Consider the following 114,961-nt stretch of genomic DNA (forward strand, 5'->3'; position numbering starts at 1 on the left):
GGGGGCGGGGGGAGAACTGGATGTCAAATAACGTAAACCTTGTGAACGTCCCGCTGGGGGGGGGGGGGAAGCAAATTTGAACTGAACAACTTTGGGTAATTACCCTATTCTGCTAAAGTTGAAACGTAACGATCTCCATTGTGGATAATTGTCCTGCTTATGCAATGAAAATAGTATATTTATTTACATCCATTAGGTTTCCTGAAATTAAATCCATGTTATTTATTATCAATTCTATGCGGAATTTTTAAATGAATCAAGGAAACCGAATTCTTTACAATAAACTGTGGAGTGGGCAGAAAATTCCTTCCGTGAAAGCTGGATTGAAACGTAAACGGATTCTTCCTATAAGGCCATAGATTCTGTATGTGCAGTAACTCAGCAGCTTAAAAGACGACCATGAAACCTCGAATCAGTATGATCACTCTCGGTGTCCGAGATTTGGCGAAATCAATTACCTTTTATGAAAAAGGACTTGGGCTTCCGAAAATGGAATCTCCGCCGGAAGTGGCGTTCTTCACGTTGAATGGTTCGTGGCTTGGGCTATACGGGCGAGATGCACTCGCCGAGGATGCCAAGCAATCTGCTGAGGGCAGTGGGTTCGAGGGGTTTGCCCTTGCCCATAATTTGGCCTCGGAGGCAGAAGTTGACGCTTTAATGCAAGAAGCGCAATCGGCTGGTGCCACAATAGTTAAAGAGGCACAAAAAGTTTTTTGGGGCGGCTATAGCGGATATTTTAAGGACCCGGATGGGCACTTGTGGGAGATTGCCCATAATCCATTTGTTTGGGTCGGGCCACAAGATGATCCAGCGGATTGATGTCAAGGTCCACTGAGAACTGTTGCAAATCAGCCAAGGTGGGCGACCTCTCTGTGCAGGATAATATCATCCCGCTAGTTACGAATGGGCTGATTCACGCGCCCACGAGCATTTATCCTCTAAACTTTAGCTTGCTCTCCTAATAGGGGACGCCGAAGCCAAAGATTATCTGCTGTTCTTTCTTTACGCCGCTGGTACCCACGGTGTTGTCGAAGGTCAGCTTGTAGGCGAGGGTGGCGTCGATCCAAGAGGCGAGCTTGGTGATCATAGCAGCGGTGAACTCGTATTGGTAGTCGTCGAGGTCGGCTGGAGCGATGCTGCCCGAGGCAGTTTGCTCGAAGCGGACGATTTCGCTGAGCTTGTAAGTGAAGGTTTCCTTGAGGGTGGCCAAGTTATACCATTTCTGGCTGATGCCTTCTGCTTCCTTATATTGCAGTGTGTAGGCAGGGATGATGTTCAGGGTTATGTTATCTTCCTTGATGACATGGAAACCAATACCAAGGTCGAGGTCAACTTGATGGTTGATGTCCTTGACCATGTTGCGCAGGTAGCTCAATTCGGAGTTAAAATACATGAGATCATTGATATCATGGTCGTAGCCGAACATTGCGCCGTAGGTGTCGAGGTTCTTGGTGTCGACGCCATTTTTGTCCGTTTGATTGCTATACTGATAGTACATGTCGAACTTGTAGTGGTGCGGTGCGGCGTCTTTTTTACCGTTGAAATCGAAGTTTAGAGTCGTCGTTTCGGTGTTGGACTCAAGATAGCTGAAGCCAAAGGTGAGCTTACCGGACCAGCCTTCGGGAACCCACTGGTCAACCCAGCTTTGTGCATCAAGGAGGGACCTCGTAATGGCGTCGACTTCTTCTTGGTCTTCGGCGGTTTCGGCTTCTTCTGCGGATGATACCTCGGCACCAGCGACGATCGCGTTGGCAGATTCCGCTGCTTCTACGAAGTCAGGAGCTGGCTGTTCGACAGTGGCGTCTGCCGCGGCAACGGATATTTTGCCGATCATATCGGACTCGAAAGTGATTACACCATCTTCCTGACTGATCAACTGGCCGCTGATGCGATCACCGTTTTTCAAAATAAGTGTATCGGCAGAGGCAACGGCACAGAACGCTATTGAAGTAAGCAGTAAGGTAAATTTTAGCATTACGTTGAAAAACCTGTGGTGGATGGTGGTGATTTCAACGTTTTTTTCCCCCATTTTACAAAAACTCCGAGAATTCGCGGGTCTATCATAGATTGATAATTACGTATTCTTGGCGCCCGAGGGTTGACGGCGGCGGTGCAGGGGGCTTTATTCACGGGCTTTCGACCTGATCCTGATTGGAGAACATCTTATGGCAGATACAAGTAGCTATGACTTAGTGGTAATTGGCGGCGGCCCGGCCGGTTATGCGGGCGCTATTCGCGCTGGACAACTCGGCAAGAAGGTAGCTTGCGTGGAAATGGAACGCGCTGGCGGCACTTGCTTAAACTGGGGCTGTATCCCTTCTAAGGCTTTGCTTAAGAGCGCCGAGCTTTATCAGAAGATGCTGCACGCTGACGATTTTGGCTTCAATGTTGGTTCGATCGACGTCGATTTCCCCAAGGTTGTGGAGCGCTCACGAAGCGTGGCTAACCAAATGGCCAAGGGCATTGAGTTCCTCTTTAAGAAGAACAAGGTCGACTACATTGTCGGCCAAGCGCAGATCAATGTGCCCGGCATGGTCGAGCTGATCTCCGGTGATCGCAAGGGCGAGTATTTGTCCACGAAAAACATCCTGATCGCCACGGGCTGCCGTGCGCGCATGTTGCCAGGCCTGACTAAGGACGGTAAGCAGGTGATGACGGCCCGCGAAATTCTGGATCGTCGCGATCTGCCTAAAAGCTGCATTGTCATGGGTGCTGGTGCCATTGGCATGGAGTTCGCATATTTTCTTAACGCCTTTGGCAGCGATGTGACAGTCGTCGAAATGATGGACCGCGTGCTCCCAGTGGAGGACGACGATGTTTCCAAGTTCGTGGAGAAGTCCTTTAAAAAGCAAGGCCTTAAGGTCATGACCGGCACGAAGGCGGAGAACATTACAGTGGCAGATGGGAAGGTGACGCTGGACGCCATGACAGGCGACAAGACCGAAAAGCTGGAGGCTGAGTCATTACTCGTCGCGATCGGCGTGCAGGCCAACACTGATAAGCTACTTTCGAACCGCGTGAAGCTGGAAATGCACCGCAACTACGTGAAGGTAGACGCTCATTACCGCACCAGCGTGAAAGGCATCTATGCAGCGGGTGATATCATTGGGCCGCCTTGGCTCGCCCACGTTGCGACGTACGAGGCCGTGCAGGCCGTCAACGGCATGTTCGACCACGGCGAACCACGTCCTTACGTGCGTTTCCCCGGTTGCACTTACTGCCAGCCGCAGGTTGCCAGCATTGGCATGACCGAGCGTGACGTGAAGGCCAAGGAATTGAAATACAAGGTTGGCAAGTTCCCGTTTACAGCATCCGGAAAAGCGGTCGCAGCAATGGAGTCCGAAGGCTTCGTCAAGCTGATCGTTTCCGAGCCCGAAGGCGAAATCCTCGGTGCGCACATCACGGGTGCCGAAGCCACGGAGCTCATCGCTGAATATGCATTGGGCATGGAGCTGGAAGCGACTTGGGAAGAAATCCACGGTACGATCCACGCGCACCCAACCCTTTCCGAGGCCCTCATGGAGGCCGCCGCCGCCACTCACAACGAAGCGATTCATATTTGAGGAGTTTAAAGGTTAAAGTGGAGAGGTTAAAGTTCACCGAGGTGTGGCCTCTTCACTGTCTTTAACCTTTAATCTTTTAACTTTAACCTCCCAAACCATGCGTTTAATCGTAATCCGGCACGGTGAGACCGAATGGAATATCCAGCACCGCTATCAGGGGCAGTTGGATTCGCCACTGACTGAAAAGGGGAGGAGGCAGGCAGAGGCAATCGCTCATCGCTTGGCGGACGTAAGCTTCGATCGCTTGGTTTCCAGTGATCTGGGGCGTGCGGTGGACACCGCCAAGGCGATTGCGCGGCAGCATCCAGGATTACCTTGGGAGCAAGATGCTGGATTGCGGGAGCGCAACTTCGGCATGCTCGCTGGTTATACGCGTGACGAGGCAGCGAAGGAATTTCCCCGAGAAGAAGAGGGCTACCTGCATGGTGGCGTCGACTACCGGATTCCAGAGGGAGAGAGCCTGCGGGATGTCTTTCATCGAGCAGGTCGGACCTTTGACCAACTGGCTGAACGTTGTGCTGGTGAGACGGTTTGCGTAATCACTCATGGAGGGATCTTGGGCATGTTTCTGCGGCACGCGGTTGGTATCCCCGTCGAGCACACACGCTGCTACAAGTTCGTGAACGCTGCCTATAACGAATTCACGTGGGAACAAGGACATTGGCTTCTACACGTATGGGGGGATATCTCCCATTTGGGTGACATCGGAGCGATGGATGATCTTTAAAAAAGAATCTCACGTGCCGATTTTGAAACTCCCGCTTGACAGATAGCCTCCGGCTCGCAAGTTTTTGCAGTTTATGGCTGATATTAATGACAAGTGGCCAGAGAATGTGGCCGGAAAATTTTATGTGGACGAGCAGTGCATTGACTGCGATCTCTGCCGCGAAACCGCTCCCGACTTTTTTGCGCGTAGCGACGATGGCGGTTATTCCTATGTCCATAAACAACCGACCTCCCAAGAGGATATCGATATGTGCATGGAAGCCCTCGAAGGTTGCCCGGTTGAGGCGATTGGCGACGATGGTGCCGAAAAGTAAGTTATCATCAAATATTTTCAATTCAGCCTCTCCGATTGGAGGGGCTTTTTTAATTGATCGGGCGTGGTAATATCGTAAGTTATTCTAGTGCCTAGAGTTAGTTACAATCGCACCAATGTTCGTCGAGTTCGCAAGGCGCGCAAAAGCCGTGCACCATTCATGCTAATTCTGGGCGGCTTAATGCTTGGCTGCGTGGCGGCTTGGGCGATCTGGGTAAGGAATTTACAAGGATAGGTCCGGTAATCGGAGCAACGCCGCTGTCGTTGGAGTTTTTGCAGATGAACAGTTGCGGTTGCGTCTACGGGCTTATGGCGCTAACAATAACGCTGTGCCCGAAGCTTCTATAACGCCGACACTGATCTGGTTCCGACAGGACCTCCGAATCCACGACAATCCTGCTTTGCAGGCTGCGATTGAACGTGGCGGTTCGGTGATACCGGTTTATCTTTTCGACGAGGCAGGGGAGGGCGACTGGCGGCCCGGTGGGGCGTCTTGTTGGTGGCTGCATCACGCGCTTCAGGATTTGGCTGCGCAACTCGATAAACATGGTCTGCGTCTGATTCTTGGCATTGGCCAGTCGGCCTCCGAGCTGAAGCGTCTTATTGCGGAAACAGGCGCGGGAGCTGTTTATTGGAACCGCCGTTATGAACCCGCCGTTATCTTGCGTGACGCCAAGATCAAGGAAGCGCTGACACAGCGTGGGCTGGAGGCCAAAAGCTTTAACAGTGCGCTCGTTTTTGAGCCTTGGGAAATCAAGAATCAATCAGGCAAGCCATTTCAGGTCTTCACGCCATATTGGAAACACTGTCTGAAACGCGCTATCCCAGCCCCAGTCGAAGTCGAATTGAAGCATGCCCATGCCCCCCGTAACTGGCCAGCAACGCGTGCCCTCGAGGAACTCGCGCTTTTGCCAAGAATCGCTTGGGACACCGGATTTTTCCCTTTTTGGACGCCCACCTCAGCCGCCGCCAAGCAACGCCTAGGCAAGCTCGCTGCCAGCCACGCATCCGGTTACACGAGGAATCGAGATCGGCCTGATATGGACGGCACTTCTCGTCTGTCGCCCTACCTACACTTTGGCCAAATCGGCCCGCGTGAAGTCTTTGCAGCCTTTGCCCGTTACGATGCTGAGGGGACAAAGGGTGGGCGGAAATTCCTCTCAGAAATTGGCTGGCGCGAGTTCTCTTACCAATTGCTCTACCACTTTCCACATATCCCCACCGAGCCACTGCGCGCCGAGTTTAATCATTTTCCGTGGGAGATGGACGAGACGCTCCTGAGCGCCTGGCAGAAGGGGCTTACGGGCTACCCAATAGTCGACGCCGGCATGCGCCAGCTTTGGACGACGGGCTGGATGCATAACCGCGTCCGCATGATCGTGGCCTCGTTGTTAGTCAAGCACTTGCTCGTGCCTTGGCAAGAAGGCGCTCGTTGGTTTTGGGATACACTTGTCGACGCTGATCTGGCCAGCAACACACAAGGCTGGCAATGGAGTGCGGGTTGCGGCGCTGACGCCGCCCCATACTTCCGCGTGTTTAACCCCATTTTGCAGGGGCAGAAATTCGACCCCAATGGGGATTACGTTCGGGAATGGATTCCCGAGTTACGCCCTGTCGCAACAAGCATCATCCACAAACCGTGGGAAGGGGGGGGGGAGCAGCTTGGTGGCGTTGTCATTGGGCGCGACTATCCCACGCCAATTATCGATCACTCCCGCGGTCGCAACCGCGCATTACAAGCCTACGGTAAATTGAAGGCGTTGAGGTCAGCGTAACACTAGACAGCATGTGGATTCCACACCGCCGCTACTTACTCGAGGCCAACTCATCGCCGGTTTTAGCCCCGTTTTCTAGCAGAATTTCGGCACATGCGGCGCGATCTTCTAACGACGTGCCGCTTCCATAAAGCTCTTTGGACAGTGCCTTATCGAGAGGGGTAACACCGCCGCCAGGGACACGTTCGCCGCCTTCGGCCTTATTGATATCGGCACCGTTCGCAATGAGTAGTTTGACGGTTTCCACGCGACCGTGAAATGCGGCTTGCTGTAACGGCGTGCCCCAATCAGCGACTTCGTTGATGGCGTCAGGATGCGTCTTCAGGTAGGCAAGTAGGCGCTCATTCAAGCCCCAAGCTGCGAGCTGTTGCGGGGTCGGGTCAATGTCAGTTAATTCAATCAGGAATGCGACTGCTTCATCATTATGATTATGTGCTGCCCAGCCTAGGGGTGTGCCGGAATAATTTTTATCCTCGATGTTGGTTCGCCCACCGCGCTCAATCAAAATTTTGAGGATGTCGACGTGATTATTCAAAGCAGCTTGATGCATCGCCGTCGCGCCTGGATGAAGGTGAGCTGGCATGTAGGCGCTGGGGGCGGCTCCGGCGTCGAGTGCTACTGTAACGCACTCCAGGTTTCCCTTTGTGACCGCTGCAAAGAGTGCTTTTTGCGCCGCGAGCGGGTCATTGGTTGTTGCTAAGGTTTTCTTCAATCCCGCGGCGTCATTTTGATAAGCTAGCGCAACTGGCTGTTGACCTGCCCCGAGCCTAATCAACGTATCCATCGCGTCCCAATCGCTGTAGGCAGCGGCACCGATGACACCGTAGGAAAGGTCAGCGCCATGTTTGTTCAAGATTTCGATCATGCGGTCTTCTATACCAGCTTCTCTCAGTAGAATGCCAGTCGTCACCAACCCGAGCGTGGTGTCTTCATTACCTGGATTTCCACATTTGGCATCCACGTCGGCACCTGCTTCCAGTAGCACAATGAGCACTTCTGGAGTCGTTTCAGGGACTTTTGTGCCTCGATTCCAAAATGGATTAAATGCCGTGAAATGGATCAGTGCCGGATGCATAAAGTATCCTTTCTCATATTCCTCATGGCCCGTTGCGCGCATATTCACAAGCTGAGGGTTTTGCTTCAGGAGTTGGGACAGTGCTTCTGCATTGCCCTCGTTTATGTAAACGACGGCTTGATCGAACTCTTTGTTGCCAGTTGTGGGATGGGTATTAGGAGACATCTTGGTATGGTCGCCGTCATGGGCGAAGATTAACGAAGTTGAGCAGAGCAGTAGTAGTGTGGTTAGATAGCGCATGATTCGATGGATTGCCTGAGCATAGGGGCGTGAGTTGTCGTCGCAATGATAATATATAAAGTTATTTAATGATTTGATTGCGTCTGGTGTTCGGTGGAGCCTTATCGCTTAAATTAGGTGTTTGGTCATGAATTGCGCGTGCAGCTAGTCTGCTAGTCCCGTTATTTTTTCTCTTTCCCCAGAGCAGGGACCGCGTATCGTCTTTCCATGGATTTAGGACCTGTCCGTGAAAAAATTGATGGCATTGACCGCGAGATTATCGCCAAGCTGAACGAGCGCTTTCGTTTGGCGTCGGAGGTTGCGCGTGTTAAGCACAAGGCGGGGCTGCCGATCTATCACCCCGGTCGGGAGGAGGCGTTGCTGCGCAAGCTGGCTGAGATCAACCCGGGGCCCTTGTCTGAGAGCGGCATGCGTGCGATCTACCGGGAAATTATTTCCGCGATGATCAGCTTGGAGGCACCCATGACGATTGCTTATTTGGGGCCAGAGGCGACCTACACTGAACAGGCGGCTCGCAAAAATTTTGGCACGCAGCCTAATTACGCGCCCATGCCGACAATTCCTGATGTTTTCGCGGCGGTAGAAAAAGGCGAGGCGGACCACGGCGTGATCCCGATTGAAAATTCGACTGGTGGCGTTGTTAGCCATTCGATTGATATGCTCGCCGAGACTGACCTGACGATCATCAACCAAGTTTACTTATCGATCGAGCATTGCTTGATCTCGCAGTCGCCGTTGGAAGAAGTCCGCGAAGTTCGTTCCAAGGATCAAGCCCTCGCCCAATGTCGGGAATGGCTGGCGCGGCACCTGCCTCATGCACAGCAAGTGGATGCTGATAGCACCGCACAGGCTGTTAAGCAGGCCGGTGAGCTGAAGGGCGTCGCCGCGATTGCTAGCGAGCTTGCTGCCGAGAAATACGAAGTGCCCATTCTTGCCAAAGGAATCCAAGACCGCGCAAATAACGTCACCCGCTTCCTTGTGCTGGGCCGTGAGCCAGTTGGTAGTGGTACTGGCCATGATCGCACCAGCCTGTTGCTTTCGCTCAACGATGAGCCCGGAGCGCTTGAAAAAGCGCTCAAGCCTTTCAGTTCGCGTGGCATCAACATGACGAAGATCGAGTCACGCCCCAGTCGCCGTAAGGCATGGGATTATCTGTTCTACATCGACATTGACGGCCATTGGAGCGATGAAATCGTTCAAGCCGCAGTGGGCGAATTAAAAGCCTGCTGCCCGCTGGTCAAGTGGTTGGGCAGCTACCCGGTGCGGGGTTGATGGGAGAGGAAAAGGCTAGCTCATTGGGCTCCCCATCATTGCGTTTTGTATAATCGCAGTGGTGGTGGTCTACATTGGTTCTTTTGTTCTGATTATGCTGGTTAATGGGAATTCTTTTTTTACTCTATCCATTAATGTTCAGGATGCATTGATAACGATTTACAGGCCGCTGCTCTTGCTCATGGAGCAGATAAGTTAGTTGGGAACTTCCTTGGCGCTCAATAGTTTGGGCAAATACTTCTCCCGCGCTAGGCGCCAGAAAACGAGGAAGAACGCCGTGAGCGGGATGGCGAGGATCATGCCCAATATGCCACCCAACGCGGTGCCCCAGAAGAAGATAGAGAAGATGATAAGCATCGGGCCCATGCCGGTTTTGTCGCCCATGATCTTTGGCGTCAACACGTAGTCTTGGACGCACTGCACAACGGCGAATACGCCCAAGCAAAGCCCGAGCAGCGTCCAACCGCCCTCAGGTTGAAAATAGGCTAGGGGCAGTACCACCGTTACGCCAAGTATGGTGCCGAGGTAGGGGACGATGTTACCCAAGCCAACCATGATGCCGAGCAGAATGGCGAACTTTAGCCCGATTACGCCGAAGCCCAGTGCGAAGAGCACGGAAAGAATCAGCCCGATTAAAATCTGCCCACGGAAGAATGAAACGAGAATGTCGGCGAATTGTTTGATCAGAAAGAGGATGTCCGCGCGCCATTTTTCATTGATGAACGATAGCTGCGAATCGATGTCCTTCCAAGAGTCGCGCTGGCTGTCGAGCAGGTAGAACAAATAGACTGGGATGACTGCGTAGGCAGCGATTTTGGCAAACACCCCAATCAGGAGACCTCCCGCAGTGCCTAATGTTTTTAAGGTGTGATCGACCGCGTTTTTGACCGTTGAGCCGTGCTCTGTGACAAAATTTTTGATGATCGCTTCGATCGATTCGCCGCCCGTCTGTTGGTTAATCCATTCCTTGAGCCAAGGCGCTTTTTCGCCGGCGAAGGCCACAGCGCTGCTGACGAGCTTGGGCCCGCTGTCGATCAGGTCGATGATTTGCTTGAACAGTAGTGGGGCCGCATACGATAGGATGCCAAACAGCGCCAACATAACTAATGCGAACAACAGCAGAATGCTTTTCACACGGCTCAGTTTGAGCCTGTTTTCGAAGAATAAGACGAGTGGCCGCAGTAGCGTGGCAAGGATCGCTGCCAACGCTACTGGTAAAAGCACGTCACTAAAGGTATTTACGAAGCTGCGGAGCAGGATGAATAGGCCGTAGACGGCCCCCAGTAAGACGACTGCCGCCAGCACCGTGAGCCCTGCGCCGACGATGCTGCGCTGGTTGGGGGAGAGTAGGCGGTTGGATGTAGCGTCGTTGTCAGTCATAGAACGTGCACAGTAGAGTAACTTTTCGTGATGCTGGCGAGTTCTATTCAAACACGTTCCGTTTCGGCACAGCGGCTACCGCATTAGAAGGATTGTTTCCGGGTGTAATTCACCGCGGACGAGAACTCGGGCAATGGACAATGTTCACGCCATAATACTGGCGATCCATTTGACGCGCCATTACAAGTTCGTTCGCCGTTTATAAGCGAGGAGGGGGATCAATCGTCTTCCAAGTGATCGGCTAGGCCAAGTTCACGCCGGATTTCCGGCACTTCGGCAATTTGGTCGATAAATTCGTCTACGCTGAAGTCTGCCACAATGAAGTCGCCGTACTCGAAGGTCGGGGTAAGGGATTGTCCGCTGACCTCAATCATACGCTGCATGCTGCTGCGGCTGCGGATCACATCGCGCACGTCGAGATCGACGCCATGTTGTTGAAAATAGGTCAGGGCCTCACGGCACCACGGGCAGCCTGGTTTGATGTATACAATAGGTTTCATGTGTTTCTCCGTTAAGGACTTATTGAATCTGACTTACGCTTGATAGCAACCCAAAACGCGCGAAAGTGGCCATACTAATATGGATGATTGGATGGGCTTTGGCAAACGCTCGACAAGCAGTACGACAGCATCAACGATAAAGGTTTCCATGGACATTCATATTAAAGGCGCACGCGAGCACAACCTTCAGAATCTGGAATTACGCATTCCGCGGGAGAAGCTGGTCGTGATTACCGGTGTGAGTGGTTCGGGGAAGTCATCGTTGGCTTTTGACACTCTTTATGCTGAGGGCTACCGCAAATATGTGGAGAGCCTCTCGACTCGTGCCCGGCAGTTGCTGGAGCAGATTAAGCGGCCCGAGGTGGACTTTATTCACGGACTTTCACCAGTGGTCGCGATCGAGCAGCGTTCGGCCGCGGGCTCTAACCCACGGAGTACCGTAGCCACTATCACAGAGATTGCGGATTACTCGCGACTGCTCTGGGCCGTTTGTGGCGAACAGTTTGATCCGATCGACGGCGGTCGTATTGAACGCCGTTCGCTGGATGACTGCATCCGTCGCGTTTACCGTGAGCCGGAGGAGTCGCGCCTGATGATTTTGGCCCCGGTAATGACTGCGCGCGCCTCGGTCATTCGCGAAGAGATTCCTCACCTACGTCAAAAGGGATTTCAGCGCGTGCGCATTGCGGGTACGGTTTATGAGTTAGATGAGGCGGAGCGCTTTCCGAGCCAGACAGGTGAACTGGAGCTCGAGGTGATCGTTGATCGTATTGTCTTACGCGAAGACCAACGTTCACGGCTGGCGGATTCGCTGGAGTTGGCTTTTCGCGAAGGGCTGGATCGTGCGTTAGTGATGACTCAGGATAACCGCGACGCTCCCTGGAAAGAAATTCGCCTGAGCCGCGCTTTGGCGGGCGCAACTTCGGGCCAGGTCTATGATCCGCTCACGCCGCGTCACTTTTCCTGGAACCATCCAGAGGGTGCCTGTGAAACTTGCGGGGGGGTAGGGCAGACGCGTCAATTTAACGAGATGCTACTCGTGCCAGATCCATCGAAATCGGTCAAGAAGGGGGCGATCAAGCCGCTACGCCTTGGATCGAAGGGGATGATCATTAAGCACAATGCGATTCTCAAGCAATTGGCTGAGCAACTTCCCTTTGACCCGAATACCGCTTGGGAGGAGCTGCCTGCCGACGTGCGGCAGACAATCCTGGGGGGGGGGGGCGAACGTCTTTTCAGCTTCAAGCTCAAGCGTGGCAATACCAAGCCTGAGGCTTTGCCGTGGAACGGTGTGCTCGACTTGCTCGACGATATCCGGCGGGAGACCTCCAGCGACGGCCTGCGGGCGCGTCTGCTGGCATATCAGGTGGCCTCTGAGTGCCCGAGTTGTCACGGTCAGCGGCTCAATGCACGTGCGCGCAATGTGCTCGTCAGCGGAAAGCGTTTCACAGATTTCCTTTCGCAAAGTATCGGCGACGCACATAACTTTGTATTGCAAAGCTTGCTACCTGAAGAGCGGCTTATGCCAGCACGAGAAGCCTTGATCGGACTGGAGCAGCGTCTGGGTTTCTTGGTAGAAGTAGGGCTGAGCTACATGACGCTTGATCGTGCATATTCGACGCTTTCTGGCGGCGAGGCTCAGCGCGTTCGTCTGGCCACTCAGCTTGGTATGGGGCTGGTTGGCGTGTGTTACGTGCTCGACGAGCCCAGCATTGGCCTACATCCGCACGATAACGACAAGCTCATCCATACGCTGCTCGACTTGCGCAATCGCGGTAACGCGGTAGTCGTGGTCGAGCACGACGAGGCCACGATTCGTGTGGCAGATTGGCTGATTGAACTTGGGCCGGGTGCCGGTGCCCAAGGCGGAAAGCTTGTTTTCGAAGGCACCCCTGAGGAGTGCAAGACGGACAAAAAATCCCGTACAGGTCCGTATCTTTCCGGTCAGCGAACGCTGATGAAAGACGTGAAGGATCGTGAGCCTGCTTATGGACGATTGACGGTGTTGAATGCGCGGGAGCACAACTTGCGCGGGCTAAACGTTGGCTTTCCGCTAAAACTGTTAACGGTCGTTTGCGGTGTATCTGGCTCAGGTAAAAGCACCTTGGTCAACGACGTTTTGGCGCAGGCGGCGTCGTGGAAACTTAACGGAGCAAAAGCGATTCCTGGCGCGCACGACGGGCTTGATGGGCTCGATGCATTCAAGAGCGTTATCCGCGTTGACCAGGACCCGATTGGTCGCAGTCCACGCTCGAACCCCGCAACTTACACCAAAGTTTTCGACCATTTGCGCGATCTATACGCGAAGTGTCCGCTGTCCAAAGTTCGTGGTTATAAGGGTAGCCGATTCAGTTTCAATGTGCGTGGTGGGCGCTGTGAGCGCTGTCAGGGCGATGGCCAGATCAAGCTGGATATGCAGTTCCTGGGCGATGTCTTTGTGGAGTGCCCAAGCTGCCATGGTCGCCGATACAACCGCGAAACGCTGGAGGTGCGTTTTAAGGGCGTTAACATCGCCGAGGCATTGGACATGACCGTTGATGAAGCTCTGGCGCATTTTAAAAACATGCCGAAAATCGCTGAACGTCTGCAGACCTTGTCTGCCGTGGGCTTGGGTTATGTGAAATTAGGCCAGCCAGCAAATTCGTTGTCCGGCGGTGAAGCGCAGCGTATCAAGCTCTCTCTGGAGTTGGCCAAGCGGCAGCAGGGCGAGACGCTATACCTACTGGACGAGCCGACGACGGGTCTGCACTGGGACGACATTCAGAAGCTGCTCGATTTGCTCTATCAGTTGCGGGAAGCGGGCAACACCATCATCCTGATCGAGCACCATAGTGACATCATTCGCTTGGCGGATTGGGTGATCGAGCTTGGCCCTGGCGGCGGATCAGCAGGCGGCCATCTCGTTTACGAAGGTAAGCCCGCAGGCCTCAAGTCTTGTGAGAAATCTTTAACAGGGCGATACCTGTAGCTTATCTTGGAGTCATTTCTTCGTTTTCGGTTTTACAAACCAACTCACTTGCTAGTTAACTTAATTTTGCTCATTTTTAATCTTACCCATGAAATACCCAGCACTGAAAATCCTGTCTCTGCTCATCGCTTCACACACGCTTTCGGCGGATGTCACGTTGCCACATTTATTCAGCGACCACATGGTCTTGCAACGCAATTTGGCCGATCCGGTATGGGGCAAGGCTGATCCTGGCGAAACAGTCAGCGTGACCATCGCAGGGCAGAAGCACGAAACGGTGGCTGACGCCGACGGAAAATGGGGCGTTACCCTCGACCCAATGCCAGCAGGGGGGCCGTTGCAGATGATCATCAAGGGAAACAACACGATTGAGCTAGAGAACATTCTGGTTGGCGAAGTTTGGGTTTGTTCGGGTCAGTCCAACATGGGATTTGCAGTCAAGAGCACCTATAACAATGAGGTTGAAATTGCCTCGGCTAATTTCCCGGAAATTCGTTTGCTCTCGCTCCCACGCAAGGGCACTCAAGAACCACAGGATGATTTCGAGGCTGATTGGCAGATCTGCTCGCCAGCAACTGTGGGTGGTTTTTCCGCGGTTGGCTATTTCTTTGGCCGTCGTATTCACGAAACCTTGGGTGTGCCGGTCGGATTAATTGACAACGCATGGGGTGGCTCTGCTGCCGAAGCTTGGGCACCCCGCGAACTGCTTGAACAACACGAACAATACGCGGACTATATTTCTCAATGGGACAAACGTGCCTTTGAGTATACGGATGAAATCCATGCAGAAAAAATGGCTGAATATAAGGTAGCCAGAGAGGAATATGATAAGAATGGCGGCAAACGTCCGCGCTGGCCTCAGGATCCTCGCTATGGGCAACATCGCCCCGGCAATATTTACAACGGTGGCGTTTTGCCGCTCGTTGGTTATGGTATTCAGGGAATGATCTGGTATCAGGGCGAAACCAATGCAGGCCGGCCAGACAACTATGAGCATCTAATGGGGCTCGTTATCGGTAATATGCGCGAGCAATGGGGGCAGGGCGATTTCCCATTCTATTGGGTGCAATTAGCGGATTATGGGTCAGAGAGCGCTGAACCCACAGATTCCAAGTGGGCCCACTTGCGTGAAGCGCAGACTAAGACCATGGAATCTGTGCCCAATAGCGGACAAGCTGTCATCATTGATTTGGGAGAAGGCCGAGACATTCATCCACGCAACAAGCAGACCGTTGCTGATCGCCTTGTTCGTTGGCCGCTCGCCAAGGAATACGGTTATACGATGGACTATCGTAGCCCAGAATTTGCCTCAATGGAAACCGTTGACATCGCATCGACTGAGGAGGATGGCGCTGAGACATCTACTACTGGCAAGGGTGTGCTCTTGAGCTTTGACTACAACTCCAGCGATGGGCTGATCCCTTTCGACACCAACGAAGTGAAGGGCTTCGCTATTGCAGGCGAAGACCAGCAGTTCCATTGGGCCGAGGCCGAGATTATTGGCAAGAATCAGGTCCGGGTTTGGAGTGATGCGGTTGCTGAACCCGTTGCCGTGCGTTACGCTTGGGCAACGAATCCAGTCGCGAATCTCTACGACAAAAACGGCCTGCCCGTGACTCCTTTCCGCACCGACGATTGGTGAGTGTCAGCGAAGTAAACGGAGTCGGTTAAGCGAAATCTGAAAGCGTGGTCCACTTGGCCCAACTGTCGATTGGTCCTCGTAAATCACGTAATTTTCCAGGCACAGATTCTGCAACGTCGGTCTTCGTGGGAAACAGGAAGATGGCTCCAAGCAGGATTTCTCCTGCTGGAATGCCAAGCATCGCGAAGACATTAGGCTCGCGGAGAGCACCCCCACTCGACCAGTAATTGGGGACTCCGCGTGCCGTCGCAGCGAGTAGCATATTTTGAACCGCTGAAGATGCCGCGGCTAAGTGTTCCATGTTGTCCAAAGTCGGGTCGAAGAGTTGCTCGTTAGGCGCTTTGGGCGGATTAGGCAGCCAGGTGACTTGGATCAAGGCCGTGGCCGTGGCGAGGAGTTGGGGGATTTTTGAGGTATCCCTAGCGGCTTGCAGGCGATCTCGCAATTGTCGACATTCGGGTGCGTCCAGCGCGTAGCAGCGCCAAGGGACAATGGAGGCTAACTCACTGCGATGCACATTGGCGCTGGGCCGATGAAAGGGTGCCCAGCCTGCAGCGGTAATCACAGCCTCCACCAAAGCGCGGTCGCCATGAGCGGGTAGTGGGGAATCAGCGAGACGCTTAGTCGTGCAGCGCGCTTGGATAGTATGTTCGACGGGATTGGCTGGATCAGATGCCTTCATGTCACAAAAGGTGCATGACTCGCGGTAAAGGTCGAGCGCGGACGGCGTTTTATCGCATCGCTATTCGGCTAGAAACCGATTAAGGTGACACCTTGCTTTTTCGCTGAGGCGAGCACGGCATCTTTGTCGAGCATGATGACATTATCGGCTTCAAGAGCGGCGGCGCGAATGCCTGCCTGAGCCATGACATCAAGCGTCTGCTCGCCAAAAACGGGCACATCGAAGCGGTAGTCCTGGTGTGGTTTTACCGTCTTAACGAACAGAGTTTCCTTCGCGCCAAAGCTGCCTGCGCGTTGAAGCATGGCGTCGGTGCCCTCAAATGCCTCGACTGCGATCACGGAACCGCGATTAACCACGACGCCTTGGCCGACATCCAACCGTGCCATTTCTCGGGCAATTTTTACTCCGTGATCGAGAGTGTCGCCGTCGGGCAGGAATTTTCTTTTGACCATGACACCAGCGTGGGCCATCTGGTCGTCGAGGAACGCCCGAGCGTCGAGCAATTCACAGTCCTGCTGGCGCATTTCATCGGCCAGTGCGCCGAATATAGACTCAGCATTGCGCTGCTTGAGGCGGGCCAAAATAGTTACCGCCTTCAGGTCTGGGTGGAGTCCGTCGAAGAGGCGTCGGGGGGTGATCTGGCCGACCATGAGCGAGGACCGCGCCTCAAAGCGTTTCAGCGCCTTAAGTAGGTGTCCGACTTGTCCAACTTTGACCATGGCCCTTTCGCTTTCAGCAAAGCTTTCGTAAAGATCAAGGCGTGTTTCGCCCTCGAATGCGATCAGGCGTGTAGGCACTCCTGCTGCTCGCAAGCGCGCGACAGTGAGCACCGGGTATTGGCGTTGCCCAGCAATGACGGCCACGGGCTGCGTGGCGTCAAAATTGTCAGGGAGGAAACGGGAGAGCGGCACTTACAGTTTGGTGTTGTTGTAGGGTTTGCTGCTGTGAATCGAAGAAGTGGTGATGCGCGAAGGAAGAATTACGCCATCCTCCGGCGTCTGAAAATACCATCGGCGTAGCGCAATGCTGGCTAATTTAGCCAGCGGTTCCCACTCTTCGCGCTGCTTGTTGGTTAGTGGCTTAATGTGTTCTTCGGAGCTGACAGATAGGCTGGCTACAAAGCTGTATCCTTCGCTGAGGATGTGATTTTGTTCGCCCACCTGAATGCTACCCCGACCGTCGAAGATCGCCATAATTCCACTAAGTGTCTCGTGAATGACAGTCGCCGATTGCGCCTTGAGGGATACTGAAACTCCTTCGTTTAGCTCAATGGTGAATGCCGACAATGGGTTTGGGTCTCGCTGAGCAACGCCGACTTGGCCGTTTAGCAGAGATGTTCGCAAAGTTGAGCGACTAGGCTCGAACTCAACGTCATCCGGGCGCGCCTTGAAGGGCGTTTGCTCATAGTGACTGATCTGTAGATGGCTATTGGGCGCGATGTAAACAGCGACGCCATTGGAAAAAACCAACGCCGAAAATCCGTCTGCGCCCGTCTGGATATCGGTGCCGACTGGGTCAAATGCCTTGCCAACCGGCAGCTCCTTGCCCGCCAACGTTGCGGTTACCTGGCCGCTTTGGCTGTCGATAACAGCTACGCCGGACTCGCCGCGCAAGCTGGAGGAAATGCCGATGAACAAGAGGATGATACAGAAGAATCGCATCAGTTTACTTTGCGAGGCAGAGTTATTTAACGACGAGGTTTACAATCCGGCCCGGAACGTAGATTTCTTTGACGATGGTTTTGCCCTCGAGTTGGGGAGCTACCTTGTCGAGTGCTTTCGCTGCGGTGAGGATATCGGGTTGGGCTGTGTCTTTGGCGACTTCAAGTTCGCCGCGCAATTTACCGTTGATCTGAACCATCAGCTTGACGGTGTCCTTGACCAGCTTGGACTCATCATGCTTGGGCCAAGGGGCGTTGGCGATGGACGGTGCTTCGCCCAGGCGTTCCCAGATTTCTTCCGTGATGTGCGGGGCCAACGGCGCTAGCAGTTGCAGGAATGCCTTGGCCGAGGCGAAGTTCAATGTCTTGGCTTTGGCGAACTGGTTCGCGCAGATCATCATTTGCGAAATGGCGGTATTGAAAGACAGGCGCTCGTAGTCAGCCGTGACTTTTTTGATCGTTTCATGCAGGGCGCGAGCGGTGTCGGCATCATCTTCTGTATCGCAAAGCTTGGTTGCTGGTTGGCCGTTGTCATCGAGCAGTTCACGCCAGACTTTGTTGCGCAGGAAACGGTTGATGCCTTGGATGCCGTCGGTGTTCCACGGCTTCATGGCTTCCAGTGGTCCGAGGAACATCAGGTACAGGCGCATGGCGTCAGCACCATGGTCCTTAATGATGAACTCTGGGTTGACGACATTGCCACGGCTCTTGGACATTTTTTCGCCGTCCTCGCCCAAAATAATACCCTGGTGGAACAGCTTCTTGAACGGTTCCTTGGTTTTCAGCACGCCGATATCGTGCAGGAACAGATGCCAGAAGCGCGCGTAAAGCAGGTGCAGCACGGCGTGCTCGGCACCACCGACATAGAGGTCAGGCGCTTGCCAGTATTCCTCGATTTTCGGGTCGATGATGAAGTCCGGGTTCTTCGGATCCATGTAGCGCAGGTAATACCAGCACGAGCCAGCCCATTGCGGCATGGTGTTGGTTTCGCGTGTAGCGGCTGCCCAGTCAGTGCCGGGGCGTTCGGTCAGTTGTTCGTCGCCGTCCTGCTGGATGACGCGCGGGCGGGTTTCGCCAGTCTTCAAGTTGAGCCAGACGTTCACCCATTCCACGGCTTTGGCCAAGGGGCTTTCTCCGGTGCCTGTGGGCTGATAGCTATCAACCTGCGGAAGTGTGAGCGGCAGGTCTTGCGTGGGGACGGTGATGGCACAACGCGCCTCGCCATTGATGATTGAAGTGACGGGATCGATGGGCAGTGTGTTGTTGAGCTCACTCTCATCCTTGTCCAGCGCCATGAGACGCTTATAGTCGGCTGGGGACAGCCACATGATGGGGAAAGGCTCACCCCAATAGCGTTGCCGTGAAAACAGCCAGTCGCGCAGCTTGTAATTCACGGCTTCCTTGCCGACTTTTTTCGCGGCGAGCTCGGCGGTGATTTTTGCTTTGGCGTCGGCCACGTTCAGACCATTGAGATCGCCTGAGTTGATTAACGCACCATCGCCCGTGTAGGCTTCCGTTAATTCCTCATCTGGATTGGCATTTTCATTGGCAATTACCGGTAAAATTTCTAGTCCAAAGGTTTTTGCGAACTCGAAGTCGCGCTCGTCGTGGGCGGGGACAGCCATGATGGCACCCGTGCCGTAAGTGATGAGCACGTAGTCGGCTACCCACACGGGGATTTTTGCGCCGTTGACTGGGTTGATTGCATAACCGCCCGTGAAGACACCGGTTTTTTCCTTGGCCAGTTCGGCGCGCTCTAGGTCGCTTTTGCGCTTGGCTTGTTCGGCGTAGGCTTCGACTTCAGCGCGGCGATCGTCGATGGTAATCTTGCTCAACAGCGGATGCTCCGGTGACACAACCATGTAGGTCGCGCCGTAAAGGGTATCGGGGCGAGTGGTGAAGACGCGCAGTTTCTCATCGAGTCCGTCTAGTTGGAAGTCAACTTCGGCCCCGGTGCTGCGGCCAATCCAATTTTCTTGCAAGCGTTTGGTGGAGTCTGGCCAGTCGAGGTCTTTCAAGCCAGCAATCAACTTGTCCGCATAGGCGGTGATCCGCAGAACCCACTGGCGCAGTGGACGCTTTTCCACGGGAAAGCTGCCACGCTCGGAGCGGGGGCCTTCGGGCGTGTTCAATACTTCTTCATTGGCGAGCACGGTGCCTAGCTCTGGGCAATACCAGACTGGCTTTTCTTCGACATAGGCCAAGCCATGTTTGAATAGCTGGACAAAGATCCATTGCGTCCACTTGTAGTAAGCGGGGTCGGTGGTGTTTACTTCGCGGTCACTGTCATAGGTGAGGCCGATCTGCGCGAGTTGCTTCTTAAAATTGGCAATATTTTCCTCGGTCACCTCTGCGGGCGGGCGGCCGGTCTTGATGGCATACTGCTCGGTGGGCAGGCCAAAAGCGTCCCAACCCATGGGATGAAGCACATTGAAGCCCTGGGACTTCTTCATGCGCTTTAGGGCGTCTGTGGCGGTGTAGCCTTCCGGGTGGCCAATGTGGAGGCCGGCACCAGACGGGTAGGGGAACATGTCCAGCACGTAGTATTTGGGCGCAGGCTTGGCGTTCGGTGCTGGATTGGGTCCGGCAAAGGTCTTGTCATCGGCCCAGAAGGCTTGCCACTTGGGCTCGATGGAGGCGGGTTGGTAATCGGCGGTTTTCATCTACTTGATGGGAAACCGTCCGAGTGTGGGCCTTTCGACCCGCGCGTCAAGGATGGGTCTTCGTTTCCAAGGCCCGAAGTTCAGCTTTTAATTTTGAGATGCGCGCAGTGCGATGAGCGAATGAAAAGCAGCCAGCGATGAAAAAGGCGGTGCCAAGAACCATGCAAAATATCTTTAAGAAGGTGTTCTCAGAGAAACTCCCAAAAAACTGCATTACGGCTCCTAAGGCAATGAGTGGCAAGACGTAGGTGCTGCGGAACTCCTGATCCTCATTGATTTCGGCCTCTAATATATCTTGGGGAGGACGTTCCTTGTCGTTATAATGCCATTCTTTACGACCGATGAATCTTATGCGAAAAAGATTCCGCTTGTTTTCGTCCATTTGGTTGAAGTCATCATCGAGCATTTCGTTAGTCTAAGTTTTAAGAGCGAATTGGCAAGCAACCATGACATTATCCTGACAATCAATTTACGCGGGGCTGACGACATCTATCGGCGTATTTGCTAGGATGCGCGGCATGAACCAACTCATCACAAGAATCTCTCTGCTGGCCGCGCTGACGGCTGGCCTGACAGGGGCCGCCTTCGCTAAGGCCGCCGCTGAGCCTCTCCAGGTTGACGCCGCCCTCGACCGCCCAGTTATCAGCGCGGATAAAGATGAATCTGTGGTCGTGCAGATAAAAATTCGCCCCGATGAAATTCAATCCGATCACGACCGCCCACCCGTCAACCTGAGTCTTGTGCTTGACCGCTCGGGCTCGATGCAGGGCGATAAGATTCGTCAGGCCATTGAGGCTGCGCAGGTCGCCGTAGGCAAACTGGGGCCGCGTGACATCGTTTCTGTAATTACCTACAGCGACAGCGCTTCGACCTTGGCAGACTCGCAATACGCCACCCGGTCGAACATCAAGAGGATCCAGTCCGCGCTCAGCGAAGTCAGCGCCAACGGCAGCACGGCAATCTACGACGGTCTCAATCGCGGAGCCGCCGAGCTTCGTCGCCGCGCTGATGAAGGGTACATCAACCGCATTGTGCTACTCTCAGATGGCTTGGCGAATCGGGGGCCGAGCGGCGTTTCAGACTTTCGTGACCTCGCCCGCGCCTTTGCGGGAGAAGACATCGTGGTCAGCACAGTTGGTTTGGGCGGCGGCTTCAACGAAGACATTATGACAGCGCTGGCGGAGGCCGGACAAGGCAATACATACTTTGTTGAAAATGCCTCTGACTTGCCGCGCATCTTTGGAGCAGAATTAGGCGATGCGCTCAACGTAGCCGCAACGAATATTGAGATCATCATTACCCCGAGGGAGGGCGTGCGGATTAAGCGGAGCTTGGGCCGAGAAGCCGAGATTAAGAATAACCGCGCTTATTTCCAGATGCCGCAGGTGTATGGGGGCCAAGACAAGCTGGCGCTGCTGGAGATCGATGCGCCACAGGGCAAAGACGGCCAGACCCGCGACCTCGTCGATGTGGAAGTGCGCTACGTTCCTGTTAGTGGCGGTGAAGCGCGCAGCCAGTCTGTTTCGGTGCCGATTGCTTACGCTGCTAGCGAAGTGAAAATCAAGGAATCTGCCCGGGTGGATGTCGCCCAGAATGTCATTGATAATCGGATTGCTGAAGCAAAAAAGGTGGCCGTTGGCTACGCAGATTCAGGTGACCTTGCCAAGGCGGCGACTAACCTCGCGATCACCAATGACAAAATTCAGCAGGATTATGATTTCCTCGGCCAAAGTTTCACCAGTGCCTCTGCAGAGTATCTCAACAAAGAGGAAGATGCGATGCGCAATGGGGAGTTCGGCAATAGGCAGCGTAAGGCTTACGTGACCGAGAGCTACCAGAAGAGCAATTCACAGACGGTTACAAATACTCAGGATTAAGATTAGTCATAGGATCAGGATAAAGGTATAGGCAACACCGATCAGTGAGGGCGGGCGGTTTATCAGGAGCCGCCCGCCTTTCTGGTTATGCGCGACTAAAAAATGAGCATTGCTGTATTATACGGCGCGTCTTTTGCTGAGAGATCGTCACATGAACATGCCTACCGCCAAGTGCAAGATGCGTTACCGCGGTGCCTTATCGAAATAAAGCCTATCCCCGTATGAAGTTTCGCCCCATATTACTGGCTTGGTTCTTGTTGCTCGGCGCAACATTGGCCATGGGCGGTGGGGCTTGGTGGCTCCTCGATCGTGAGGCCGACCGCGTGGAGACCTTGGCCGCTGGTGTTGTCGCCAATGGCGCTGCTAGTGTCGCAGAAAGCGTGGATTTGCTCATGGAAGAAATCCGCACCGGCGTTATCGATGGTCTGCTGGCGGCGCGGCGTTCCCCGCAACCACGCAGCGGATTAGCCGAATTCATCGCGAATAATCCCTACGTGCAGACCGGATTTTATTTTCGTGCTTCGGATGGCGTTACTTCGTGGTATGGCCCCAGAGCAGATGCACCCAGCCCGACAGCCCTGCAATCGGAAGATGCCGATCAGTCATATCCATGGTCGCTGAACGGTGACGATACACAGGACGTCGTTGAGCGAACCAAGGAATTACCTTTGGTTTATCCTGCAACTCTGCCCGCTGCCCCCCCACACTCGGCCCCAACGCCCAAAGAGCGGCCACAGACCCAATACAAAGGAAATGCGGCACCGACTGATGTCATTCAGGCCGAATCAAGTGATGTGGTGCAGGAAGTTGTCGAGTACGACATGCCCCAAGAACCTGTCCAGCAGGAGTATTTTAGCAAGTCCAAGGCCTTGAAGCGGCAACGCGAGTCGGTGCGACAGTTGAATATTGATAACCGAATTGCCGTCATGAACCAGAGCATCGTTTTGGATGATGAAGCCGAGCAATCAAGCGGCTCGTCATTGGCGTCACAGGAGGAGAGCGCCTCGCAAAGTAGCGCTTTTCAAAGTGCCAATGCCGATAGCGTGGACTTCCTATCCAGCCTGAGCACCGCAGGCTCGTCGACATCGGTTGGTGATGACAGTGATTCACAGGCAGCTTCGACCTCTGCAGTAGCCGTTCAATCCAGGGGCAATAATCAGTTTCTCGGCCAAATTAGTAATGTGGACAGTGGAGCCTTTGTTGATCAGGAAAACCTGGTTGGCACCGAGAAAAAAGAAACGCAGTTGGCGGAGAGCGAACCAGAAGGATTCAGCATCACCAAAGCAGAGGATCTAGCCAAGCTTGATGAGCTTGCGCGGCGGATCAAAGTCATCTTGCCTCAGCGGCCCCGGACAGGTTGGGTGCGGCAGGCGGTTAAAGGTGTTGATCAATGGCTGGCGTGGGTCGACTTACCCGGACAGGATAACATCCTCGGTGTTTGGTTGAATCGGGATATCGTGATCGCAGAGATCGCTAAAACAATCAGTATCAGCCAACTAAAAGACGTCCAATTTGCCCTCGTAGATGCAGCAGGGAACCGTGTGGCAGGGGCAGGGGGCGACCATTACTCAAGATGGGAAAACACGGGGCCGGAACTTACTTTGAGCATCGGTGCGGCCTTGCCAGGCTGGCATATCGAGGCCTATCCTGCGCTGCTCGAAAATCCCTTTGGGCGGAGTTTCCGCCTCCTCGGGGGCGTAGCAGTGGCGGGCCTGAGCATCGCGATTCTCCTAGGCGGCAGCCTCTTGCTTTGGCAGGCCCAGCGCGACGCCCATGAGGCCCAGCGGAAGACCACTTTTGTCGCCAATGTCTCGCATGAACTCAAGACGCCGCTAACCAGCATCCGGCTGTTTGCGGAAATGCTTTACGACGGACGGGCGGGCGACGAGACCAAGCAGCGACGCTATCTCCAGACCATGTTGAATGAGACGCAGCGCCTGACACGGCTCGTCAACAACGTGCTGGATTTTAGTCGCTTGGAACGTGGTCGGCGTGATTTTCAACAAGAGTCAGTGGACGCGATTCAGGCTGTCCGCGATATCTTGGAGGCCCAACGAGATCGCCTTGCGGGCGAGGGATTGACGGTGGATTTCGTTGCCCCCGAAAGGCCGCTCAAGGCAATGGTGGACCGCGATGCGCTTGAGCAAATCCTGCTCAATCTGCTGGATAACGCCGCCAAATACGCTGCGTCTGGCCAACGCGCAGAAGTGCGTCTGGAGCAAGCGACATCGGCCTGGACGCTCAGTGTATGCGATTTTGGCCCCGGCATTCCGCCTCGCGAACGGCAGCAAGTTTTTGAAGCCTTTCACCGCATCGATGACCGCCTGACTGCTGAACGACCGGGCTGCGGGCTGGGCCTGAGCATCGCTGCCCGCCTTGCTCGAGGGCTGGGAGGGCAATTGACGCTCCAGGCGAATCAACCAACCGGCTGCTGCTTTAAATTAACTGTTCCAACCATCATTGCCTAACATGCCTGAAGAAAAACATATACTCGTGGCCGAGGACGACGCCAGCATCCGCATGGGGCTTGTCGACGCGCTGGAAAGCGAAGGCTACCGTGTAGAGGAGGCCGTTAATGGAGAGGAGGCCGTGGCTTACTTTAAGGAGGCGCGCCCGGACCTTGTTCTGCTCGACATCATGATGCCGCGCTTGAGCGGTTATGACGTGTGTCGGGAGATTCGTAAGCTCGACGCGGCGGTGCCAGTGCTGATGCTCAGTGCCAAGAGCGAGGAGATCGATAAGGTGCTGGGGCTTGAGCTGGGGGCCGATGATTACATCACCAAGCCCTTTGGCGTAAGGGAGCTATTGGCGCGTGTTTCGGCGGCCTTAAGGCGCAGTAGCATGGTGCCTGTTGAAGTTCAGGATGACGTTCCAGCCCGCATGCCATTTGGGATGGGGGAGATTGATACCGCACGCCGGCAGCTCTGGCGTGGAGCCGAAGAGATCACGCTGACGCAGCTTGAGTATAAGCTGATGATGGCCTTCTACGCGCATCCAGACAGGGCCTTGAGCCGTGATTTCCTGCTGAATGCCGCGTGGGGCATCGATTATCTGGGGACGACGCGTACGCTCGATCAGCATGTTTCGCAACTGAGGCGCAAAATCGAGGTCGATTCCGCAAAGCCAAAATTCCTGCTCACGGTGCACGGATATGGGTACCGCTATAAGCCATAAAAGAGCAGGGGGGGTGTTTTTTGGTAAAATACCATTATAGCTTTGGTAATCAATAGATTATGCGATTTTTGACGTTTTTTGGGTCAAATAAAACTGATACTTTTATGCTCTTTTTGGGCCAAAAATGCTCTGAAAATGGAAACTACAGCAAAGTTTTGGTTTTTCGGGAAACGAATTGGGCGATTCAGATTTCCTTGTTGGTGTTGGGCAAAGTTGGTTCTTCGTGCTTGGATTTTAAGAATTGAAACGTAATGTCCCTTTGTCTGCGTCTTTTTTGGCGCTTGGAATCACGTAACACTGCACTTCATTTGGAACAGTCAACGACAGCAACCTCTGCCGATACACGCGCCTTTGACCGGCTGGTGCTGGCTTCGGCATCACCTCGCAGGAGCTTCCTGCTGGAGCAGTTGGGGTTGCGTTTTGACGTTTGCCCGGCCCAGGTCGAGGAGCACGAAGAGCCCGATAGCTGCCCGCGTGAGACCGTGCTGCACAACGCTCAGATCAAGGCGGAATACGTCGCTGCCCAACGTCCCGAAACGCTGGTGCTGGGCTGTGATACCATCGTTGCTCTGGAAGAAGAAGTCCTGCACAAACCGTCTACAATTGAGGCCGCCTACGAGATGCTAACGAAGCTTTCCGGCCGCACCCATACCGTTTATACGGGCATTTGCCTGCGTTCGGTGGAAGGCGGGATCAACGAGGCGCATTACGTCACGAGCGAGGTTACGTTCCACACCTTAAGCCGTGAGGCGATTGACCAATATTTTCGCGTGGTGAACCCATTGGACAAAGCGGGTGCCTATGGCATTCAGGAGGGGCGGGAAATGATCGTCTCCAAGCTGGATGGTTCTTTGAACAACGTCATGGGCTTACCCACCGAATACCTACGTGCCCGACTGCGTGGCTTGGGACTGTGGGATAGAATGGAGGTCGCGTCGTGAGCGTTGAGACTCCAACTCCTCCGCCCGCCTCGCCGCCGCCGCGCAACGAATGGCCACGCTGGACGGATGACAAGGCGGGCGATAAAATGCGCCGCGTGTCCGTGCCTCTCGGCCTGGCGGTTACGGTGATCATTCACCTCTTGGCCGTGTGGGTATTTCCGTGGGACGAGATCGGCATCATCGAAAAGGAAAAGCCGAAACCGAATCCGCCGCTGGAAGTTGAATTTTTACCACCGCCTCCGGCGTTGCCTGAATTTGTCCCGGTCAATCCGATGGCACCGGAAGAAAAGCCGGAAGACACCGATAAAATTTCTTCGCAAGATCAGGTTGCGGCGCAAGAAGTGCCTGACCCCACGCAGGATTCCGATACACCCAAGGTTGATGGGGAAATGCTGGACGCCAGTAACATTGTGACGGGTGACTTGACGACTGAGCCCGGCCCGCCTTCGCCTGAGGTCATGTCCGATCCCTCACCAGCGTTGCCACCCTCACCAGAAGAACAACAACAGGCTGAGAATACTGAAGCGCCTCCGCAGGAGGAAAAGCCCAGCGAGGAAGCGCCCACCGAAGCTGAAAAGCCAGAGGAGATGACGACGGATGCCACCGAGCCGCAATATTTGGACCAGCCAGTGTCCGAAGAGGACCCAGGTATTGAGGAAATTAAGGCGATTGAAATGGCGGAAGCACCCGAAGCCGAAGAGGGAATCCTCGTGAGGGAGAAACCCGGCGAGGCGGAAATTGTCGTCGAGGAAACCGTCGAGAAAACTGCTCAGCCTGAACGGGCAGATCAAGACCGGCTGGAAGTTTACATGGAAGAAGTCGTGGTTTCCGAAGCTGCGACCAGCCAGCCGACCAGCGAACCGCGCCCGCAGGCCCGCCCACGTTTGAATTTCGTCCAGTCCACTTCGGGCCCGCTCAAGATGGAACAGCGCTCCAGCAATCGCGTGGGTGCGATTGAGGTGGACGCCAAGTTTGACAAGTTCGGTGCCTACCTGCAGCGCATGATCGAAGCGATTGATTTGCAATGGCAGTTGATGGTGCGGGAGTCTTCGACGATCATGGCGGAGCTTGGCTCTCGGGTGGTCGTCCGCTACACGATTAACCAGCAAGGTGAGATCATTAATATGGAGGTGGTGTTCTCGTCGGCGAGCCGATCAGGAACCGCGATTTGTGTGGAGGCCATTCAGTCTCGCGCGCCCTTTGGCGTGTGGACCAAGGAAATGGCGCAAACCCTGGGCGAGAGCCAGAGCATTACGATCAGGTATTACTTTCGATGAGCGAAACTCAGCCTACGGATAACTGGCTGCCTTGGGGCGATGGCGTCCGCTTAATTGGCAGTCATCCATGTGGACTTCTCGCGGTTGAGAAGCCCGTGGGCGTGTTGTCTCATCCCAATGAAGAGGCATCGGAGAAACGCGAGCGTGCCTTGCTCACGGCCGATTACGATCATGAGCGGGAATGCTACCACGGTTTTGCCAACGAGGGCGCGCCCAAGGAAGTTTTCCTGCTGCATCGGCTGGACTCCGCCACCTCAGGCGTCTTGCTCTTGGCCACCAATAAGGAAGTTGCTGAGGCCGTTCACCTGCGTTTTCAGTCGCATGATGTGGAGAAGATTTACTACGCCATCGTTAAGTTTCAGGGGCGGATTGGGATGCATGGTCTCTGGGCGAATATGATGGATAAGGGGCATCGTAGTGGCCGGCAAGGCCCCGTTCACGCAAGTGCCGGGCATTCGCTGCAAGCGCGCACGCTTTACAAATGGGAGCGTGGCGACACCTTTCGCTATGGACTGTCGCTGTTGCAGCTCACGCCGCTGACGGGGCGCACGCACCAACTGCGTTACCAATGTATGAAGAACGGTATGCCGATTGTTGGCGACCGGACTTACGGCGATTTTCGCTTCAACAAAAAGATTAAAGCTGCCACTGGCCAGAAGCGCCTGTTTCTCCACGCGAGCTCGATTAATGTCCGCTTTCTTTACGGTGGTGATGTGGTTCGCTTTAGCGCCGAGTCTCCTCTGCCACATGAGTTTGAAGGGCTGCTGGGCAAAGACGAAAACTGGATAAAGGGCCTCACGCACAAGCCAACTCCGGGTGAGCTTGCCGAACGGCGTCGCGCCCAAATTCGTGATTCGCTGCGTGGTCCGCATTCACGCAAACACGGCCGTCGTCGTCATTAATTTATGTTTACAGGAATCGTTGAAGAAACGGGCGAAATTATTTCGTTCGCCGAAGGTGCCGAGAGCTGGCGCTTGGTCATCCGTGCCGAGCGTGTGTTGTCCGATTTGGGCATTGGTGACAGCTTGGCCTGCAATGGCTGCTGCCTGACCGTGGTCGAAATCCAGGGCAATCAGCTGAGCTTTGATTTGCTGGACGAAACCGTCCGCCTGACTTCATTGGCTGGTTTGCAGCCGGGCGACTTGATCAACCTTGAGCGGAGCCTCGCCGCGAATGGTCGCTTTGGCGGACACGTCGTCTCGGGCCATGTCGATGCGACGGGCGAGATATTGGTTTTTGAGGAGCGCGGCAAAAATCATTACCTGAAAATCCGCACGCCCGCCGAGTTTCGTCAGTACCTGATTTATAAGGGTAGCATCGCCATCGATGGGATGTCCCTGACGGTGGCGGAAGTTCACGACGATAGCTTGGCGGTATGGCTGATCCCGCACACGCTTGAAATTACGAATTTGCGCAACAGACGGGCTGGCGAAATCGTTAACCTGGAGTTCGATCTGCTGGCCAAATACGTGGAGCGCATGCTCGCCGCCAAGGAGCAATAAGCTCCACTAAAAGGTAGCGCTTGCTAACCGTGATACGCGACCAGCAGTTGCTCTGCGGTCAGACCTTGCAAGCCCTCGGGCGACTCCTGACCGAGCACGGTCCGGTGCGCGGTGCCGGGCGGTAGCCACTCGATCTTGCCCGAATAATCACGAAACCATGACACCGTCGGTGTGTTCATCATCAGCGCGAGGTGTAAGGCCCCGGAATCGCCGCCAAAATGCCTTTGCGCGCGGCCCATGACCGCCGCCAGCTCTAGCAAAGACAAATCCCCTGCGAAGACCCGCCAAGGCTTTTGCGGCAAGTGAGTAATCAGTTCCGCCACTTTGCCGCGTTCGCGTTCGTTGGGCGCGCAGGAGAGGACAACTTTTGGGCCAGTCTTGTCTGCCACCAGCGCACTAACGAGTTTTGCGAGCTCCTTCATCGGCAGCTCCTTCTGGTCTTGCGTGGTGCAGGGGCTGATGTGGATAAAGCCGCGCTCGCCGTCTAGTTTTACATCGACGGCGGATTCAATCGCGGCAGGGATTTTTACGGCAAAAATTGCCTCTTCGCCCACCGGAATCCCTGCCGCTTGCAGGCACTCCCAACGCTGTTGAAACACTGGACGCCCGCCATGAGGCACATCGACGGGGTGCGTGAAACAATGCTTCCAGAACGCCGCCGGTTTCGGAGGCACGCGGCCCAAGCGCCATTTGGCCCCGCTGGCCCGTGTCAGGATACTGGAGCGATCTGAGCCGTTGAGATTGATCACCGCATCATAGCGGCGCGCTCGGAGATTTTTTACGCGGCCAAAATCTTCATACCACTTCGGGCCTTTGGGAAAACGCGGGTAGCCCAGAATCGCGTTCAGGCCGGGGACGATTTCGAGGATTTGTTTGGCCTTTTCCTCGGCCATCACGTCCAGCTCAGCAGTGGGCCAAGCACGGCGGATTTCGTGTAGGGCTGGGATCAGGTGGACGGTGTCGCCGAGGAAACCAAGGTCGAGCACGAGAATCCGTTTGGCGGATCCTGCCTGCTCGTAGAAGCTTCGGCCTTGCTCGCTCATGGCTTAGTCGTTATCGCGTAATGTTTTAAAGATGGCGCAGCGGCGCCGGTTCATTCAATGCTTTTACGGTGGGACGCGAAAAAATCCTGGCAATCAAATTCAAGTATCTCGGTGACGTGGCCCTGATGGTCCCCGCCTTGCGGATGCTGCGTCAACATCGCCGGGAGGCGGAGTTGCACGTCTTAGTCGCTGCCGAGGCTGTCCCGCTGCTCCAGCGCCTGAGCTGGATTGACCACGTCTGGAGTCTCCCGCGGACTCGTGGCAAGCTCCGCCTTCGCAGCACGCTACCAATCATTCGTAAGCTGCGTGGCGAACATTTTGACCGCAGCGTAGACTTCGTCGGCAATGACCGCGGTGCGCTGCTTTCTCGCATGATCGGTGCCCGCGAACGTCTTGGCGTGGTCGCGCCCAAGGGCTTCGTGGGCCGCGCCAAATGCTACACGCAGACCATTGAGGAGCTCGATACGACCCGCCACGAATCCGTCCGCGACGCCTACGTGCTGTCGCTGTGGGACGTCCCGTTCGATCGTTCGGCGCTCCAACTTGAGCTGACCGCCGATCCCGCCCTTGCCGCCGAAGCGGAAAAAATCCTGCCCGCGCCGTGCGTTATCGGGCACCTGTCTACCAGCCAACCCAAGAAGGAATGGTGGATCGAGCATTGGGTCGCGCTTCATGGTTTAATGAAGGACGCGGGGCAGGAAATGATTTTTACCGCTGGCCCCAGTAAGCGTGAGCAAGCCTTGCTCGAAGTGCTTCAGGCAGCGTTGCCATCGGCGACGTACTTGCCTCAATTTGCCACGCTGGAGCTCTTTATCGCCGTGATTGCGCGGGCCAAGCTGTTCATTTCCCCTGACACCGCGCCGCTGCACCTCGCGGCAGGTCTTGGCGTGCTTTCGGTGGGGATGTTTGGGCCAACGTCTGCCGCGCGCTGGGCACCAATCAGTGATCGTAACGCCTGCATGCAAGGTGCTGCCTGCCCGTGTAGCGGTCACCTCCACGAGTGCGCCTTAGCCGAGCGTTGCATTGACACCATTACCCCGCCGCAAGTTGCTCAACGCGCACTGGAACTCCTGGCCAAGGAGGGCGCGCAATGAACCGGCTCCCGCTTTCTGTCTGCCTGATCGCGCACAACGAAGCCGCGCGCATCCGACGTTGCCTCGATAGCGTGAAGCCGCTCGCAGGGGAGATTATTCTCGTCTATAACGACTGCACCGACGGCACCGAGGCCATTGCTCGTGACGAATACGGCGCGCAGACTTTTCCTGAATCCTGGCATGGCCATCGTGATCAGAAAAACATCGCTCTCGATAAGGCGACCCAGCCCTGGACGCTTTGCCTCGACTGCGATGAAGAGCTTTCGCCCGAGCTTGCCGCCGAGCTGCGCGCGTTTATTGAGGCGAATGACGAGGCCTTCAACGGCGCGTCCTTTCCGCGCAAAGTCTGGTTTCTCGGGCGCTGGATTACGCACGGAGACTGGTATCCCGACCGCAGCCTGCGCCTTATCCGCACGGGCAAGGGGCGCTGGGGCGGCAGCCGCGAACACGACCGCATGGAGCTGGATGGGAGCGCAAAAAGCCTTACAGCCGACCTCCATCATTACACGAATCCGACGCTCAACGACCAGATCGAGAAGATCAATTATTTCGCCGACATCTACCTCCAGCGCCAGCTCGATGCTGGCAAAAAATGGTCGCTGATCCACACGGTTTTCCGTCCGCTCTGGCGCTTTTTTCGCGCCTATATTTTGCGGCGAGGTTTTCTCGACGGCTTCCCCGGACTCTATGCTGCGGTGCTGACCTCGTTCGCGACATTCGTCCGCCACAGCCGTCTCTACGAACACGCGACTACGCCCGAAGTGCGGGAGAAATTCCAGCCGAAGCGATGAGCAACGCCCCCAGCATTGGTCTGGTGATCAACACCTACAACGCGCCGGAAAAGCTCGAAGCTGTCTTCCACTGGCTCGCGGTTGCTGGCGGTTGCGATGAAGTGCTCGTTGCCGATGACGGTTCCAAGAGCGAGACCCGCGAGTTGATTGCCACGTGGCAAAACTCAATGCCTCGCTGGGGTCTAAAGCATATCTGGCAGGAGGACCAAGGCTACCGCCGTTCACGCATCCTCAACCGCACCATTGCGCAAGCCAACGCCGATTACCTCGTCTTCATTGACGGCGATTGCTTACCCTTCAAACGCTTCATTACAGACCATCAAGCACTGGCCGAGCGCGGGGCTTTTGTGCAAGGTCGGCGTTGCTTTGTGCCGCAAAGTAAGGTTAAGGCCATAACTACATTTAAGACTTCCATTTTTAGCTTATTAATTACTGGCCAGTTGGGTGGCGCGTTCAAAGCTATCCGCTGGCCCATGCCAGTGATTAAGAGGAATCGCGAGCTGCACGGCATCTTGGGATGCAACCTCGGCATTTGGCGCGATGACCTCATCGCGGTTAATGGCTACGACGAATCTTTCGAAGGTTGGGGCGCGGAAGATTCCGACCTTGCTGCGCGACTTTATCATCACGGGCTTATTCGTAAATTCGTTTATGGCCGCGCTCAGTTGGCGCACCTCAATCACGACGAATTGCCCCGTGACCGCTACGACGCCAACAAGGAAAAGCTCACCGCCACACTCGGAGAAAAACGCGTCCGCTGCTCCCTCGGATTGGACCAACACTTGCAGCCAGAAGCATGAACTTGGACGGGGTTCAGGCGATAACTTTTGATGCGGCGGGCACGCTGATGGTGCCGCATCCATCCGTGGGCGAGGTTTATGCCGAGGTGCTTGCGGCTATGGGATATTCGGTTGACCCCAGTCTGCTGGAGCAGCGTTTTCGGGCTTCGTTTAAGGCCCAAAAATCTACCACACCCGAGGCCGTGCTCGATCGCGCGAGTTGGCGGAAAATCGTAGCGGGCACGCTTAAGGACCTTACGCCAAGCGCAGATTTCGAGACGCAATTCGACGCGCTTTGGCACACCTTTGCGGAGCCAAATCGCTGGCGTGTCCTGCCCGGCGTTGAGTCTACGTTGGCTAGTTTACAACGGCGCGGATTTCGCCTTTTTGTCCTGTCCAATAATGATTCACGTCTCCGACGCATTCTCGTTGGGCTTGGTTTGGATCAATTTTTCGAGGCCATATTCATTTCTGCTGAGCTTGGGGTTGAGAAGCCGTCGCCCAGGATTTTCCAGCTCGTCGAAGCGAATATTGGTGTTCCGGCAGCGAGCATACTCCATGTTGGTGACAGCCCGTTGGAAGACATTGAGGGGGCACAAAATGCGGGTTGGTGTACGGCGCTGGTGGGGTCCAAGACAAAGATGCCTAATCGCCCGACTCACTTAAATTGCCCGGTCACGATTAGCAGTCTGTTTGAACCAATCGATTCCGACTGAAAAAGCATTGCTGCTTGAAAGGAAATGGGAACAATTACGTCTGAAAGATAAAGGAAACGATTAATCAATGCTTCACCGAGTTTATAAATGGTTCACACGCACGTGCTTAAACTGCCACGATGCGGCCCGGCTCGTATCCGAGTCGTGCGAGCGTGAACTCACATTTATGGAAAAAATGAAGCTGAAGATGCTCAGCCTCATGTGCCCTTATACGGCGCGCTACGGTGAACAAGTCAGCTTGATGCATGACAAACTCGCGTCTTGCTGCGACGAAATTGCCGAGCAATCCGTTCCCGAATGTATGCCGCCCGATTGCAAAGAGCGGATCAAGTCCAAGTTGGCTGCAGCAGAATAGCTAAGCCGGTTTGGAGTTTCTTTGTTTAGGACGCGCCAGCGGCTACCCCTTTTGAGGGGATGTAGAGCGGCGTGATGTGGCCAAGTGTGGAAAAAGAAAGCGCCGGCCCACTAGGACCGGCGCTACTTACTGCTGCTAACTTTTTACTCTACTATACTGACTGAACTATGATTTTTCTTTTGGAGAGATAATCTCCTCTAAAGTTTCTACGTATTTAACGGGGCCGCCTGGTTGATAGCCAATTTGGGCGAGGGGCTTTCCGTCGTGGTTTAATACAAGTATCGTTGGGAATCCTTCGACCCCGAATTTCTTGGCAAGTTCCTGATTTTGCTTTTCCAGTTCGACGCTTTGAGCTTTTCCACTGGGGAAATCAAGGTAAACGCGGACGAGATTTTTCTCGGCAAATTGTTCAAATTCAGGTTTGGAGAAGACTTCTTTATCAAGCTTCTTGCACCAACCACACCAGTCGGAACCGGTAAAGTCGATGAGAACGGCTTTGTTTTCTTCTTTAGCCTGTTTGAGTGCGGCGTCGTAATCGGTTATCCATCCGGCAGGCACATTGTCTTGTGGCTCGGTGGAAATGGTGGTGGCGGCTGAATTGCTGTCAGCTGCGGCATTTGCATTAGCACCGGATAAGGGACAACTACGGTTGGCGGCAAAATAACTGCCCGCGGCAACGGCACCAAGGGCGAGGATGAATAGCAGGTTTTTCATAATTGGTTGGTTCATATATATGACACGTAGTCGGGGATTTTATTCCATCCTTACAGAAAAAAAATTGCGGCATTGCGGCAGGCGGATTATTGATTCACTGTTTAGCCCTTTACTCGTTGAAAATTAACCAGTTCTAAAAGTCTTTGAAGACATTCGATGTCATTGTAGTCGGCTCCGGCATTGCCGGGCTAAGTTTTGCTTTGGGAATGGGCCGCGCGGGGCACCGCGTTGCCATCATCACCAAAAAGAACCGGGCGGAGTCCAATACGAACTACGCGCAGGGCGGCATTGCCAGCGTGACCTCCCAGACTGACGACTTTGAGTTGCACGTGAAGGACACCCTGACGGCGGGTGACGGCTTGTGCGACGAGGCGGTGGTCCGTGCGATCATCAGCGATGGGCCAGCGCGCATTCAGGAGCTGATTGAGCTGGGCGTGGACTTTACTCATTTGGGCGATGGCCGTGTCTCGCTGCACCGAGAAGGCGGGCACAGCAAACGCCGCATCCTGCACGTTAAGGACCTGACGGGTGCTGCGATCGAACATGCGCTGCTGGACGCGGTAGCGGCTTGCCCCAAGATTGAGGTGCTGGAGCACCATATGGCGATCGACCTGATTACTTTTGAGAAATTGCGTCGCAAGGGCATGTCCGTGGGGCCGTCACGCAATCGCGTGGTGGGCCTTTATGCACTGGATTCGCGTCAGGGTGTGGTGGATGCATTTGCCGCTCGGGTGGTCATGTTGGCCACTGGCGGAGGCGGGCAGGTTTACCAGTATTCGACGAATCCCACCATTGCGACCGGAGACGGCATTGCGATGGCTTATCGTGCGGGTGCCGAAATCCGCAACATGGAATTTATCCAATTCCACCCGACGGCGCTCTTTACCTACACCCATGACCGATTCTTGATTTCAGAGGCCGTGCGCGGCGAAGGGGCCATCTTACGCAACCTGAAAAAAGAAGCCTTTATGGCTCGCTACGACGACCGCCGTGACTTGGCTCCGCGAGATGTCGTGGCCCGTGCGATCGACAGCGAAATGAAGAAAAGCGGTGCGCAGCACTTGTGGTTGGACATTACGAACCAGTCCGAGGAAAGCCTCCGCGACCGCTTCCCCACGATTTTTGACGCCTTGCTCAAGCACGGGATCAACATGGCAACGGACCCCATTCCGGTGGTCCCCGCTTGCCATTACCTATGTGGTGGAGTGACAACGGATTTGACTGCGCGCACGAGCTTGCCAGGGCTGTTGGCTTGCGGTGAAGTCGCTTGCACGGGCCTGCATGGTGCCAATCGGCTGGCCAGCAATTCCTTACTTGAAGCCTGTGTGCTGGCGCGTGATGGCGTGGCGAGCGCCGAGCAAATACTCAAAGAAACACCTCTTGCGGCCCGGAAATTACCTGATTGGGTAGATGGCGATATGCGCGACCCGGATGAGCGCGTGGTGCTCGCACACAATTTGGAAGAACTCAAGCGCACGATGTGGGACTATGTGGGCATTGTCCGCACGACAAAGCGTCTCCGCCGCGCTAAGACCCGCATATCCAATCTCCAGCAGGAGATCATGGAGTATTATTGGAATTACAAGGTGGAGCCGGATTTTCTGGAACTGCGCAATCTGATCCAGTTAGCAGAACTCATCGTTGACTGTGCCTTGCAGCGCAAAGAATCGCGTGGTCTGCATTATACGTTAGATTATCCAGACCTTCTCCCGGAGGCCATTGATAGCGTCGTGCAAATACATGCGAGCATGAAAAGGAGCGTTTTTCCGCAACATTAACGCAGACGAGGGGTTACTTTGATTATGCAAAGTATTCCGTCACCTCTGATTGCCCTTTATTGCTTTTCTGCTGTTGTCTCGCTGGCCCACTCGGATCACGAGCACGCTGCCGGGACGACGGATATTATGGCGCATGCCTCGGATTTAGGCGCAGTCTCAATGAGCACAGTGGGTAATTACCGGGTGATCGAATCCAAGGACCTGCCGCAACATGAAACCGGAAAGTTTCCGAATAGGGGAAATCCGAACGCGATCACTGAGCAACGACTGTATTTTCGTGTGCCGCTGACACCTACGCGAGCCGAGCGGCCAATTGATTACGATGGCTATGTGTTTGGCGTGGCGGTCAACGGCGTTCCTTTTGATCCAGGTACGGCTGGGACTTGGCAAAATAACCGGGAATGGCGTGAAGAGGCAATTGTCGAGGGCAAGCCCATGCGTTTGGGCGTTGATCAGAACAATGCCCATGTGCAGCCCAACGGCATGTATCATTACCACGGCATTCCGTGGGGCCTCATCAACGACCTGCGCAAAAACAATCCCAAGGCGGGCGTGGACGAGCCCCTGCTAATTGGCTGGGCAGCGGACGGTTACCCCATTTATTTTCAGGAGGGCGTTCAATCAAGTTGGCGCTTGAAGACCAGCAAACGGGAGACGCAACCCAATGGCCCCGGCGGTGAGCGGGACGGCCTTTACACGCGGGATTATGAGTATGTTGACGACTCCGGTGATCTGGATTGGCTCAACGGTCGCTACGGCATTACCGACGAATACCCCGACGGGACCTATCAATATTACGTGACCGAGGGATTTCCCTTTGTGGCGCGTTATTTTCTGGGGCAGCCCAATGAAAGTTTTGCAAAACCCAGGCAAGGCCAGGTCAGCCACGGTCGGGGCGGGCGTGGGCCGGGCGGGGCAGGGCCAGAGGGACGTCCAATTGGGCCGCCTGTGCCGTTGGGTGTTCGCTGATGATATTGCGCTTTTTGCGGTGAATTCTCATGGCTCAAGCAGAAAATTCTGGCCAGCGCCGATTCCGTGCGCGAGCGTAGCGGGCTATGGCGAAAGTCGACATTGATTTAGTGAAGATGGTAATGACCCGCACCGGGATGGATGTCCGCACCGTGGCTCAGGTGATTGAGGAGATTAACCAGGAGCTCAAGGCGCAGGTGGACGAAGAAGATAAGCCACCACCCATCAAGAAGCAGTTCGTGATGATGGTCTCCGACCCCGATGGCAAGCTAGAGGGTTTAGACCTCGTTGGCTGGGTGCTGCAGATACCTGAAGAGGACTCCCCCTACGTGAGCGAGGAACGCCTGTTCCGTTGCGCTTACGAATACAATATGACCAAGAAAGGCCGTCGTATGCCGGTGAAGACCATTGGCGAGGCCTGTGAGTTCACTCCGGCCCGCATTGCCAAAGAGCAGAAGGTCTGGATCAAAAACAAGGAACCCGTTCTCCTCGTGCGCACTGGCGGCAAAGTCCCCACCGAGACCAAAGACGGTTTCTAGCCGTTTTTAGGGGCTGTTTCATTAGCCTTTGGCCAATCGCAATCCAGCGACGGAATTAATCTTAATCTGAGCGAAAATTGCTTTGCCGAGCTTCGAGGGATACGCCTTGATCGGCGCGGGATGGAGGTAATATTTCTAGGAACGGGCACATCACAAGGCGTGCCCATGATTGCGCACAATAGCGAGGGCTGCGACCTGTCCAATCCAAAGAATTGGCGTACGCGCAGCAGCATACATGTGGTGATGGACGGCTATCACGTGCAGGTCGACGCTGCGCCCGAGTTTCGTCTGCAATGCATCCGCAACCAGATTGAGTGGATTGACACCTTCATCCTGACTCACGCGCACGCGGACCACATTCAGGGAATGGACGACCTGCGCCGCTTTTGCGACCTGCTCGGTGGCACGGCGTTGCCGGTTTACAGCACCGAAAAAGGCCTTGGGCGCATTCGGAGCATTTACCCCTACGCCATCGGCGAGACACCCGCCAGCAAGGGCTACGCCGCATTCCGCCTCGCAGAAATGCCTGCCCAGTTGGAGACGCCCGGCGGGATAATTTACAGCACGCCTCTGCCGCATGGTGGCCTGCAAACGCTGGGTTTGGTGTTCGAGGAGCGGTCAACGGGCAAAAAGTTCGCCTATTTCAACGATTGTAAGGAAGTGCCACCCGCTGCACGTGAGCTGGCCGCTGACGCCGATCTACTGGTGCTCGACGGCCTCCGTCCCATGACACACCCCACGCACATGTCGACCCCCGAGGCGATCCAGGTGGCTTTAGAAATGAAGCGCCCACAGACTTATCTGACGCACTTCACGTTCCACATTGACCATGAGATCTGGACTCAAAAATTGCCGGAAAATGTTCACCTCGCCTACGATGGCTTGCGGCTGACGCTCTGATCTGAGCTCTCGGGTAGGATGGGCCCTATTCCGCGCTCCGCATTACGCTTTCTTTGCACCGCATCGTGAATGCTAAATATTCAGGATAATTATTCACGCAAAGGCGCATAGTCGCAAAGAAACTACCCGCATTAATACTTGGCGACTTGAGCGAAGCGGGCGCGAGGTCTTATTATGTCTTTAAAGAGACATTGTCCTTGTCAGCTGTCACCGGAATTGAAGAAATATAATTGAATGTATTAAATGACAAGTGTGTCATCCAGGAAAACTGCTGGGCAATAATATGAAAATGAAACGCAGACATACAGTTGGCATCCTGCTGACGATCATGGTCATTGTTCCATTCTTGGTGAATCTGACTGGATGGAATATGTTCGTTTACTTGCAAGTCGGAGATCGAGATTTGATAGCTGCATCTTCTCGTGGATCAGCCCACTTTGCGGTTTCAGAGCATATTGAGGATTCTCTGCTCTTCGGGATGGTAGAAGAATTGGAGTGGCACAAAATACTATTTGAAGCAGGACCAATCGAAATCTTCGCCGAGAAACCGGGTGAACCGCTTCAAATGTTAACATTCCGAGTAATTAGTCAGTCAGAATTCTCTGACTACAGTGGTATAGAGTTTCCATGGCTTTTATTCCTATTGTTTCCAATTGGTTTGTTTGCCTTCGGCCGAGAGCGAAAACTCGTTCGCAGAGGGGTGGCAGGAAACGCGGGAGACGATTGATCAATTGATGGCTAATGGGGTGGGGGAGGCCGACCGCTTGGTTGACAAGGGCTTTCAGCGGGCGCTGCTTGTCGTGCTGGCTTTTACGCTGGGCTTGATGGCTGCGTTGACGGTTCCTGCGTATATCTTACGGGGGCGCAAGGACTTAGGGAAATCATCGCGCCCGTAAATCGGCGGGTGAATTCGCTTGCTCGGCTGAAATGAGGGCTATACTCTTTTGGGTTGCTTATAGTTGAATTATGCCCCGTCGGGCAGGCGTTGAGTTCGATTTCCCGAAGTCGACGCCAACTCAATTGCTGCTCCGCTGCCCAATGAATCATCGCACGTCACAACGCGTTTATTCGGACATCGCACTCGACAACTGGTTGATGCGCTTGCAGGACAATTGGGAAAAGCAATTCACCACGAAGGCGATTGATGCCGGGCGCCGACTCTACCGCGATGGAACCATCCGCCAAGTCGAACTGGGCGCTGATGACGCGATTGTCCACATACGGATGCCTGACGGTGCCGATGTTTACGTAGTGCTGGACTGGAGCGGGCCCAAGATCGATGTCCGCTCATCGATTGAAGACGCCTATGAGCGCCAGATTCTGGCCTGCGCAGCGCTTTACGAGATCGAAGAATTGGTGGTTGAAGAGGCCGCGGCGCTTCCTCCTGAAGTAAAGACCCCATCTACCAAGGTCGAGGGGGAACCCGAAGAAGATGAGACCGAGCCTTCCTCCAGCGAAACGCCCCCCCCCCCATCGGTAACAACTTCACCCACTGCCCGCGATCTGGTATTGAAATTTTCCTCAGTCGACGCTGGCTTGGCTTTGACGGCTGTCTGGCGTAGCTCTGACGGGCGAGAAGAGCGTGCTCTAGGCCCTCAGGCTCCCAGTGCAGACCGAACTACCGCCGAAGAGCGAGAGGCCCTTATTCGCCTAGCTAGCAGCGCCCGTCGCGACGGTTTCCGCTATCAGGCTAACTCCACCCGTTACGAGCTGCAGCAGCTCGACCGGCTACCCGGCTTTGTGCGGACCGATCTTCGGCGTTGGAAGCAGCATTTTACGATTGAGAAAGACGCCGACGTGGACGTGCTCGCCCGAGGCGTGCGCGAGGTCGACATTGCCGTGGAAATCGAGGAGGCAATGCTCGGCGGCGATCTGAATATTAATTGGAAACTGTCACTGGGCTCGTCCCGTTTGACGGAGAAGGAACGCCGCCGCCTGATGCGCCGCATTGACGAGGGTCTGGTGCTCCTGCCGGGTCGAGGCCTTGTCCGCCTGAATCGTAGCCAAGCTCAGGCGATTGCTGAAACGGGCGATAGTTTGGCAGTGGTCGCTGGCCGTGCGCCGCGTTACCTTTTATTTTCGTTTTTTGCCCAAGAAGCGGTGAAGCTGGAGTTGTCTTCCGAGCTTCAGGCTTGGCGTGACCAGCTTTTCCACCCTGACCCGAGCGTCAACGGTGCGCCGCAGTTTCTACGAAGCTACCAGCAGCACGGCGTTCACTGGCTTCAGCACATTTTCGCCTGCGGTTGTCATGGTTTGTTGGCGGATGAAATGGGATTGGGCAAGACCTTGCAGGTGCTCAGCTTGTTGAGCATCCAGAAGATTTCTAACAAACCGAGCCTGATCGTTTGTCCGGCCAGTGTGGTGCCGGTGTGGCAGCAGGAGGTCTCGCGGTTCTTCCCAGAGATGCGGACTGAAGCCCTCGGCAAGGATCAGAATTTTGTCACCAAGCCAGACAAGGACATCCTTTGGCTGGCGAGCTACACTCAATTGCGCCGTCATCGCTCATTGCTCGATGCGGTCGAATTTGGCTATGTGGTGCTCGATGAGGCTCAGTTCATTAAGAACCCCGACGCTAAGTCCACCCAAGCCTGTATGTCGCTTAAGGCAGAGCATCGCCTGGCTTTGACTGGTACGCCGCTGGAGAACCGTTTTCTGGACGTTTGGACGATCTTCCGCTTCCTGATGCCGGGCCTACTCGGCCTACGCCGTCGTTTCGAAGAGGCGATCATGGAAGATGGACCTGCTGCAATGGCGCGTATCCGCACGCAGTTGGCACCGTTCATCCTCCGACGCACGAAAAAAGAGGTGGCGAAGGAATTACCGGACAAGGTGGAACTGGATCTCGTTTGTCCGCTGACCGACCTGCAACGCTCTGAATATGTGCGTATCGCCTCAGAGGGCGTTAGCCGCTTTGGAGATAATTTGCCCGCCGGCATGCGTGAAAACGCGATGGGCCTGCTGACGCTGCTAACCCGCCTTCGGCAGACTTGTTGCGATCCGGGGCTACTGCCTTGGATGACCACCGAGGCGAGCCAGAGTGGCAAGCTCAACATCCTTCGAGACCGGTTGAGCGAAATCTTGGCCAGCGGGCACAAGGCCGTGGTCTTTAGCCAGTTTGTTTCCTTACTTGACCGCGCCAAAGGCGTGCTCAAGAGCGAATTCCCGAATGTGGCGCTCTATGAGCTGACCGGAAAAACGTTGGATCGGCAAAAGCCAGTCGCTGAATTCCAAAGTGCCAAGGGAGCCGCGGTAATGCTCGTCAGCCTGCGCGCTGGCGGGTCAGGGATTACACTGCATGCGGCGGACTACGTTTTCCTCCTCGATCCCTGGTGGAACCCGGCTGTCGAGGCTCAGGCAATTGACCGCGTGCATCGTATTGGCCAACGCCGTGTGGTCTTTGTTTACCGGATGATCACTGCTGGTACCATTGAGCAGCGTATCCAGCGCCTGAAGGCCGATAAACGTGAGCTTTTTGAGCAAGCCATGGGTGGAGCCACAACCGGGGAAGACTTTACGAGTCACTATCGTTCTCTGAGTGAGCTGACGGACTTGTTGGATGACAGCAGCCGCACTGAGCTGGAAACAATCGAGGCTTAGTTTCTCCAAACGGTATTGCAGGTGCCTTTCACGTGCCTGCTTGCGACATGCCTGAATGTCCGGATGGGAATTGCGGCGCGAGGACGCGCCTGCGCTACCCTTTATGAGTCGCCTTGAGGTTAGCCAGCCAAACTGATAAGAAACCGGCTAGAATGGCGAACGCTCGATCATGATCGAGTCGCCGGGGAAGAGCTTAGGGTCTTGTGAGGGGTTATTGAGGGCCACGTCAGCATCGATCACATAAACTGCTTGTTCACGCGTGAGTTTGACTGCCCCTTCACGTGCGTAGAGGGAAAAGCCGCCTGCGGCCTGCACGGCCTTGGATAAGGTTAGGTCAGGAGTCCAGACAACACGGCCCGGGATGGCGACTTCGCCGCCAACGTAGATATAGCGATCTGTCACATAGACCGAGACATCCACGTTTCGATAAATTTTTTGTTCAATATAGCGCTGGCGGATGTTGGTCGCGAGTTCAGAGGGCGTGAGCCCCGCAGCGGTCAAACGGCCTAGGAAGGGCAGGCTGACAATGCCTTCGTCGTCGATCTGAACATCGTTGGCACTGGGATCAGGAATGCCTTGCAGACTGATCTGAAGTGTGTCTCCAGCGCGCAGTGTTGAGGCAGATCGCGGCGCGGCGGGGGTGGGGTTACCACCACCGCCAGCAGATTGGCAGCCCACGCTAATGAGCGCAACCAAGGCAAAGGCCCAGATCGCTGACAGGAAACGCTGCGGACGGCGGTTCACAATTATTTTTTGCGAGCGCGGGATTTCGGCGCGGGTTTCTCATCCGCTTTGTCTTCTTCGTCTTCGTCCGACTCCTCGTCGTCGTCGTCGTCATCATCGTCGTCAAAGCCTTCTTCCGTTTCTTCGGATTCTTCGTCTTCGTCCTCGTCTTCGTCCCACTTCATCGTTTCGTCTTCCTCGATTTTTTCATCTTCGTCGATGTCGGGGAAGGTTTCTTCGATTGGGTCCTCGCTTGAGCTTTCTTCATCGGCGTCGAGTTCGTAGCCTTCGGGGACGAATTCCATGACGTCAAGCAGCTCGCGGAAGCAGTGGACGGCGCGGCCTTCCATGAAGTCGGCGTTTTGGTCTTCGCGAATGTCGTCTTCCAATTCTTCGACCGTGAACTTCTGCTCGAATTCGATAAGGTCGTTGAGCAGCTTGACGCGCAACACGGTAACGTGGTCGATACAGTCGGCGTAAGGCCCCTTTTCCTCGTCAATCACGTCTGGCAGTGCAAACAGCAGATCGTCGGATTCAAAGAGTGAGTCATTGGTGCGGACCAGTCGCAGGCGTTGATCATCCAGCTTTCGTTCGATGCGGAACTTAAAGAACGCATCTTCGAAGATCGAAGGCTGGAAGTCGTAATCACGTAGCGGTTCGAGCAGGTCCATGAGGTGGCTGACTTGGCGCGGGTCAATGATGCTCAGTCCGTCGACGTCCCAGTGGACATCGTCGCTGATTTCTTCGACCCACCAGTTCATGTCTTCGCCGAGACGGACGATACACCACTCAAGTTTTGGAGCTGATTTAGGCATGTTGTTGTTTAGAAGCGGTTTTGGTGATAGCTAGGGCAAGTTTATTTTTTTACTGCACGTTGAGATAGTTTTGGCGGTCGTCAAGGATTGAGGGAGTTATTTTTTGCATTCCAAGTTAAAAGTGGACAGTGAGGGCTTTTTTCTTGAACGTGTGCGCTGCATATTAATCTGCTATTTTTGCTATGGGGGCGTTTTACGAGACACTTGTCCGACCTTATTTATTCCGAGGCGATCCAGAAGAAGCTCACGACCGTGCGCTTGGTTGGCTGCATATGCTGTCGGGCTTTAGCCCGGCGCTGCGGTTGATGGAACGATATAATCGGCCCACCAAGGGAGAGCCGATCGAACTTTTTGGGCTGAATTTCCCTAATCCAGTGGGGCTTGCGGCGGGCTTTGATAAAAACGCGCACTGTTGGCAGGCCATGGCGGCACTAGGCTTTGGCCATGTGGAAATCGGCACTGTGACTCGGCAGGAGCAGCCTGGCAACCAGAAGCCACGTGTGTTCCGCTACCCCCAGCACGAGGCGCTGATCAACCGTATGGGCTTTCCCAATGAAGGGGCGGATGCCGTCGCCAAACGTCTGGCCAAGGCACCACCATCGCGTAAGCGTCGCATCCCACTGGGCATCAATATTGGCAAAAGTCGCGTAACGCCCGTTGATCAGGCTGTCGGCGATTATTTGGGGTCTTATGAGAAATTGGCTGATTTCGCCGATTATTTCGCGATCAACGTCAGCAGCCCCAATACACCGGACCTGCGTCAATTGCAGCAACGCAGCTACCTGAGCGAGCTTGTAGGCGCTGTAATCGCTGCAGACCGTGACCGTGCGAGAAAATTAGGCAAAGAGCGGATTCCGATGCTAATCAAGATCGCTCCGGATTTATCTTATCGCGAAATTGACGAAGTTTTAACAAGTGCGCTTGAAGTTGGCGCGGATGGAATTATCGCCACCAATACGTTACTCGACCGCCCAGTCGACTTGGGTAAAGATGAGGTTGGTGGGCTGAGCGGTTCGCCGATCCACCGCCGTGCCGTAGATGTTGTCAACTACATGTACCGCTCTGTAGGAGATAAATTGCCGATCATTGGTGTGGGTGGTATCCACGATGAGCGCTCTGCGGGCGATTTCTTCGACGCTGGTGCCAAGTTGATTCAAATCTACACGGGGATGATTTACCGTGGGCCATTTTTCGCCAAGGACCTAGCGCAGGCATTTTGCTGGCGCACTGAAGACTGGGCGTAGGTGGCGGAAAGCTAAATTTCGATTTTTGCTCAGCGAAATAGCGGGACGGGGCGTTTTTTTTTCTCATGCAACTCAATCAAAGATTCCAAGCAGCAATCTTCGATATGGATGGCCTATTGCTCGACACCGAGCGCTTGGCCTATGAATCCTATCGATTTGTTTGCGAAGAATTGGGACTGTCCGATCTGGACAGCGTTTTTTACCAATGCATTGGGATTAATTCCGAGGCCGGACGTTTAGTCCTGAAAAACGGACTGGATGGCATCGCCGACCATGAGATATTTTGCGAAAGGTGGGACGAAGAGTATCAGAAACTGACTCTGGATCGGCCGCTGCCCCTGAAAATGGGAGTGGTGGAATTACTTGATTATTTGAGCGCATTAGCTGTTCCAACAGCGGTGGCCACCTCGACGCGGACAGAACGGGCCTTATCTAAGCTCGGGCACTCTGGCATCAGGGATTATTTCCAAGTAGTGATTGGTGGAGACGTGGTTGAGCGCAGCAAGCCAGCGCCCGATATTTATTTAGCTGCGGCAACGGCGCTCAAGGTCGACCCAACGGATTGCGTGGCCTTTGAAGATTCTACGAACGGGGTGAAGGCGGCTGTCGCTGCGCAGATGACGGTTGTGCAGATTCCAGACCTCGTGGCACCCAGTGACGAATTAAAGCAGTTGGGGCACATAATACTGAGTAGCCTGGCCAGTGTGCCGCGGTACGAGTTTGCCTAGCTAAGGCTGGGCTCTTGCAAATTGTTGCGTAAAAGCCACAGGGCAGGTTTTGACCTGCACGCGTTTTGGTGTACACATATTAGTAAAATTCTTTGCTATGTCAGACAACCCTTCTAATACGCCCACCGATGATGAACTACGCCGCGTGATCCAATACGCCGCGAACGACGGCGAATTTCGTGCCCGTTTGGAAGCCGAGATCTTTGATGATCTCGAGGAAGAGCTGGAATATGACCTGGAGGACCTCTTTGAGGAGCAGCATGCGCTCAAGGTTGGCAAGGCTCTTCCGTCAGCTGAGGATCGTGCGCGTTTCCGGCAGATGTATCTTAAGGAGCTGCGCCGGCTGCAAATCGAGCTCGTGCGCATGCAGGATTGGGTCGTTGCGACCGGTTATAAGCTCGTGGTGATCTTTGAAGGCCGTGATGCGGCGGGGAAGGGGGGCGTCATCAAGCGGATCACTCAGCGCACCAATCCACGCGTTTGCCGAGTGGTTGCCTTACCAGCGCCAACTGAGCGTGAAAAGACTCAATGGTATTTCCAGCGTTACGTGCCTCATTTGCCTGCGGCTGGAGAGATGGTGCTTTTTGATCGTAGTTGGTATAATCGGTCGGGCGTGGAGCGTGTCATGGGCTTTTGCTCGGAGGATGAAGTCGCGCAGTTTTTTAATGACGTGCCGCACTTTGAAGAAATGCTGGTGAACTCCGGCATTAAATTGGTTAAATACTGGTTTTCGATCACTGACGAAGAGCAGGAGTTCCGTTTCCAATGCCGTCTGACGGATCCGCTTAAGCAATGGAAACTCAGCCCGATGGACCTGCAATCACGTATTCGTTGGGAGGATTATACCGCCGCGAAGGAAGAAACCTTTAGTCGCACTAATTTTTCTTTTGCGCCTTGGAACGTAGTCAGCGCTATCGATAAGAAACGGGCGCGGCTGAATTGCATCAGCCATTTGCTTCAGCAAGTGCCTTTTGAGCGGGTGGATAAGCCGGAAATCGTGCTGCCGGAGCGCGTTCATCACGCTGATTATCAGCGTCATCCAGTGCCGAAGGATATGTTCGTGCCACAGGTTTATTAGGGCACTTTTTCGCTTGATGGGGGGGCAATAGTCGGCACCCCAAAAAAAGTCCCGCGATGTTGCGGGAGCTTTTTTAGGCATGATGGCTAGGTGGAAAAACTTAGCGTGGCTTGAAGTTTGGATCGTTTCTGTCTCGCGCCTGGTTGGACCAACGACGCATGTCCTTCAGTTCTTCACTGTTGAGTAGGGCGACACTGCCATCCAAGTGCGCCACTACGGCTTGGTTCGCATAGCGCAGGTGAATATTGCCCATGTTTTTGGGAGTATCCTCTTTATAGCTGCCGCTCCACTCATTGGGGCCATAAACATAGAATTTGCCCGCGTAAGGTGCCTCTGTTTCGGCTTGGGCAGGAGTGCTCAGGGCTGAAACGAATACGATTTGATCTGAAGGCTGAATGCATTGGGACATCATTGTGATGGCGTAGTGAGGGTTTTTCCCCACAGAGTGTCGGCCGTCCGTACTATAGTCTCCACCAACAAATGAACTATTGAGACCAAAGGAGGGATACATGGAAATCTTATACAAATCATTATCCCTGATTTCCGCCAAATGTTCTTGGGAACGGCCAGGAAAGAACAGATCAATACCGCCTGAGTAAGGAAGTAGGCGAAAAACGTAGCGATCGGAGATTGCGCCTTGATAGATCGGATTGCCTCTGTGGTCCATAACCGTCGTCATTTGCCGGTCATCATCGCTAGGCACGGAAGGCAGCAATTTGCCATTATGGTCTTGTGGATAGAGCAAATAGGCAGCAGCCAGTTGGCGTGCGGCGGCAATATCCGAACTTCGGTAAGCGGATTCCCTGACGGTGCCAACAGCGGCTACGGTGATCGCACTGAGCACGCCAATGATGCTGACAGAAACGAGCACTTCGATAAGTGTGAAACCGAAATGTTTACTTGAAGACTTCATGTGATTATTCCGTTAGACTGATATTAACTTTCATGAACGGGAGGGCATCGGGGTCTTCAAGCGGGATGAGGGAGCGCACGCGTACTTGCTGTGTGCCATCATCATTGAGCGAGAGTATTTCGGGATCGGCAGTGTAGGGGCCACCGGGGTCGGAATTGGTCAGCCAGTTGGCCAGATTGGCCGAAGCGGCTACTTCGTAGGTAAGATCATCTGCCCCCGCTTGCTGCGGGAAAATGACGGCTGGGTATTCAAATTCGCCGATGACTACGGTTTCGAGTTGGACGCGCTTTTCCGTGAGATTACCACTCTCAGGGTTGCTGCCTAGGCCATACTCCATCGCGTTGATGAGACCATCGATGTCATAATCAGTCTCGGCTGCCCAGTCTTGTGAGGTGATGCCGCCTCCATGATTGGAAGGGAATGCCATTTGTCGCCATACATTGTATTTCCGTGGAGCCAGCACCAAAAAGAGTTCGGTGTCATCGGTGATGGTAATTTCCAATGGATTTTCTGTGGACTCGCCAAACGGCCCCTCCCACTTGACAAATCGATAGCCGGAATTGGGAACTGCAGTCACTGTTACGGTTTCGCCATCGTTATAAATGAGCTTAGCTGGGGATTTCCGGATCAGACCGAAAAGAAGGCCAAAGGGAATGTTGGTGTCTACATTCAGGCCGTAGCCATCCAGTTGAAGCTCGAAATTTTCATTGGTGTCGAGCTGTGCGGCTGCGAATGACGTGTGCGGCAGTTCGTAAGAAAATTGGATGTAATAGTCTGCGATCAGCAGGCTGCTGGTGTCCCACTCCCAAGCCGTGTATTGATTACTCGTGGAGTCCGAGCTGGTGACTGCCGCCGCCATTGGGTCCGTATATTCAATCCAATCGCCAGCTTCGGTCGTGCGATAATAGAGCTTTACGCTGGAGAAGTCAGGCGAGGGGGACTGGCTGCCCTGATAGGTCATTGTCTGGAAAAGGATGTCCCCTGGGCTATACGACGGGTTGTCATACACTTTGAAGGCCATAGGGTCCTCACCGAAACTATATAAGCGGTCGGTCGTTGTGATAATGGCTGTCGATGTTCCATATTGCCCCAGACGGGCGTTCTCGTTACCACCGAAGTAAGGATAATTGACCTCTTCGTCAGACAATCCGTCGTAAGGTGGTTCTTCGGGCGTATAGGCGGCGTCGAAGCCGAGCCATTCGGCAAAATCTTCGTCGCTGTCGCTTCCCCGATATGTGGGGGTGATGAACTGTGCCATGAGACTGCTGGACAGGCAAAGGGCGGTGATTGGCAAAAGGTGTTTCATCGCGATATTTTATACAGAAGTAGCCCGCTGACAGTGACTGCTGCCAGCGGGCCGGTTTTCTTGCTTGGCTTTAACTAACGTCTTTGACGACGCATCAAAAGAAGGGCACCACAGGCTGCACCAAGGATTAAGGCGTAGGTGGATGGCTCAGGAATGGCTTGACCAAAGGTGTCGCCCGCGTTGATTTGCATGGCGTAGTTGGCGTTATGCGGCGGTGTCGTCCACACAATTTCATAGTTTGAAATGGTGTCGAAAATGCCCGAAAGATCCCATTGGAAAGCGTAAACGGTGGTATCGAAATCACCCGTTACCGAGGCGGTGAAGTCTGCGGCTAGGTTTTGCGCACCACTATTGAAGCTGAGGACTGGGGCGACCATCATTTCAGAACCTGCATCTGTTTGGAAGACAACGGTTTCCAAGCCAGCGATTGGCGAATTATCGTAGATAGTGTAGGTGCCTGGCGTATTGCCATTGTAGAGGGAGCCACCGAAGCTTAGAGGGAAGAATAAGCCGCCGCCGGAGACTTTGGTAAACTCTGCGCTGCCAGCATCCGCGGCTATTGGTGCCTCAAATGGGTCCGTTTCGATAGCAAAGCTACCAGCAAAAACTGGATAGGTTGGTTCCGTATAGACGTCGCCGTTCAGATTCGCCCAATTGGACTGCGTTGAATTGCCGGGCAAGGTGATGTCCAGCATCGCCATTGCGCTGCCTGCGCTGAGGGCGAAAATTAAGGTGGTGGTGAGTTGCTTGTTCATTGGATTCTTATTTGGAATTATTCTAATTATCAAAAGTGGGATTCAGTCTCAATTTTTCTTTAAAATGAAGCGCCTGCCGAGAGGAAGGCGCGACAGATTTACAGACTCTTGGAGAGCTGACGCCAGTCTTCACGTTCAGGGATGCCAGGCTTGCGGGCACCAAAGAACTGGACAATGATGTCGCCATTGGCGTCATAGAGTTCGATTGCGTTTACGTCACCATCAGTGGTGGGCTTGACGACGTGCCAACTGCTGGCGATGCCTTGCTCGTTGAGGTGCAGATTGAAGTCAGGATCAAGCACGTTAAACCATTCGCCGAAAACGACGAGTTTGCTAACGGGACCAGTGTGGATCTGGATTGCTGAGTCGTTGCCAACAAAAACCATGATCGACATTTCCTGGTCACGGGCTTGCTCGAGTAGACGACGGGCAGCGTCATTTTCAATACGGCGGGTAAAGCGACCTTCACCAATTTCCATTGCTTGGTAGCGGCTGACCTTATTTCTGGCGAGCAAGGGAAAGAAATCGTGGGTGTCCTTCAAGTTGGCCCAGCCCTCAAGGAATTTCTCTTGACGCTCTGCATCTACTGAAGCCGGAGCTTCTTTTGCTGATTTGGGTTTGACGGTGAGGTCGGCACTTTGATCTTCGTGGCCGAAGCGGTTAACTAGATCCTGATAGACGTCTGCCTTGGCTTCTTCTTGAGGATAAACCTTATGGATCGCGTCGCCATGGTGGTCGAAAAATTGGATGGACTTTAGCTCTGTGTCACGGCTCGGCGCGGTTACGGCGAAGGCGTGGGTCCAATCTGAATAGAATAGGCGTAGGTCGATGTCTTTGCCCGTTACCAAGCCAATACGTCCACCGTGGTCGCTGATGTTCTCATAGCTGCCTTTACGTTCGTGCACGCAGTATTCGTTACGAGTCAGCACCATGACGCGGCCAAGAGGCTTGAGCTCTTTCATGAATTCTGCCCAGTTTTCTACCTTCAGGCGAGTTGCCGTGCAGCCACATTGAGCAGCGACGAGTTCAGCCTCAGTTGCACCCAAGCGATTTGCGTAATCGCGTATGCGTAATTTTGGCTCGGCGGCTTTAAGCTCGGCGTATCGCTCGGAAAGGGATGCAGTAGTCGTGTTCATTGAAATGATTAGAAGGTTTATCTTGAGAACGAGTCCCATCAGCGAGAAAAGGCTTGCCCACGTCAACCAGAAAAACCAACTTTTTGAAATTATGTCTCAATTTCATCTAAAGGGGTTCCTGACGAGTTTAACCATGGTTGCAGGATTGGCGACCGTTTCGGCCCAGGCCGAAAGTCAGTCACGTATTGTAACCGTTGGCGGAGCAGCAACGGAGATTGTTTTTGCTTTGGGCGCTGGAGATCAGGTCGTTGCCGTGGATTTATCCAGTACGTATCCAGCCGAAGTTCATGAGCTGCCATCGGTGGGCTACATTCGTAATATTTCTCCAGAGGGTGTTCTTTCAATGCGTCCCGATTTAGTCGTGACCACGGAGTCCTTAGGGCCCCCCGCCGCCAAGAAAATGCTCAAGCAAATGTCGGTGCCAATCATTTGGTGCCCAGAGCCCAACACTGTTGAGGCGTTGGAGACTGGTTTACGTGAAGTTGGTGCCAAGCTTGGTGAATCGGCGCGTGCTGAAACGATCATTAACGAGGTGAAGGCATCTATTGCGGAGACTCAGGCAACAAGCGAGAACTGGGCGAAGCGGCCCACTGTAGTCTTTTTCCTAGCCCCCCCCAGTGCGAGCGGGGCTGGCCGCGCTGGTGGCAAGGGCACGCGTTCGAGCGAGTTGATCCATCTCGCTGGTGGTAAAAATGCGGTCGATGATTTTGAAAACTTTCAGCCGATGTCGATCGAATCGCTGATTCAGGTCAACCCGGATGTGATTTTCGTCGGTGTGTCTGATAGCCACGGGGCGAGCCCACAGAGTGTGGAGGCAATGAAGAAACTGCCTGGCCTCGCTGGCGTTACGGCGGTGCGCACTGGCGCAGTCTATGGCGTGCCGATGGACGACTTGAGCTTCGGGCCACGGTTGGGTGAGGCAGTCAATCGCTGGCACGCCCATTTGGCCGAGTCAGCGAAATAGCTTTTGCGTTACTAAGCTGCTCCGTTCTAGTTATTCAGCTATGCCTCTGCGCATCCCGGAAAAGCGTCGGATTTGGATCCACGTCGCCTTGCTCTTTATTTTACTAATGCTGGCGTGGGCTGCGCTGGGCATTGGCCCTACGAAGATCAGTTGGGGCGAGATCGGACAAGTCTTGCTTGATCGCATGACTTTTTCGTCCGAAAAAATAGCGGTCGATCCAATCATCTGGCAACTACGTCTGCCGCGCATTGTGATGGCAATACTGGTGGGCGCTGGTCTGGCGGTGGCGGGTGCACTCATGCAGGGGTTGTTTCGTAATCCGCTTGCTGATCCAGGGTTGATTGGCGTCTCCAGCGGCTCAGCGATGGGGGCCGTCGTGGGGATAATCATTTTGCCTTCCATGGGGCTGACTGGCGGTTGGCTGACTTTCGCCGCGACTCCGATCTGCGCGATGGCTGGTGGCGTGGGGATTACCTTTCTGATTTATCAACTTTCGCGCGTCGGCGGGCGTATTCATGTGGCCTCGATGCTGTTGACTGGGATTGCGGTTAATGCAATTGGAGGGGCTTTAATTGGGCTTGCGGTGACTAAAATCGCCACGGCGGAGCAATTGCAGAGCTTGACCTTTTGGAGCCTGGGAAGTCTCAATGGCATTTTGTGGCCGGTGGTCGGTATTACGGCTATTATTCTGGTCCCTGGCTTGATTGCGTCGATGTGGCTCGGACGCCCGCTTAATGCTTTTCTTTTCGGCGAATTAGAGGCCTATCATCTGGGTGTCGACGTGCCATTCATCAAGCGTCTTGTGATCGTGATAAGTGCTTTGATGGTGGGCATTACGGTGGCGTTCACGGGCGGCATTGGTTTCATTGGTTTAGTGGCACCGCACATTATCCGACTGAGCTTTGGCCCAGACCATCGTCTGCTTCTACCGGCCTGCGCTATGAGCGGTGCGATTCTTCTCTTGATTGCCGACACTGCAGCGCGGACGATCGCCGCTCCGGCGGAGTTACAAATCGGTATTCTTACGGCAATTATCGGTGGCCCATTCTTCCTTATGCTTCTGCTGAAAAATCGAAAGGAACTGAGCATTTAGCCATGTTGTGCGCGGATAAAGTTTCATTCTCCTATGGCCGCCGAACGGTGGTCGACAACGTCTCACTGGCGGTCGAGCCGGGCAAGGTGATTGCGATCCTTGGGCCCAATGGCGCGGGGAAAACCTCGCTTTTTCGACTGTTGAGTGGGGGGGAGGAACCGGAGGAAGGCACGGTGACTTTGGATGGCAAGCCACTTAAGTCATTTGCTGCTGAGGCGTTGGCGCGCCGCCGCTCAGTGCTGCCACAGACATCCCAGTTGGGCTTTAATTTTACCGTCCGCGAAGTTGTGGAAATGGGACGCCTGCCGCATGCCCGTGTGGACAAATCCGTCGATGAGGAGGCCGTCGTCGAGCAGGCGATGGCCCAAGCGGATATTGGCAATTTTGCGGAGCGGCATTTTTTGAGCCTGTCGGGGGGGGAGCGTCAACGCGTCCATCTGGCGCGTTGCTTGGCACAGGTTTGGCCGGGGGACAGTACGCCTGCTGAAAGCCGCTATTTACTGCTTGATGAGCCTACGAACAACCTCGATATTTCACACCAGCACACGTGTTTGCGTGAGGCGCGCCTGTTAGCGACGAAGGGCGTGGGGGTAGCCTGTATCCTGCACGATTTCAATCTCGCGCTGGCTTACGCTGACACCTGCGTGGTGCTATTCGACGGGATGGTGCGGGCGAGCGGAACGGTGGCCACAGCACTGACCGCCGAAGTTATCAGCGACGTGTTTGGCGTCGAAGCAACGATGATTGAGCACGAAGGCCAGCGGGTGCTGGTGACGCTGGCCAGGCCGGACTAATATCGCGCTAGCTCGGGGTTGATTTCGCGTGACCAAGCGTCGATGCCACCCCGGATGCTAACGGCACCATCTAGGCCCTTGGAACGGAGGAATTCTGTGGCACGAAGGCTGCGCATGCCGTGGTGACAATAGACGAGCAGGGGGGCCTTTGCGTCGAGCGCTTCCCAACGGAGCGGTAGCTCACCCAAGGGGATTTCAATTGCCCCGTCAATCTTGGCGATCGCGACTTCGAAATCCTCGCGGACATCGAGGAAGAGAGGGGGGGGGGCTTGTTGTAATTGGGCGTGTGCTTCTTGAACGGATATTTCCATGGGGATTTCTTCTGACGTGGTATCGGGTGCAGCGCAAGACCACTCGTAGTTTTCTGGGCGAATGTCTGTGATGCTAGGCGTGTGGCCGCAGAGAGGGCATTGGGGGTCTGGCTTGAGCTTGAGCGTTCGGTGGCGTTGGGCAAGGGAGTCTATGACAAGTAACCGGCCCATAAGGCTTTCGCCAACATTGATCAATCGCTTGATCGACTCCATGGCCTGATTACTACCAACAACGCCACACAATGCGCCAAAGACGCCAGCTTCCTCGCAATTGGGGACCGTGCCTGGCTCTGGCATCTGTGGAAACAGACAACGATAGCAGGGGCCACCTGCGCAGGGTTCAAAGATCGATACCTGGCCCTCAAACTGGAAAATGCTGCCGTAGACCAGTGGTTTACCCGCAAAAAAAGCGGCGTCGTTGACCAGGTAGCGGGTGGGGAAATTATCGGAGCCATCGAGCACCAAATCATACTGGCTGATCAGGTCGACGGCGTTGTCCACGGTGATTCCTTCAGGGTGGCGGATTAGCTCGATTTTGGGGTTAATCGCGCGCAGGCTTTCAATGCCGGAGTCGAGCTTTTTGCGGCCCGAATCGGTGTCGCCATGAAGAATCTGTCGTTGCAGGTTATGCGGCTCCACGACATCGAAATCAGCCAGACCGAGGGTGCCTAGGCCAGCGGCGGCGAGATAGAGCGAAGCAGGGCTGCCGAGCCCGCCTAATCCGATGATAAGCACACGCGCGGTGGCCAGCTTTTCCTGTCCAGGTAAGCCGACCTGCGGCAAACGAATGTGCCGGGAATAGCGGGAAATTTCTTCGGGAGTGAGCGACATGCCCACCAGTCAAGCGGGGCAGGGAGCGAGGTTAAAGATTAAAGTTTGGAGGTCAAAACGGACGGTAAAATCGGTGCAGGCTTAGTTGCTGTGAATGGCATACTAAGCACTCGATTTACCACTTGTATTTCTCGCGCAGGCTAGTGGGTTCGGAGTAGTCCAGCAGTTCCAAATCTCCCTTAAAAACCTTCAAGTGAATACCTTCCAGTTTATCTTTAGACGCACGGTCACCGCTGTTGGTGAAGACCCAGCCACCGTCGAGCTTGGATTCTTGCATCTTGGCTTTATCGGTTTCCACTACAACGGTTTTGCGTGGGCCGATGAGCTTGATCTTCAAATCGCCAGAGGTCTTATCGGTTTGGCCTTCGCTTCTTTTTTGGGCGGCGATTGTATCGTCAAAGACGAAAAAACGATATTCGACACGAATGTCGTCTAAGATGAGGTCGCTCTTGTTTTCAATGCTCAGCTTATAAAATCCCTCCCAATTATAGTAGGTCATCGGCTCTCGATCAGTCTTTTCCTTACGCGTGCCGTCTTCCTTAGCTCCGATTTTGAATAGGCGGTCGTTTTTTGCCAAGTGAAGCAGCATCCATTCATCAAGAAATTCCTGATCGGCCTTGGCAAAAATATCGGTGGAGACATTAAACTCCTGGCCATCTTCCCGCTGGATACGGACTTGATTGCCAATGACGCTGACGGGCTTAGCCTGCATGACACGCCCAGCCTTGTCGGTGAAATCTCGATAGTCGTCGGCAGCCCACAAAGACATGCACAACAGGAGTAGAGTGAAGTTAATAATGATAGCGCGCATGGTATATTGTATCTTCCGACTGATAGTCTGTTTGGCAATCCTATAGTTCCAATAAACAGTCCATCGAACACTTCAGTGTGGTGAGAGCAAAGTGCCGAACATTGTTGTCGAGGCTCTTTTTTCGGTTGGACTTTATCCAAAGGTGGAGCCCGGTGTCCCGACCGGGCCGTTTCATCCAACTGACGGTGAGGTAACGCATGCCCGGTCGGGACACCGGGCTCCACCTTTGGAGTGACCAGTATGAAGCTTACTTTAAACTCGGGGCGCTGGTTATCCAAATCGTCACAATTCTGCCATTTGGCGGGAAATGGTTGAATTCGTCCACCGCTTGACCATGCTAGCCCGCCATGCCCGAAAAATTTGTTGTCATTATGGCTGGGGGGCGCGGTGAGCGCTTCTGGCCGCAGAGTCGTTTACGCCGTCCCAAGCACCTGCTGCCTATCGTAGGGGATAAGCCTATGCTCACGCAGACCGTGGAGCGTCTGGAAGGCCTTGCGCCAGCAAAGAATATTTTGATTATCACCAACGCCGAACAGCGCGATGCCGTGGTCGAGGTTTGCCCAATGCTGCCGCCGGAAAATGTGATTGCCGAGCCAGTGGGCCGCGACACCGCCCCTGCCGTTGGTTTGGCGATGGAACTGGTTCGCGCACGCGATCCCGAAGGTGTTTTTGCGATGCTGCCAGCCGACCACGTAATCCACGATGCCGAGGGTTTCCGCCGGGTGTTGAGTGCCGCTTTCGAAGCTGCCGCCAAAGAGCCGGTGTTGGTGACGATTGGAGTGGAGCCGGAGTTTCCCGCGACTGGCTTTGGCTACGTGCACAAGGGCGAGCAGTACAGTGAGATCGACGGCCTGCCCGTGTTCCGCGTCCAGCGCTTTGTTGAAAAGCCTGATTTGGAAACCGCGAAGTCATACGTCGAGTCCGGCGAATATTACTGGAACGCCGGCATGTTCGTGTGGACGGTGCCCACCGTTGACGCAGCCTTTGCCGCGCACTCGCCCACGCTGCACACGGCTTTGGGCAAGATCAAGGATGCCCTTGCAGCCAAGGAATCCATCGTCGAAATCCTTGCACGCGAATATCCGACCTTGGACAAAATCTCCATCGACTTCGCCCTCATGGAAAAGGCCGATAACGTCGTGACCATGCCCTCGGCTTTCGACTGGGACGACGTGGGCGAATGGCCCGCGGTTTCGCGTCACCACAAGCAGGACGCCGCTGGCAATGTAATCAAGGGTGCTGGCTGGGTAGAGCAGGGCAGCGGTAACATCGTCTTCAGCGAAAATGACGGGCACCTGTTGGCGCTCGTTGGCGTGGACGACATGATCGTGGTCCGCACTGCGGATGCGACCCTCGTCTGTCCGAAATCCAAGGCCCAGGAAATCAAGAAGCTGGTCAAGGAACTCGGCGCTCACGAGACCTGGAAAAAACTGATGTGAGGACGCCGTTTTTTTAGCCACGGATGAACGCGGATGTGCACGGATGATTTTTCTCGGAGCGTCGCAAACTCCTAGGCTTCATCTTGGATGGCTTACTGGTAAGTTTTCATGTGTGATCAATCACACTGTTCTGCAAGAGATTCGACTGTGGTTTTTCAAGAACCTGGAATTTTCCTTTTTTGTTTAGAAATAACTTTCAAAGTTTCATGTCTTTCACATGAATAAAAAGAGCAATAAGGAGCTGTATGAAAATCTAAAAGCTAAAACTGATTTGGAACTTAGAGAGTTGGTTTATACGAAAAACAGCTTTGTCCCCGAGCATTACGTTGCTGTTGAAATTCTTGAAAAGAGAAAGTTTTGGAAGGGTTTTTTGACTTATGGAATTGTGGCTTGGTTAGCCTTGGTGCTTTCAATATTCAATCTTTGGTTACAGTTATAGTGAGGCACACAACAAACTAGTATAGGCGAGGGCTAACAACGCGCCTACCTCGACGTTCTATAGCGACTGTTTCTATCCGTGCTCATCCGCGTTCATCCGTGGCTAAAAAAATTAACTCATGAACTACCTTGGTATTGATTACGGTGAAAAGCGCATTGGCCTGAGTACGGGCGATGATGATGTGCGCCTTGCGGTGCCGATCCCTGCCGCCGTTGAGCCGACGCGGGAGGCGCGGGTGGCCCACATTGCCAAGGAAATTCAGCAGCGGCGCATTGGCTCGTTGGTCGTTGGGTATCCGTATAATATGGATGGCTCAGTCGGCTTTAAGGCCAAGGAAGTGGACGCTTTTATTGCGGAGCTGGAAGCAAAGTTTGGCCTGCCAATTCATCGCACCGACGAGCGGCTGACTTCACAGGCGGCGGAGGCGCAGATGCGGTCGAACAAACCGAAGAAAAGCCGTTCCAAGGTGTCCGTGAAGGCCAAGCAGGAGGAGCGCCGCAGCGGTAATCTGGATTCGCGGGCTGCGGCATTGATTTTGCAGGATTATCTGGATGGCGGCATTACACCGCTGTTCATCGATGACGACGACGAATGACCTATTCGTAATCGCGCGATAAGGGCTATTGCACTGAGAGCTGATCCATCAGTTGTTGGATGCGGAGGGCTTCGTCCCAATGGCCGCTGTCATGGTTGAGCGGTTGACCAAAACTACGGGCAAGGTCGACGCCCATCACTTGATTACCATGGTAGTTGACGTGAAAGGCGTCGATCATGAGCGGCAGGTAAATTTCTGGATGCTTTAGGCGCAGCGGAGTCCAGCGTGCGAAGTGATCGATGAGTGCGGAGTCGGTGTCGGCCGCAACGCGACGCACGATGTCCATGAAGGCTTCGAACTTTACGTAGTGCTCGCTGCCATCGGAATTGACGGCGTAATAGGTTTGAAAAATGACCCGCGTGTCCATCGCGGTAAAGCGACGATGTAATTCCTTCAAATTTCCCTCGAATTCAGAGGCGTCCATTTCCTTGGCGGGGTTGCTGTCGTTGCCGCCAATGGTGATGAAGACGGCGTGCGGTTGATAAAAGGCGGCGTCTTGCTCGAAGCGGGCAAGCAGTTCACGCGTGGTTTCACCGCCGATGCCTGTATTGATAAAGCGATGCGGGCGCCCATAACCTTGTTGAATGGCGAGGTCGAGGCAGTCAAACCAGTGCATGCCGGGTAGGCGGCGTTCGGTGTTGGACGAGCCGAAAGCAAGCAGACGGGTGAGCTTGTTGCGGGCAAAGCGTTTCGTGAGCCATTCAATGTGGGGATGCATGGCTATTGATAATCTCAAAACGTCATTGTCGAACAAGCGCAATCCGCGTTAAATGACTCCCAATGGGAATTAATGAAGGTAATCTCGGACCACTGGACTGGATCATAATTTTCGGTTATATGGTTGGGCTGATTGCCATGAGCGCTTGGCTTTCCCGGGGGCAACATACCGGAAAAGACTACTACCTTGGCAGTAATTCTAGCGGCCCATGGGCGATCGCGCTGTCGACGATGGCAACGCAGTGCTCGACGAATAGCCTGCTTGGCGTGCCGGCGTTTGTGGCGTTTTCGGGCGGGCTTGTCTGGCTGCAATACGAGCTGGGTGTGCCCTTTGCGATGATTGCGCTGATCCTGCTGATTATGCCGATTTTGCGCGGGATGAACTTGATCTCGGTTTACCAATACGTGGAGGATCGGTTCAGTTTGAACGCCCGGTTGCTGTTGTCTGCGCTGTTTTTGATACTGCGCGCGTTTGCGACCGGAGTGACGATTTACGGGGTCGGCCTGACGATTGCCAAGGTGCTCAACGTGGATTTTTTCATGGCCGTGTTGATCTTGATGATCGCGACAATTGTCTACGATTTTCTGGGCGGAATGAAGGCCGTGATTTGGTCGGACGTGATTCAGATAATCCTGATCTTCGGCTCCATTATCGCGGCGGTTTTTGTGGCGGTGCACATCAATGGCGGCATATCCGGCACCTTGGCGGCGTTTCCTCCCGAGCGGATGAAGGCGATCGATTTTAAAGGGACTGGCTTGGGCGACGGGCAAACGTATTCTTTTTGGCCAATGCTCATTGGCGGCTTTTTCCTTTATGTGGCCTACTACGGCTGCGATCAGACTCAGGCTCAGCGTAGTCTGTCTACACGAAATGTGGGCGAGACGAACCAAGCCTTGTTCATCGGCGGGCTGTTGCGTTTTCCGTTGGTGTTGAGCTACTGTCTGCTCGGCGTGGCGATTGGTGCCCACGCGGCGATTTATCCGGAATTTGTCGACACGCTCCAACTCCATGTCGACGCCAAGGGCGAGCCGGAGTGGAACCTCGCGCTGCCAGTGTTCGTGCTCCAGCATTTTCCCACGGGCTTGATCGGTGTGGTGATGGTGGGCATCCTCGGGGCAGCGATGTCTTCCTTGGATTCGACGCTCAATTCGATGAGTGCGGTGACGATGCAAGACTTTGTCCACCGGCTAAAGAAAAAGCCGCTGAGCGACCGTCAGGAGCTTTACTTGTCCAAGGCGACGACGGTTCTCTGGGGCTTGCTGTGCCTGGCTTTTTCATTTTATGTCGGCGGAATCGCGACTACGGTTGTTGAGTCAGTGAACAAGATTGGCTCGCTGCTCAATGGCCCGCTGCTGGCCTTGTTTACAATGGGGCTGCTAACGCGTTTCATCGGGGCTCGCGCGGTGATTGCGGGGCTGCTGCTCGGATTGACGGGAAATGCTCTGCTTTGGCTTTTTGCACCGGGCGTATCCTGGCTCTGGTGGAATGTTTTCGGCTTCATTGTGGCTTGGGTGGTCGGCTTGGGGGTGGCGCTCATTGATCGGCAGCCCGTCCGAGAGATACCTGGTGCGGTGCATGTAAAGCCTTCGGCGAAGACTTGGCGCAGCGTCGCGATCCTTGCCGCCTACGGCGTGCTGATTGGCGTTGGCCTTGCGTTCATGTAGGGGGGGCGTGTTGGAATCACCTTGCGATATGGAAGCAACTTCGTTGCCTTGGTCTGGGCTAAAAGATAGAAATGGAAAGCTCGAAAATCATGCAACGCAACGTTCAACCGGAAATCCTGGATTCGTTGGCGCATGACGATCCGCAAGCTTTGGCCAATCGGAGGGATCTGCGTTTGATCAACGCTCTGTTAAGGAATCCAGATTGGTTTGCCCGCTGTGTTTTTCCCGCGCTGAGTCCCAAAGATCGCGTGATGGAGCTCGGTGCTGGAGAAGGCGTGATCGGCATGAGGCTTGCCCGTGAAATGGGCCCAGACGCCGTCGATTATGTCGCCATTGATTTAGCGCCGCCGCCGTCATCTTGGCCAGATCGCTTTTCGTGGCGTCGAGTTGACTGCTTGAGTCTACCGGACTTTAATAACCTTGATGCCCTCTGGGGGAACATGATCCTGCACCAATTCCAAGATGACCAGCTCCGTGCGCTTGGAGAAAAAATCGAGCGTTCGCGTCTGCGTTTGCTGTCTTTTGTCGAGCCTGCCCGCTATCGGCTACATCTTTGGCAATTGTGTGCATTGGGGCCGCTAATTTGCGCCGTGTCGCGCCATGACGGCGCGGTCAGCGTGCGTGCGGGCTTCCGGGACCACGAGCTGCCAGCGCTTTTGGGCCTTGGACCGGACTGGCGGATTTCTATTCGACACACTTTTCTTGGCGGATACCGGATGTTGGCGGAGCGTCCGCAAGCATGACGAACGTGATCCAGATTGTGGGGGGGGGGCTGGCTGGGCTTGCACTGGGCATTGGCCTACGCGAACGAGGTGTGTCCGTTGTGGTGCACGAGGCGCATAATTATCCACGCCATCGTGTCTGTGGGGAATTCATTGCTGGACTGACGGACGAGACCCAAGATTTATTGGGCATTCGCGATAGTTTGAGCGATGCACAGCTGTTAACTCGTTCAATTTGGCGGCTGGGTGACCGTGTGGTCTATGAGCAACAACTGCCTCGGCCTGCATTGGGCATCTCTCGCTATAGCTTGGACGCCCGCTTGGCTGAACGTTTTGTGGCGCTGGGCGGTGATCTGCGAATTGGTGCGCGGCTGGGGCCAACGGAGGACTTACCAGGCTGGGTCTGGTCACAAGGCCGTGAGCGCTGTGAAAGTGAATGGATTGGGCTTAAAATGCATTGTCAACAATTGGATTTAGATAGCGAGCTGGAGCTTCATTTGGGCGCACAGGCTTATGTTGGTTTGGCACCAGTGGAGGGGGGGAGGGTGAACGTCTGCGGGCTCTTTCGCCAACGCCCCGTCGCCGCCACGAGCCGCGTGGACCGCTTGCCCGCCTATCTTGATGCCTGTGGGCTGGGGACATTGGCCGTGCGCGTCCGCGGAGGGCAGCCTGACTCAGTGAGCGCAGTGGGCGTGACGGCTTTATCCTATGAGCCAAGCCAGCCTGATGGCTGTGTTCGCTTGGGCGATCAATCTGGGCTAATCGCACCTTTTACGGGTAATGGCATGGCGCAGGCGCTCGAAGGTGCAGCGCTGGCTTTGGAGCCGCTGACCCGCTTTGCTGAAGGGCAGGGAGGGTGGCAACAGACGGCGGCGGAGATTAATGAACGTCTCCAGAAATCATTCAGGCACCGTCGGGCGATTGCGCGTTGGCTGCATCCGTGGCTGCTCAGTCCGCCGAAACAAAATCTGCTTGCGGTGCTTGCCCGAGCGCGACTCCTGCCCTTTGATGTCCTCTTTCGCCTGACGCATTGATGTATCTTCATTCCCTCGCCAATCGAGTTCCTCCGCAGTCCTACACTCAGTCGGATTGCTGGGAAATGGTCCAACGCACGTCTATTCTTGGCCAATTGGAGCCTCGCTATGCATACTTGCTGGAGCGCCTATTGAAGAAGCCCAACGGCATTGCCAAGCGCCATTTTGCGGCGGAGGATGTCGAGCAGCTCTTCACTCGTAGCCCCGAGCAATTGAATCATGAATTCCAGCGTGCCGCGCCCAAGCTGGCTGGTGAGGCTTTGAGTGATGCGTTGGAACGAGGAGGTTTGCGTGCACTAGACCTGGATGCATTGGTCATTTGCACCTGTACTGGCTACCTTTGCCCAGGGGTGAGCAGTTACGTGGCGGAGGATCTGGGCCTGCGGTCAGACTGTTTTCTTCAAGACTTGGTCGGGCTAGGCTGTGGCGCGGCAGTTCCTTCTTTGCGGAATGCTGCGGGCCTGATTGCGGCTAATCCATCGGCGAAGGTAGGTGTGATCGCGGTGGAAATCTGCTCGGCAGCTTTTTATACGGATAATGATGCCGGTGTGCTGGTTTCCCTATGTTTGTTTGCCGACGGTGCCAGCGCCAGTATTTGGTCGGGTGAGCCACCCAAGGGGGGGGGGTGGGGAGTAAGTGAATTCGCCACTGTGCACCAGCCTGAGAACCGTGAATTATTGCGTTTTGTAAATCATAATGGTTTCTTACGCAACAAGTTACATATTAGCGTGCCGACCCGTGCAGGAGAGGCCGTGCACTCGCTCTACGATCAACGAACTTCGAGAGGCGAGGTGATTGCTCATGCGGGCGGGCGGGACGTGATTGAGGCCTTGCGCGGTACACTGCCCGGTCAGAAACTGGTGGAAAGTGAAGTGGTTTTGCGCGAATATGGCAATATGAGTAGCCCTTCGGTGATGTTTGCGCTCGAAGAGCGGCTGAAGCAGTCGTCGAATAAGGCTGATTTATGGTTGACTAGCTTTGGCGCTGGTTTTGCGGCACACTCATGTGCGTTGGGTTGGTCGGAAGGGACTTAAGCCCTCTTTTTTGATGGGGTATTTGTGCTATCTATGTGTTTCCTGATCTTGACAATAGGTGGGGTGTCTTTTTAGTATTTCATTGAAGGTATTAACCTATTTGTTCTCATGCCCACTGAGATTCTTCAGCCATCCAATGATCCTCGTCCGCTAGCAATCGCTAAACTAATGCTGGCTGTGGCGTGGGTGGAGGGAAAACTAAACCATGACGATGTGCTCAAGATTCAGCGCTATCTGGACAGCACAATTGAGATGAATGATGAGGATATACACTCATTTAATCTCTATCATGAATATGCCGTTGAGCCCATGGAGCGTCGCCGCTTGGCGCGGCGTTTTGCGCAGCGTTTCACTTCAGTTGCGGATCGCAGGGAAATCACGGATCAATTGGAGAGCCTGCTACCGGCCAACAAACAGAATTTGAATAAAACGATCGCCATTCAGGAGATCAAGGAGGCATTGGTCGAGGACCAGATCAACTTTATCAAGAAGGTTAAGCATAAGCTGACGCGGACGCCTTTTCCCGCGAGAATCAGCGATTTTGGGCGTGAAGCCTACTTAAAGGAATACAAGGCCAACCCGATGCTATTTCGGCTGAAAGTGCGCTTTGGTAGCAGTTATACTGAGTTGGGGGTATCCTCTCAGAGTGCGGAAAAGCTTTGTTTGGAGATGTCGTTGATCGGCCTAGTCGTTTATGCCGATCAAATTCTTCTGCCTGAGGAACTGGACCTCTGCTGGAAATACTTGTCCGATACTTGGAAACTGAAGGAGAAGCACGTCGAGATGTTTGTCACGATGGCCCTGTGTCGGGAAACGAGCGAAAAGCAGATCCCGGCGTTTTGTCGCCGCTACACCGAGCTGTCCAATTTTGATGAGCGTCAGAGAGTTTATCTAATGCTGGGTGAGATTGCCCGGGCTGATCACGTGGTGACGTATGGCGAACAGCATATTTTAGAAGAAATCGCCAAGGGCTTGGATATCGCCCCAAGCGTGCGCCGTTCCGTCATGGATTCAGTCGAACATGAATCAGTGGTCAATTGATTCAGAAATCCATCTCGCCTGCTCGACCTGACTTTTTCGCCGGCCTCTAAGCCAGAATGTTTAGGATTTTGAGCGCATAAAGGCCTTCAGCAGGGTGGCTAGCCGAGCCTTCATTTCCAAGCGAGGCACAATTTGGTCAATTAAGCCGCGTTTGAGGAGGAATTCCGAGGTCTGGAAACCAGCGGGCAGGTCCTGCTGAGTTGTTTCCTTGATCACACGTGGGCCAGCAAAACCAATAAGCGCCTTGGGCTCGGCGATGATGACGTCTCCCAGTGAGGCAAAGCTCGCCATGACACCTGCCATGGTGGGATTGGTGAGCACCGAGATGTAGGGCAGGCCTGCGGCACTGTGGCGCGCTAATGCCGCGCTGGTCTTGGCCATTTGCATGAGGCTGAGAATGCCCTCTTGCATGCGGGCACCGCCAGAGGCGCAAACGACGATTACGGGCATATTGCTCGCCGTGGCGCGTTCGATGGCGCGCGTGATTTTTTCACCTACGACAGAGCCCATGCTGCCACCGTTGAACGAAAAATCCATGACTGCGAGCGAGACTGGCATGCCATCGAGCGTGCCAACACCGCTGACGAGAGCGTCATTCTCTCCGGTCTTTTGCTGGGCGGCTTCAATGCGGGCATGGTAGGGTTTATTATCCACGAATTCCAGCGGATCGACGCTACTCAGAGATTCGTCATGCTCCTCGAAGGAGCCGTCATCCAGAAGCAGCTCCATGCGTCGTCGAGCTTTGAGCTGAAAGTGGTAACCGCTTTTGGGTACCACCATCCAGTTTTCCTCCAATTCTTTATTGTAGACGATTTCCGAGCTTTCTGGGCACTTGGTCCAGAGTCCGGCTGGGATATCCTTCTTCTTTACACGAACGGTGGAATACTGTGGTCTGCGAAAAATTGCCATGTTGAGTCAGGTTCTTGAAAATAGATAAGCGGGAATTCTATGCAGTTAAATTGGGTTTCGTCAACCATGCCCTAAGGTGGCGACATCGATCTGTTTTGCCCCGGCGCGGCAGAGTTCCTGAGCCGCAGAATTGAGGGTCGAGCCGGTGGTGAACACGTCGTCGACCAGGATGTAACGGGCGGTGGGGTCGATTTTTGTCTTGGGATCTAGGGCGAAGGCGGCACGCATGTTTGCTTGGCGTTGTGCCCGGTCCAGCCGCGTTTGAGTCTCGGTGTGTTTTACACGGCGGAGTGCAGGGGCCAAGGCGCAGCCACTTGCTTCAGCCATCTGACGGGCAATGAGCAGGCTTTGGTTGTAGCCGCGTTCGCGCTCGCGAAGCGAATGCAGGGGGATTGGCACGAGGATTCCGTTCGCGAGAAAATTTAGATAGTTTGGCCGTTTGCGAATCAGTGAGAGAATGTCGGGCAGCAAATGCCTGCCTTTGCGGTATTTTAGCTCGTGGATTAACTCGCGGCCAGTCTCCCGCAGAAGAAAAAGCGAGCGCCCACGATCAAAGCTGGGGTTGAGTTCTCGGCAGTGGGGGCAGTCGCGCAGGGCGATCAATTCTCCGAAGAATGGCGCACCGCAGGTGGCACAATGCGGGTCATCGATGAAATAAATACGATCAATGGCCTTGCGGGAGAGGAAACGACAGGGCGATTCCTTCTCCACCGGCTCGTTCGTTATCAGACATTCGCGCGGGTAAATGAGGTCGAGCAAATTCTGGCTCCATGCATGTAACTGCCGGGAAAATGTTGCCATAGCTACTCAAAATCAATTTTGCGGTAGCCCTCATTGGTGGGCGTAATGACGTATTTCACCGCTGTGGGCTTGTCTGAGCTGAACCAGCCAGTTTCGATCTGCTTGCCCTTAGCATTGAAGGACGCGGTGTCGCCATTGTCAAACTGCCGAACCCAGCCGCTGATTTTGTCATCGTCGTAAGAATAGATATCAGACCACGGCTTATCGAAAAGGAGTACGACATCGGCCGAAACACCCACTTTTTTGGCACTCAGGTAGGTTACTTTTTCCAGGTGGCCGTCGTCATCGTATTCGCGCTTCTCGTTGGGTGGATACCAGATGGAAATAAATGCGGGTGCCGAATAGTAGACACCATTGTCCACGAAAACGCCGATGTCCACCCGATGGCTGCGAAGTTGTGGATCACCGTGAGACAAGGTCTCGGGCTGATAGTCCACTGTGATCTCGGCCTCATTGCCAGCTCCGTTGAGTAGGTGGATGTTGATCTTGGATTCATCGCCGCGGAGTACCTTCCAGTGGTAGTTCAGGGGGAGGTGACGCACGTCGAAGCTGTCCGCCGCCGAGACACGGAATGTCCGTGAGTGGGATAGGTTCCGAGCAACGCGGCCAATGGCGCAGGGCGTTTCCATCAGGATTTCTCCAACATCGGAGTCAAAATAATCGACGCCGCTAACGGCCTGGGTCTCTTGTGTCATACGGATGAGCGCGAGAGGGGGAAGGTGGTCGGGCTTCATGGCGTGGGCCATTTCGGCCATGGCGTCTGGTCGTAGTTTGGTGGCGTCGAAGACTGTGGGATGTGCTTTGCCAGTCAGATAGTTGTCTGCATTGCCAATACCATCATTGGACCAGCGCATGATCATTTGCACGGTGGGTGCCAGCAGCCCGTGTTGATGCAATAACTCTTTAACACTAGGTTGAAAGCTAGCCAATGTTTGGGCGGTAGCTTCCATGAAAGGAATATCCGAGCCAGATGAACCTTGAGAAATGATCAGATAGGGCGTGTTGACTGCAAATAAATCGCCGTTGCGCTTATCGTGGTCTGCGTGTTCGGGGTAGAAGCATATATTGGCGATGCGATACATGCTGTAGAGTTCTGGAGAGAGCTCAGGATTGTGCATGATCAGGCGCGCCATACTCCGGGCGAAGGGCTTCCCCAGCATAGCCAGCGAGGCGTTGACCAGCGTGGGGCGTTCGTTGACAATTTTGATTTTTACGCCAAAATCGGCTCCAAGCTTTTTTAGTTCCTCGCCGTAGACCAATTGAGCAAATTGTCCAAACTTTTTGAGATTCAACCTGGAGTGTCCTCCATCGCGGTTTTCATATAAATCACCGACATTACCCGCCGCTGTCCCTTCATCAAACCAAGTTTGGATTTTCTTGCTGAGCGGATCATCTGCCTTGCTTACTGGGGCGTTGCGCAGGCCTGCGTAGTCGACATCGGGACGAAAGAGGAGGAACTCACCACGATTGGGGAAATTGGCTTGGGTTATCCGGCTGCCCTCAATGGTAATTGTCCGCCCGGCAGGCGTCAGCAAGGTTTGCGCTTGGAGTGTCCAAGCGGTTATTACGAAGAATATGGCGCAGCCTATGCCAGCAAGTTTCATTAACAGTCTTGCTGGAAAATAGCGATGGGCGAGGAGGGCGGTCAAGGCCGCATCGACACGATCACTCGTTGTTTGGGTTTGCGTGGTCTCCGTAATAAACACGCTCCAGCCACAAGCCCTTAGCGGGCGCGGTCGCCACGTGATTCGTGCGTTGGCGCAAAATCAGGATTTCGTGAACCTGCTCAGGGGTCAGCTTGCCCAAACCGACCTCCACAAGGACACCTGCGAGGCTGCGGACCATCTTATAAAGGTAGCCGCTAGCTTCGGTCACGAGGGTTAAATTGGCCCCCCGGCGTCGCACTTCGAGCATGCGCATGTCCTTGATTGGGTTGTCCTCGGAGCCGTCGGCCCGGTTGGCACTAAAAGCGGAGAAATCGTGTTCGCCAATGAGATGTGCGGCGGCTTCGTTCATGGCGAATTGATCTAATTGGCGGCGGCCTAGTTCCCAGCAATAACGGGCGTCCCAGGGCCGTGCCCAGCCCTCGAAAAAACGGTAGGAATAGCGTTTGCCGGTGGCTGAAAAACGGGCGTGAAAATCGTCTGTCTCCAGCGCTACGTGGTAGACTTGAATGCCCGCCGGTAAGCCCGCACGGAACGCCCGCAGCAGCTTTTCTTCGCCGTGTGGCCAACCGGATTCAAAGTGGAAGATTTGAGCCTTGGCGTGGACGCCAGCATCGGTGCGACCACTGCCATGGATGCGCGTCGGCTGCTCTAGAATCACGCCGAGGCGCGCTTCAATGAAGTCCTGTACCGTGTTACCGTTAGGCTGACTCTGCCAACCACTCAGCCCTGTGCCATCGTAGGCGCATGTGCATTTCCAGATCATGGATGTCAGCTCGGACCCGCTTAGGGGGTAATGGCTAATAGCTCATCTGCGGCGCGTTCGCGGAAATATTCTTTAAATACTTCACGGGCAACAGGGGCCGCGGTGGCACCACCGGCGTAGTGGTCGCCTGGCTTCAGGCCCTCGACGATGACCACGACTGCGATCTGTGGATCATCCACAGGGGCAAAGCCCAGAAACCAAGCCAGTGTTAATTTTTTACCCGGAATTTTCACCTGCGCGGTGCCGGTTTTGCCTGCAATGCGGACGCCGTCAATCATGGCGTAGCGCCCCGTGCCCTTGAGGCCGACGACGCGCTCCATACCCTCGAGAATGGCGTTATATTGATCATCTGTTAGGCCAATCGGTTCGCCGCCGTGATCGATGACTTCATCGTTTTTACGCTTGAGAATGGTGACGTCGGTGCGGGTTTCCCGGCGGGCGAGCGAGGCTGCGAAGGCCGCCATGCCGAGAGGGGTCACGAGCAGGTCGCCTTGGCCGATGGAGACGTTGGCGGTGTCACCACCGCGCCAGCCAAAGCCGCGCACGCGCCGACTCCATTCCTTGTCAGGGATCGACATACGCGTTTCTTCAAAAGGGATTTCGATTCCGGCTGGTTTATCAAGGCCAAATCGACGGGCCTCGGCGGAGATATTATCAATGCCAGTGCGGATGCCCATGTCGTAGAAGTATACGTTGGAGCTCTTCTCGATGGCTTTGCGCAAGTCAGTACTGTAATACGGGCCACCGGAGTGTTCGGGAAACAGACGATCGCCAACCGGAAAATACGCGCCGCCAGCAACTTTCTCATCGGGATCAATGATGCCTGCGCGCATGCCAGCAATGGCGGTCACGAGCTTGAACGTCGAGCCCGGCGGATAGAGGCCGCGTGTGGCGCGGCTGAGCCAAGCTCCTTTTTCATTGATCTCGTCTGCCGTTTCTTGGGAGAGGCGAGGGCTGAAGTCATTGAGGTCGTAGGATGGGCTGCTGGCCAGCACGAGCACCTCGCCAGTATCGACTTTGATTGCAACCACAGCACCCGTGCGATTGCCCAATGCGCGTTCGGCGGCGAGTTGTAAGTCAATATCGAGGCTGGTCTGAATGCTGTCGCCCTGTCGCGCGTTGATCTGGGCAATGGGCTCGCCAAATTGATATTGAAATTTGTCCACGATATACACCTCTCCACCACTTTGACCTTGGAGTATATTGTTGAATTCTTTCTCCAGTCCGTTGATGCCGACTTCGCCTTTGTAGCTGTAGGTGCGAAGATTGTCGCCAGGGAGGTCGGGGGGGGGGACCTGCCAACTGCCGCGCACGTAACCCAGAGCATGGGCGGCGGCAGCACCATTGGGGTAATCCCGGGCGGTGTCGGTGTAGATGTCGATCTTGGAACCCAGTGGCAATTGCTCGATGAGGCGTGCGTAGCCCTCTGGGGGCACATCGCTAACGAGTTCAAACGGCATGAGTGAGCGTTCGTTAAAATGTCGGAGTATGTTTCGTTCGCTGAGCTGGTGGTTTGCACCGAGGATTCGGTTAACTTCGTCCAGGTAGCGTTGGAGCACGTTAAAGCGGGCCTGTGAACGAATTTCAACCCATTGGAAGGTGAACTTCTCCGTCGATCCGGTCGCTCTATGCGCATCTTCCAGCTCACGCTTGATGCGGATGTATTCCTTTGTAAATTCTTCCTTCAGTTCTTCTAGGTAAACGACGGCAGAGAAGCGCGGGCGATTGCCGACGAGGAGCTTGCCCGAGTAATCATAGATATTGCCGCGAGGACCCGGCTGGATAATGCGGCGCTGGCTTTGACGTTCTTCGCGTTGGCGGTACTCTTTGTGCATGAAGAGCTGACGCCAAGCTAAGCCTAGCATCAGTACGCCAAACAACAGCCCGAAAACGACGTAAAATACGCCCATGCGGGGGTTGCCATGTCGGTAATGATGAACGACTTTCACTTTTAAAACACGACCTTAGCCGAAGTTACACCCTTCGACAACATCAAGCCGCCGCATGTTCAACTTTTTCCCCAGCGTTTCCGCTGGACCGAGAGTTTTCGTATTGCTCCAATTAGTCGTCTAGCGGGAATTCATTGGGAAGTTACGGATGTAATAAGCAGGATGAACGTGTGGTCATTCGCCTTTTGGTTGTTCCTTATAGGCAACGTGGACCATTTTGCCTAGAACACGGGTTACCTTTTGGTTGTAAGCACGACCTTCAGCGAGTCCTTCAAGGGCATTGATCGATGAATCCAGCACAAATTCTATGGTGCCATGGTCCGTATGGACGCCAGCCAATCCGTTTTGAATCAATGTGGCCTTGGCGCTCTGAAGTTTTTCCGCCACGCCAAGAACGAGGATCGGATTGTCCTGCACGTAGGCGAGTGTGTCGTGAAAGGTATCGCGGCTACTACCAAAGTATTCCAGCACGCGCTTAGCGGTGGTCTTTGAGTAATAGCGCCAGTTGTAGTTACTGTAATAATAGCTATAGTAAACGCTGGAAACTTGCATGCCGTTACTCGTACGAACCACCATGCCGCCAAACAAATCGTTGATCATCTGATGGTATTTTGCCTTTTCACGGATGTAGTCATCATAGTCCCAACGGCTTCGATGATTGTTGATCCAGTGATCGTAGGAACTTGGCACAGGTACATGAAACTCGGTCTCCAAATCCTTGCGTAGGCTGGCGATCGTTTCGTCATATGTTTGGTAATTTTCGTAGATGCCGAGTTTGAGGATAACTTCTTTTTGGCCTAGACTGCTCTGGGTATAGGCTCGGTAGATGTCGGGCTGGCTTGTCTTGAGGTCGTCCAGATCAATTTTTTCCCAAGCCACTAGCATGGGTGTGCTGTCGGAGGTGACCTTAACCGTCAAACCAGCTTCGCTGGCTTTGAGTATGCCCGCGAAATCCACTGATCGCCCATTGGCACCCTTGATCTCAACTGCGGAAACATTGAGCATAGCAAATAGTGCCGAAATGATATAAATTGCGAGCTTCATTATAATGAAAATTATGACGTTTGAGTTAACTGTCCAGTTTCGTTTCAGAATTTTCGCTATCTAGTAGCCAGTCGAAAACAGCTGATTCATATTCCATTTTACAAAGAGAAATCAGTGCAGTCTCAAAGAGGGCAAAACTTGCGACTTGGGAGTTATTGAAAGAAAATGATCGTTTTGTGGAGTATTGCTTGCAGAACGGATGCTGTTTATACATAAATTCATTTCAAGCGTGCAAGTTTTTGCCCGCTATTTATCAATCCATCAAATCCCCCGGTATGTTTGAACAAGTTAAGGAGACTTACGCTGAGCTTGGCGTTGATGTAGAAAAAGCACTCGAAGTCATGGCTTCGACTCCTATATCGCTGCATTGTTGGCAGGGGGACGACGTTGGGGGGTTCGAAGGTAGCGGTGGAGAGTTGGGAAGTGGCTTGGCCGTGACGGGCAATTATCTCGGTAAGGCGCGGACGATCAGTGAATTACAGAAAGATCTGGAGCAGGTGCTCTCACTCCTGCCTGGTACGCACCGGCTCAATCTCCACGCGATCTATGGTGATTTCGGTGGTCAGAAGGTCGATCGCGACGAAATCGAGGTAAAGCACTTCCAAGGCTGGATCGATTGGTGCAAGGCTCAGGGGATCGGTATGGACTTTAATCCATCCTGTTTCTCCCACGAGAAAGCGGCTGACGGCCTTACTCTCAGCTCAGCGGATGAGGGCATTCGTGAATTCTGGATTAAGCATTGCCAAGCGAGTCGTAAGATTGCCGCCGCCATAGGTGAGCAGCTAGGCAGCGCGTGCGTTACCAATGTCTGGGTTCCTGACGGCATGAAGGACCTGCCAGCTGATCGCTTGGGCTTCCGTCAGCGTCTGGCGGCAAGCTTAGACACCGTTTTTGGAGAAAAACTTAACCCTGCGCATAACATTGACGCCGTGGAGTGTAAGCTGTTTGGCATTGGCTCAGAAAGCTTTGTGGTTGGCTCGCACGAGTTTTACATGGGTTATGCGATGAAGAATCAGACTGCGCTTTGCCTCGACGCTGGGCACTTTCACCCGACTGAAGGCATTGCAGACAAGATTTCATCCGTGCTCATGTATGTACCCGAACTGCTGTTGCACGTCTCTCGTGGAGTGCGTTGGGACAGCGATCACGTGGTGCTCTTTGATGATCAAACGCAGGCCATCATGCAGGAGTTGGTTCGCTGTGACGCCTTGTCGCGGACACACATTGGCTTAGACTTTTTCGACGCTTCCATTAACCGCATTGCTGCTTGGGTTATCGGCACACGCGCTGCGCAAAAATCATTACTTTTAGCATTACTGGAGCCCCGCGAAAAGCTGCGTGCTGCCGAGCAGGCCGGGGATTTTACCTCGCGTCTTATGCTACAGGAAGTGAACAAAGCTTTGCCTTGGAGCGTTGTCTGGAATGAATTCTGTAATCGCAACAATACGCCGACTGACTGGCAGGCACTTTCTGTGATTAAGGAATACGAGCTCGCGGAGCTGTCAGTGCGCTGCTAAGGTTTTGTCTATGATCACTAAGGTGGAAGCAATTGATTGGTCAGGCCTTGGAGATGATCGCGCTCTCCGATTGCGGCTAATTTGTTTCTATCTTTGCCTCAGTTGGGAACTCTACCTCGATAGTGCTGAAGTGAAAGATCGGGTCGAGGGGTTACTGGCTCATGCCGAGCTGACTGCCTATCAACGATGGGTTGTTGAGCTTTTTCAGGAGGAGCGTACGAGTCTCGAAGATGGCCGCTCTGCCTTTGCTCAACTCAAGGCTATTGTGCGTCGATATCGAAATGGAAAACGCGTGCGCGAGTTGTTGCTTTCGCTGCTTCCTGCGAACAAGCGTGCGGCTGCAGAACGCCATCCGCTGATGGGTGATTTTATTGGGCATCGTTCGGGTCCCACGCATTTGTTTTCAACTCGTCGCGCCCGTATCAGCAGTCGGCAGGAGTCCGGAGATAAATTGCCCACCTCCGAGCGTGAAGCTGTTTTTGATGATTTTTTGACGCGTCCTGGTTTCTTGGAGTCCTTTGAGTTATACTGGCGGAAGTCGCCCAAGAATCGAGACAACAAACGTACGCGCGTGCTTGTGTTGGCGGCGGCGATCGTGGCGATGATTAGTCCCCTAAAGATTGAGGAAGAAACTGAGCGAGAGATGAAGCTCTTGCAGAGAAGCTGTCATTTTTCAGTAGAGAGTTGTGAGGCCGTTATGCGCATTTGCCGTCGTTTGATGCCCGAGCAACTAAGTCCAGGCTGGGTTGCGCAAAGTTTCATTGCCGACGCCACCGATGGGGATCGTGCCAACTTCGCCGAGATGATTGAAGATACGCTAAAGAGCAAATCGCTACCCACGAGCTATCGCAATACTGCTGAGCGTTTGCTCGATGAATTCAAGCTTACGTAGGATTCGCAGTTACTTTAAGGCAGCGTGCAGAATTTCCGCTGGATGGAGCGCTGTGCGTTGGACGCCGTCATGAATTTGGTGACGGCAAGAGGTGCCCGCTGCCGCGATGAGGTCATTTTCTGATGCTGCGCGAACCGCTGGAAACAGGGCAAGCTCGCCGATCTGCATCGACACTTTGTAGTGCTCGTGTTCGTAGCCAAAGGAGCCTGCCATGCCACAACAGCCGCTGGGGATCAGTACTACGCTGTAATTTGTTGGCAAGCATAGGGTGGATAGAGACGGCTTAAGGCCCACCAGTGCCTTCTGGAAACAGTGCCCATGCAGACGCACGGTGCGTTCCTCGTCGGTGAATTTTTCAGTATTAATACGCCCTTCATCATGTTCGAGGGTGATGAATTCCTCGAAGGTCCAGCAATGCTTTGCCGTTTTCTTGGCGTGCATCTTGAGCTCGCCACGGGCTAAGTCGATTGCTTCGTCACGCATGGTCAAGATCGCCGATGGCTCAATGCCGACCATGGGCTTTGCCTTGGTCACTTTGCCATACAACGTTTCTGTATTTGCATTGATGATGTGCTGGGCTTCGCGGACGAAGCCCTTGGAGAGCCAAGTCCGTCCGCTTTCTTCAATTGGTGCCAAGTCGACCTGATAGCCGAGTTGCTCCAGTAACTCGACCGTCTTGATGCCGACCGAGACATCGCCGTAATTTGTGAATTCGTCGTTGAAGAGCCAGACCTCGCCGAGCTTACCAGCGTTGGGGTGTGGTGTATGCTTTTTAAACCAAGTCTTGAGCGTTTGCTTGGGGAGCAGCGGTATTGTGCGGTCTGGGTGGAAGCCCACAAGGAAGTTGATCGACTGGCGGATCGTGTTGTTGCCAAAAAGAAAATTCCATGCCCACGGCGCAAGGCGCGCAAACTTTTGGCTGGAAACGTATTTTGCGATCATTTTAGCCCGTCGGGGCGCACCATGAATGTCATAGTAATGCTGCATGAATTCGGCCTTGAGCTTGGCCATATCCACGTTGGATGGGCATTCGGACTTACAGCCCTTGCACGAAAGGCACAGGTCGAGCACTTCCTTGGCGTCCCTGTTGCCAAAGGCTTCACGGGCGTTTTGCGGCCCTTCGGTAATTGTTTGGCGGAGAATGTTCGCGCGGGCGCGGGTGGTGTCTTTTTCGTTCTTCGTCGCCATATAGCTGGGGCACATGACGCCGCCCGCCTGTTGGCCTTTACGGCAATCTCCCGATCCGTTACACTGCTCGGCAGCATGGAGAAAGCCTTCGGTGTCAGAGAAATCGAAGATAGTTTCGTACTCGGGGTAGGGCTTATCCGGGCCATAGCGCAGTTGTGAATCCATCGGTGGCGAGTCGATGATTTTTCCTGGGTTAAAAAGGTTGTTCGGATCGAAGGCTTGCTTGATCTGCCGCATCAGCGAGTAGCATTCCTCGCCAACCATCAACGGGATGAATTCACCGCGCAGTCGACCGTCACCGTGCTCACCGCTAAGCGAGCCCTGATATTTGCGGACGAGAGCGGCAATGTCCTCCGCAACTGAGCGAAATTTCTTTAGCCCGTCCGGTGTTTTCAGATTAAACATCGGGCGCGTGTGTAATTCGCCAGAGCCGGCGTGCGCGTAATAAACGCAATCGATGCCGTGCTTGTTTCGCATGAGCTCATCGAACTCGCCAATGTAAGCTGGCAAGTCGGCAACATCGACGGCGGTGTCTTCGACTACTTCGCGGGGCTTTTCATCGCCGGGAATGTTGCTCATCAACCCTTGGCCCGCTCGGCGAAGCTCCCAAACTTTGCCTTGATCGGTTCCTCGCAGAATCGGAAAGGCGTAGCCCAGTTTGGTAAGCTTGAGGTTGCTGATGAGCTGTTCGAGCACTTGGTTGACTTCCGCTTCAGTCTCACGGCGGATATCAATGACGAGGATTGCGCCAGGGTCGCCCTCGACGAAGAATCGATTTTGCAACTGCTCGCGGTTACGCTTGGTGGCCTCGAGAATGTTGCGATCAATGAGCTCCACGGCAGCGGGATTATCGGCCAGTGCAAGGCTGACTGCGTGCAGGGACTCCAACACGGATTCGAAGTGTGCGCAGAGCAGGGCGCTATGGGGGGGGGGGAGGGGATTGCAATCCAGCTCAAACTCGACGCCGAGAAATAACGTTCCCTCGGAACCGGCGATCAGGCGGCAGAGGTTGAAGGGCTTGTCGGAAGTCTGGTCGAAGACTTGTGCGTCCATCAGTATATCCAACGCATAACCCGTGTTACGGCGAGGGATACTGGCCTTTGGGAAACGCTCAGTAATGGTCTTCCGGTTGATCTCATTGCCGAGCAGGTCGCGGCAAGTTTGGTAGATGTTAGCCTCTAACGTGTTGCCGGAGCATTTATCCAAAAATTCATCTGCAGTCAGTGCTTTAAAAACAACCTGACTGCCATCACTGAGAAAACCTCGACAGGAGACGAGATGCTCGCGGGTGCTGCCATAGACTACCGAATTTGAGCCACAGGAGTTGTTGCCAACCATGCCGCCGATCATTGCACGGTTGGCGGTGGACGTTTCCGGGCCAAAGAGCATCTTGTGCTCACTTAGAGCCTGATTCAGCTCGTTGCGGACGACGCCTGGTTGCACATACACGCGCCGAGTGTCGGGCTCTATTTTGAGAATTGAATGCATCCGGCTCAAATCGACGACCAGTCCACTGCCAACGACTTGCCCAGCGAGTGAGGTACCTGCAGTTCGGGGGATGAGCGAGAGGCCATTCTCATGGGCAAAACGAATCAGTGCGGGGATGTCGTTTTCGGCTTCGGGAAATGCGACCGCGGCGGGCATTTCCTGATATTCGGAGGCGTCGGTTGAGTAGAGGCGGCGCATCAACTCACCCGTGTGAATTTCACCTTTTAAGTGGTTGGCCAGATCCGAGTAATTGATCGTAGAGGTGATCATGTTCTAGACATTAAGGAGGTTCTATTACTCGGGGGCAAGATGATGTATGTGGATTATTTCGCAGGCACCAGAATGAGCCGAATTGCTGTTCATGTTTTTTATGAATTGAGTGATTTATTTTTCAACTCGGGTGCCTCATTATGGGCTTTGCTATGGCATCCATTTACGAAGATCTACTTGGGCAATGTATCTACGAAAACCCCTTGGCGAGCGCTAGCGACTTAGCAGGCTTCCAAGCTGAAGGCGACGCTGGCTTCAGCTTTCCGCTCGGACGCTTGCGGTTGGAGGGCACACGCGATCCGGGAGAAGGACAGGCGGCAAATTTGGTTGTCTGGTGCCCAGAGGAGTTCCCAGACCATATCCACATCAGTTGGGACTATCGAGCGATTCAGGATCCTGGGCTGAGCATCCTGTTTTTCGCCGCGAAAGGTGCGAATGGTGAAGATGTGCTGGATCCCGCGCTATCACCACGTAACGGGCCATATGATCAATATCACTCGGGCGATATCAATGCATTGCACGTCAGCTACTTCCGCCGTAAACACCCCATCGAACGAGCTTTTAACGTTTGTAATCTGCGCAAGAGCCATGGCTTTCATCTGGTAGCTCAAGGTGCTGACCCAATCCCCGGTGTGCCCAATATGAAGGCCTCGTATCGCATTTGGTTGATCAAATCCGGCCCTCACGTTCGTTTTGGCATCGATGGTCTGGAGTGCTTTCAATGGACGGACACTGGCGCTTTGGGACCAGTGCTCACTGGCGGTAAAATTGGTTTCCGGCAAATGACACCCTTGATCGCCGAGTATTCACAATTGAAGGTACATCAGCTCAAGCAGCCTCTAGGATGACGGAATCTTGGCCGTTCGCCTAGTGAGGGGGGGGCTAAGCAACAAATTAGTTGTGGCAGGGGTTCTGTCTTGAACTAGGCGGCCAAAATCAATGTTAATACTGTGTTCGATTTTGCTTAACAAAAGAAAAACTTATAGTAAGATTGTTCGGTATAAATGAAAGTTAACATCGATCCAGCGCCGGAAAATCGTGTTGATGCCCCTCTTGGGGCGGAGGTGGATGCGCTGGATTTACGCCGTACTTGGCATCCGTTTACGCAGATGCGGGAATATGCATCGTTGCCCCGAGTTCAGATTGAGAGTGGGCAGGGGTGTTGGCTGACTGACGTTAACGGAAAACGATATCTCGACGCCAATGCATCAATCTGGACCAACGTCCACGGGCACCAGGACCCTGACCTCAATACTGCCATTATTGACCAACTGGGTCGAGTCGCGCACTCGACTTACCTTGGTCTCGGGCATGAGCCAGGAGCTCGATTGGCGGACAAGCTTTGCTCACTCACTGGCTTGGATCGCGTTTTTTATTCTGATAACGGCTCCAATGCGGTCGAAATCGCGCTGAAGCTTTCGTTTCAGTATTTCCAGCTCATTGGGCAACCCAAGCGCCGCCGCGTAATTGCGTTCTCCAACGCCTACCATGGTGATACCTTTGGGACGATGTCACTGGGCGATTGTGGAGCGTTTCATGCCCGATTTGATGCATGGAAATTTTCGGTCGAGCGTATTTCAGCGCCAGTGTGTGATGAATTTGGCGGCGAAGTTATTTCCAGTTCGATGGTTGAGTCTTTCGCGGCGCTAGACGCTGTATTGGACTCTTTGGGAGATGAGGTCGCTGCGATAATTCTCGAGCCTTGGGTGCAAGGTGCGGGTGGCATGCTACTACAGCCTCGCGGCTACTTACGTGAAGTCCAAGCACGTTGCCGAAAGCATAGCGTACACCTGATCCTTGACGAGGTCTTCGTTGGTTTTGGACGTTGCGGGCCACTGCTCGTGGGTAGCGAGGAAGGCGTCACTCCAGATTTTTATTGCTTGGCCAAGGGCCTGACTGCGGGCTATTTGCCACTCGCCGCCACGGTAACGAGTGAAGCAATTTACGCAGCCTTCCTTGGCGAGTTCGGCGAATTTAAGGCGTTTTTCCATGGCCACACATTTACGGGTAATCCGCTGGGCTGTGTCGTCGCGCTGAAAAGCATTGAAAAACTAGAGGTCTTGATTGCAACGGGCCAGTTGGCGTCGACGATCACGGCATTCGACACATTTTACCGTGAGCTGCGGACGGAGCTGCCGGAAACTTTCAAGCTGCGTCAACGTGGTCTAGCCAGCGCGTTGGATCTGCCAGCAGGTGATGCCAATCAGCGCCGCGGCATGCACTTCTGCATTGCCCTACGAGAAAACGGCGTGCTTCTACGCGCACTTGGCGATAGCTTGTTGATTGTACCGCCATTGGTTATCTCATCCGATGAAATTAGCTTTTTGAAATCTGCGCTTCTCGAAACTCTGCGAAGCAACGCTTATCTATAATAGTCTTCACTGAAATCCACGACCTTGAAAATTTAACCCCCAGCACACCATGACACTCGACGAAATACGCAACATCTACAACTTGCCATTAACGACTCTGATCTTCCGCGCTCAGCAGGTTCATCAGAAATACCAAGATCCGGCAGGGGTGCAGCTTTGCACGCTTAAGTCGATCAAGACTGGTCGTTGCCCGGAGGACTGTGCCTATTGTCCACAATCCGCCCACAATAAGACCTTTGTAGAGCCAGAAACGTTGATGGATACGCCGACGATTTTGCAAGATGCTCATGCTGCCAAGGCAGGTGGGGCATCACGTTTTTGCATGGGTGCGGCATGGCGTCGTATCTACAACAATACTCAGTTCGATAATATTATCGAAACGGTGAGCGGGGTGAAAGAACTTGGCTTGGAAGTCTGCTGCACGTTGGGCATGCTCGATTCCGACCAAGCCAAGCGCCTCAAAGAAGCAGGCTGCGATGTATATAACCACAATCTCGATACCTCGCGTGAGTATTACTCGAAGATCATTACCACACGCAGCTATGACGATCGTCTGGAAACATTGGCCAATGTGCGTAAGGCTGGAATGGAAGTTTGCAGCGGCGGTATTCTCGGTATGGGCGAATCCATCGACGATCGCTTGCTAATGTTAAAAGAGCTGGCAGATATGGATCCCCAGCCTGACTCGGTGCCGATCAATGCGCTGGTCGCGGTTGCTGGCACACCGTTAGAAGGTCAAAAATTTGTCGATAGCTTTGAGTTTGTGAGAACGATTGCTACGGCGCGTATCATTATGCCTAAAGCGATGGTGCGGTTGTCCGCAGGCCGTACGGAAATGAGCGATGAGCTACAGTCACTGTGTTACTTAGCTGGCGCGAATAGTATTTTCTTGGGCGATAAACTGCTTACGACAGCGAATCCAAATGCATCCGATGACCACCGCTTGCTCGATAGGCTGGGGTTGCATCCGCTGTCCCCAGATGATGCGCGTGCTATCCATGCCGCTGCGGATGCTGAAGACCCGTTTGAAGATCACCTTCCTGAAGGCGCTGGTTATTGGGCGCACGCTTGCGGTGGCGATTGTGATCATGATCATGACCACAGCCACGCAGAGGCAGAAGTGACAAAAGCTTAGCGGCTAATGCCAACGGTCTTCATTACGGCAAACGATACCGGTGTCGGCAAGACGTGGGTCACGACAAGCGTGGCCAGAATACTCGTGCGGCAAGGTGCCACGGTGCAAGTGGTTAAGCCCGTGGAGACCGGGGTGGCTTCAGGCGAATTCGGCGACGCGGAATTGGTCGGTGCAGCGTTGCAAGAGAGAGTTGCTTTGCAAGGCAAAGTGACTGTGCATACCCTCCACCGATATGCCTTGCCGATGGCCCCAGTGGAGTCCGCCTTGCGTGAAGGTGCCACGCTGGATTTTGACGAATTGGTTAGCGAGTTACAGGCATTGCCCAACTGCGATTGGCGAATTATCGAAGGTGCTGGAGGCTTAGCTGTGCCATTGAGTACAGGGGAGACTCCGCGCGATTGGGCTGATTTCGCTCAAGCTATTGATGCGGATTTTGTCGCGTTAGTGATTGAAGATCGGCTTGGTGCAATCAATCAGGCACGTCTCTTGGCGCATTATGCCAAGGCCAAGTCACTGAATGCTGGTTGGTGGTTGAATCAACCACAGCCGAATGTGCCCGCTGCTGTGCGTGAGGTAAATGAATCAGCCTTGGCTGACTTGAATTTCCCCTTATGGGCTGCTCAAGATTATTGTGCGGAACTACCCCGTCGATTGGAGGCACCATGGTTGATGTCATGAGCAGTTTTTGGGGGCGTATCGAAGATGCGATTAACGAGCGCGATGCGAGCAGCTTGCGACGTAAACTGACGCCACGTTTGGCCGAGAGCGTGTCGATTGATTTATCCAATAATGATTACCTGCGACTGTCGCGACATCCAGAAGTGATCGCAGCAGGTCAAGAGGCACTTGCGCTCTGGGGCGGATCGTCTTCGGCGTCTCCATTGGTCTCCGGCTACACCGCGGCCCATGCGGCGCTGGAGGAGCAGTTGGCGCACTGGGCAGGATTTAGTTATGGACTGGTTTGGAACGCTGGTTATTCAGCAAATCAAGCGGTGCTTGGTCGTTTGCCCAAACGCGGAGATCTGGTGTTGGCGGACCGCTTGATTCACCAAAGTATGATCGATGGGATTCTGCGTTCGGGGGTGCGTTTGCAGCGATATCGTCATCTCGACATAGAGCACTTGGAGCATTTGCTCGCCGGTGAGCGTGATGCGGACTGTAATGTGTTTGTGGTGACTGAATCCGTCTTCTCGGTTGATGGGGACTATCCAGATTTGAAGGCGATTGCGGCATTGAAGGATCGGTATGATTTTATCTGGATTTTGGACGAGGCGCACGCCATCGGTTGGTATGGTGAGCAAGGCAGCGGTTTGGCGGAAGCCATGCAGGTAGCGCCTCAAGTTGACATTATGGTGGGGACGCTCGGCAAGGGGTTGGGGTCGATGGGTGCCTTTACTTTGTTTCATCAAGCCTCATTGCGAGATTATCTTATTAATTTTTCTGGAGAGTTTATCTATTCAACTTACCTGGCACCGGTATGCGCTGTTGCTGCGAGTAAGGCAGTGGAACTGACGACACTGATGAGCAGTCAGCGTGCTTATTGGCAGGCACGGTCGAGGAATTTTCGTCGACAAATTTCAGGGGCACCAACTGGAGATTCCCCCATTGTTCCGATTTTGATTGGTGACGCCGCCCGCACTCTCAGCATTGCTCAGTTGTTAAGCGAATACGGATTTTTGGTTGGTGCAATCCGTCCGCCTACAGTTCCCACCAGCAGTAGCCGATTACGTATTTCACTGAATATTGAAATTAGCGAAGCCGACGAAGGTCGCTTAGTTTCCTTATTAAAGGAGGCTTTGGTATGAGTCTCTGTCTCTGGATTGGTGGCTGGGGTTTGTCGCCCGAGCAACAGCAGCAGACGCTTTCTAATAATTGGCCGAGTGTAACGCACAAGGTATTTTATCCGGGTGAGCTCTGTATTACAAAGTTTGTTGAATGTTGCGACCAAGCTGACTCTCTCGGCGGATATTCGCTTGGAGCATTTTTATTGTTACGGAATTATGCAAAACTCCCGACCAAACCGATGACGCTGTTGGCCCCCATTTTGGATTTTAAAGCAGAGGCGTTGCTTGGCGGGCGGGTAAGAGGTGCGCGCTTGGCGATTTTGCTGCGTTGGTTGCGCCGTGATCCTGTGGCTGCGCTAAACGATTTTTATCAGCAGGGGGGAATTCAATGTAGCGTCGAACAGCCGCCCTATTCGATCGAGGATTTGATCTGGGGGATCGAGCAGCTCCAAGGCTCAAGCGTTGATTACTGGCGATGGGAGAATGTTCGTGGTTGCATTGGCGAAGCCGATGCACTGTTGAATGGTGCCTTCATGCAACAAGTCTGGCCTGAGTTAACAATTCTTCCGGATGCTGGCCATGATTTGACTGAATTAATTAAGGAGACGGCGGCATGATGCGATTTGACGAATGCGCACACCGTTATGCCGAGCATGCGATGGTGCAAAGACAGATGGCGGACTGGCTGGCCGAGTGGCTGGATCCCGCGATTTGTGCGAACGGAAACGCGGTAGAGTTTGGCGCTGGCGAAGGAATGTTTACCCGTCGAGCGTTGCCTTGTTTTTCCCATCTACGTGCTGTCGATATGGCACCAAGAATGGTGGAGCTTGGTCGCGAGCATGTGCCACAAGCAACGTGGATGCAAGGGGATGCGTGGAATGGAACGGGGCTGGATTCATCCGTGAGTATGGTTCTCTCGTCAAGCCTGATGCAGTGGAACCCTGATCCGGTCAATGTGCTTCGCTTATGGCATGATCAGTTGCCCAAAGGTGCGCGCATGTTGCATGGAATTTACGTGGACCCGACGCTTCCTGAACTGCGAAATTTGCAGGGCGATGGTTCGATGCCGCTTACTTGGTTGACTCCAAATCAATGGACGGCGGCCTTTAAGGATGCCGGATGGACTCTTGAGCGATTTGAGTCGGAGACACGCTGCATTATTTATCCCAGTGCTTTGGGTCTATTGCGAAGTCTGCATGGCGTAGGTGCGGTCAGTCGTGATGCGATGAGTGGCGTAAATTTACGCAAATTGATTCGTGAGTATGATCGTTTACATGCAGTTGAGTCTGGTGGCGTTTACGCAAACTGGACCTTCTGTCGTATACAAGCGATGGCCTGAGTTCGATGCCGTAATCAGTTTATCTGATCAGGCATTGGGCTGCAGGTTTTTTAACAAGCCAGCACAACCGTCTTCGACAATATCCATAACATGATCAAATCCATGTCTGCCGCCGTAGTAGGGGTCGGGCACTTCGGTGAGGTTATGATTGGTACAGAAGTTTGCGAAAAGTTGAATTTTTTCCAGTTGCTGATCGTTGGTAGCGAGGAGTCTGGCGTCCGCTAAGTTTGCTCGGTCCATGGCCAAAACCAGGTCGAATTCCTTCAAGTCGCGCGACGTGAGAGGGCGCGAATGACCGATGACAGGGATATCTCGTTGGCGCATTGCAGCTTGCATTCGGTGATCTGGCGGTGAGCCTTCATTATAGCCAATGGTGCCTGCTGAATCAATATGAAATGCCTCACTCAATCCCGCTTCATCAACGAGGAATTGAAAGACACAATGAGCCGCTGGTGAACGGCAGATATTGCCCATGCACAGAAAGAGTATGCTTTTCATTTTTTAAAGCTAGCGAGGTACTGGGCATCGGCAAGGAAATCGCGCCCGCTTAAGCGTTAGCCTTTGCTGATTCAGTCGCTAGACGCTCAAGCATGGGTGCGCGAGTTAAACCTGCGGGGTAGAGTTGCCACACATCGTTGCGTCCTTCGTTTTCCAAGCGCCAACCGGGCGGTCCCCACCAACTCCATTCGGGGCGATTGTTGTGCACAGTGCCGAAAGTATTAGCACGGTTACCGTAGCAACGAATGCGCAGATGGTGTTTGCCGACGGCGAGTTTGCCTAGCTCGGCGCGATAAGGCGCGTATGCGATCGGTCCGCAATCAGCATCATTACACCAAACGCGTAGCAACGAACCACCGAAGTTCGGGCAACGAAGTGAATAGAGGTCAGGCGAATCAATCTGGATCACGCATTCATAGTCGAGGTTTCCGCCGTAAAAAGGTAATCCTTGGGTGACAACATTGCCCCAGTATATGGGCAGTGTAGAAGTTAGACGAGCATGTGCGCCGCGTATTGAAACGTGGAAGTCGCCGAGTAGGTAACACCATTCCAGGTGGCGGTTGACGGCGTCCAACTCGAGTGAAATTTCCAATTTATGTTCGCCGGCCGTGAGCGTGGGTAGAAGCATTGTGGGAAGATCACGGTCGACCCACCACCCCGAAGCCAGAGCGGTGAGAGGCCTGTCATCAAGCGTGATCGTCGCTTCGTTCAGGCGCTCGCACATCAATTGAACGCCAGCAAAATCCGCATCGCAAATTATGGTGAAGCGGCAATCAATCCGATGTTTCGGGCCAGCGTCCTTGACCGAGTATGGCTGAGCCCAGTCCGGCCAGTTAAAGCGTTTCGAAAGCTCGAGTTGTGTCATCATGCTATCTTGAGCGGCGTGCCAAGACTCATCTGCCATTCGCCATTCTGGGCGATCAAGCAAGAGCACATTTGGTTCATTGCGGGTGACGCTTATCGGCTCGGCACAATCACCCAGCACACTCCATTTAATAGAAAGCAGATCACATTGGCCAGCGCCAGGAATTAGTCGTAACAAGCGATGGCTCTGAGGATGGCATTCCCATGGGATCACCGTCCAGTCGTAATCTTGATGGTAGGCGCAGGGAGATTCGCCACCAGTCTCGGTATCTAGCTCAAGGACTTGCCATTGACCGCGTACTCTAATTGACGAAGTATGATTGAAAGTGTCCCAAGGTCGGGACTCAAGGTCGCGTCTGATTCTGTTACTGCAGAATAAAATACGCTCTTCTCCGGTCTGCCGAAGTTGGTGGTTTATAGTAGTTATTGGATATCCGCTGGCATTGGTTATAGAGATTTCTCGCCAAGATTCGAGGGATTCGCACAGCGCCATAGAGTTAAAACTGATTTGCTTTGCATCACAAAGTAATTGCTTAGGTTCGTGACTCTGTTCGCCATCAAAGCATGCGGGAAACGTGCCCATGATAACGACTGTTCCGCCACGTTTGAGGAAGTCTTTCAGGCTTTTCAGCGTGCTACGTCGAATGGTAGTCATGCTGGGTAGAACAATGACTTCATAGGCCATTTGGCCGACTTTCAAAACAGGTTTTTCGGTTTGATTCTCTTGTTGGGGAAGTAGGGATTCAGCAATGAAATCGAAATCGAATGCTCCTTCGAGGAGCCAATCTACGGTTTGCTTAAAATCTTGCTCAATTTGCTCGGAAGTGGGTCCATCAAGACTATTAACACCACGGTGCAACCAAATACTTTCGACGGGATGGACTACACCGATTCGGACGATCGGGCGGCCTGTGGTGAGCGCTGCACCAACACGGGCAAAATGATCTTCGACTACAGAGTACTCACGATACCATGGCGACTGTGGGCCAATTGCGGCTGGAAAGTCACGTTTGCTTTGGCCTTCCATGCTAAGCCATGCTAGGTGATGGACACGCAGGGTAATGCCAAGTGCGGCCTGCCAGTCACCCTGTAGCTTGTGGCCGGAGAAAGGGAAGTCCCAGTTGGTTACGCCATAGAGTTCACTCAACACGTCATCACGGCCATCTTGTCGGGCGACGCTTACTGCTTGTTTTACAGTGGCAGGCAGATAGTCGTCGGAGAGTAGGTCGACGCCGGGAATTTGAAAGCCACGATATTGACGCATGCACTCGCCAACGCTGGCAACCTGACTGGTTAAAGAGTCTTCATTGAGCATGTGGCCAGTTAGCGCGATGCCATGTTGTCCACACCAGCCGCCAATGCGGTCACCGAATGCACGAGCAAATCGTTCGCTAAGGTGGTCCCAATATCGCCAGCGCCAAGGGCTTGGCCCACTGGGCGTTGGCCAGACAATGTAAGGTAGTATGTCGAGTAGCTCAGTGCTATAGGCTTCATGGAAGGAGTCACGCAGGTCACCTGTCCAAGCGAAAGTTGTTCTGCCACCAAAGGGCTGGGCCAGAGTTGCGTTGGGCCCGAAGTTTGGTTCATCAGAGAAAATTGCGGGGATGTCCGCTGGGAATTCGCCCCCGAAATGTTGGCGGTAGACCTCATGAGTACTGGCGATAAAGGCATCAATCGCTGCAGTACTTAACGTATCCACGTATGCCGCGCCATTGTAGCGATCATTGTTTTCTGCAATGACGTGTGTTAGAAACCAGCATTCTTCGTCTCCATCATCGTAGGGGATGCGTTGACTGTCGAGTATTCTGCCTTTTGCATCCAACTTGACGCGATAGGCGCACAAGGGCTGGCGATATTCTGATATAAGTTCGGGTGGTTGACCCTTATGCAGGTCGACCCAGTTACGACGATGCGTGAGCTCGGTGGTGACGGCACCACCAGCAAAACCAGACGGCCAAGTGTCTTCGTCGTAGAGGTAGCTTAACATGCCTTTGCTCGCGCCATAGTCGCGGGCGGCGGAAATCGCAGCCATGAATTCTTCTCCTAGGTAATCATTTTGCAGACCAGCGCGGACATGGAGGTGGTAGCCACCAATGCCCATTTCAGCAAAGGCGTCGATCTGTTCGCGCAGACGATCGTGGTCGGTCAGGTCATGGTTGAGTGACCAAAAAGGCGCCCCTCGTAATTTGGCGGGCGGAGTGCGGAAACGTTCGAGATCAAAGGTCATGGCTGGGGTTCCTAACGTTTGGTTATCGTGGGATACCAGACTGATTGTATTTAGTGAAGCAAGCCCAGAGCATGCGAATTCAACTTGAAACCAACACTGGCATTTTACGCCAACCATTTAGTGGAATGGCTTCTGGACGAGTCGTCTCGGGGATACCGAGTGCGGCTAATTCCTTGAGCCACGGGCGCAACTCAGAGGCGCGCTGATGTTTGTTAACAAGGCTGCCGATTTGTTTACGACGTTGGGTGAAAATTGCACGGATCGTCTCTCGTTGTGCTGTGTTAAAATGGAAGGCGTCGGGTAAGCGCTCCAGATGAAGTAACGTGGAATCGACGTCTGGCGTTGGGTAGAAGCATTGTCGGGCGACACGGTGACCAGGGCGACGCTGATAGGAGGCCTCAATGAAAACTGAAATCGCGCCGTAGTTCTTGTGGCCGGGCGTAGCGGTAAAGCGGTCAGCGGCCTCTTTTTGGAGCATCAAAACGAGGCGGTCGGGAAGGGGGCCTGCGAGGATTTTTTCCATCCACGGTGTTGAGATCGCGTAGGGTAAATTGGCGATAATCTTGTAATTATTTTGCAATGCGAACCCAGCGCGGGGGTGATCAATCGCGTCACCATGAATTAGGTGAAATTTATCCGGCCATTCTGGTGCGAGTGTGTTGGCGAGATTGTCGTGAAGGCGCGGATCGAACTCTATCGCCCAAACCTGTGCGCCAGCCTCAAGGAGAGCGGAGGATAGTGTGCCGAGGCCAGGTCCAATTTCTACGACACAGTCATCGGGTTGTAAATAGGCAAGTTCCAGCGACTTCCGGACGATATTGCCGTCTATCAGGAAGTTCTGGCCGAGTCGTTTGTTAGGTCGATGGCCGAGCCGCTCAAGCAGTGCGCGGGTGTCGCTGGGAGACAATGGCATGTCGGCATTCAGCGTAACACCCTCGCTGCTTGCGAGCAAATTTAGTCGACCACATAGGATCTTCGCTATGCGTGCGCAGCAATACAGGCTGGCTCGGCATATTCGCAAAGCGGGATGCTGGGGGTGTCCATACGGTATTCGTTACGCTCATAGAAGGTGGGTGGTTCGTAGGTCCACCCAGTGGCCAGGCGCTTGGCTTCGTCACGAATCTTCTTGCCCACGATAGGGCTGGCCAGCGCGGCAAGACGTGAGCGCCAACCGAAGCATTTATGGATGTCGCGTAGAATGGCACGCAGCTTTTGCTGGATTTCTGGTTGTTGGCGGAAGTGCTTTATTGCCGCACGGATGACGGGTGGCATGGTTGTGGCCAGATTACTACCGTCTTGCCGAAAACGTTGGGCGATGCGTGTGTCAGGGTGATGCCCGTAGCGCTTCCAGCCTGCCAGCGTGGTGCGGGCAATGCGGATAATGCTCGGGCCATTACGCTCGTATTCTCGGTTGAAAGCGCGAAGAAGCCAGTCGCCCTCCGTGCCGGCAGGGATATTTGCATGGTTATAATTAAAGGTCAGTTGGCCATGGATGTCGGCTGGGTCTATCTCATTTTCGTCCTTCATGACGCCCTTGTCGGTCAATTCACGGTGTAACGCTGTCCCTGGAATGGGCGTATAGAGCATGAATTGGTGAAAATCCGTATCGTGCTTGGCCGCGTGCTCAATCGCATCGGGCAGGTTTTTCGGGGAATGATTTTCCAGTCCGATGATAGTCGAACCGAGGACGCGGATGCCGTGGGATTGCAACTCGCGAACAAGCTCGAAGGTATCGATGCCGGACAATTTTTTGTATTGGCTGTCCTTGCCCTCAATTCCCATCCAGACCCAGCTGATACCTAGGCGGACAAGCTGTTCGATGGAGTAGCTGCGTAGAATGTTTGCTGATGCGAAAACGTAGAGAGACCATGCCTTGCCGTGCGCCTCGATCAACTCTAGCAGGCGTAGGGCGCGTTTACGGTGAAAGAGGAAGTTCTCATCCATCACAAAGAAGCTGTTCACTTGCAGACGTTGCTCTAGCTGCTCCATGATGCGAAATAGTTCATCGCCATCTTGATAGAAGTTAATGAACCGCCCCTTGCCACCAAACATAGCGGATGTGGAACAGAAATTGCAGCCAATCGGGCAACCGACGGAGGGAATCAGAGTCGCGGCGGTATCTCCTGGCTTAGGTTTGAGCGTGAATCCTGCGGACCGGGCACCTAAGCCGGATAGCACTGCGGGGTGATTGAGCGGGCGACCGACATCCTCCCCGAGATATTGGCGAAACCAGCGTACGCCGTCACCACGGACGACATGGTCTGCCTCAACGCGTTCGATGAGATCAGGAATATTCGCAATGTGTCCGCCGATGATAATTCTCGCCTGTGGCTGATGCTCACGAATCAAGGCGCACATGTGCTTAACCTTCAGAATATTCGGTGTGATCGCCGTAATGCCGATAACGTCGTATTCGTGGTCTTTAAGCTCTTGGATAAAGCGTTCACGGACAGGGAAATCCAAGACGGTGCACGGTGCCAAGATATTAGCCTGGATCATCATAATGCCCCAACTACGATGAAACATCCGCAGTGAAAATGGACCCTGCGTACGCGTTACTTGATTATGGTAAAGCTCCATTGGGTTGAGCTTGCGGCTGCCATATTCGTCATCTTGAGCATAAGGGCCAAAGACGCTGGTCAACAAAATGCGCGTGTGCGATCCCCGAGGGTGACGAGGGTGCAGGGGGGGGGGGGCAATGGATTGTGGTGAAAGTGTTGAACTAGTTTGCATGTGTTGAGAGTGGACACGCATTCCAGCGAAAAACCCATGATAAACCGTGAGTATGAGTCTCTTAGAAGCGTTGCTGGCGATTCGCTCAAGCACCGCAAATAATTAAGCAGCTGCCGCTCTTTTAAGCGTGGCTGATGCTGGCAATTAGACTTCTGCCTTCTTTAAGCCTGATGAAATGCTTTGACGAGGTCCGTTGGGTCTTCCTCACGCATGAGAGCCTCACCGACTAGAATTGCTTGGGCACCGCAAGCATGAGCACGGGCCGCGTCCTCGGGCGTGAAAATGCCGCTTTCGCTGACCGGAATCACGTCGTCGGGCATCTGTGGGATGATGAGTTCGGAAATTGCCAGATCAGTGACAAAACGGCTCAAATCACGGTTATTGACTCCGACAATACGTGGGCCAAATTCCAAGGCACGATCGAGCTCTCGCTCAGTGTGGACCTCGAAGAGGGCGTCGAGCCCAGCAGCTTGGGCGGCATCGTACAGGCGGTCGATTTCGTCGTCTTCGAGTGCTCGGACGATGATTAGGATACAACGTGCACCGGCTTCTGCAGCTTCGACAATCTGGATTGGGTGGACGAAAAAATCTTTTCGCAGACATGGAATATCGCGGCGGTGGTCGCTGAGGAAATCCGTGACATTCCAGAGGTCGCGCAGGCTGCCGCCGAAGTATTTTTCGTCCGTGAGTACAGATAGGCAATCGACTTCGGCGTTCTGGTATTTACGGGCTTGCTCGGTGGCGTCGGGGAGCTCGGCAATCTGCCCAGCAGAGGGCGAACGCCGTTTGATTTCGGCAATCACCGCTAGGCCACGGCGCGCACGTAGTGCTTCAGCAAAACTCTTGCCTGTCTGGTTTTGACTGAGGCGATTGAGTTCGCTGTCGCGCACCGGTCGGATGCGGTGTTCAATCTCCTCGCGCTTATGCGCCATGATTTCAGCAAGTTTGTCCATTGTGTAAGGAAGAAATGAAATCATATATATTCCCGCTGGCAAGGCGGGAGGCTTGTTCAACTTCATTTTGCTTTAAGGGGCCATATCATCTATATGCCAATGTCATTGGTTGAGATTGACCGGCCCAATTTGCGGTATGAGAATGTTCCTCTCATGAGCACCCTCCAGACAACCCATCTGCCCTTTGGCCCCTCCAATATCGAGCTGACCTTTCCCAACGAAGTAGACATCCTAACAATGGGGACGCCGGTTGCGTTGGAGAATCCCATACAGTGCGTGCAAGAGGCCCTCAATGACTCGATTGGAAGCCCAGGCTTAGATGAGATCATAAAACACAAATTATTGCTCAACGCCGATCCATCGGCAGTGATTGTCATCTCTGATAATACCCGTCCAGTGCCCTACACAGGTGAGTCCGGGATCTTGTGGCCTATTGTGGAGCGTCTGCTTCAGCACAAGGTGCGGGCCGAGGAAATTATCGTGCTAGTGGCGACAGGCATGCACCGCGGGCTAACTGATGCCGAGATCACGAATATGATCGACGCTCGCGTGCTTGCAGCTGGCGTGAAGGTGATTAACCACGACTGCCAGGAAGATGAGTGGCTGACCCATTTGGGGCAGACTGAGCGTGGTAGCGAAATTTATATCAACCAGCGTTATTTGGGCGCGGATATCAAAATCCTGACCGGCCTCGTGGAGAGCCACTTTATGGCGGGTGCCTCGGGTGGGCGGAAATCGATTTGTCCAGGGTTGATCGGTGAAGCCAGCACATTCGTGTTCCATGGTGCACCGATGATGGCACACCCGAACACGACCGACCTACTTCTCGACGGCAATCCTTGCCATGAGGAGTCTTTCGAAGTCGCAAGCAAGGCCGGGGCGGATTACATCGTCAACGTTACACTGGACCATCAGTTTCGGCTGACGGGCGTTTTTGCTGGGAATCTGAAAGATGCGCACGAGGCAGCAGTCGAGCACTTGAAGACCTACACCGCGGTTGCTTGCGAAGGCGAGTATGACGTCGTCATGACGCACGCGGGCTTTGTAGGCATCAACCACTATCAGGCCGCAAAATCGGGCACCGTCGCCGCACGCATTGTCAAGCCAGGCGGTCACGTGCTCATGGTCGCGGACAATACCGATACGGACCCGGTTGGCAGTCTGGCCTATCGCACGGTGCTGCAAATTCTGACTCTTAGCGGGGCGGAGGCGGTTGAAAGAATCCTGCTTTCGCCGGACTGGACCTTTATTCCTGAGCAGTGGCAGGTGCAGATGTGGACGCGGCTTTTTAAGAAGATTCCGTTGCATCATTTCCATTACTACAGCCCGCAGTTTGGCGAGGCGGAATATCGTTTGGCGGCTGGATCACGGCTGACGGCATTGGCGGGCGTGGACGCTGCCAGCGAGCCGGAGTCGCTTATTCCCGAGCTATTCGCCCGTAGCTTGGAGAAGCTTCAGGCTGAGCACGTCGGCCCCGATCCTTTGCGAGTCGCCTACTTGAAGGACGGCCCGTATGGGATACCGCTGCGATAGAGTATCGTTGTTGGGGGAAATTTCCCCTGCGCTTTTATAGGCTGAAGGGTTGGATTTGTTGTTATTGAACGGTTTCCAGTCTAAAAAACGTGTTGTGAGCGAGGCATGGATTCTATATCTCTTTGGTCATACTTATGGCTTCGATTAATGATTTACGGGAAACAGTTGCGCGCTTACGCGGGCCGGGAGGATGTCCATGGGACATTGAGCAGAACCATCGTTCGCTATGCGACTGTCTGGTTGAAGAATGCGCCGAGCTGCTGGACACCATTGATCGGCTTGATTTCGAGCACATGCAGGAAGAATTGGGTGACGTGCTTCTCCAGGTGATCATGCACACGCAGATGGCCGAGGAGGAAGGTCGGTTCTCATTTGATGAGGTTGCCCGCGACATTAACGAAAAACTGGTGCGCCGCCATCCGCATGTTTTTGGTGATCTTGATTTAAAGGATTCCGACGCTGTGCTCAAGAAATGGGAGGAAATCAAAGAAGAGGAAAAAAAGAACGGCTTACGCCCCTTGGAAGATGGCCCCTTTAAGCACCTACCGCCGCAGTTGCCTGCGCTGCGTTACGCACTGAATATTTACAAGCAAATCGCCAAGAAAGAACTGCCCGTGGAAGGTGAGTTCTCGCTGCCTGTTGTGGCTGAATTGGCAGACGGCTTGACCGAAGAAAAGGCAGGACGCGCTCTTTTCGAGCTGGCTGCCGCCTGCCGTGAGGCAGGTATTGATCCAGAATCCGCATTGCGTCGCCATGCCAGCGCAGCGCAACGCTCCATCGCCGAACGTGTCTCAGAAACAGAACAATCTCCGGCTCGTTGAAGTCCCCACCAGCGAAGGTGCGCTTCTGGTCCCTTACGAGATCCGTCGGTCGCGCCGGGCGCGTCATATTCGTTTAAGCGTGGGGCTGCATAATCATGCGCTTTTATCTGTGCCGTGGCGCTGTGCATTTGTTGAAGCGGTAGAATTTCTGCGTAGCCAGGGCGACTGGCTTTCGCGGAACTTGAGTGAGCATCCCACGCGCACATCGTTGCGCGAATATTTGGAACGCCATCCTCGTCTGTATGGTCTGGGTCGTGCATTTCGTCTCACGCAAGGCTTCACGCGCTCCAAGCCATTTTATGTCTATTCCACCGAAACCGACGAGGTTGAACTGCGCATTTCAGCCGAGGGGGACCAAGAGCCAAACCTTGTTCGTTTGGTGCGTGAATTTGCGCAAGAAATCATCGACCTGCGAACGCGGGAATTGGCGAAGATCGCCGACGTGTCGATCAAGCGCGTGAGCGTGCGTGATCAGGCGACGCGTTGGGGGTCGTGCTCGAGCACTGGCACGATATCGCTGAATTGGCGGTTGGTGCTACTGCGACCCAATTTGCAAGATCACGTGATTTACCACGAACTGGCCCACGTGCAGGAGATGAATCACTCCGCTTCGTTTTGGAGCCTGCTCCGCGAATACGATGCCAATACGGATGCGCACAACGAGCAGTTAAACTCAGCTGGTGCTCGGTTGATGCCATTGGGACGGAGCTAATATTGTGGGCTTCCCTAACAGGGAGGAGACTCAAATAGGGGGGGGCATATAAGTTATCTCCTTGGCTTGACCCCAGCGCGATTGTCAGGCCTTGTCGGCTGCACATGAATTTAGCGAAAATCATTACCCACGGTGGCGGAGCGCATCGCGACGACTTTCTCGCGTGTTGCCTGTTATTAAGTGAATGTCCAGCACCAATCGAGCGGCGTGACCCAACGGAAGACGAACTGGCTGACGCTAGCATTGCGGTGGTGGACATTGGTCATCGGCATGAGCCAAAGAACTCAAATTTCGATCATCATCAGTTCCCGCGCGACGCCGTGCCGACCTGTGCGTTATCGCTGGTGTTGCAGCAATTGGAGCTCTACGAGCACGCTCGTCAGTTTTGTGACTGGCTGGAAGCAACTGAGCATTTTGACTGTTGCGGCCCAAAGGAAACTGGCGAGTGGATTGGTGTGACGCCGGAGCAAATGCGCCGGCTTGATTCACCGATCGATCCGACGATTTTGCGTCTCTTTTCTCGTCAATCGGCCCATTTGCCCGGTGATCCGCTCTGGGAAATCATGCGTGCGCTTGGAACCGAGTGGGCGGGCTACGTCCGCGGCATGGCTGGGCAGATCAAATTCTTGGCTGAGCACGGTGAATTCTGGGAAATCGAACAGGATGGTGCTACGTTTGAGGTCTTCGCGATTCTGGATCGTAATTCCCCGTTGGGCGATGCGGGGGCTGGGGTAGGTTTCCATCTGAAGGCGTTACAGAAAGACCAGTCGGTCGTCGCGCTGGCGTGTCCAGACAATCGTGGTGAAGGCTTTGGTTTGCGTAAATTCAATGACAGCCCGGTGATGGAATTTACACGTCTCGAAGGAGAATCAGACGTTCATTTTGCACACAAGCGCGGTTTTATCGCGAAAACTTCAGCGCAATCAACGGAGCGTTTAAAAGAGCTGTTGCGGATGGCCTACTTGGGGGCGGGCGAGCGAACTTAGTTAGTCGTAGCGGGCCTTGAGGGCTTTCAGTCCCTGGGTTTTGTGGTAATCCAATTTGGCAGAAAAAACGGAAAAACGTTGGAATTTACCAATTCGCAACTCAGTTTCGGCCTGCCTTGCATAGGCTGCGGCACGTGCCAAGCCCAAGTTGCCCAAACTACCTTTGACATAGTGCACGAGCGAAATGAGAACCTCGGTATTTTCTTGCTGGCAGGCGAGGTCGATTTTGACGACTTGCTCGGCATAGCTATGTTCAAAGGTGTTCATGAGCTCATCTATGAAGTGGGGCATCATGGCTGATCCCACGGATGCTTCCCAGTGCTGTAGATAGTTTTCGTCCAATATTTGAACACATCTCGGTGAAGCGAATTCGTCGGAGTCAGGCATGCCGTTTCAGAAGTTCATTAACAGCCGATTGCAGGAGACTGGGTGCAAATGGCTTGGTAAATACGCGGTCGGCACCCGCGTCGAGCAGTCGCTGGTGCACCTGATGCTCGCCATGTCCAGTAACGACGATTAGCGGCATATTGGCTAGGTCTGGATCTGCACGGATACTTTCAATTAGGTCAAACCCTGACTTTCCAGGTAGCATGACATCGATGATGGCGAGGTCTGGGCGTTCTACTTTTACGAGGTGCTCGGCACCAAGACCTTCACGGCAAATAATGAGCCTACAGTCAAATCGTTTGAGGTTGAACTCAAGCAGCCGAATCATCAGCGGATCATCGTCAGCAATTAATATCGTGCTCATAATTTTTGCCAGTAGAGAAAGGTTTGATCGTCATTGGCGGGAACATGGGCACCGTCGATTTCTTTTCTCAATAGCTTCCAAATCGTTTCAGGAGATTCTTTTTGGAGTGGCATTAGAAATTCAGTGAAATTCTTCCACCCCCATATCTCGCCATCGCGCGCCCATTCAAATAGGCCATCAGTGACCATTAATACACGTGCTGGACCGCTGAGAGAAAAACGTTCGGCGGAGTATTCTGAATCTTTAAAGAGCCCGAGCGGCGGGCCCGAAGGTTCGACGCTGAAATGCTCGCCTTCGCCTATGCAACCTAGCACTGGGCAGTGGCCAGCATTGACTATTTCGATTTTTCGAAGGTTTTTGGGAACGCGTGCAATGGCACATGTAGCAAACATGGTCATGTCTTCGAGTTCTCGGCAAAGCGTGCGGTTGAGCGCCATCATGAGACCGACAAGCGAATACTGGAAGGTCACGCTAATGTGTAGCGCGGTACGAAACATTGCGGCCAGAAACGCGGCGGGGACGCCTTTACCCATGACGTCGATCATGCAAAAGATAATGTCGCCTCCTCGTGTTTCGCAGATTTCAACATGGTCGCCAGAAACTTCCTGAGCAGAACGCCGTCGGACAAACGCGCTCCAACCTTCTCCAGAGGTGAAACTGGGCAGGGGGAGGAGCTTATCCTGCATTTCGGAGGCAATCTCGAGCTCACGGAGAGCTTTGTTTTCGCGATCACGGATTTGGGCGTTGCTGGCGTTCATTACAGCGATGCCAATCAAATCCGCGAAGGTGCGCACCGTGTGGCGAACTGCGGCATTCAATTCCATTTTGGCGTTGTGATTCGCTAGCATTAGTGCGCCACAGACTCGGCCTGCGGCGATCACTGGGCAGATAATGCCGCTGCGGAAATTGTCCAGATTCGGATCATCGGCTCGTCCTGTTTCTGTCCAGCTGTATTCTTCCTCTTGTTCCATGACGAACTGTATTCGGAGCGAATCAGCAGGAACAGCAAAGGCGACATGAGACAGGGCAAGCTCAGCGAGTAAGGCTGATTGAATGACTTCGCCAAGGTAGATGCGGCAGAAGTTATGCGGGGCTACGCCTTGAATATCCGCCACGGCCTGCTTGAGGAAGTCTACCACTGTCTCGCTTTCTACGAGTGCCTCGCCGAGTCGATAGAACGCCGCGAGGCTCTCGTAGCAGGTGGACAGTTCTGTCATCGCTTTATCCATGAGGGCCTCGGATGAGTGGGCCTCGTTCATGTCGTCATGGCGACGTGTGATCTTACAGCAGTAGCCTGTGCTGGACTGCCAGTGTTCAAAGCGGTCGACTAACTTATGTACAATGTAGAGGCCGCGGCCATGTGTGGCAGTCTCGGAAGGCAGTCTGGGTTCTCGAATAACTTCTTTGGGCGGGCCATTGCCAGGATCGATCACACTCAGGCTGATTTCCCGTTCAAATGATTCCCACGAGACTGAGATCAGCGTTTTGGCGTTTTCTTGGCAGCCATGGGTGACTGCATTGGCGAAGATCTCGGTGAGGGCGAGTTGCCAATCATTGATTTCCATGGGGGGGAGGCCCATATCCGCCAGAAATAGGCTGAAGTGTTCGCGCAGCGCATTGACTTCCCCCAATCGAGCGGGCACTAAATACCGTTGTCCGGACAATGCGCCAATCATTACATCAGGATAAAGGAAGCTACCGCGTTGTCGAAAGCGAATTTTGCTTTTCGTTACGTCAGTTGCCGCTAAGGTGTTATTCAGCCCATGAAGCTATTTGACCACTTGATTCAAGAAAAGGCCCAGCTCGAGGTGAAAGTGCTGGTCAGTCGCCTTGATGCGAGCGTATGCGAAGAATTTAAGCGCTACATTGATTCTTTGTGGGCAGAGAATTTGCAACAAATCACGTTGGATATGTCTTCTGTGCACTTCATTGACAGTAGCGGCGTTGGCGCATTGATTGGTATTCAGAAGCGCTGGGGCCGTGGCACAATCATGCTACGCGGAGTGACTAGCCATGTCCGTAGTGTAATCGAGCTACTGCGGTTACAGCGTGAATTTACGCTGCTTGACGAGTAAATTTCTGCTTAAAAGAACCGCATCGTCTTGGATGCCATGCGCTCATGCTCTTCATCTGTGCAAGGAGCATTGGTGGGAACGTCCGCTTCGGCATTACTTGCCTCTACGATCTGGTTGCTAAGCATGTAGTTTTCTACTTCCTCACCGCTTACGTCTGCGAGCATGACGCCATTAATCTCCACGCAAGGAGAGAGGCTTTGGCCCGATTTTTCCACCATTTCTGCGTAGATGTCCGGATTGTTAATGATATCCCGGTCGTCGAATTCGATGTTATATTTTTTGAAGATGGCGCGAACACCATTGCTCCATCCACAATATGGCTTTAACCAAGCAATTACTTTCATAAGTCTGTGTGTGTATTTTGGAAGTGAGTTCCGTTTTAAGCGGGAATACACCCCAATCTACGCTGTTGATCCTAGAAAATCAAGAACGCGCATCAGTTATTTATGACATTCATTTTACGAGAAGTGCCTGACTCAAATAAAAGTTCTAGATTAAGCGTTACTAATCTTAATCGCAGCTTCACTCGATGAGCATTAGCGTTCAGACCAATTTTCGTTTCTGGCGTATTTTTAATGATTGGGCGTTGGACGCTGCAGGCGTGGCGGTTGCTTGGCGACTGGCCTTTGCCAGTGCCTTGGGAGTCACGGTATCGCCAGCGTCCCTATTGGTACTAGGGCTTTCGGTTTGGTTGGTCTATCTGGGTGATCGCTGGCTTGATGTGCGGGGGAGAAATTCAGATGTACTGCCTACACAGCGACACGGTTTTGTAGCCCGGCATGCGAAGCTAGTGTTTGCTGCTTGGGGGGGGGGGCTGCTATTAGATGTTTTTGTGGCGTTTTATGGGCTGAATGCCCCGCAGATTCAGGCGGGGTTGGTCTTATTGGGCATTTGCATTGTCTATACGATTGGTGTTCAGCACAAAGCGCGTGTTCGGTGGACCAAGGAGTTGCAGGTTGCGTTGATCTTTGCTGCTGGCATCGGCATATTTTTCTTCGGCGAATCGCTGAGCCTATCCGCGACAAAGGGCCTCCTTGTGACACTGGCGATTTTCGGTCTAGTCTGCTTCGTCAATTGCGCCCTGATTGCCCGCTGGGAAATTCCCGCTGATGTTCGGTTGGGTAGGCAGTCCTTGGCTCGAGCAATGGGGGAGGGGGTCTTTTGGATGCGTGGATGGCCGGCGTTGATCGGAGTTGCTAGCATCACGATTCGCGGATTGCTTTCACCGGCTATGGGGCACGTTGCGATGGCGCTGGCACTCTACGCGTTCTCTCTCCAGTTGATCGATGGCTTTGAATGGCCTCGAAATCCCGAGGATCGCCGATGTCTAGCCGATGGCCTTTTGTTCGCTGTGGGGTTGTGGGCCTGGTTGGGCTAACTTTTCTTCGCCCGATAATCACGGAAGCTTTCGATGACTGAGGCGATGACGTAAAGGGCGACACCGACTGTGATGCCACTATCGGCGATGTTAAATGCAGGATAGCGGTAGCTGCCAAAATGGAAGTCGAGAAAATCTACAACGTGCCCGTAAGCAAAGCGATCAATCATATTGCCTACGATCCCTCCTATTAATAGTCCGAAGATAACTTGGACGAAGGGGCGGTAGAGCTCAAGTTGCTGGCGAAAGTAAAAAATCGCACCCAAGGCGATAGCGCCGAGGAAACCTAGAATATAGGAATAGCCGCTAAACATGCCCCAAGCCGCCCCATCATTATAGACGTGAATGATGTAGAAAAAACCAGGGATGACGGCGATTAGGCCACCATCGTAGGGACTTGCTCCGGGGGGAACGGTATTGACGATCCACAGCTTGCTCACCTGATCGAGGATGAGCACTACTGCGGCGATTATCCAGAGTCGTGCATAGTTGACGCGGGCGGGAGCGGCGACGTCCTGTTTGGTTGCGTCACTCACGACCTGGCCAGTGTTGTCCATGGATTAATTATCGTCGTCGTCTCCACCGAGCGACATATCATCGTCGTTGTCGGCAAAGACGCCACCACGTTGAGTCCGGGTCTTGCGCTGACGTTCCATTTGGCGCTGACCTTCAAGGGAGTAGCGAGTGAAAGGAACTGCGAGCAGGCGCTCTTTGCTGATCGGCTCGCCTGTGTGTTCACACATGCCGTAGGAGTCATCAAAAATACGCTGGATGGCTTCTTCGATCTCGTAGAGGGCTTCTTGCTCGTTGGAAACAAGACTGAGGGCGAAATCGCGATCAAAGGTGTCAGTACCGGCGTCAGCCATGTGTTGGCCATAACCGGAAAGATCACCAGAGTCTTCGCGGGAAGAGCGCTTGAGGGTGTCGGCGGTGTGGATTTCTAGTTCGTCAGTCACGTGATCGCGCAGTTCCAATAGCAATTTGTAATGTCTCTGCCAGCGTTTGGGTACTTGGCGACCGGGGGGCACATTGCTGTCGCTGCGGCGCTCTGTCGGATTGAACCCAAGGATGTCTGCCAGTGAGGCGGCGGTGTGGGCACGGTTCTGAACGGGTTCGTCAGCTTCAATTTCCGCTACTTTAACCGTCTTTTTTGCAATAACCGTAGGTTTGACCTCGGGCTCAGGCTTCTTGGTTTCGAGCATTTGGGCAACATCTTCCATGGTGAAGACGACTGGCGTTTTGCCTTTCTTCACTTTGAACATGGAGGGAGTATTGCTCCTGCGACGTGCGTTTAGCACTAGCGCCTTGGTCTTTTCGTCCGGAACATTTTGGGGTGCGGCAGGCTTCTCAGCCTTGCCGTTGGTCTTGCTCGTGGTATCTGCCTTAGCAGACTTCACGGCCTTTTTATCGCCTGGTTTGGCGGATTTGCTGGTGGTGGCCTTTTTTGCGGTTTTCTTTTTCGCGGGCATGATGTTTTTCTTTTTAAAAAGTTAGATTAGATTGAGGGCCTTCAGGGCATCGTGGTCACGGGGCGAAACCTCGCCGAAATCACCAGCTGACACGAGCTTGGGCACCCAGCGCCAGGAACGTGGGCAGCGTTCGCCATCAGCGTGAGCGGCAGATACTTCCACTTCGCCTTCTGCTTTTGCGTCCACAGTGACTTGTGAGACGATAAATAGTTCCGGTAAATCGTTCGCATACTTCTTAAGAAGTTTAAACAGCGGCTCTTCTTCCTTCGCCATAATGAGAACTTTGGCTTCCAGATTTGCTCCAATTATCTTTTCTTCGCGCAGCTTTTCGAGGGGCAGGTTTACCCGTTCCTCACGGAAATTGATCAGTGCATCAATATCGGCGGCGATTTGCGGATCATAAGTAAAATCGCTCGTCTTGGGCCAAGGTTGCAGGTGGATGCTATCGTCGGCCAATTCGCCGCCACCAGTGTGGAAGCTCCATGCTTCGTCTGCCGTAAATGTGAGCACGGGCGCGATGATGCGCACAAGGGCGCGAAAAATCGTGTAAATCGCTGTCTGTGAGGACGTGCGTTCCTTCCAACTTGGCGCGTAGGTGTAGAGTCGGTCCTTGAGGATGGCGTGATAAATGCGCGACAGTGTGACGCCGACGAAACGGTCAATCTCTTGGTACGCACGGTGGAATTCGTAGGCCTCCATGGCGGTGGTGACACGTCCCGCGAAGGCTGCGGTTTGCATCAGTGCCCATTGGTCAATGGGGGTCAGGTCGGCAGGGTTGACGGCGTTTTTTTCTGGATCGAAGCCAGCCAGATTGCCGAGCTGATACATCAGCGTGTTGCGAACCCCGCGATAGACATTGGATATGAGCTTAAAGTGGTTTTCCGACAGGCGGATGTCACCACGGTAATCTTGGGAGGCTACCCACAGTCGCATGATGTCGGCACCGTATTTCTTGACCCATCCATCGGAGCTCATTGCGCCCTTGGATTTGGAGATTTTCTCACCCTTCTCATCAACGATGAAGCCGTGAGTGACGACATTTTTGTAGGGGGCGGAGCCGTCAGCAATGACCGCTGTCCAGATCGAGCTTTGAAACCATCCCCGATGCTGATCACTACCTTCTAGATACAGGTCAGCTGGCCAGGATAGTTTTTCGTTTTGTTGGAGCACGGCACGATGAGAGCAACCGGAGTCGATCCACACATCAAGCGTGTCCCCGCCCTTAGTCAGTTTTTTACCATCGAATTCGGCGGGCAAATTGACGTCCTGAAGCAGGTCCTTGGCAGACTGTTCAAACCAGATATTTGTGCCGGATTGGGCGACCTTGTCGGCGAGGCTCCGGATAACATCGGCGTCAAGAAGCGGGTTCTTATCCTCGTCGTAGAAAACGGGGATCGGCACTCCCCAAGAGCGTTGGCGGCTGATGCACCAGTCTGGGCGGGTTTCCACAGCGCTGCGAATGCGCTTGATGCCAGCATCAGGGGTCCATTTGACCTGATCGATTTGCTTGAGCACCTTCTCACGCATGTGATGGGCATCTAGCGACACAAACCACTGGTCCATCGCACGGAAGACGACCGGCGTCTTGGAGCGCCAGCAATGTGGGTAGGAATGCTCATATTTTTTAACGGCAAGCAGTGCGCCCTTTTCCTTGAGAATGCTGAGCACGGCGCTGTTGGCGGGACATTTGCCCTTGGTTTCAAGGACACTGACTCCAATCAGCTCGGCTGGCACTTGACCGTCATCAACATAGCAGCCTTGGTCGTCGAGTGGGCAGTAAATATCGAGGTTGTATTTCAGGCCTGTATGGTAGTCATCGAGACCATGGCCGGGGGCAATGTGGACGCAGCCCGTGCCAGACTCGGTGGTCACGTAATCTGCCAGCACGACAGAGCTCTTGCGGTCGATAAACGGGTGATTTGCTTGGAGGCTTTCCAACTCACGACCCGCATGTGTTTTACCAAGGGTCGCGCCTTCGAGCGAGCAACTCTGGATAAAGCTTTCGGCTAATTGTTGGACGACGAGATAAGTCGCGCCGTTGTGCTGGACTTCGACATACTCCAAGTCTGGGTGCACTGCCACCGCGAGATTCGCGGGCAAGGTCCACGGGGTGGTTGTCCAGATGACAATGTAAAGGGGGTCCTCAATATGCAGGAATTGATGGCCAGAGATTTCGAAACGAACCCAGATTGATGGGCTGACGTGGTCTTGATACTCAACTTCGGCTTCGGCGAGAGCGGTTTCACAGGGGATCGACCAGTAAACGGGCTTCTTGCTGCGGTAAACCAGCCCTTGCTCCACAAATGAGGCAAAGGTGCGTAGGATAGTCGCCTCGTATTCGGGCTTCATCGTCTTGTATTCCTCGGCCCAGTCAGCAAGGACGCCGAGGCGTTGGAACTGGCTGCGTTGGGTCTCGATGTACGAAGCGGAAAAATCGGCGCAAGCTTCGCGGAGCTGGTGGGGGGGGAGGTCCTTGCCTTTTTCGCGGAGATCCTTGGTGACCTTGAACTCGATCGGTAGGCCATGGCAGTCCCAGCCGGGCACATAGGGTGCACGGAATCCCTGCATGGACTTGTAGCGTAAGATGCTGTCCTTGAGGATCTTATTCAGAGCGGTGCCAATATGCACATCGCCATTGGTGAAGGGGGGGCCATCGTGCAGAATAAAAGCCGGGCCATTCGCGTTTTTGGCCTGAATTTTTTCATAGAGGCCCATATTCCGCCAGTGTTCCAGACGGGAGGGTTCGCGTTTGACCAGATTTCCCCGCATGGGAAAATCTGTATCGGGGAGATTTAACGTGTCTTTTAATTCCATTGCCGGTCGGCATTGTCGCCGGTTGGCGCACTCCAATTCAAAAGGCGGGGAGTCTGCCGCTTTCCCCACCCAAGTCAAGGGCGGTTTTGCCCTTTTGTAACACTGAGTTTGGCTCAGTTGAACGGGCGCATCTTTACCCCCATGACAAACACCTGACAAACATTTTAATACGTCCTGACGACTTTGTTTAACCGACCTGCTACACTCGGGACGAACTTCAACATCTAATGATCATAAAAACATCTGTATTGGCCCTGCTGTTACTCTCGCAAGTAATTATATCCAAAGGGTTTATGGTTGGACGGGCGAGGTTTTACGCCCACGAGCTGAGGCAGCGCTTAAGTCCATGGCCAAAGGCGTTCCTGAGCAGATATTGGCAAACACATCGCTATGGCCTTGCATTTGCAGACTGGTTAAACGGGCCTAGACGGTAAACTGAGAAGAGCCTTTGCTGCAAATAAGTAATAATTATGCATTCATTATTTGTTCCGGCGATCAGTAATTAGTCGATTGATTTCAGATTTAGACTAAAATTTGACGCATATTTTATATTTTATTCATAAATAATCTTGATGATGTAATATCAAGCGGGTTTAATTGGGTAGTTTTACCTACTATGCCCTTGGATAATCGTTCAATTGGAGAGTGCGGCCTCGCAGAATTCAAAAATCGAATTGATTTTTTGCGAACGAGGTTAATTGAGGTCTACGAGCGCACTGGACACCGCGTTCATGATGAGATCCTTAGCTTCAGCTTTAAATTGGACACCAAATATACGGATACCAAGGGGTGTATGCTCTATCTTTTGATCATTGGGGGAACCTTACCAGAGTTTACTCAGCGTTTTGATTTCCCGGGTGATGATTCAATCGAGCAGTTCATTCTTGAATTATATTCACAGCTAAATTCACGTGGTGTAGCTTAGGCGGTTGTCCCCAAGGTCCATTCGCTAGCGCCTTTGAGTATCTTTTGTGACGCTCTTTAAGGTATTATCTATTACCCAAAATATATTGGTGGATTTATTTCATCATTAATTGGCTTTGGTGTTTGCAATAGTGGTCGATTAAAGGGGGATGGTAGAAATACATTCTCATCCTCGCACATTTGAAGCCTTTGAGCGCCTATATCAAATACGGGTCAAAATACGGCATCTCTTCAGCTGTGATCCAAGCTTCAAGCGAGGTATTGAGCGTTACTGCCGGGAGTTACCCATTCAAAAGTACCCTCTGAATGCGTATATGGTCTATAACTTGATCGTTACTGGCGTGCTACCGGACGAATATTTGCATTTCGACTTCCCAGGTGAACATTCTCTGGCCAAGTATATTGAGCGTCGCTACGAGAAGTGCCACGTTAAGCATAGCGACGGATTCAGTACAACGCTTGAGGGGTGTTAATCGAGACGTTATCAGCCGACCATTGACCACATGCGCTTCGCGCTTTCACGATCGAGTTGGTCGACGGGGGGGAATCGGTAAAGGTCGCCAAAGACGTCTTCCATTAAAAATCCGCCGTCGTCCATCGAACGGGGCCAAGCGTCGAGTGCGGTTTGAAATTGGCGTGGGCCAGCGGCGGTCTGGACCTTCCACACGCGCAATTCAAAGTCGGTGTCGATCTTGTCGATGCCGGTCACTGCAAAGGTGAAGCTACTTGCGATGATGGCCTCCTGTAGTGCACGAGCCGAAGATTCGTCCAGATCGTCACTGCTAGCGATAAAGCCAACCTCCTCGTTCTTATCATTGCGTAGCGAGAGGTAGCGCCCGGGCTCGCTGAGAGGAAAACACTTAACTGGGCGGACAATGACGGCGTCCGCGCCTTCGCGCCAGATGGTTAGGCGACCGGCCCCGCAAGAAGCGAGCTGTAGGGGGGGGGGGGATTCTTGTGATGCTTCCATAGTGAATTGAGGCGAAGTATTTTTAAGATCAGATGGCGAACTGCTCATGCAGCTCGGTTTGCATGTTGTGGAGTTTGCGATAAACGCCATCGGGGAGTTCGAGCAAATCCTGATGGGAGCCTTGCTCGACGAGTTGGCCATCTTTCATGACAAGGAGTCGGTCAGCTTGCTTGAGAGTGGATAGGCGGTGCGCGATTGCAATCACCGTGCGGCCCTGGACGAGCTTGTTTAGCGCTTCTTGAATTTTCCGCTCGGTCTCGGTGTCGACGTTACTGGTGGCCTCGTCGAGGATGAGGATCTTCGGGTTGTGCAGGATCGCACGGGCGATGGAAATACGTTGGCGTTCGCCGCCGGAGAGCGTATGCCCGCGCTCACCGACTACGGTGTCGTAGCCTAGGGGGAGCTTGCAGATGAAGTCATGGGCGTTGGCTGCGCGTGCGGCTTCGATAACGTCTTCGTAGCCTGCATCACGTTGGCCATAGCGAATATTTTCCAACAATGAGCCGTGGAACAAGAATGGCTCCTGCAAAACCATGCCTAGGTGTTGGCGATAGCTGGAGACGTCAACTTCAGCCAAGTCTCTTCCATCGATTAGCACCTTGCCACCAGTCGCTTGGTAAAAGCCCGCAATGAGGTTGGTGATCGTGCTCTTACCAGCGCCCGATGGGCCGACTAGGCCGATCATTTCACCAGGCTTGATGGTAAAGCTGATGTTCCGCAGTGTTTCGTGTACGCCGTCGTAGGAGAAATTTACGTTCTCCAGAACAATTTTACCGGACACTTCGGTTACTTGGCATCGTTCATTGGAGAGGGTTGGGTCGGGCTCGGTGTCCATTATTTCGAATACGCGGTGCGCCGAGCTAACGGCCCGGTTGAGCATACGTGTGATTTGACCAATGACCTCCAATGGGTGGAAGAACATCCCCATGTACATCAAGAACGCGACGAACGTGCCCACGGATAATGGCTTGCCCCAGTCTCCGAAGACACGAGGTAGCGCAAACGCCCATACGATCAGCGTAACGAAATGAACCGTGCCCATCAGCATGGGCCAAAACTTTGTCCACACGCCATGCACTTCGCGAAAGCTTTCCAGAGCCTTGTCATTGCGCTTGCCGAAGCGATTGACCTCACGGCTTTCCTGACTGAAGGCCTTGACGACGCGCATACCGGGGATGGTGTCCGAGAGCACAGCGGTTACGTCTGACCACTTGCGCCAAGCCTTCATGAAGTATTTGTTGATGTGCTTGCCGTGCAGGTAATAGGCGTAGAGGTAGGCGGGCACTGGGATGACCAGAATTAGCCCAAGCTGCCAGTCCATACTGATTAGCACGGTGCCCAGACCGATAAGCATGACGATGGCCAGAGTTGCCTCAACGACGCCAAAGGCGATGAAGTCCCAGAGTCGGTCCGTGTCCGAGCTCACGCGGCTGATGATACTGCCCGTCTGCTTCTTGGAGAAAAACGTTAGGCTCAGCTTTTGTAGGTGGCTGTAAAGATCGCGCCGGAGATCGTGCGCGACGTTTTCACCAAGATAAGCCAGGCGCTTGAGACGAACCCATACGCATAGCTCACGTGTCAGATAAAGAAGTGCCAGTCCTCCAACGATGGACAGCGTTATCTCGGTGGTGGCAGTGCTCGACAGTTCGCCCAGCTCCAATGGCTTAAGGATTTTATCGATCACGTAGCCTGTAATGAAAGGCGGGATCAGGTTGAGCATCGTTACAACCAGTGCACAGGCGAAGCCGACGGTGACGTCTTTACGATAAGGCCGGAAGTAGCCGATTAGCCGCATTATAATCTGAAACTGACTCGACATCACCGATGACTGCGCGTCTTTGATTTTCGCACTGACCGATTCAGCATAGGCACGGTCGGCGTTTTCGGGTGACACAGCATGCCCCTTTACCTGTTGGTCGAGCACGAAGCGGATGTTTTCCATCGCCTGCTTTTGCCGTCGCGAGTAGTTGACCTGCATCAGCGGCAACCGTGAATTATGGCGCAGCATCAGCAATGCGCTGGAGCTGAGGCCGGGTAATTCCATGACCTGTTGAATCTCGCTGCGGTCCAGTCGGTCGGGGTTGTTGTCGTCCGCAGTGGCGAAGAAAAACACCTCGTCGTGCCCGAGGACGAGCCAGCCTTGGGTCAGCTTGCCAACTGTATCCAAGTCCGCCATGGCGTACAGCAGCGGCCCGCGACCGTTGTTGAGCGCTTTCACGCGGTCGATTAGTGCAGGCGGAATCTGCGCCGGTTGTCCGGCGTAGCGTTCAATGATGATACGGTCTTTGTGAAGGCGGTCGTGGGTATCCGTGGACATGGCGTACAGTCAGTTAAAAATCAGTGGGTCAATTCGGCAAATCAGAAGACAAAAAAACCCGGGAGCTTTGCGGTCCCGGGGCGAGCGTGGTGGCGAAAAAATCGCTCAGCAAACGTTGGCGGCGGGAACCTTGGGAAAAATGCGACCCTTGATCGCGGCAAACTTCATGCAACCGCGCAGGGAAGGAGACTCAATGTCTTTCATATGATGCGGTGTGTTTTTCATGAAGTGAAGGGATTGTTTCGGTGGGCGAAGTTGTTAAAAAAAAGGATAATACTTGTTACGTCAACCCTGAGTTTTGCCACGAACCTATGGCAGATATGTTTTAATCGAAAATAGGAATTCGCTAGGGGTTAACCCTCTTTTTCATTTAGAAGGCGGTCGAGTTCGTTCAATACACTTGTTGGGCCGACGTATTTACCGCCCACATAGCTGTGTTTGAGGATTTCGCCATTACGGTCCACCAGAACCAGGCAAGGGATGCCGCTTGCGCTAAATTGAGTGAGTTGCTTGGCGGAGTCTTTCTTGTCGAAATCCAGTGAAAGCCAAGGCATTTCGTATTCGGTGATATAGCCTTCCATGGCATCTTCGCTACGGTCACTACTAACGAAAATGATCTCGAAATTACCATGCGTGGCAGAAGCCTTATTGTAGTATTCAATGAGCTTGGGGGTGAAACCTCGACATGGGGGGCACCAGTGCGCAGAGTAATAGATTCCGTAGTATTCCTTGGGCTCGAGTTTACCTCCGTTGGTTGAAATTACGCGGTCACCGTCCCGCTTTACAAGGTCCCGAAAAATTGCTTTTTCAAAGGGAGTCTTTTCCACGGTTCTCTCTGCGGCGGCCAAATTTGGGTCGACGCCGTCATTCGCTTGTAAATCAGCGATGTATTGTTGGTCTTCAGCACTTAGCCGTTGAAGGGGGACTTGATAGCGCATGCCGTCGCCCTTGGTGAAGACAACAAATGTCTCGCCGCCTTTGTCATATGTTTCCACGAAGTCCGCTGTCATCGGCTGCCCGGACTGGTCTTTCCAGACACGAGCGTCTGACACGGTGGCAGTTATCAGTAAGAGGGCGAATTGGAAAATGGTGATGTATCGCATATTAATTATAAGGACTGGTGAATTGTGCTGTCCCTAGAACTTTGAATCAATCATTAATTAAGTTACATCTGCCAAGCTGAAGGTGTTTTACTTCTGCCAGTAGACGTTCATGGTTGGAGCTATGTCAACACAGGCCTTTGAAGAGCCACTCCAGAGCTATCTTGCCATGCTTCAATTAGAGCGCGGGCTGGCAGCTCACACGCTCGAAGGCTACGAGGGCGATTTGCGCCAGTTTATTGCGTTCCTTGCGGCTCGTGGTGTTGCCGACTGGCTGGCGGTCCAAGGCGATGATCTTGCGGCGTGGATTGGCTCACTCAGTGATGAGGAATATGCGGTCACCAGCTTGGCTCGCAAGCTCACGGCCGCTCGTGGACTCTCTCAGCATTTGGTGGCCGAGCGTTTGCGAGAAGACGTCTTTTCGGAACTGGTGCGAGGTCCGAGACTGACCCGGAAATTGCCCGGTGCGCTCTCCCCCGAGGAGGTGGAACGCTTGCTCTTGGCTCCAGTCGAGACAACGCCGCAAGGTTTACGTGACCGCGCCATGCTCGAGTTAATGTATTCCAGTGGGCTGCGGGTCAGCGAGCTGTGCGCTTTGATGATCCAAGCTGTGGACCTTGAGACTGGTTTGCTGCGGGTGCATGGGAAGGGTTCCAAGGAACGCGTTGTGCCAATGGGCTCTCACGCGACCGCCGCGCTTCAGCGTTATCTGGATATTGCGCGCCCTAAACTGCTCAAGCCACGCACTGGCAGTGAGTTGTTCCTCAGCCAATGGGGCAGGGCACTTTCGCGAAAGACTTTTTGGGTGATGATCAAAAAGACGGCGCTTATGGCAGGCATTGATCAGCCAGTAAAACCGCATTTGCTACGTCATTCGTTTGCCACTCATCTGTTGGAGGGCGGTGCCGATTTACGGGCGATTCAGGAAATGCTGGGTCACTCCGATATTTCCACAACACAGATATACACATACGTGCGAGGGCAATCTTTGGCCACAGCACATGACAAGCATCACCCGCGAAATCAGCTTTAGCACTCAGGATTCCTGCTGTTCGTCTATTTGAGTGAGGAAGTGATCGATTTTTTGGAATAGACGTTCGAAGTTGATGGGCTTGGTCTCGAACTCGTCGCAGCCAGCTTCTAGGGCACGCTCACGGTCCCCTTGCATGGCGTGTGCAGTCAGCGCAATGATGGGGATGTGGCGAGTTTGTTCGGATTGACGCAGACGTGTAGCAACCGTCCATCCGTCCATCCCGGGCAAGCTCATGTCGAGCAGGATTAAGTGGGGCAATTGATCCTTGGCCGCTTGCAGGCCTTTGTTGCCATCGCCGGCGGACGTAGTATGGTAGCCCCGGCGATTTAACCGTCGCCGGACCATGTCACAGAGGGTTGGATTATCCTCAATGACCAGAATATGGCATGAGTTCATGTTCGCTGTACTGAGTTAATTTGTAGTTGCTCAGCAGGAACGGGTTTTTCAGTGGGGCTCAAGTCCCCGGGTAGGGTGATGGTGAATACAGACCCTACGCCGGGTCGTGAGGAAACCGCTACATCGCCACCCATAAGGTGACAGAAGCTGCGGGTGATCGCAAGGCCGAGACCGGTGCCGCCGTATTTGCGGGTGGTCGAGCTGTCGGCCTGCGTAAAGGCTTCAAAAATGTTTTTCATTTGTGACTCGGTCATCCCGATGCCGTTATCTGCCACTTCACAAATGAACAAGGGACGGTTATCTTCGGAGAATAGGCGTGAAAGCGTGAGCCGGATTTCGCCTTTTTCGGTAAATTTCGTGGCGTTGGAGATCAGGTTGAGCAAGCACTGCTGGAGCTTTATTTCGTCGGTGACAAGGATCTCGATGTCATGCGGAACATTGATAACCAGTTCGTTGCTATTCTCGCGCAACAAGGGTTTGACGGTCTGGGCCAGGCGGTGGACGAGGTCGGAGACGTCAATTGGCTCTAAGTGAATTTCCAGTCGGCCGGACTCAATCTTTGAAATATCTAGGACACCATTAATCAGATGAAGCAGGTGGTTGCTGGCGTCGGCAATTGTTTGCAGATCCTCTCCGTAGCCTTGGACGCCATTTTCAACCAGTTCTTCCTGCACTAATTCAGTGTAGCCAGTTATTATACCTAATGGCGTGCGCAGTTCGTGGCTCATGTTGGCCAGAAACTCATTCTTAACTTTATTGGCGCGTTCAGCGTCTTCACGAGCCGCTTGCGCGGCGGCAATTGCTTCACCGCGGCGTTTGAATTCTTCTTCGACGCGGGTTATCACACGATTGTACTCTGCCGCAATTTGGCCGACTTCGGTGTGTGGCTCAACGTAGACTTGTTGGTTGAAACTCCCCATTCGCCGTTGTCGGTCCATTTCGGTTATGAGGTCCACCAACTCGGTGCTGGCACCATGCTCGGAAACATTCAGGCCAGCTTGCTCCTGCTCGGGCGTTACTCGAAGCTTCAGCATGCCACGAAGAATCAGAAAGAAGACGAGTGACGTGCTGAAGGTCCAAATGAAACAGACCACGATACCAAGAACTTGTACGCCCAATTGCTCCATGCGGCTAAAGCCTGTGCTCCAAGCAGCCTCTTGACCAAATAGAGCGACGGACAATGTGCCGAAGACTCCGCAAAAGGCGTGTGCAGGCACAGCTCCAACGGCGTCATCAATCTTCAGCTTTTCAAAGAGTAGCATACCTCCAAAGCAGATTAGCCCGGAGAGAATACCAACGATTGCAGCTCCGCCCAGGCTGACCACGTCACAACAGGCAGTAATTCCTACGAGGCCGCCAATGATGCCGTTCATAATCGACCAAGTCTTTGGCATGCCGTAGTAGAAATATGCGACAGACATGGCAGCGAGACCGCCGAAGGAACCCGCGACGATTGTGTTGGCGATGATCAGAGGCACGTGGCTGTTAAGCGCCAAAGTACTGCCTCCGTTGAATCCAATCCAACCAAACCACAGAATCAGCGTACCTGCGGAGGCCAGCGTGAGATTATGCCCCTGGATCTTGGGCTGCCCTGCCTCAAATTGTCCCAAGCGAGGCCCGATAATCAGAATACCTGCGAAGGCGACCCAGCCTCCAACTGAATGCACGACGGTAGAGCCGGCAAAGTCTAGGAACCCGCGTTTCGCCAGCCAACCGACGGGACCATCTGCATCAACTGCCCATGCCCAGTGCCCGAAAATCGGGTAGATAATTGCAGAGACAAATACCGCGACAGCCAAGTAGGCACTGAAGCGAATTCGCTCAGCCACCGCGCCGGAAATAATAGTGATTGCTGTGCCGCAGAATACCAACTGGAAGACGAAAAATGCCAGTAATAGTGGCTCGTCACCTGGGTTAAATAGAAAATGCTCCAGCCCTAAGAAACCAGAAATACTACCGCCTCCGAACATTAACCCGAAACCGATGAGCCAAAAAACCGCTGCGGATACGCAGAAATCCGCCATGTTTTTTATAGCGACGTTGATGCTGTTCTTGGCTCGGACTAAACCGGACTCAAGTAAACAAAACCCAACCTGCATTGTCATCACCATTGCAGCGGTGACGAGAATCCAAGCTATATCTAAGCCCTCGGTTTCCATGACTATGCCATAGGCAGGTTTCATATCATGCAATTATCGAGCCAACTATCGGTTGAATTAGGTGTAATACTCTAGTCAACCAGCGAGATTCCCGATTTACAATTTATTTACTGCGATGGAGTTACATCGCTTGCTAATGTTCAAGGAGGTCAGAAGGAGCAACGGTTTTTGAATTTAGATTGTACCATTCCCATTTACCACCTGCTGCTCACTGGTCACTGATTATTTGTCCCGTGGCGATACGGTGATCACAATCGATTTAGAGATAGGCGTGTTGCTGATATTGGCCCGCGCGCCAATCGGCACGACTCGGGGTAATATGCAGCGGGCTGATCCCCGTGGGTTTTCATAGGGAATAGCTCGGCCGTGCGTATCTCACCCTGGAAATGGCTGGTGATGGTTTCCTTTGCCTGAATAACAATGTCGGTGGTCTGACGTATCAATTCTTCGCTGACGCCTGAGTGCTCCGTGGTGTCCTCCCAAGTTAATTTTTCGCCAGTTCATTCAGCCAGGCGACGACGGTTTCGGTCACCTGTTTTTTGTGGATGGGATCATTGAAGCTGTGGTCTGCGCCCTCGATGAAGACGGTCTTTACTGTGCTGCCTTTCAAGCTGGCGATTTGCTCGGTGTCACGAGGGAGGACAACGTCGTCCGCGGTGCCATGGAGGAGGAGCCAAGGGGCGGTGACTGCTTCAGCTTGTGGGGCGACGCTGACAATGGTTTCGCACAGGTCGTGCATAAAGGCCGAGGAAAGCGGGCAGTTGTCCTCTTCCCACATCAGGCCTTCGTCGGGCGTTTCGGTGCCAAACTCAGTCTGGGCAAAGGCCTTGGTATCGACCATGCCCGCGAGCGAAATAAGCGCCTTGATGCGCGGGTCTCGTGCTGCCTGAAGCACCCCGACAGCACCGCCCATGCTATGGCCAACGTAGGCAATTTTGTCGTAATTGGTCGAAACGGCGTCCAAGATCGTCCGGAGGTCACCAACTTCTTTGGAGATCGTTGCCTCGCGGAAATCGCCTGCGGAGTCGCCATTGCCCGCAAAGGAAAAGGCCAGCGTGTTGAAGCCTGCGGCGTTGAGGGCGGCGGCGGTGCCGGCGATGATGGGGCGGTCTTTGTTGCCGGTTACACCGTGGCCGAGGACGACGATCCAGCCCGACAGTGCGTCATCGGAGCCACTGAGGAAGTCATAGTGCAGTGCATCGCCATGTGCGTTTTTAATAATGTCGTCCATAGCTTATCCGAGTGCGCGGCCTTTGAAGGTGAGTTCAGCGATGCCGGACTTGTCAAGTTCGCCGAGGCCCATTTCCGTCATCTTCGTGTATTGCTCGAAGGTGGCTTGAGCGAGCGGAGTTGCGATGCCTTGGCTCTTGGCGAGCGCAAGCGCGATGCCGGAGTCCTTGGCGGCGTGTTCAGCGGAGAAGTAGCAATCGTGGTCGCGCTGGATCATGTCCGCCGCATCAGTTTCGAGCACGCGTGAGTTTGCGCCGGTTTGGCTGAAGACCCGGCACAGCATGTCGAGGTCGAGCCCGAGTGCCTGACCGATGCCAAGTCCTTCTGCTAGGGCGGCGGTGTTGATGTTCATGACCATGTTGACGAGCGCCTTGACCTCGGAGGCCTTGCCCGATGGGCCGACATAGTGTAGCGCCTTGCTAAGGTCATCGAGTAGCGGCTTGGTTTCGTTGAAAAGCGGCTCGCTGCCACCAATCATGAGAAAGAGTTCGCCGTTGCGTGCTTGAGGGATACTGGAGGCCATGCAGGCTTCGAGGCATTGTGCGCCGACCTGCGCCGCCGCGTTGTCCATCTTCTGGTGAACCGCGGGCGTTAGCGTGGCGCAATTGATAAATACGCGGTCTTTGGCACCTTGGAACAGGTTGTTTTGGCCGAAGAAAATGGCGTCCATCGCCTTGTCGTTGGTGACAACGGTCAGGATGATGTCTGAATCCGCAGTCACGTCTGCTAGCTTGGTTCGGACGTTTGCGCCGACTTCTTCAGCGAGTTCGCGCGCGACATCTGCATTGATGTCGAAGACTGAGGCGACGTTGTAGCCTTTATCATTGAGACAGCGGGCCATGTTACCGCCCATGCGGCCGAGGCCGACGATTCCGATTTTCTTATCTTTCATAATCAGGGAGATGATTGAAGTTTACCAAGTTGCACATACAGGGTCCAGTGATTATCAACCTGTAGGGCAAGACTATGGAAGGATAAAGCGGTCTATTGGCTTTACGTTTTGTCTTTGGAGTCCTTCTTGGCGTCGGCGTGAATGACCTCCTCCATGGTCAATCCTGTCAGCTGTTCAATGCCTTTGAACAATCGCCACATGGCGTAAAAACTGATCGGTAGGGTGCAGATGCTGATGACGATCAAGCCGACCCAATGCTGGGTGCCAATCTCGGAGTTGTAAGCCGCCTGATCAACCCGCGGATCGGTCACCACG

The 114,961-nt window shown here is 53.8% G+C and carries 106 protein-coding genes (1 of these 106 cut by a window edge); 59 read left to right on the forward strand and 47 right to left on the reverse strand.

The features are described from left to right. Positions 1-399 precede the first annotated feature (399 nt). Positions 400-819, forward strand: a complete 420-nt coding sequence (locus IE065_RS03870; protein WP_189512036.1) for a VOC family protein — start codon at positions 400-402, stop codon at positions 817-819. Between the two features lie 139 nt (positions 820-958). Here the strand turns inward: IE065_RS03870 and IE065_RS03875 are convergent, their stop codons facing one another. After that, a complete protein-coding gene (locus IE065_RS03875) occupies positions 959-1,975 on the reverse strand; it encodes a DUF481 domain-containing protein (RefSeq protein WP_189512038.1) in 1,017 nt (338 codons plus the stop codon). A 190-nt stretch (positions 1,976-2,165) separates the two neighbouring features. On the opposite strand from IE065_RS03875, the gene lpdA reads away from it, so the two are divergent. From lpdA to IE065_RS03895, 4 genes are all read left to right on the forward strand, one after another. Continuing rightward, positions 2,166-3,563, forward strand: a complete 1,398-nt coding sequence (gene lpdA / locus IE065_RS03880) for a dihydrolipoyl dehydrogenase (protein ID WP_189512040.1) — start codon at positions 2,166-2,168, stop codon at positions 3,561-3,563. 97 nt (positions 3,564-3,660) lie between these two features. Continuing rightward, positions 3,661-4,290: a histidine phosphatase family protein gene (locus IE065_RS03885; RefSeq protein ID WP_189512042.1), complete on the forward strand. Its 630-nt coding sequence runs from the start codon at positions 3,661-3,663 to the stop codon at positions 4,288-4,290. Positions 4,291-4,363: 73 nt separating this feature from the next. Next, positions 4,364-4,603, forward strand: coding sequence for a ferredoxin (locus IE065_RS03890; RefSeq protein ID WP_189512044.1), 240 nt, complete (start codon positions 4,364-4,366; stop codon positions 4,601-4,603). A 328-nt stretch (positions 4,604-4,931) separates the two neighbouring features. Then, positions 4,932-6,377 carry a cryptochrome/photolyase family protein gene (locus tag IE065_RS03895; protein ID WP_229792052.1) on the forward strand — a complete coding sequence of 482 codons (1,446 nt, stop codon included), beginning with the start codon at positions 4,932-4,934 and terminating at the stop codon, positions 6,375-6,377. A gap of 31 nt (positions 6,378-6,408) precedes the next feature. Here IE065_RS03895 and IE065_RS03900 read toward each other — a convergent pair whose 3' ends face one another. Beyond that, complete coding sequence (locus IE065_RS03900) at positions 6,409-7,692, reverse strand: ankyrin repeat domain-containing protein (protein WP_189512046.1); 1,284 nt, start codon at positions 7,690-7,692, stop codon at positions 6,409-6,411. A 207-nt stretch (positions 7,693-7,899) separates the two neighbouring features. On the opposite strand from IE065_RS03900, the gene pheA reads away from it, so the two are divergent. Next, complete coding sequence (gene pheA / locus IE065_RS03905; protein ID WP_189512048.1) at positions 7,900-8,964, forward strand: prephenate dehydratase; 1,065 nt, start codon at positions 7,900-7,902, stop codon at positions 8,962-8,964. Positions 8,965-9,159: 195 nt separating this feature from the next. Here the strand turns inward: pheA and IE065_RS03910 are convergent, their stop codons facing one another. Both IE065_RS03910 and IE065_RS03915 read right to left on the reverse strand, forming a co-directional pair. Continuing rightward, entirely contained in the window at positions 9,160-10,344 is a 1,185-nt protein-coding gene (locus tag IE065_RS03910; RefSeq protein ID WP_189512050.1) for an AI-2E family transporter, read from the reverse strand. A 218-nt stretch (positions 10,345-10,562) separates the two neighbouring features. Continuing rightward, positions 10,563-10,844: a glutaredoxin family protein gene (locus IE065_RS03915; RefSeq protein ID WP_189512052.1), complete on the reverse strand. Its 282-nt coding sequence runs from the start codon at positions 10,842-10,844 to the stop codon at positions 10,563-10,565. 148 nt (positions 10,845-10,992) lie between these two features. Between IE065_RS03915 and uvrA the strand changes: the two genes are divergently transcribed. Then, complete coding sequence (gene uvrA, locus IE065_RS03920) at positions 10,993-13,812, forward strand: excinuclease ABC subunit UvrA (protein WP_189512054.1); 2,820 nt, start codon at positions 10,993-10,995, stop codon at positions 13,810-13,812. Positions 13,813-13,900: 88 nt separating this feature from the next. Then, positions 13,901-15,454, forward strand: a complete 1,554-nt coding sequence (locus IE065_RS03925) for a sialate O-acetylesterase (RefSeq protein WP_189512056.1) — start codon at positions 13,901-13,903, stop codon at positions 15,452-15,454. Positions 15,455-15,479: 25 nt separating this feature from the next. Here IE065_RS03925 and IE065_RS03930 read toward each other — a convergent pair whose 3' ends face one another. The 5 genes from IE065_RS03930 to IE065_RS03950 all read right to left on the reverse strand — a co-directional run bounded on the left by IE065_RS03930 (position 15,480) and on the right by IE065_RS03950 (position 20,865). Continuing rightward, positions 15,480-16,136 (reverse strand): nitroreductase family protein, encoded by a 657-nt coding sequence (locus IE065_RS03930; protein ID WP_189512058.1) that lies wholly within the window; start codon positions 16,134-16,136, stop codon positions 15,480-15,482. Between the two features lie 68 nt (positions 16,137-16,204). Continuing rightward, the gene (locus IE065_RS03935) at positions 16,205-17,047 is read right to left on the reverse strand and encodes an LpxI family protein (RefSeq protein ID WP_189512060.1); all 843 of its coding nucleotides are present in this window, start codon (positions 17,045-17,047) and stop codon (positions 16,205-16,207) included. Then, positions 17,048-17,797 carry a FecR family protein gene (locus IE065_RS03940; protein WP_189512062.1) on the reverse strand — a complete coding sequence of 250 codons (750 nt, stop codon included), beginning with the start codon at positions 17,795-17,797 and terminating at the stop codon, positions 17,048-17,050. 22 nt (positions 17,798-17,819) lie between these two features. Beyond that, positions 17,820-20,459 (reverse strand): leucine--tRNA ligase, encoded by a 2,640-nt coding sequence (gene leuS, locus IE065_RS03945; protein ID WP_189512064.1) that lies wholly within the window; start codon positions 20,457-20,459, stop codon positions 17,820-17,822. A gap of 46 nt (positions 20,460-20,505) precedes the next feature. After that, complete coding sequence (locus IE065_RS03950) at positions 20,506-20,865, reverse strand: hypothetical protein (protein ID WP_189512066.1); 360 nt, start codon at positions 20,863-20,865, stop codon at positions 20,506-20,508. A gap of 112 nt (positions 20,866-20,977) precedes the next feature. Between IE065_RS03950 and IE065_RS03955 the strand changes: the two genes are divergently transcribed. From IE065_RS03955 to IE065_RS03985, 7 genes are all read left to right on the forward strand, one after another. Then, complete coding sequence (locus IE065_RS03955) at positions 20,978-22,336, forward strand: vWA domain-containing protein (protein ID WP_189512068.1); 1,359 nt, start codon at positions 20,978-20,980, stop codon at positions 22,334-22,336. A gap of 221 nt (positions 22,337-22,557) precedes the next feature. Next, positions 22,558-24,804 (forward strand): sensor histidine kinase, encoded by a 2,247-nt coding sequence (locus tag IE065_RS03960; protein ID WP_189512070.1) that lies wholly within the window; start codon positions 22,558-22,560, stop codon positions 24,802-24,804. Between the two features lies 1 nt (position 24,805). Beyond that, positions 24,806-25,510: a response regulator transcription factor gene (locus IE065_RS03965; protein ID WP_189512398.1), complete on the forward strand. Its 705-nt coding sequence runs from the start codon at positions 24,806-24,808 to the stop codon at positions 25,508-25,510. 251 nt (positions 25,511-25,761) lie between these two features. Further along, on the forward strand, positions 25,762-26,451 hold the full coding sequence (locus tag IE065_RS03970) for a Maf family protein (RefSeq protein ID WP_189512072.1): 690 nt from the start codon (positions 25,762-25,764) through the stop codon (positions 26,449-26,451). Next, entirely contained in the window at positions 26,448-27,728 is a 1,281-nt protein-coding gene (locus tag IE065_RS03975; protein WP_189512074.1) for a hypothetical protein, read from the forward strand. Before IE065_RS03970 ends, IE065_RS03975 begins: the two co-directional genes overlap by 4 nt. Next, the gene (locus tag IE065_RS03980; RefSeq protein WP_189512076.1) at positions 27,725-28,630 is read left to right on the forward strand and encodes an RluA family pseudouridine synthase; all 906 of its coding nucleotides are present in this window, start codon (positions 27,725-27,727) and stop codon (positions 28,628-28,630) included. Before IE065_RS03975 ends, IE065_RS03980 begins: the two co-directional genes overlap by 4 nt. 3 nt (positions 28,631-28,633) lie before the next feature. Continuing rightward, on the forward strand, positions 28,634-29,230 hold the full coding sequence (locus IE065_RS03985; RefSeq protein WP_189512078.1) for a riboflavin synthase: 597 nt from the start codon (positions 28,634-28,636) through the stop codon (positions 29,228-29,230). Between the two features lie 23 nt (positions 29,231-29,253). Here IE065_RS03985 and IE065_RS03990 read toward each other — a convergent pair whose 3' ends face one another. Continuing rightward, positions 29,254-30,273, reverse strand: coding sequence for a glycosyltransferase family 9 protein (locus IE065_RS03990; protein ID WP_189512079.1), 1,020 nt, complete (start codon positions 30,271-30,273; stop codon positions 29,254-29,256). Positions 30,274-30,341: 68 nt separating this feature from the next. On the opposite strand from IE065_RS03990, the gene IE065_RS03995 reads away from it, so the two are divergent. From IE065_RS03995 to IE065_RS04015, 5 genes are all read left to right on the forward strand, one after another. Beyond that, positions 30,342-31,367 (forward strand): glycosyltransferase family 9 protein, encoded by a 1,026-nt coding sequence (locus IE065_RS03995; protein ID WP_189512081.1) that lies wholly within the window; start codon positions 30,342-30,344, stop codon positions 31,365-31,367. After that, positions 31,364-32,158: a glycosyltransferase family 2 protein gene (locus IE065_RS04000; RefSeq protein WP_189512084.1), complete on the forward strand. Its 795-nt coding sequence runs from the start codon at positions 31,364-31,366 to the stop codon at positions 32,156-32,158. The genes IE065_RS03995 and IE065_RS04000 overlap by 4 nt, the downstream gene beginning before the upstream one ends. Beyond that, a complete protein-coding gene (locus tag IE065_RS04005; protein ID WP_189512086.1) occupies positions 32,155-32,958 on the forward strand; it encodes a glycosyltransferase in 804 nt (267 codons plus the stop codon). The genes IE065_RS04000 and IE065_RS04005 overlap by 4 nt, the downstream gene beginning before the upstream one ends. Then, a complete protein-coding gene (locus IE065_RS04010; RefSeq protein WP_189512088.1) occupies positions 32,955-33,653 on the forward strand; it encodes an HAD-IA family hydrolase in 699 nt (232 codons plus the stop codon). Before IE065_RS04005 ends, IE065_RS04010 begins: the two co-directional genes overlap by 4 nt. A gap of 166 nt (positions 33,654-33,819) precedes the next feature. After that, on the forward strand, positions 33,820-34,008 hold the full coding sequence (locus IE065_RS04015; RefSeq protein ID WP_189512090.1) for a hypothetical protein: 189 nt from the start codon (positions 33,820-33,822) through the stop codon (positions 34,006-34,008). A gap of 165 nt (positions 34,009-34,173) precedes the next feature. Here IE065_RS04015 and IE065_RS04020 read toward each other — a convergent pair whose 3' ends face one another. Beyond that, a complete protein-coding gene (locus IE065_RS04020) occupies positions 34,174-34,722 on the reverse strand; it encodes a thioredoxin family protein (protein ID WP_189512092.1) in 549 nt (182 codons plus the stop codon). A gap of 143 nt (positions 34,723-34,865) precedes the next feature. Here IE065_RS04020 and nadB point away from each other — a divergent pair, with 143 nt between their 5' ends. The 7 genes from nadB (at position 34,866) to IE065_RS04055 (ending at position 42,505) form a co-directional block, all read left to right on the forward strand. Next, positions 34,866-36,500 (forward strand): L-aspartate oxidase, encoded by a 1,635-nt coding sequence (gene nadB, locus IE065_RS04025; RefSeq protein ID WP_189512094.1) that lies wholly within the window; start codon positions 34,866-34,868, stop codon positions 36,498-36,500. 24 nt (positions 36,501-36,524) lie between these two features. Beyond that, on the forward strand, positions 36,525-37,469 hold the full coding sequence (locus tag IE065_RS04030; RefSeq protein ID WP_189512096.1) for a YHYH protein: 945 nt from the start codon (positions 36,525-36,527) through the stop codon (positions 37,467-37,469). Positions 37,470-37,555: 86 nt separating this feature from the next. Further along, positions 37,556-38,008, forward strand: coding sequence for a hypothetical protein (locus tag IE065_RS04035; protein WP_189512098.1), 453 nt, complete (start codon positions 37,556-37,558; stop codon positions 38,006-38,008). A 165-nt stretch (positions 38,009-38,173) separates the two neighbouring features. Then, complete coding sequence (locus IE065_RS04040; protein WP_229792053.1) at positions 38,174-38,908, forward strand: MBL fold metallo-hydrolase; 735 nt, start codon at positions 38,174-38,176, stop codon at positions 38,906-38,908. Positions 38,909-39,191: 283 nt separating this feature from the next. After that, complete coding sequence (locus tag IE065_RS04045) at positions 39,192-39,635, forward strand: hypothetical protein (protein ID WP_189512102.1); 444 nt, start codon at positions 39,192-39,194, stop codon at positions 39,633-39,635. 7 nt (positions 39,636-39,642) lie between these two features. Then, positions 39,643-39,804 (forward strand): hypothetical protein, encoded by a 162-nt coding sequence (locus IE065_RS04050; protein WP_189512104.1) that lies wholly within the window; start codon positions 39,643-39,645, stop codon positions 39,802-39,804. A 70-nt stretch (positions 39,805-39,874) separates the two neighbouring features. Then, positions 39,875-42,505: a DEAD/DEAH box helicase gene (locus tag IE065_RS04055; RefSeq protein ID WP_200163350.1), complete on the forward strand. Its 2,631-nt coding sequence runs from the start codon at positions 39,875-39,877 to the stop codon at positions 42,503-42,505. Between the two features lie 147 nt (positions 42,506-42,652). On the opposite strand, the gene IE065_RS04060 is transcribed toward IE065_RS04055, so the two are convergent. Then, complete coding sequence (locus IE065_RS04060; protein ID WP_189512106.1) at positions 42,653-43,249, reverse strand: polysaccharide biosynthesis/export family protein; 597 nt, start codon at positions 43,247-43,249, stop codon at positions 42,653-42,655. Between the two features lie 2 nt (positions 43,250-43,251). After that, entirely contained in the window at positions 43,252-44,043 is a 792-nt protein-coding gene (locus tag IE065_RS04065) for a hypothetical protein (RefSeq protein WP_189512108.1), read from the reverse strand. 182 nt (positions 44,044-44,225) lie between these two features. Between IE065_RS04065 and IE065_RS04070 the strand changes: the two genes are divergently transcribed. The 3 genes from IE065_RS04070 (at position 44,226) to ppk2 (ending at position 47,093) form a co-directional block, all read left to right on the forward strand. Next, entirely contained in the window at positions 44,226-45,287 is a 1,062-nt protein-coding gene (locus IE065_RS04070) for a quinone-dependent dihydroorotate dehydrogenase (RefSeq protein ID WP_189512110.1), read from the forward strand. A 65-nt stretch (positions 45,288-45,352) separates the two neighbouring features. Beyond that, a complete protein-coding gene (locus tag IE065_RS04075; protein ID WP_189512111.1) occupies positions 45,353-46,015 on the forward strand; it encodes an HAD family hydrolase in 663 nt (220 codons plus the stop codon). Between the two features lie 97 nt (positions 46,016-46,112). Beyond that, positions 46,113-47,093, forward strand: a complete 981-nt coding sequence (gene ppk2, locus IE065_RS04080) for a polyphosphate kinase 2 (protein ID WP_189512114.1) — start codon at positions 46,113-46,115, stop codon at positions 47,091-47,093. A gap of 100 nt (positions 47,094-47,193) precedes the next feature. Here the strand turns inward: ppk2 and IE065_RS04085 are convergent, their stop codons facing one another. The 4 genes from IE065_RS04085 to IE065_RS04100 form a co-directional block, all read right to left on the reverse strand. Further along, entirely contained in the window at positions 47,194-48,006 is an 813-nt protein-coding gene (locus IE065_RS04085) for a type II secretion system protein (RefSeq protein ID WP_189512116.1), read from the reverse strand. A gap of 4 nt (positions 48,007-48,010) precedes the next feature. Continuing rightward, positions 48,011-49,312 (reverse strand): InlB B-repeat-containing protein, encoded by a 1,302-nt coding sequence (locus tag IE065_RS04090; RefSeq protein WP_189512118.1) that lies wholly within the window; start codon positions 49,310-49,312, stop codon positions 48,011-48,013. A 74-nt stretch (positions 49,313-49,386) separates the two neighbouring features. Further along, on the reverse strand, positions 49,387-50,067 hold the full coding sequence (locus IE065_RS04095; protein ID WP_189512120.1) for a PEP-CTERM sorting domain-containing protein: 681 nt from the start codon (positions 50,065-50,067) through the stop codon (positions 49,387-49,389). Positions 50,068-50,165: 98 nt separating this feature from the next. Further along, complete coding sequence (locus IE065_RS04100; RefSeq protein WP_189512122.1) at positions 50,166-51,203, reverse strand: hemin-degrading factor; 1,038 nt, start codon at positions 51,201-51,203, stop codon at positions 50,166-50,168. A gap of 91 nt (positions 51,204-51,294) precedes the next feature. Between IE065_RS04100 and IE065_RS04105 the strand changes: the two genes are divergently transcribed. Genes IE065_RS04105 through IE065_RS04115 form a run of 3 tightly spaced genes read left to right on the forward strand, consistent with a single transcriptional unit; the run spans position 51,295 to position 54,054 of the window. Continuing rightward, on the forward strand, positions 51,295-52,167 hold the full coding sequence (locus tag IE065_RS04105; protein WP_189512124.1) for a heme/hemin ABC transporter substrate-binding protein: 873 nt from the start codon (positions 51,295-51,297) through the stop codon (positions 52,165-52,167). Positions 52,168-52,207: 40 nt separating this feature from the next. Continuing rightward, positions 52,208-53,260, forward strand: coding sequence for a FecCD family ABC transporter permease (locus IE065_RS04110; RefSeq protein ID WP_189512126.1), 1,053 nt, complete (start codon positions 52,208-52,210; stop codon positions 53,258-53,260). A 2-nt stretch (positions 53,261-53,262) separates the two neighbouring features. Next, on the forward strand, positions 53,263-54,054 hold the full coding sequence (locus tag IE065_RS04115; RefSeq protein ID WP_189512128.1) for a heme ABC transporter ATP-binding protein: 792 nt from the start codon (positions 53,263-53,265) through the stop codon (positions 54,052-54,054). On the opposite strand, the gene moeB is transcribed toward IE065_RS04115, so the two are convergent. Continuing rightward, the gene (gene moeB / locus IE065_RS04120; protein WP_189512130.1) at positions 54,051-55,196 is read right to left on the reverse strand and encodes a molybdopterin-synthase adenylyltransferase MoeB; all 1,146 of its coding nucleotides are present in this window, start codon (positions 55,194-55,196) and stop codon (positions 54,051-54,053) included. The genes IE065_RS04115 and moeB overlap by 4 nt on opposite strands. Positions 55,197-55,311: 115 nt before the next feature. Next, positions 55,312-56,007: a hypothetical protein gene (locus IE065_RS04125; RefSeq protein WP_189512131.1), complete on the reverse strand. Its 696-nt coding sequence runs from the start codon at positions 56,005-56,007 to the stop codon at positions 55,312-55,314. 347 nt (positions 56,008-56,354) lie between these two features. On the opposite strand from IE065_RS04125, the gene IE065_RS04130 reads away from it, so the two are divergent. The 3 genes from IE065_RS04130 to ruvX all read left to right on the forward strand — a co-directional run bounded on the left by IE065_RS04130 (position 56,355) and on the right by ruvX (position 58,480). Beyond that, positions 56,355-57,446, forward strand: coding sequence for a mannose-1-phosphate guanylyltransferase (locus IE065_RS04130; protein ID WP_189512133.1), 1,092 nt, complete (start codon positions 56,355-56,357; stop codon positions 57,444-57,446). A 217-nt stretch (positions 57,447-57,663) separates the two neighbouring features. Further along, the gene (locus tag IE065_RS04135; protein ID WP_189512135.1) at positions 57,664-57,885 is read left to right on the forward strand and encodes a hypothetical protein; all 222 of its coding nucleotides are present in this window, start codon (positions 57,664-57,666) and stop codon (positions 57,883-57,885) included. Positions 57,886-58,003: 118 nt separating this feature from the next. Beyond that, positions 58,004-58,480 carry a Holliday junction resolvase RuvX gene (ruvX, locus tag IE065_RS04140; RefSeq protein ID WP_189512137.1) on the forward strand — a complete coding sequence of 159 codons (477 nt, stop codon included), beginning with the start codon at positions 58,004-58,006 and terminating at the stop codon, positions 58,478-58,480. A gap of 25 nt (positions 58,481-58,505) precedes the next feature. On the opposite strand, the gene IE065_RS04145 is transcribed toward ruvX, so the two are convergent. Continuing rightward, positions 58,506-59,198, reverse strand: coding sequence for an SGNH/GDSL hydrolase family protein (locus tag IE065_RS04145; RefSeq protein ID WP_189512139.1), 693 nt, complete (start codon positions 59,196-59,198; stop codon positions 58,506-58,508). A gap of 62 nt (positions 59,199-59,260) precedes the next feature. Between IE065_RS04145 and IE065_RS04150 the strand changes: the two genes are divergently transcribed. From IE065_RS04150 to IE065_RS04170, 5 genes are all read left to right on the forward strand, one after another. Then, the gene (locus IE065_RS04150; protein WP_189512141.1) at positions 59,261-60,862 is read left to right on the forward strand and encodes a sodium:solute symporter family transporter; all 1,602 of its coding nucleotides are present in this window, start codon (positions 59,261-59,263) and stop codon (positions 60,860-60,862) included. 71 nt (positions 60,863-60,933) lie between these two features. Further along, positions 60,934-61,605, forward strand: coding sequence for a class I SAM-dependent methyltransferase (locus tag IE065_RS04155; RefSeq protein ID WP_189512143.1), 672 nt, complete (start codon positions 60,934-60,936; stop codon positions 61,603-61,605). Further along, entirely contained in the window at positions 61,602-62,618 is a 1,017-nt protein-coding gene (locus IE065_RS04160; protein WP_189512145.1) for an NAD(P)/FAD-dependent oxidoreductase, read from the forward strand. The genes IE065_RS04155 and IE065_RS04160 overlap by 4 nt, the downstream gene beginning before the upstream one ends. After that, on the forward strand, positions 62,618-63,652 hold the full coding sequence (locus IE065_RS04165) for a type III polyketide synthase (protein WP_189512147.1): 1,035 nt from the start codon (positions 62,618-62,620) through the stop codon (positions 63,650-63,652). Before IE065_RS04160 ends, IE065_RS04165 begins: the two co-directional genes overlap by 1 nt. A gap of 108 nt (positions 63,653-63,760) precedes the next feature. Further along, positions 63,761-64,693: a TerB family tellurite resistance protein gene (locus tag IE065_RS04170; protein WP_189512149.1), complete on the forward strand. Its 933-nt coding sequence runs from the start codon at positions 63,761-63,763 to the stop codon at positions 64,691-64,693. A gap of 60 nt (positions 64,694-64,753) precedes the next feature. Here IE065_RS04170 and accD read toward each other — a convergent pair whose 3' ends face one another. The 6 genes from accD to IE065_RS04200 form a co-directional block, all read right to left on the reverse strand. Continuing rightward, on the reverse strand, positions 64,754-65,602 hold the full coding sequence (accD, locus tag IE065_RS04175; protein WP_189512150.1) for an acetyl-CoA carboxylase, carboxyltransferase subunit beta: 849 nt from the start codon (positions 65,600-65,602) through the stop codon (positions 64,754-64,756). Positions 65,603-65,662: 60 nt separating this feature from the next. Further along, a complete protein-coding gene (locus IE065_RS04180; RefSeq protein ID WP_189512152.1) occupies positions 65,663-66,403 on the reverse strand; it encodes a ComF family protein in 741 nt (246 codons plus the stop codon). Positions 66,404-66,405: 2 nt separating this feature from the next. Then, positions 66,406-68,007 carry a hypothetical protein gene (locus tag IE065_RS04185; protein WP_189512154.1) on the reverse strand — a complete coding sequence of 534 codons (1,602 nt, stop codon included), beginning with the start codon at positions 68,005-68,007 and terminating at the stop codon, positions 66,406-66,408. A 61-nt stretch (positions 68,008-68,068) separates the two neighbouring features. Beyond that, entirely contained in the window at positions 68,069-68,833 is a 765-nt protein-coding gene (truA, locus tag IE065_RS04190; RefSeq protein ID WP_189512155.1) for a tRNA pseudouridine(38-40) synthase TruA, read from the reverse strand. 20 nt (positions 68,834-68,853) lie between these two features. Next, a complete protein-coding gene (locus tag IE065_RS04195; protein WP_189512157.1) occupies positions 68,854-70,782 on the reverse strand; it encodes a peptidoglycan D,D-transpeptidase FtsI family protein in 1,929 nt (642 codons plus the stop codon). Positions 70,783-70,956: 174 nt separating this feature from the next. Next, on the reverse strand, positions 70,957-71,826 hold the full coding sequence (locus IE065_RS04200; protein WP_189512158.1) for a hypothetical protein: 870 nt from the start codon (positions 71,824-71,826) through the stop codon (positions 70,957-70,959). A gap of 275 nt (positions 71,827-72,101) precedes the next feature. On the opposite strand from IE065_RS04200, the gene IE065_RS04205 reads away from it, so the two are divergent. Then, positions 72,102-73,343, forward strand: a complete 1,242-nt coding sequence (locus IE065_RS04205) for an L-rhamnose isomerase (RefSeq protein WP_189512160.1) — start codon at positions 72,102-72,104, stop codon at positions 73,341-73,343. Between the two features lie 10 nt (positions 73,344-73,353). Continuing rightward, a complete protein-coding gene (locus IE065_RS04210; RefSeq protein WP_189512162.1) occupies positions 73,354-74,235 on the forward strand; it encodes a hypothetical protein in 882 nt (293 codons plus the stop codon). 9 nt (positions 74,236-74,244) lie between these two features. Here IE065_RS04210 and IE065_RS04215 read toward each other — a convergent pair whose 3' ends face one another. Continuing rightward, positions 74,245-77,181: an FAD-binding and (Fe-S)-binding domain-containing protein gene (locus tag IE065_RS04215; protein WP_189512163.1), complete on the reverse strand. Its 2,937-nt coding sequence runs from the start codon at positions 77,179-77,181 to the stop codon at positions 74,245-74,247. Positions 77,182-77,333: 152 nt separating this feature from the next. Between IE065_RS04215 and IE065_RS04220 the strand changes: the two genes are divergently transcribed. From IE065_RS04220 to IE065_RS04250, 7 genes are all read left to right on the forward strand, one after another. Continuing rightward, positions 77,334-78,029, forward strand: a complete 696-nt coding sequence (locus IE065_RS04220) for a DUF1961 family protein (protein WP_189512164.1) — start codon at positions 77,334-77,336, stop codon at positions 78,027-78,029. A gap of 156 nt (positions 78,030-78,185) precedes the next feature. Then, positions 78,186-79,553, forward strand: a complete 1,368-nt coding sequence (gene bioA / locus IE065_RS04225) for an adenosylmethionine--8-amino-7-oxononanoate transaminase (protein WP_189512165.1) — start codon at positions 78,186-78,188, stop codon at positions 79,551-79,553. A 49-nt stretch (positions 79,554-79,602) separates the two neighbouring features. Further along, the gene (bioB, locus tag IE065_RS04230; protein ID WP_189512166.1) at positions 79,603-80,688 is read left to right on the forward strand and encodes a biotin synthase BioB; all 1,086 of its coding nucleotides are present in this window, start codon (positions 79,603-79,605) and stop codon (positions 80,686-80,688) included. A 6-nt stretch (positions 80,689-80,694) separates the two neighbouring features. After that, positions 80,695-81,366: a dethiobiotin synthase gene (gene bioD, locus IE065_RS04235; protein ID WP_189512167.1), complete on the forward strand. Its 672-nt coding sequence runs from the start codon at positions 80,695-80,697 to the stop codon at positions 81,364-81,366. Continuing rightward, positions 81,363-82,493, forward strand: coding sequence for an aminotransferase class I/II-fold pyridoxal phosphate-dependent enzyme (locus tag IE065_RS04240; RefSeq protein WP_189512168.1), 1,131 nt, complete (start codon positions 81,363-81,365; stop codon positions 82,491-82,493). Before bioD ends, IE065_RS04240 begins: the two co-directional genes overlap by 4 nt. After that, positions 82,490-83,089 carry a hypothetical protein gene (locus IE065_RS04245; protein WP_189512169.1) on the forward strand — a complete coding sequence of 200 codons (600 nt, stop codon included), beginning with the start codon at positions 82,490-82,492 and terminating at the stop codon, positions 83,087-83,089. Before IE065_RS04240 ends, IE065_RS04245 begins: the two co-directional genes overlap by 4 nt. After that, positions 83,086-83,811, forward strand: coding sequence for a methyltransferase domain-containing protein (locus tag IE065_RS04250; RefSeq protein ID WP_189512170.1), 726 nt, complete (start codon positions 83,086-83,088; stop codon positions 83,809-83,811). The genes IE065_RS04245 and IE065_RS04250 overlap by 4 nt, the downstream gene beginning before the upstream one ends. Before the next feature lie 27 nt (positions 83,812-83,838). Here the strand turns inward: IE065_RS04250 and IE065_RS04255 are convergent, their stop codons facing one another. The 5 genes from IE065_RS04255 to trpC all read right to left on the reverse strand — a co-directional run bounded on the left by IE065_RS04255 (position 83,839) and on the right by trpC (position 91,086). Continuing rightward, entirely contained in the window at positions 83,839-84,309 is a 471-nt protein-coding gene (locus IE065_RS04255) for a low molecular weight protein-tyrosine-phosphatase (RefSeq protein WP_189512171.1), read from the reverse strand. 49 nt (positions 84,310-84,358) lie between these two features. Continuing rightward, positions 84,359-87,400, reverse strand: a complete 3,042-nt coding sequence (locus tag IE065_RS04260) for a type 1 glutamine amidotransferase family protein (RefSeq protein WP_189512173.1) — start codon at positions 87,398-87,400, stop codon at positions 84,359-84,361. 79 nt (positions 87,401-87,479) lie between these two features. Continuing rightward, positions 87,480-88,313 carry a 16S rRNA (adenine(1518)-N(6)/adenine(1519)-N(6))-dimethyltransferase RsmA gene (gene rsmA, locus IE065_RS04265; RefSeq protein WP_189512175.1) on the reverse strand — a complete coding sequence of 278 codons (834 nt, stop codon included), beginning with the start codon at positions 88,311-88,313 and terminating at the stop codon, positions 87,480-87,482. Positions 88,314-88,378: 65 nt separating this feature from the next. Further along, complete coding sequence (locus tag IE065_RS04270) at positions 88,379-90,133, reverse strand: B12-binding domain-containing radical SAM protein (RefSeq protein WP_189512177.1); 1,755 nt, start codon at positions 90,131-90,133, stop codon at positions 88,379-88,381. A gap of 161 nt (positions 90,134-90,294) precedes the next feature. Beyond that, positions 90,295-91,086, reverse strand: a complete 792-nt coding sequence (trpC, locus tag IE065_RS04275) for an indole-3-glycerol phosphate synthase TrpC (RefSeq protein ID WP_189512179.1) — start codon at positions 91,084-91,086, stop codon at positions 90,295-90,297. Positions 91,087-91,239: 153 nt separating this feature from the next. Between trpC and IE065_RS04280 the strand changes: the two genes are divergently transcribed. From IE065_RS04280 to IE065_RS04295, 4 genes are all read left to right on the forward strand, one after another. After that, a complete protein-coding gene (locus tag IE065_RS04280) occupies positions 91,240-92,619 on the forward strand; it encodes a lactate racemase domain-containing protein (protein ID WP_189512181.1) in 1,380 nt (459 codons plus the stop codon). 134 nt (positions 92,620-92,753) lie between these two features. After that, positions 92,754-93,440, forward strand: a complete 687-nt coding sequence (locus IE065_RS04285; protein WP_189512183.1) for a MazG family protein — start codon at positions 92,754-92,756, stop codon at positions 93,438-93,440. Continuing rightward, positions 93,406-94,152 carry a M48 family metallopeptidase gene (locus IE065_RS04290; protein ID WP_189512185.1) on the forward strand — a complete coding sequence of 249 codons (747 nt, stop codon included), beginning with the start codon at positions 93,406-93,408 and terminating at the stop codon, positions 94,150-94,152. The genes IE065_RS04285 and IE065_RS04290 overlap by 35 nt, the downstream gene beginning before the upstream one ends. Positions 94,153-94,256: 104 nt before the next feature. After that, positions 94,257-95,138, forward strand: a complete 882-nt coding sequence (locus IE065_RS04295; protein ID WP_189512187.1) for an MYG1 family protein — start codon at positions 94,257-94,259, stop codon at positions 95,136-95,138. On the opposite strand, the gene IE065_RS04300 is transcribed toward IE065_RS04295, so the two are convergent. From IE065_RS04300 to IE065_RS04310, 3 genes are all read right to left on the reverse strand, one after another. Further along, positions 95,139-95,405 carry an Hpt domain-containing protein gene (locus IE065_RS04300; protein WP_189512189.1) on the reverse strand — a complete coding sequence of 89 codons (267 nt, stop codon included), beginning with the start codon at positions 95,403-95,405 and terminating at the stop codon, positions 95,139-95,141. Between the two features lie 112 nt (positions 95,406-95,517). After that, positions 95,518-95,889 (reverse strand): response regulator, encoded by a 372-nt coding sequence (locus tag IE065_RS04305; protein ID WP_189512191.1) that lies wholly within the window; start codon positions 95,887-95,889, stop codon positions 95,518-95,520. Continuing rightward, positions 95,886-97,532 (reverse strand): SpoIIE family protein phosphatase, encoded by a 1,647-nt coding sequence (locus IE065_RS04310; RefSeq protein ID WP_189512193.1) that lies wholly within the window; start codon positions 97,530-97,532, stop codon positions 95,886-95,888. Before IE065_RS04310 ends, IE065_RS04305 begins: the two co-directional genes overlap by 4 nt. Before the next feature lie 120 nt (positions 97,533-97,652). Here IE065_RS04310 and IE065_RS04315 point away from each other — a divergent pair, with 120 nt between their 5' ends. Further along, a complete protein-coding gene (locus tag IE065_RS04315) occupies positions 97,653-97,964 on the forward strand; it encodes an STAS domain-containing protein (RefSeq protein WP_189512195.1) in 312 nt (103 codons plus the stop codon). Positions 97,965-97,972: 8 nt separating this feature from the next. On the opposite strand, the gene IE065_RS04320 is transcribed toward IE065_RS04315, so the two are convergent. Continuing rightward, entirely contained in the window at positions 97,973-98,308 is a 336-nt protein-coding gene (locus IE065_RS04320) for a glutaredoxin (RefSeq protein WP_189512196.1), read from the reverse strand. A 185-nt stretch (positions 98,309-98,493) separates the two neighbouring features. Here IE065_RS04320 and IE065_RS04325 point away from each other — a divergent pair, with 185 nt between their 5' ends. Then, a complete protein-coding gene (locus IE065_RS04325) occupies positions 98,494-99,342 on the forward strand; it encodes a hypothetical protein (RefSeq protein WP_189512199.1) in 849 nt (282 codons plus the stop codon). On the opposite strand, the gene lspA is transcribed toward IE065_RS04325, so the two are convergent. The 3 genes from lspA to ileS are packed head-to-tail and all read right to left on the reverse strand — an operon-like array spanning position 99,339 to position 103,580. Further along, complete coding sequence (gene lspA / locus IE065_RS04330) at positions 99,339-99,899, reverse strand: signal peptidase II (RefSeq protein ID WP_189512200.1); 561 nt, start codon at positions 99,897-99,899, stop codon at positions 99,339-99,341. The two genes, IE065_RS04325 and lspA, sit on opposite strands and share 4 nt — an antisense overlap. Positions 99,900-99,902: 3 nt before the next feature. After that, on the reverse strand, positions 99,903-100,811 hold the full coding sequence (locus IE065_RS04335; protein ID WP_189512202.1) for a TraR/DksA family transcriptional regulator: 909 nt from the start codon (positions 100,809-100,811) through the stop codon (positions 99,903-99,905). A gap of 21 nt (positions 100,812-100,832) precedes the next feature. Then, a complete protein-coding gene (gene ileS / locus IE065_RS04340; RefSeq protein WP_229792054.1) occupies positions 100,833-103,580 on the reverse strand; it encodes an isoleucine--tRNA ligase in 2,748 nt (915 codons plus the stop codon). Positions 103,581-104,247: 667 nt separating this feature from the next. Between ileS and IE065_RS04345 the strand changes: the two genes are divergently transcribed. Continuing rightward, positions 104,248-104,550, forward strand: coding sequence for a hypothetical protein (locus tag IE065_RS04345; RefSeq protein ID WP_189512206.1), 303 nt, complete (start codon positions 104,248-104,250; stop codon positions 104,548-104,550). A 313-nt stretch (positions 104,551-104,863) separates the two neighbouring features. Then, entirely contained in the window at positions 104,864-105,022 is a 159-nt protein-coding gene (locus tag IE065_RS04350) for a hypothetical protein (protein WP_189512208.1), read from the forward strand. 11 nt (positions 105,023-105,033) lie between these two features. Here the strand turns inward: IE065_RS04350 and IE065_RS04355 are convergent, their stop codons facing one another. From IE065_RS04355 to IE065_RS04365, 3 genes are all read right to left on the reverse strand, one after another. Next, positions 105,034-105,519, reverse strand: coding sequence for a DUF1854 domain-containing protein (locus IE065_RS04355; protein ID WP_189512210.1), 486 nt, complete (start codon positions 105,517-105,519; stop codon positions 105,034-105,036). 28 nt (positions 105,520-105,547) lie between these two features. Then, positions 105,548-107,836 (reverse strand): ABC transporter ATP-binding protein, encoded by a 2,289-nt coding sequence (locus IE065_RS04360; protein ID WP_189512212.1) that lies wholly within the window; start codon positions 107,834-107,836, stop codon positions 105,548-105,550. A gap of 353 nt (positions 107,837-108,189) precedes the next feature. Further along, positions 108,190-108,888 carry a thioredoxin-like domain-containing protein gene (locus tag IE065_RS04365; protein ID WP_189512215.1) on the reverse strand — a complete coding sequence of 233 codons (699 nt, stop codon included), beginning with the start codon at positions 108,886-108,888 and terminating at the stop codon, positions 108,190-108,192. A gap of 172 nt (positions 108,889-109,060) precedes the next feature. On the opposite strand from IE065_RS04365, the gene xerD reads away from it, so the two are divergent. Further along, positions 109,061-109,969 carry a site-specific tyrosine recombinase XerD gene (gene xerD / locus IE065_RS04370; RefSeq protein ID WP_189512217.1) on the forward strand — a complete coding sequence of 303 codons (909 nt, stop codon included), beginning with the start codon at positions 109,061-109,063 and terminating at the stop codon, positions 109,967-109,969. Positions 109,970-109,972: 3 nt separating this feature from the next. Here the strand turns inward: xerD and IE065_RS04375 are convergent, their stop codons facing one another. The 5 genes from IE065_RS04375 to IE065_RS04395 form a co-directional block, all read right to left on the reverse strand. After that, on the reverse strand, positions 109,973-110,365 hold the full coding sequence (locus IE065_RS04375) for a response regulator (RefSeq protein ID WP_189512219.1): 393 nt from the start codon (positions 110,363-110,365) through the stop codon (positions 109,973-109,975). Then, the gene (gene amt, locus IE065_RS04380) at positions 110,362-112,548 is read right to left on the reverse strand and encodes an ammonium transporter (RefSeq protein WP_189512221.1); all 2,187 of its coding nucleotides are present in this window, start codon (positions 112,546-112,548) and stop codon (positions 110,362-110,364) included. Before amt ends, IE065_RS04375 begins: the two co-directional genes overlap by 4 nt. Positions 112,549-113,008: 460 nt before the next feature. Further along, on the reverse strand, positions 113,009-113,755 hold the full coding sequence (locus IE065_RS04385; RefSeq protein ID WP_189512223.1) for an alpha/beta hydrolase: 747 nt from the start codon (positions 113,753-113,755) through the stop codon (positions 113,009-113,011). Positions 113,756-113,758: 3 nt separating this feature from the next. Continuing rightward, positions 113,759-114,646, reverse strand: a complete 888-nt coding sequence (locus IE065_RS04390) for an NAD(P)-dependent oxidoreductase (RefSeq protein ID WP_189512225.1) — start codon at positions 114,644-114,646, stop codon at positions 113,759-113,761. A 101-nt stretch (positions 114,647-114,747) separates the two neighbouring features. Continuing rightward, a protein-coding gene (locus tag IE065_RS04395; RefSeq protein ID WP_189512227.1) for a VC0807 family protein crosses the window boundary here: on the reverse strand, positions 114,748-114,961 show its end. 512 nt of this gene lie beyond the right edge of the window; only the last 214 of its 726 coding nucleotides appear in the window; its start codon lies off the right edge, out of view — the gene reads right to left on this strand; the stop codon is at positions 114,748-114,750.

The sequence above is a fragment of the Cerasicoccus arenae genome (assembly GCF_014651635.1).
In the GTDB taxonomy this organism is placed as follows: domain Bacteria; phylum Verrucomicrobiota; class Verrucomicrobiia; order Opitutales; family Cerasicoccaceae; genus Cerasicoccus; species Cerasicoccus arenae.

Bases quoted from the DNA above. Each gene is read 5' to 3' on its own strand.
- lpdA (WP_189512040.1), top strand. From the start codon at position 2,166: ATGGCAGATACAAGTAGCTATGACTTAGTGGTAATTGGCGGCGGCCCG.
- rsmA (WP_189512175.1), bottom strand. From the start codon at position 88,313: ATGCCATTGTCTCCCAGCGACACCCGCGCACTGCTTGAGCGGCTCGGC.
- IE065_RS03930 (WP_189512058.1), bottom strand. From the start codon at position 16,136: ATGAAGGCATCTGATCCAGCCAATCCCGTCGAACATACTATCCAAGCG.
- IE065_RS04085 (WP_189512116.1), bottom strand. From the start codon at position 48,006: ATGAAGTCTTCAAGTAAACATTTCGGTTTCACACTTATCGAAGTGCTC.
- xerD (WP_189512217.1), top strand. From the start codon at position 109,061: ATGTCAACACAGGCCTTTGAAGAGCCACTCCAGAGCTATCTTGCCATG.
- IE065_RS04215 (WP_189512163.1), bottom strand. From the start codon at position 77,181: ATGATCACCTCTACGATCAATTACTCGGATCTGGCCAACCACTTAAAA.
- IE065_RS04105 (WP_189512124.1), top strand. From the start codon at position 51,295: ATGTCTCAATTTCATCTAAAGGGGTTCCTGACGAGTTTAACCATGGTT.
- IE065_RS04135 (WP_189512135.1), top strand. From the start codon at position 57,664: ATGAATAAAAAGAGCAATAAGGAGCTGTATGAAAATCTAAAAGCTAAA.
- IE065_RS04390 (WP_189512225.1), bottom strand. From the start codon at position 114,646: ATGAAAGATAAGAAAATCGGAATCGTCGGCCTCGGCCGCATGGGCGGT.
- ppk2 (WP_189512114.1), top strand. From the start codon at position 46,113: ATGTCAGACAACCCTTCTAATACGCCCACCGATGATGAACTACGCCGC.
- IE065_RS04015 (WP_189512090.1), top strand. From the start codon at position 33,820: ATGGAAAAAATGAAGCTGAAGATGCTCAGCCTCATGTGCCCTTATACG.
- IE065_RS04375 (WP_189512219.1), bottom strand. From the start codon at position 110,365: ATGAACTCATGCCATATTCTGGTCATTGAGGATAATCCAACCCTCTGT.
- IE065_RS04160 (WP_189512145.1), top strand. From the start codon at position 61,602: ATGACGAACGTGATCCAGATTGTGGGGGGGGGGCTGGCTGGGCTTGCA.
- IE065_RS04170 (WP_189512149.1), top strand. From the start codon at position 63,761: ATGCCCACTGAGATTCTTCAGCCATCCAATGATCCTCGTCCGCTAGCA.
- bioD (WP_189512167.1), top strand. From the start codon at position 80,695: ATGCCAACGGTCTTCATTACGGCAAACGATACCGGTGTCGGCAAGACG.
- IE065_RS04305 (WP_189512191.1), bottom strand. From the start codon at position 95,889: ATGAGCACGATATTAATTGCTGACGATGATCCGCTGATGATTCGGCTG.
- IE065_RS04185 (WP_189512154.1), bottom strand. From the start codon at position 68,007: ATGAAACTTGCTGGCATAGGCTGCGCCATATTCTTCGTAATAACCGCT.
- IE065_RS04155 (WP_189512143.1), top strand. From the start codon at position 60,934: ATGGAAAGCTCGAAAATCATGCAACGCAACGTTCAACCGGAAATCCTG.
- IE065_RS04145 (WP_189512139.1), bottom strand. From the start codon at position 59,198: ATGCATCCCCACATTGAATGGCTCACGAAACGCTTTGCCCGCAACAAG.
- IE065_RS03955 (WP_189512068.1), top strand. From the start codon at position 20,978: ATGAACCAACTCATCACAAGAATCTCTCTGCTGGCCGCGCTGACGGCT.
- IE065_RS04180 (WP_189512152.1), bottom strand. From the start codon at position 66,403: ATGGCAACATTTTCCCGGCAGTTACATGCATGGAGCCAGAATTTGCTC.
- IE065_RS04350 (WP_189512208.1), top strand. From the start codon at position 104,864: ATGGTCTATAACTTGATCGTTACTGGCGTGCTACCGGACGAATATTTG.
- IE065_RS04200 (WP_189512158.1), bottom strand. From the start codon at position 71,826: ATGAAGCTCGCAATTTATATCATTTCGGCACTATTTGCTATGCTCAAT.
- IE065_RS04000 (WP_189512084.1), top strand. From the start codon at position 31,364: ATGAACCGGCTCCCGCTTTCTGTCTGCCTGATCGCGCACAACGAAGCC.
- IE065_RS03870 (WP_189512036.1), top strand. From the start codon at position 400: ATGAAACCTCGAATCAGTATGATCACTCTCGGTGTCCGAGATTTGGCG.
- IE065_RS04385 (WP_189512223.1), bottom strand. From the start codon at position 113,755: ATGGACGACATTATTAAAAACGCACATGGCGATGCACTGCACTATGAC.
- IE065_RS04055 (WP_200163350.1), top strand. From the start codon at position 39,875: ATGCCCCGTCGGGCAGGCGTTGAGTTCGATTTCCCGAAGTCGACGCCA.
- IE065_RS04260 (WP_189512173.1), bottom strand. From the start codon at position 87,400: ATGACCTTTGATCTCGAACGTTTCCGCACTCCGCCCGCCAAATTACGA.
- IE065_RS04250 (WP_189512170.1), top strand. From the start codon at position 83,086: ATGATGCGATTTGACGAATGCGCACACCGTTATGCCGAGCATGCGATG.
- IE065_RS04125 (WP_189512131.1), bottom strand. From the start codon at position 56,007: ATGCGCGCTATCATTATTAACTTCACTCTACTCCTGTTGTGCATGTCT.
- IE065_RS04035 (WP_189512098.1), top strand. From the start codon at position 37,556: ATGGCGAAAGTCGACATTGATTTAGTGAAGATGGTAATGACCCGCACC.
- IE065_RS04320 (WP_189512196.1), bottom strand. From the start codon at position 98,308: ATGAAAGTAATTGCTTGGTTAAAGCCATATTGTGGATGGAGCAATGGT.
- accD (WP_189512150.1), bottom strand. From the start codon at position 65,602: ATGGCAATTTTTCGCAGACCACAGTATTCCACCGTTCGTGTAAAGAAG.
- amt (WP_189512221.1), bottom strand. From the start codon at position 112,548: ATGAAACCTGCCTATGGCATAGTCATGGAAACCGAGGGCTTAGATATA.
- IE065_RS04360 (WP_189512212.1), bottom strand. From the start codon at position 107,836: ATGTCCACGGATACCCACGACCGCCTTCACAAAGACCGTATCATCATT.
- IE065_RS04280 (WP_189512181.1), top strand. From the start codon at position 91,240: ATGAGCACCCTCCAGACAACCCATCTGCCCTTTGGCCCCTCCAATATC.
- IE065_RS03990 (WP_189512079.1), bottom strand. From the start codon at position 30,273: ATGAGCGAGCAAGGCCGAAGCTTCTACGAGCAGGCAGGATCCGCCAAA.
- IE065_RS03890 (WP_189512044.1), top strand. From the start codon at position 4,364: ATGGCTGATATTAATGACAAGTGGCCAGAGAATGTGGCCGGAAAATTT.
- IE065_RS03985 (WP_189512078.1), top strand. From the start codon at position 28,634: ATGTTTACAGGAATCGTTGAAGAAACGGGCGAAATTATTTCGTTCGCC.
- ruvX (WP_189512137.1), top strand. From the start codon at position 58,004: ATGAACTACCTTGGTATTGATTACGGTGAAAAGCGCATTGGCCTGAGT.
- IE065_RS04295 (WP_189512187.1), top strand. From the start codon at position 94,257: ATGAATTTAGCGAAAATCATTACCCACGGTGGCGGAGCGCATCGCGAC.
- IE065_RS04270 (WP_189512177.1), bottom strand. From the start codon at position 90,133: ATGCAAACTAGTTCAACACTTTCACCACAATCCATTGCCCCCCCCCCC.
- IE065_RS04255 (WP_189512171.1), bottom strand. From the start codon at position 84,309: ATGAAAAGCATACTCTTTCTGTGCATGGGCAATATCTGCCGTTCACCA.
- lspA (WP_189512200.1), bottom strand. From the start codon at position 99,899: ATGGACAACACTGGCCAGGTCGTGAGTGACGCAACCAAACAGGACGTC.
- IE065_RS03965 (WP_189512398.1), top strand. From the start codon at position 24,806: ATGCCTGAAGAAAAACATATACTCGTGGCCGAGGACGACGCCAGCATC.
- IE065_RS04090 (WP_189512118.1), bottom strand. From the start codon at position 49,312: ATGAAACACCTTTTGCCAATCACCGCCCTTTGCCTGTCCAGCAGTCTC.
- IE065_RS04300 (WP_189512189.1), bottom strand. From the start codon at position 95,405: ATGAACACCTTTGAACATAGCTATGCCGAGCAAGTCGTCAAAATCGAC.
- IE065_RS04070 (WP_189512110.1), top strand. From the start codon at position 44,226: ATGGGGGCGTTTTACGAGACACTTGTCCGACCTTATTTATTCCGAGGC.
- IE065_RS04205 (WP_189512160.1), top strand. From the start codon at position 72,102: ATGTTTGAACAAGTTAAGGAGACTTACGCTGAGCTTGGCGTTGATGTA.
- IE065_RS03885 (WP_189512042.1), top strand. From the start codon at position 3,661: ATGCGTTTAATCGTAATCCGGCACGGTGAGACCGAATGGAATATCCAG.
- IE065_RS03940 (WP_189512062.1), bottom strand. From the start codon at position 17,797: ATGCGATTCTTCTGTATCATCCTCTTGTTCATCGGCATTTCCTCCAGC.
- IE065_RS04020 (WP_189512092.1), bottom strand. From the start codon at position 34,722: ATGAAAAACCTGCTATTCATCCTCGCCCTTGGTGCCGTTGCCGCGGGC.
- IE065_RS03950 (WP_189512066.1), bottom strand. From the start codon at position 20,865: ATGCTCGATGATGACTTCAACCAAATGGACGAAAACAAGCGGAATCTT.
- IE065_RS04285 (WP_189512183.1), top strand. From the start codon at position 92,754: ATGGCTTCGATTAATGATTTACGGGAAACAGTTGCGCGCTTACGCGGG.
- IE065_RS04005 (WP_189512086.1), top strand. From the start codon at position 32,155: ATGAGCAACGCCCCCAGCATTGGTCTGGTGATCAACACCTACAACGCG.
- IE065_RS04220 (WP_189512164.1), top strand. From the start codon at position 77,334: ATGGCATCCATTTACGAAGATCTACTTGGGCAATGTATCTACGAAAAC.
- IE065_RS04045 (WP_189512102.1), top strand. From the start codon at position 39,192: ATGAAAATGAAACGCAGACATACAGTTGGCATCCTGCTGACGATCATG.
- IE065_RS03875 (WP_189512038.1), bottom strand. From the start codon at position 1,975: ATGCTAAAATTTACCTTACTGCTTACTTCAATAGCGTTCTGTGCCGTT.
- IE065_RS04100 (WP_189512122.1), bottom strand. From the start codon at position 51,203: ATGAACACGACTACTGCATCCCTTTCCGAGCGATACGCCGAGCTTAAA.
- IE065_RS04010 (WP_189512088.1), top strand. From the start codon at position 32,955: ATGAACTTGGACGGGGTTCAGGCGATAACTTTTGATGCGGCGGGCACG.
- moeB (WP_189512130.1), bottom strand. From the start codon at position 55,196: ATGTCGCTCACTCCCGAAGAAATTTCCCGCTATTCCCGGCACATTCGT.
- leuS (WP_189512064.1), bottom strand. From the start codon at position 20,459: ATGAAAACCGCCGATTACCAACCCGCCTCCATCGAGCCCAAGTGGCAA.
- bioB (WP_189512166.1), top strand. From the start codon at position 79,603: ATGACACTCGACGAAATACGCAACATCTACAACTTGCCATTAACGACT.
- bioA (WP_189512165.1), top strand. From the start codon at position 78,186: ATGAAAGTTAACATCGATCCAGCGCCGGAAAATCGTGTTGATGCCCCT.
- uvrA (WP_189512054.1), top strand. From the start codon at position 10,993: ATGGACATTCATATTAAAGGCGCACGCGAGCACAACCTTCAGAATCTG.
- IE065_RS04335 (WP_189512202.1), bottom strand. From the start codon at position 100,811: ATGCCCGCGAAAAAGAAAACCGCAAAAAAGGCCACCACCAGCAAATCC.
- IE065_RS03900 (WP_189512046.1), bottom strand. From the start codon at position 7,692: ATGCGCTATCTAACCACACTACTACTGCTCTGCTCAACTTCGTTAATC.
- IE065_RS03910 (WP_189512050.1), bottom strand. From the start codon at position 10,344: ATGACTGACAACGACGCTACATCCAACCGCCTACTCTCCCCCAACCAG.
- IE065_RS04030 (WP_189512096.1), top strand. From the start codon at position 36,525: ATGCAAAGTATTCCGTCACCTCTGATTGCCCTTTATTGCTTTTCTGCT.
- IE065_RS04150 (WP_189512141.1), top strand. From the start codon at position 59,261: ATGGGAATTAATGAAGGTAATCTCGGACCACTGGACTGGATCATAATT.
- IE065_RS04165 (WP_189512147.1), top strand. From the start codon at position 62,618: ATGTATCTTCATTCCCTCGCCAATCGAGTTCCTCCGCAGTCCTACACT.
- trpC (WP_189512179.1), bottom strand. From the start codon at position 91,086: ATGGACAAACTTGCTGAAATCATGGCGCATAAGCGCGAGGAGATTGAA.
- IE065_RS04115 (WP_189512128.1), top strand. From the start codon at position 53,263: ATGTTGTGCGCGGATAAAGTTTCATTCTCCTATGGCCGCCGAACGGTG.
- IE065_RS04210 (WP_189512162.1), top strand. From the start codon at position 73,354: ATGATCACTAAGGTGGAAGCAATTGATTGGTCAGGCCTTGGAGATGAT.
- pheA (WP_189512048.1), top strand. From the start codon at position 7,900: ATGGATTTAGGACCTGTCCGTGAAAAAATTGATGGCATTGACCGCGAG.
- IE065_RS04065 (WP_189512108.1), bottom strand. From the start codon at position 44,043: ATGCCTAAATCAGCTCCAAAACTTGAGTGGTGTATCGTCCGTCTCGGC.
- IE065_RS03960 (WP_189512070.1), top strand. From the start codon at position 22,558: ATGAAGTTTCGCCCCATATTACTGGCTTGGTTCTTGTTGCTCGGCGCA.
- IE065_RS04355 (WP_189512210.1), bottom strand. From the start codon at position 105,519: ATGGAAGCATCACAAGAATCCCCCCCCCCCCTACAGCTCGCTTCTTGC.
- IE065_RS04040 (WP_229792053.1), top strand. From the start codon at position 38,174: ATGATTGCGCACAATAGCGAGGGCTGCGACCTGTCCAATCCAAAGAAT.
- truA (WP_189512155.1), bottom strand. From the start codon at position 68,833: ATGATCTGGAAATGCACATGCGCCTACGATGGCACAGGGCTGAGTGGT.
- IE065_RS04130 (WP_189512133.1), top strand. From the start codon at position 56,355: ATGCCCGAAAAATTTGTTGTCATTATGGCTGGGGGGCGCGGTGAGCGC.
- IE065_RS03980 (WP_189512076.1), top strand. From the start codon at position 27,725: ATGAGCGAAACTCAGCCTACGGATAACTGGCTGCCTTGGGGCGATGGC.
- IE065_RS04315 (WP_189512195.1), top strand. From the start codon at position 97,653: ATGAAGCTATTTGACCACTTGATTCAAGAAAAGGCCCAGCTCGAGGTG.
- IE065_RS03915 (WP_189512052.1), bottom strand. From the start codon at position 10,844: ATGAAACCTATTGTATACATCAAACCAGGCTGCCCGTGGTGCCGTGAG.
- IE065_RS04245 (WP_189512169.1), top strand. From the start codon at position 82,490: ATGAGTCTCTGTCTCTGGATTGGTGGCTGGGGTTTGTCGCCCGAGCAA.
- IE065_RS04325 (WP_189512199.1), top strand. From the start codon at position 98,494: ATGAGCATTAGCGTTCAGACCAATTTTCGTTTCTGGCGTATTTTTAAT.
- IE065_RS04240 (WP_189512168.1), top strand. From the start codon at position 81,363: ATGAGCAGTTTTTGGGGGCGTATCGAAGATGCGATTAACGAGCGCGAT.
- IE065_RS04095 (WP_189512120.1), bottom strand. From the start codon at position 50,067: ATGAACAAGCAACTCACCACCACCTTAATTTTCGCCCTCAGCGCAGGC.
- IE065_RS04075 (WP_189512111.1), top strand. From the start codon at position 45,353: ATGCAACTCAATCAAAGATTCCAAGCAGCAATCTTCGATATGGATGGC.
- IE065_RS03970 (WP_189512072.1), top strand. From the start codon at position 25,762: ATGTCCCTTTGTCTGCGTCTTTTTTGGCGCTTGGAATCACGTAACACT.
- IE065_RS04110 (WP_189512126.1), top strand. From the start codon at position 52,208: ATGCCTCTGCGCATCCCGGAAAAGCGTCGGATTTGGATCCACGTCGCC.
- ileS (WP_229792054.1), bottom strand. From the start codon at position 103,580: ATGCGGGGAAATCTGGTCAAACGCGAACCCTCCCGTCTGGAACACTGG.
- IE065_RS04050 (WP_189512104.1), top strand. From the start codon at position 39,643: ATGGCTAATGGGGTGGGGGAGGCCGACCGCTTGGTTGACAAGGGCTTT.
- IE065_RS03925 (WP_189512056.1), top strand. From the start codon at position 13,901: ATGAAATACCCAGCACTGAAAATCCTGTCTCTGCTCATCGCTTCACAC.